This is a genomic window from Alishewanella longhuensis (assembly GCF_014653435.1).
Taxonomy (GTDB): domain Bacteria; phylum Pseudomonadota; class Gammaproteobacteria; order Enterobacterales; family Alteromonadaceae; genus Alishewanella; species Alishewanella longhuensis.
Genome location: NZ_BNAO01000006.1, coordinates 116053 through 208443 on the forward strand (window position 1 = coordinate 116053; position 92391 = coordinate 208443).

At 47.4% G+C, this 92391-nt stretch carries 72 protein-coding genes and 1 tRNA gene (1 of these 73 only partly in view); 26 read left to right on the forward strand and 47 right to left on the reverse strand.

The genetic code is table 11. From position 1 onward, the window contains the following. A protein-coding gene (locus tag IE163_RS12700; RefSeq protein ID WP_189433353.1) for a TonB-dependent receptor crosses the window boundary here: on the reverse strand, nt 1-1670 show its 5' portion. 385 nt of this gene lie to the left of the window's left edge; only the first 1670 of its 2055 coding nucleotides appear in the window; the start codon lies at nt 1668-1670; its stop codon lies off the left edge, out of view. Nucleotides 1671-1875: 205 nt separating this feature from the next. On the opposite strand from IE163_RS12700, the gene IE163_RS12705 reads away from it, so the two are divergent. The 5 genes from IE163_RS12705 to IE163_RS12725 all read left to right on the forward strand — a co-directional run bounded on the left by IE163_RS12705 (nt 1876) and on the right by IE163_RS12725 (nt 6470). Next, a complete protein-coding gene (locus tag IE163_RS12705; protein ID WP_189433354.1) occupies nt 1876-2052 on the forward strand; it encodes a hypothetical protein in 177 nt (58 codons plus the stop codon). A 236-nt stretch (nt 2053-2288) separates the two neighbouring features. After that, nucleotides 2289-3503, forward strand: coding sequence for a zinc metallochaperone GTPase ZigA (zigA, locus tag IE163_RS12710; protein WP_189433355.1), 1215 nt, complete (start codon nt 2289-2291; stop codon nt 3501-3503). Continuing rightward, on the forward strand, nt 3503-4114 hold the full coding sequence (locus IE163_RS12715; RefSeq protein ID WP_189433356.1) for a DUF1826 domain-containing protein: 612 nt from the start codon (nt 3503-3505) through the stop codon (nt 4112-4114). The genes zigA and IE163_RS12715 overlap by 1 nt, the downstream gene beginning before the upstream one ends. A 78-nt stretch (nt 4115-4192) precedes the next feature. Then, entirely contained in the window at nt 4193-5815 is a 1623-nt protein-coding gene (locus tag IE163_RS12720; RefSeq protein ID WP_229833561.1) for a sensor histidine kinase, read from the forward strand. Then, nucleotides 5796-6470: a response regulator transcription factor gene (locus IE163_RS12725; RefSeq protein ID WP_189433357.1), complete on the forward strand. Its 675-nt coding sequence runs from the start codon at nt 5796-5798 to the stop codon at nt 6468-6470. The genes IE163_RS12720 and IE163_RS12725 overlap by 20 nt, the downstream gene beginning before the upstream one ends. 121 nt (nt 6471-6591) lie before the next feature. On the opposite strand, the gene IE163_RS12730 is transcribed toward IE163_RS12725, so the two are convergent. The 4 genes from IE163_RS12730 to IE163_RS12745 form a co-directional block, all read right to left on the reverse strand. Continuing rightward, nucleotides 6592-7146 carry a metal-independent carbonic anhydrase family protein gene (locus IE163_RS12730; RefSeq protein ID WP_189433358.1) on the reverse strand — a complete coding sequence of 185 codons (555 nt, stop codon included), beginning with the start codon at nt 7144-7146 and terminating at the stop codon, nt 6592-6594. Between the two features lie 229 nt (nt 7147-7375). Then, nucleotides 7376-8725 carry a 5-methyltetrahydrofolate--homocysteine methyltransferase gene (locus tag IE163_RS12735; RefSeq protein ID WP_189433359.1) on the reverse strand — a complete coding sequence of 450 codons (1350 nt, stop codon included), beginning with the start codon at nt 8723-8725 and terminating at the stop codon, nt 7376-7378. A gap of 27 nt (nt 8726-8752) precedes the next feature. Next, nucleotides 8753-11182 (reverse strand): TonB-dependent receptor, encoded by a 2430-nt coding sequence (locus IE163_RS12740; RefSeq protein WP_189433360.1) that lies wholly within the window; start codon nt 11180-11182, stop codon nt 8753-8755. A 94-nt stretch (nt 11183-11276) separates the two neighbouring features. After that, nucleotides 11277-12038 carry a ZIP family metal transporter gene (locus IE163_RS12745; RefSeq protein ID WP_189433361.1) on the reverse strand — a complete coding sequence of 254 codons (762 nt, stop codon included), beginning with the start codon at nt 12036-12038 and terminating at the stop codon, nt 11277-11279. 246 nt (nt 12039-12284) lie between these two features. On the opposite strand from IE163_RS12745, the gene IE163_RS12750 reads away from it, so the two are divergent. Beyond that, complete coding sequence (locus IE163_RS12750) at nt 12285-12878, forward strand: hypothetical protein (RefSeq protein WP_189433362.1); 594 nt, start codon at nt 12285-12287, stop codon at nt 12876-12878. Here the strand turns inward: IE163_RS12750 and IE163_RS12755 are convergent. Then, nucleotides 12875-13792: a ZIP family metal transporter gene (locus IE163_RS12755; protein WP_189433363.1), complete on the reverse strand. Its 918-nt coding sequence runs from the start codon at nt 13790-13792 to the stop codon at nt 12875-12877. The two genes, IE163_RS12750 and IE163_RS12755, sit on opposite strands and share 4 nt — an antisense overlap. Then, nucleotides 13789-14397, reverse strand: coding sequence for a superoxide dismutase (locus IE163_RS12760; protein WP_189433364.1), 609 nt, complete (start codon nt 14395-14397; stop codon nt 13789-13791). The genes IE163_RS12755 and IE163_RS12760 overlap by 4 nt, the downstream gene beginning before the upstream one ends. A gap of 228 nt (nt 14398-14625) precedes the next feature. Here IE163_RS12760 and IE163_RS12765 point away from each other — a divergent pair, with 228 nt between their 5' ends. Further along, a complete protein-coding gene (locus IE163_RS12765; RefSeq protein ID WP_189433365.1) occupies nt 14626-15099 on the forward strand; it encodes a hypothetical protein in 474 nt (157 codons plus the stop codon). A 126-nt stretch (nt 15100-15225) separates the two neighbouring features. Here the strand turns inward: IE163_RS12765 and bfr (IE163_RS12770) are convergent, their stop codons facing one another. Together bfr (IE163_RS12770) and bfr (IE163_RS12775) are read right to left on the reverse strand one after the other, a co-directional pair. Next, on the reverse strand, nt 15226-15693 hold the full coding sequence (bfr, locus tag IE163_RS12770; protein WP_189433366.1) for a bacterioferritin: 468 nt from the start codon (nt 15691-15693) through the stop codon (nt 15226-15228). Then, nucleotides 15693-16166 carry a bacterioferritin gene (gene bfr, locus IE163_RS12775; RefSeq protein ID WP_189433367.1) on the reverse strand — a complete coding sequence of 158 codons (474 nt, stop codon included), beginning with the start codon at nt 16164-16166 and terminating at the stop codon, nt 15693-15695. The genes bfr (IE163_RS12770) and bfr (IE163_RS12775) overlap by 1 nt, the downstream gene beginning before the upstream one ends. Before the next feature lie 281 nt (nt 16167-16447). On the opposite strand from bfr (IE163_RS12775), the gene IE163_RS12780 reads away from it, so the two are divergent. Continuing rightward, nucleotides 16448-17983 carry a S10 family peptidase gene (locus IE163_RS12780; RefSeq protein WP_189433368.1) on the forward strand — a complete coding sequence of 512 codons (1536 nt, stop codon included), beginning with the start codon at nt 16448-16450 and terminating at the stop codon, nt 17981-17983. Between the two features lie 92 nt (nt 17984-18075). Here IE163_RS12780 and IE163_RS12785 read toward each other — a convergent pair whose 3' ends face one another. Continuing rightward, a complete protein-coding gene (locus tag IE163_RS12785) occupies nt 18076-19443 on the reverse strand; it encodes a peptidoglycan DD-metalloendopeptidase family protein (protein WP_189433369.1) in 1368 nt (455 codons plus the stop codon). 435 nt (nt 19444-19878) lie between these two features. Here IE163_RS12785 and IE163_RS12790 point away from each other — a divergent pair, with 435 nt between their 5' ends. From IE163_RS12790 to IE163_RS12800, 3 genes are all read left to right on the forward strand, one after another. After that, nucleotides 19879-21846, forward strand: a complete 1968-nt coding sequence (locus IE163_RS12790; protein ID WP_189433370.1) for a pectate lyase family protein — start codon at nt 19879-19881, stop codon at nt 21844-21846. Between the two features lie 127 nt (nt 21847-21973). Beyond that, entirely contained in the window at nt 21974-23626 is a 1653-nt protein-coding gene (locus tag IE163_RS12795) for an amidohydrolase (protein WP_189433371.1), read from the forward strand. A gap of 83 nt (nt 23627-23709) precedes the next feature. Next, complete coding sequence (locus IE163_RS12800; RefSeq protein ID WP_189433372.1) at nt 23710-24405, forward strand: transporter substrate-binding domain-containing protein; 696 nt, start codon at nt 23710-23712, stop codon at nt 24403-24405. A gap of 145 nt (nt 24406-24550) precedes the next feature. Here IE163_RS12800 and IE163_RS12805 read toward each other — a convergent pair whose 3' ends face one another. Then, nucleotides 24551-24916 carry an HPF/RaiA family ribosome-associated protein gene (locus IE163_RS12805; protein ID WP_189433373.1) on the reverse strand — a complete coding sequence of 122 codons (366 nt, stop codon included), beginning with the start codon at nt 24914-24916 and terminating at the stop codon, nt 24551-24553. 225 nt (nt 24917-25141) lie between these two features. Here IE163_RS12805 and IE163_RS12810 point away from each other — a divergent pair, with 225 nt between their 5' ends. From IE163_RS12810 to IE163_RS12820, 3 genes are all read left to right on the forward strand, one after another. Then, complete coding sequence (locus IE163_RS12810; RefSeq protein ID WP_189433374.1) at nt 25142-25909, forward strand: RNA methyltransferase; 768 nt, start codon at nt 25142-25144, stop codon at nt 25907-25909. 12 nt (nt 25910-25921) lie between these two features. After that, nucleotides 25922-26806, forward strand: a complete 885-nt coding sequence (gene cysM, locus IE163_RS12815; protein WP_189433375.1) for a cysteine synthase CysM — start codon at nt 25922-25924, stop codon at nt 26804-26806. A 77-nt stretch (nt 26807-26883) separates the two neighbouring features. After that, a complete protein-coding gene (locus IE163_RS12820; protein ID WP_189433376.1) occupies nt 26884-27570 on the forward strand; it encodes a TorF family putative porin in 687 nt (228 codons plus the stop codon). Nucleotides 27571-27639: 69 nt separating this feature from the next. Here the strand turns inward: IE163_RS12820 and IE163_RS12825 are convergent, their stop codons facing one another. Continuing rightward, nucleotides 27640-29757, reverse strand: coding sequence for a methyl-accepting chemotaxis protein (locus tag IE163_RS12825; RefSeq protein ID WP_189433377.1), 2118 nt, complete (start codon nt 29755-29757; stop codon nt 27640-27642). 170 nt (nt 29758-29927) lie between these two features. Between IE163_RS12825 and IE163_RS12830 the strand changes: the two genes are divergently transcribed. After that, nucleotides 29928-30818, forward strand: coding sequence for a DMT family transporter (locus tag IE163_RS12830; RefSeq protein WP_189433378.1), 891 nt, complete (start codon nt 29928-29930; stop codon nt 30816-30818). Nucleotides 30819-30908: 90 nt separating this feature from the next. Here the strand turns inward: IE163_RS12830 and IE163_RS12835 are convergent, their stop codons facing one another. Further along, a complete protein-coding gene (locus tag IE163_RS12835; protein ID WP_189433379.1) occupies nt 30909-32891 on the reverse strand; it encodes a PhoX family protein in 1983 nt (660 codons plus the stop codon). Nucleotides 32892-33064: 173 nt separating this feature from the next. Between IE163_RS12835 and IE163_RS12840 the strand changes: the two genes are divergently transcribed. Continuing rightward, entirely contained in the window at nt 33065-33532 is a 468-nt protein-coding gene (locus tag IE163_RS12840; protein WP_189433380.1) for a GNAT family N-acetyltransferase, read from the forward strand. 67 nt (nt 33533-33599) lie between these two features. Here the strand turns inward: IE163_RS12840 and IE163_RS12845 are convergent, their stop codons facing one another. The 5 genes from IE163_RS12845 to IE163_RS12865 form a co-directional block, all read right to left on the reverse strand. Then, nucleotides 33600-34397 carry a DUF4198 domain-containing protein gene (locus tag IE163_RS12845; RefSeq protein WP_189433381.1) on the reverse strand — a complete coding sequence of 266 codons (798 nt, stop codon included), beginning with the start codon at nt 34395-34397 and terminating at the stop codon, nt 33600-33602. 34 nt (nt 34398-34431) lie between these two features. After that, nucleotides 34432-34923 carry a DUF2271 domain-containing protein gene (locus IE163_RS12850; RefSeq protein WP_189433382.1) on the reverse strand — a complete coding sequence of 164 codons (492 nt, stop codon included), beginning with the start codon at nt 34921-34923 and terminating at the stop codon, nt 34432-34434. Between the two features lie 23 nt (nt 34924-34946). Next, nucleotides 34947-35576, reverse strand: coding sequence for a PepSY-associated TM helix domain-containing protein (locus IE163_RS12855; RefSeq protein ID WP_189433383.1), 630 nt, complete (start codon nt 35574-35576; stop codon nt 34947-34949). A 201-nt stretch (nt 35577-35777) separates the two neighbouring features. Beyond that, complete coding sequence (locus IE163_RS12860; RefSeq protein WP_189433384.1) at nt 35778-38195, reverse strand: TonB-dependent receptor domain-containing protein; 2418 nt, start codon at nt 38193-38195, stop codon at nt 35778-35780. Nucleotides 38196-38397: 202 nt separating this feature from the next. Continuing rightward, entirely contained in the window at nt 38398-40476 is a 2079-nt protein-coding gene (locus IE163_RS12865) for a TonB-dependent receptor family protein (RefSeq protein WP_189433385.1), read from the reverse strand. A 243-nt stretch (nt 40477-40719) separates the two neighbouring features. Between IE163_RS12865 and IE163_RS12870 the strand changes: the two genes are divergently transcribed. Further along, on the forward strand, nt 40720-41124 hold the full coding sequence (locus IE163_RS12870) for an acyl-CoA thioesterase (protein ID WP_189433386.1): 405 nt from the start codon (nt 40720-40722) through the stop codon (nt 41122-41124). A gap of 80 nt (nt 41125-41204) precedes the next feature. Continuing rightward, nucleotides 41205-42923 (forward strand): gamma-glutamyltransferase, encoded by a 1719-nt coding sequence (gene ggt, locus IE163_RS12875; RefSeq protein WP_189433387.1) that lies wholly within the window; start codon nt 41205-41207, stop codon nt 42921-42923. Between the two features lie 23 nt (nt 42924-42946). Here ggt and IE163_RS12880 read toward each other — a convergent pair whose 3' ends face one another. The 7 genes from IE163_RS12880 to IE163_RS12910 form a co-directional block, all read right to left on the reverse strand. Then, nucleotides 42947-43504: an acyl-CoA thioesterase gene (locus IE163_RS12880; RefSeq protein WP_189433388.1), complete on the reverse strand. Its 558-nt coding sequence runs from the start codon at nt 43502-43504 to the stop codon at nt 42947-42949. Nucleotides 43505-43522: 18 nt separating this feature from the next. Then, nucleotides 43523-43879 carry a DUF2288 domain-containing protein gene (locus IE163_RS12885; RefSeq protein WP_189433389.1) on the reverse strand — a complete coding sequence of 119 codons (357 nt, stop codon included), beginning with the start codon at nt 43877-43879 and terminating at the stop codon, nt 43523-43525. 30 nt (nt 43880-43909) lie between these two features. Further along, a complete protein-coding gene (locus tag IE163_RS12890; RefSeq protein ID WP_189433390.1) occupies nt 43910-45259 on the reverse strand; it encodes a sigma 54-interacting transcriptional regulator in 1350 nt (449 codons plus the stop codon). Continuing rightward, on the reverse strand, nt 45246-45860 hold the full coding sequence (locus tag IE163_RS12895; protein WP_189433391.1) for a hypothetical protein: 615 nt from the start codon (nt 45858-45860) through the stop codon (nt 45246-45248). The genes IE163_RS12890 and IE163_RS12895 overlap by 14 nt, the downstream gene beginning before the upstream one ends. After that, a complete protein-coding gene (locus IE163_RS12900; protein WP_189433392.1) occupies nt 45857-47278 on the reverse strand; it encodes a sensor histidine kinase in 1422 nt (473 codons plus the stop codon). Before IE163_RS12900 ends, IE163_RS12895 begins: the two co-directional genes overlap by 4 nt. 161 nt (nt 47279-47439) lie before the next feature. Beyond that, nucleotides 47440-47628, reverse strand: a complete 189-nt coding sequence (locus tag IE163_RS12905) for a hypothetical protein (RefSeq protein WP_189433393.1) — start codon at nt 47626-47628, stop codon at nt 47440-47442. 313 nt (nt 47629-47941) lie between these two features. Continuing rightward, the gene (locus IE163_RS12910; protein ID WP_189433394.1) at nt 47942-49168 is read right to left on the reverse strand and encodes an adenosine deaminase family protein; all 1227 of its coding nucleotides are present in this window, start codon (nt 49166-49168) and stop codon (nt 47942-47944) included. Nucleotides 49169-49401: 233 nt separating this feature from the next. Between IE163_RS12910 and IE163_RS12915 the strand changes: the two genes are divergently transcribed. Both IE163_RS12915 and IE163_RS12920 read left to right on the forward strand, forming a co-directional pair. Further along, the gene (locus tag IE163_RS12915) at nt 49402-50853 is read left to right on the forward strand and encodes an anion permease (protein WP_189433395.1); all 1452 of its coding nucleotides are present in this window, start codon (nt 49402-49404) and stop codon (nt 50851-50853) included. A gap of 186 nt (nt 50854-51039) precedes the next feature. Further along, nucleotides 51040-52884 carry a methyl-accepting chemotaxis protein gene (locus IE163_RS12920; protein WP_189433396.1) on the forward strand — a complete coding sequence of 615 codons (1845 nt, stop codon included), beginning with the start codon at nt 51040-51042 and terminating at the stop codon, nt 52882-52884. Nucleotides 52885-52980: 96 nt separating this feature from the next. Here IE163_RS12920 and IE163_RS12925 read toward each other — a convergent pair whose 3' ends face one another. The 5 genes from IE163_RS12925 to nhaC form a co-directional block, all read right to left on the reverse strand. Then, nucleotides 52981-54600: a methyl-accepting chemotaxis protein gene (locus IE163_RS12925; RefSeq protein ID WP_189433397.1), complete on the reverse strand. Its 1620-nt coding sequence runs from the start codon at nt 54598-54600 to the stop codon at nt 52981-52983. Nucleotides 54601-54878: 278 nt separating this feature from the next. Next, a complete protein-coding gene (locus IE163_RS12930) occupies nt 54879-55949 on the reverse strand; it encodes a lipocalin-like domain-containing protein (protein ID WP_189433398.1) in 1071 nt (356 codons plus the stop codon). Then, nucleotides 55939-58428 (reverse strand): ABC transporter permease, encoded by a 2490-nt coding sequence (locus IE163_RS12935; RefSeq protein WP_189433399.1) that lies wholly within the window; start codon nt 58426-58428, stop codon nt 55939-55941. Before IE163_RS12935 ends, IE163_RS12930 begins: the two co-directional genes overlap by 11 nt. After that, on the reverse strand, nt 58428-59081 hold the full coding sequence (locus tag IE163_RS12940; protein ID WP_189433400.1) for an ABC transporter ATP-binding protein: 654 nt from the start codon (nt 59079-59081) through the stop codon (nt 58428-58430). The genes IE163_RS12935 and IE163_RS12940 overlap by 1 nt, the downstream gene beginning before the upstream one ends. Nucleotides 59082-59115: 34 nt before the next feature. Beyond that, nucleotides 59116-60525, reverse strand: a complete 1410-nt coding sequence (gene nhaC / locus IE163_RS12945; protein WP_189433401.1) for a Na+/H+ antiporter NhaC — start codon at nt 60523-60525, stop codon at nt 59116-59118. Between the two features lie 262 nt (nt 60526-60787). Between nhaC and IE163_RS12950 the strand changes: the two genes are divergently transcribed. Continuing rightward, nucleotides 60788-61921 carry an ADP-ribosylglycohydrolase family protein gene (locus IE163_RS12950; protein WP_229833562.1) on the forward strand — a complete coding sequence of 378 codons (1134 nt, stop codon included), beginning with the start codon at nt 60788-60790 and terminating at the stop codon, nt 61919-61921. On the opposite strand, the gene ovoA is transcribed toward IE163_RS12950, so the two are convergent. The 5 genes from ovoA to IE163_RS12975 all read right to left on the reverse strand — a co-directional run bounded on the left by ovoA (nt 61896) and on the right by IE163_RS12975 (nt 67798). After that, nucleotides 61896-63995, reverse strand: a complete 2100-nt coding sequence (gene ovoA / locus IE163_RS12955; RefSeq protein WP_229833565.1) for a 5-histidylcysteine sulfoxide synthase — start codon at nt 63993-63995, stop codon at nt 61896-61898. The genes IE163_RS12950 and ovoA overlap by 26 nt on opposite strands. Before the next feature lie 178 nt (nt 63996-64173). After that, the gene (locus IE163_RS12960) at nt 64174-65334 is read right to left on the reverse strand and encodes a MalY/PatB family protein (protein WP_189433403.1); all 1161 of its coding nucleotides are present in this window, start codon (nt 65332-65334) and stop codon (nt 64174-64176) included. Between the two features lie 134 nt (nt 65335-65468). Further along, nucleotides 65469-66761, reverse strand: coding sequence for an EAL domain-containing protein (locus tag IE163_RS12965; RefSeq protein WP_229833563.1), 1293 nt, complete (start codon nt 66759-66761; stop codon nt 65469-65471). Between the two features lie 6 nt (nt 66762-66767). Then, entirely contained in the window at nt 66768-67181 is a 414-nt protein-coding gene (locus IE163_RS12970) for a GNAT family N-acetyltransferase (RefSeq protein WP_189433404.1), read from the reverse strand. Between the two features lie 540 nt (nt 67182-67721). Continuing rightward, nucleotides 67722-67798, reverse strand: a tRNA-Arg gene (locus IE163_RS12975). Nucleotides 67799-67963: 165 nt separating this feature from the next. On the opposite strand from IE163_RS12975, the gene IE163_RS12980 reads away from it, so the two are divergent. Together IE163_RS12980 and IE163_RS12985 are read left to right on the forward strand one after the other, a co-directional pair. Further along, the gene (locus IE163_RS12980) at nt 67964-69877 is read left to right on the forward strand and encodes an ATP-binding protein (RefSeq protein WP_189433405.1); all 1914 of its coding nucleotides are present in this window, start codon (nt 67964-67966) and stop codon (nt 69875-69877) included. A 235-nt stretch (nt 69878-70112) separates the two neighbouring features. Then, nucleotides 70113-72290 carry a M3 family metallopeptidase gene (locus IE163_RS12985; RefSeq protein ID WP_189433406.1) on the forward strand — a complete coding sequence of 726 codons (2178 nt, stop codon included), beginning with the start codon at nt 70113-70115 and terminating at the stop codon, nt 72288-72290. A 189-nt stretch (nt 72291-72479) separates the two neighbouring features. Here the strand turns inward: IE163_RS12985 and pmbA are convergent, their stop codons facing one another. Next, nucleotides 72480-73823 (reverse strand): metalloprotease PmbA, encoded by a 1344-nt coding sequence (pmbA, locus tag IE163_RS12990; protein WP_189433407.1) that lies wholly within the window; start codon nt 73821-73823, stop codon nt 72480-72482. A gap of 118 nt (nt 73824-73941) precedes the next feature. On the opposite strand from pmbA, the gene yjgA reads away from it, so the two are divergent. Next, on the forward strand, nt 73942-74478 hold the full coding sequence (gene yjgA, locus IE163_RS12995) for a ribosome biogenesis factor YjgA (RefSeq protein ID WP_189433408.1): 537 nt from the start codon (nt 73942-73944) through the stop codon (nt 74476-74478). Nucleotides 74479-74550: 72 nt separating this feature from the next. Here yjgA and IE163_RS13000 read toward each other — a convergent pair whose 3' ends face one another. Beyond that, on the reverse strand, nt 74551-76119 hold the full coding sequence (locus IE163_RS13000; RefSeq protein WP_189433409.1) for a PH domain-containing protein: 1569 nt from the start codon (nt 76117-76119) through the stop codon (nt 74551-74553). Then, nucleotides 76112-76654, reverse strand: a complete 543-nt coding sequence (locus IE163_RS13005) for a PH domain-containing protein (RefSeq protein WP_189433410.1) — start codon at nt 76652-76654, stop codon at nt 76112-76114. The genes IE163_RS13000 and IE163_RS13005 overlap by 8 nt, the downstream gene beginning before the upstream one ends. Nucleotides 76655-76852: 198 nt before the next feature. Here IE163_RS13005 and IE163_RS13010 point away from each other — a divergent pair, with 198 nt between their 5' ends. Beyond that, on the forward strand, nt 76853-79015 hold the full coding sequence (locus IE163_RS13010; protein ID WP_189433411.1) for a hypothetical protein: 2163 nt from the start codon (nt 76853-76855) through the stop codon (nt 79013-79015). A 75-nt stretch (nt 79016-79090) separates the two neighbouring features. Here IE163_RS13010 and IE163_RS13015 read toward each other — a convergent pair whose 3' ends face one another. From IE163_RS13015 to IE163_RS13055, 9 genes are read right to left on the reverse strand one after another with little or no spacing between them, the layout of a single operon-like run. Further along, a complete protein-coding gene (locus IE163_RS13015; protein ID WP_268248630.1) occupies nt 79091-80092 on the reverse strand; it encodes a branched-chain amino acid aminotransferase in 1002 nt (333 codons plus the stop codon). 56 nt (nt 80093-80148) lie between these two features. Beyond that, nucleotides 80149-81588 (reverse strand): metalloprotease TldD, encoded by a 1440-nt coding sequence (gene tldD / locus IE163_RS13020; RefSeq protein WP_189433413.1) that lies wholly within the window; start codon nt 81586-81588, stop codon nt 80149-80151. Further along, nucleotides 81585-82439: a carbon-nitrogen hydrolase family protein gene (locus IE163_RS13025; protein WP_189433414.1), complete on the reverse strand. Its 855-nt coding sequence runs from the start codon at nt 82437-82439 to the stop codon at nt 81585-81587. The genes tldD and IE163_RS13025 overlap by 4 nt, the downstream gene beginning before the upstream one ends. Continuing rightward, nucleotides 82411-86286, reverse strand: a complete 3876-nt coding sequence (locus tag IE163_RS13030; RefSeq protein ID WP_189433415.1) for a YhdP family protein — start codon at nt 86284-86286, stop codon at nt 82411-82413. Before IE163_RS13030 ends, IE163_RS13025 begins: the two co-directional genes overlap by 29 nt. Beyond that, nucleotides 86286-87752: a ribonuclease G gene (gene rng / locus IE163_RS13035; RefSeq protein ID WP_189433416.1), complete on the reverse strand. Its 1467-nt coding sequence runs from the start codon at nt 87750-87752 to the stop codon at nt 86286-86288. Before rng ends, IE163_RS13030 begins: the two co-directional genes overlap by 1 nt. Beyond that, the gene (locus IE163_RS13040; protein WP_189433417.1) at nt 87749-88321 is read right to left on the reverse strand and encodes a Maf family protein; all 573 of its coding nucleotides are present in this window, start codon (nt 88319-88321) and stop codon (nt 87749-87751) included. Before IE163_RS13040 ends, rng begins: the two co-directional genes overlap by 4 nt. Then, on the reverse strand, nt 88321-88803 hold the full coding sequence (gene mreD, locus IE163_RS13045) for a rod shape-determining protein MreD (protein WP_189433418.1): 483 nt from the start codon (nt 88801-88803) through the stop codon (nt 88321-88323). Before mreD ends, IE163_RS13040 begins: the two co-directional genes overlap by 1 nt. Next, nucleotides 88803-89660 (reverse strand): rod shape-determining protein MreC, encoded by an 858-nt coding sequence (gene mreC / locus IE163_RS13050; protein ID WP_189433419.1) that lies wholly within the window; start codon nt 89658-89660, stop codon nt 88803-88805. Before mreC ends, mreD begins: the two co-directional genes overlap by 1 nt. A 27-nt stretch (nt 89661-89687) precedes the next feature. Beyond that, nucleotides 89688-90731: a rod shape-determining protein gene (locus tag IE163_RS13055; RefSeq protein ID WP_189433420.1), complete on the reverse strand. Its 1044-nt coding sequence runs from the start codon at nt 90729-90731 to the stop codon at nt 89688-89690. Between the two features lie 284 nt (nt 90732-91015). Between IE163_RS13055 and IE163_RS13060 the strand changes: the two genes are divergently transcribed. Next, a complete protein-coding gene (locus IE163_RS13060; protein ID WP_189433421.1) occupies nt 91016-91972 on the forward strand; it encodes a 1-aminocyclopropane-1-carboxylate deaminase/D-cysteine desulfhydrase in 957 nt (318 codons plus the stop codon). Nucleotides 91973-92391 lie beyond the last annotated feature (419 nt).

The following is a 92391-nucleotide window of genomic DNA, read 5'->3' on the forward strand; positions in this document are numbered from 1 at the left end:
CAGCTAATACTGGCTTCCATGCCATGCAAACGGGCATTTTGTTGCTGATATTGATAAGCGGCAAAATCGGTAATCTCAAAACCAAGGTTAGCTAAAAAGGCGTAGTTATCAATTTGGTTGTAGAACAGATTAATGTTGGTGCTGACATCAGCAAATTGGCCGCGCCAACCCAAATCGATATTGTTCGCCTGCTCAGCTTTGGCAAGATTAGGATTATGGATAATTTGCGCAACACCATTGGTATTGCTTACATCGTAACCGACACCAATCTCATAAGAGCGGGTACCAATGTGAATACCGTTAGCATACAGCTCATTTGCCGCAGGCGCGCGCTGCGCCTGGCTATAAGATAAAGTCAGTTGCTGATTGGGCTGCACATCGTACACCGCGCCAAAAGACCAGCTGAATAAATTAAACTTTTGCTCAAGATCGCGGCTGCCTAAACTATCCTCCAGCGCATAGGCTTGATGGGTAAGCTGCTCATAGCGGCTACCAAACTCCAGCTTTACCACCCCAAAGCGTTTTTCATGCAGCATAAAGAGCGCATGGCTGTCGGTGTCGGTATTCGGGGTAAAGGTTTCATCACCTAAGGCCTGATAATCACGTAAATTGCCATGATAACCGACAATACCCCGCCAGCTATCTGCTAACTCATAGGTTGCCGTAGTGCGCAGTTCTAGGGCTTCACTTAAGAACTCCGTACCCGGCTCGCTATCTTCAAATTCGGCATGATCATAATCGGTAAAGGCAATATCGGCAGTAATACTTTGCCACAGGCTATCGGCGGGCCGATATTCTGAGGCCAGCGCTACCCGCCGCTGATTAAGCTTAATATATTCGCCTTCTTCATATTCTGCAGCGGGGCCTTCTGGCAGACCATACTCGGTTTTAATCACGCCGTAACTAAGCCCGATAAAACCTTGCTCGGCGATATAGCTGGAGCCGATATTCAGTACCTGATGCTCTGACCAGGAGTTTTGCAACCGCTTACTGCTGTCGCCTTCGTCGTTTTGATATAAAGGGACTTTATAATCATTGCCCTTGCGCACATTGCCATCAATATGCCAGGCAAACTGCTCGGCGCCGTTGTCGTGGGCAAAGCTTAAGCTACGATCACTGGCTGCAGTACCAAAACGGGTTTGCAGGATAGTGTCACTCTGTTGCGGAATTTGCTGTGGAATACGATTATCGACCACGTTAATCACACCGCCAATAGCGCCACTACCATAAAGCAAGGTGGCTGGGCCACGCAAGACTTCGATTTGCTGGGCAGTAACCGCATCCGCGGTAATCGTATGATCTGGCCCTTCGCGTGATACATCGCCAGTACTCATACCATTGTGTACCACTTGTACCCGTGCGCCATCTAAGCCGCGGATCACCGGCCGAGAGGCGACAGGACCATAATAGTTAGCATGTACACCCACTTCATATTTTAGGGTTTCGCCAATGCTAATGTCGGTGCGCCGTAGCAGCTCTTCGCCACTTAATACCGTGACCGGCCCGGCCATTTCCACCACTTCACGCTTTAAGCCTGAGGCCCGCACTTCAATGCGCTCCAGCTTGCTATCTGCTGCTAACTCTGCAGTTTCAGCGCTCTCAGCATAGGCCAATTGGCTTTGCGCCAGCACGGTAACCACCGCTAACGAAATTTTGGCTAGTCTAAACATCACAATTTATTCACCTTTTAAAAGTTGCCGCATACTAAAACGAAGGAAATTACACTGCAAGTTTTGTTCGATTAAGCTAACAAAAAGCAGGTTACAGCGAAGAAAACACCTACACAAAACCACTGAATGCAAACGGCAGTAAATGGCTTGGCTGAAGCCAATGTTGTGATATTATCACAATGCAAGTTCAAGAAAAGACTTTGTTATGTTGCAACCATCGCCCGAAAAAACCCAATCATCGCTTATTGATATCACCTCAACAACATTAACCATGGCCGCTAAGGCGCTAAATTATGTTGGTATGCAGGGCATTGATTTACCGATCCAGATCAAGGAAAACGCTCATACGGCATTAGGTTGCAAAGGCCGATATTGGCGTTAATTTATGTCATGGCAAAGCGCATGCTATTCATATGTCCAATATTTACTATTAAATACTTCAGGTAATAAAGTAGGCTCGCCTGTAGCACTAAAATGCTTAGTACAAAAACTCGGAGCAAGTTAGCAAGAGGCGTTATCGGATGAGGTTAATCCAGGGCTGCTTTATTTATTGGCACCTCTTGTTAAAACAATAGCCTTTGCTATGATATGTTACAACATAACAAATAGTCATAGATAATGCAGACGCCTCAATTACAATCTCCTTTACCCGTTACCGTTCTGTCTGGTTTTTTAGGCGCCGGTAAAACCACCTTACTTAATCATATTTTGCATAACCGTGACGGCTTACGCATTGCCGTTATCGTTAACGATATGAGTGAGATCAATATTGATGCGGCGCAGGTCAATAAAGAAGTGAGCCTAAACCGGGCGGAAGAAAAGCTGGTAGAAATGAGCAATGGCTGTATTTGCTGCACCTTGCGCGAAGACTTATTGCTAGAAATTAGCAAACTGGCCAAAGCAGGACGTTTTGACTATTTGGTGATTGAATCAACCGGTATTTCAGAACCCTTACCCATTGCCGAAACCTTTACCTTTGAACATGAAGACGGCAGTCGCTTAGCCGATATCGCCAAGTTGGATACCATGGTGACGGTGGTGGATGCGGTAAACTTTTTAGAGGATTACCAGCAGGCAAATGACTTAGCCAGCGCAGGGGAAAGCCTGGGCGAAGATGACGAGCGCAGCATTGCCGATTTATTAATTGAACAAGTCGAGTTTTGTGATGTGCTGGTGATCAGTAAAACCGATCTAGTCGAACCGGTGCAGTTAGCACAATTACAAGCTATTTTAAAATCGCTGAATCCCAGAGCCAAGCAGCTACTGGCAGAGCAAGGGAAAGTCGCGCTTTCAGAGATTATTAATACCGGCTTATTTGACTTTGAGCAAGCAGCGCAAGCTCCAGGCTGGCTGCAAGAGTTGCGCGGTGAGCATACACCGGAAACCGAAGAATACGGCATTAGCAGCTTTAGCTTTGTCGCGCGGCGGCCTTTTCATCCACAGCGCTTTTATGACTTTTTACATCAAGATTGGCCCACCGGCAAACTACTGCGCTCTAAAGGTTATTTTTGGTTGGCCGCAACGCCCGATTATGCCTGGCAATGGCATCAGGCAGGTGGTATTGCCCGCTATGGCATGGCTGGCTTATTTTGGCAGGCCGTGCCGCGCGATGAGTGGCCAGATGATGCTGAATCACAGGCTGCCATTACAGCACAATTTACCGAACCCTATGGTGATTGTCGCCAAGAGCTGGTGTTTATTGGTCAGCAGTTAGATAAAACTGCGATGCTCGCTCAACTTAACACAGCGCTGCTCACTGATGCCGAGCTAGGCTCAGGATTGCCAGGCTGGCAGCAATTAACCAATCCTTTTCAAGGTACTGTGGAGGCATAATGGCAACTGGCGCTGCAACATGGCAAATTCTAACGCCCGAGCCGCAGCAGCTAGCGGCTCAGCAAAAACAAGCAACTGATCTCGCGGTGCTGACCGAGATTTTCGAGCCAGATGTCAACCTTAGCATCTGGCAGCGTTCGCTGCCAGATGCCGTTCAGCAGTATGCCACTAGCTTGTTAAGTGCGTTAAAGCTACCATTGCAACATCGCTTAGCGTTAAACGACATCAGTGCGCTGTTAGACCGAGTTTTGCCCGAGGCAACTGGCAAAGCCGACTTTATTAAGGACGTGCAACAACTGGCTGAGATCTTTGCCTGTTTAATGGATTGCCCAGAGCTCGGGCTACGCTTAAAAGTGTTACAGCAACCGATGTGTCCGAAGTTTCACACCGATCATTTGTTGTGTCGTTTAGTCAGCACCTATATTGGCCCAGCCACCGAATGGCATGCTGGCCCGCTAGAACTTGCCGCCCCCTGCCAAAACATGCAACAAGGTGATGTTGCCTTATTAAAAGGCAGTGGCTGGGAAGGTATGCAAACTTATGCGATTAGCCATCGCTCCCCCGTCACACCCGGTACCCGCTTATTATTAACCTTAGACCCGGTATGGTAAAACGTGAAAGTTAGCCCTGTTAACCTGATTTTCATGATTGACTAGCGAGTTATCCTTATACTAGGTGTTCGTTAATTGTTGAGTAATAATCACATGTATCTGCGTAAACTGGCTATTTCGCTTTGTGTGTTGTTGGCAATTATTCTTCTGCAATCAGCTATCGCTTTCTGGGCCCATCAAAATTCTGAGTTTCATACTGAGCGCAACCGGGTTGCGAACCAAATGTTGTCGGAGTTTGTCTCAGTACGTGCTGATAAACAACGCCTAAAAGTCTGGCTGGCTGAATACCTTATCACCGAAGATGCTAATACCAGTTTTCGGGATGCACTATTTAACCGGATGCAGCAGCAACTCAATCAATTAGACCAACTGGCTATTCGTGATCAATTGTTGAGCACCAGCGAGATAGATTTACAACATACCATGCAACAAGTGAAAGTCATTTCACTATTACAAAGCAACTTGCAGACCCTAGAACAGGCATTACGAACCCGGGAAATTGCCCTTTATCAGGATGATACTGAGCGCTGGCGAGTATTAATTAGCCTGTTCGATAAATTTCAGGACACCGATTTGTCTGAGTTGCTGCAACAGGCCATCGTCCAGCAAAAGGAGCGTGCCAGTATTACTGAGCTAGAAGCTTTAGCTGCACTACAACAAGTTAAACTTACTATAGCGTTAATCAGTTTGGCTGGTTTGATTTTTGCGATATTTATTGGCTACCACCTGTCCAAAGCCCTAAGCCGACCATTGCAACAGCTGCTAGATGGTACCAAACAACTACAACATGGCCATTTTAACCATCGTATTAGCGAAAGTGGCCCAGAGGAATTTGCTGAACTTGCCCGCCAATTTAATCTTATGTCGGGCTATATTGCCGAGTTCGCTGAAAAAGAAAAACAAAGCCAGCAGGCGGCTGAGCAACTGGTGCAGGATCGCACCGCACAACTACAACAAGCACTAGAACAACTGCATGAAGCCGAGTATCGGCAAAAACAGTTGCTGGCGGATATTAGTCATGAACTACGCACACCAGCAACCAGCATTCAGGGTGAAGCAGAGATTAGTTTACGTGGTCAGGCAAAAACCAGTAGCGAATACCAAGAAGCCTTTTCCCGTATTTTGGCTGCAACACAACAATTAAGCCGCAGAATTGATGACTTACTGATGCTGGCAAGAGGCGAAGACAAGTTACTGCAAGTACAACTACAACCACTAGCCTTAACGCTGTTTATACAACAAGCGCAAAACACCGTCCGCCAGCAGCTAGAACCCGTGTTTACAATAGATTGGCACTGCAATATCGCAATTACCGATGACTACTGGCTGCTACTCGACACAGAGAAATTTGCCAGTGTACTTCGTATTATTACCGAAAATACCAAACACTATGCCAGGAATACTTCCCAGGTTAGGTTTAGCATTAAGACTACAGACGCTGAATTAATAATGGAGCTGGTAGATCAGGGCATAGGGATCACCATTGCAGATTCATCCCGTTTATTTGAGCGACATTACCGTAGTGCAGTGGCCAGACAAACCCGGCCAGATGGCTTGGGTATCGGCCTTTGTATTGCTAAAGCCATTATGGACGCTCATGATGGTGCCATTGCCCTATCAACGAATCAGCCAACCGGCACCCGAGTTACGCTAACCTTGCCTTTATTTAGCGGAGTAATAGATGAAAGTTCTCATTATTGAAGATGATGAAAAAGTGGGTAGCTTCTTATCCCGTGGGTTAAAAGCAGAGGGTTATCTTACCTTGCTATTAACGGATGGCTTGAACGCGGTAGAAACCGTGAAGCAATTTGAGCCGGCAGTCATAGTGCTCGATCGCATGCTACCCAACCTGGATGGTTTAGTGATCTGCCAGCAATTACGAAGCCAAAAAATCAGTGCCCGTATTCTTATCTTATCGGCGCTATCTGAAGTGGATGAGCGGGTCAAAGGCTTGCGTGCAGGTGCTGATGATTATCTGGGGAAGCCTTTTCATTTTGAAGAGCTATTAGCACGTATAGAAGCGCTGGCAAAACGTAGTGTTAATGCAGAGCATAAACGCCAACTGCAGGTGGCTGATCTGGTGCTGGATTTAGATACCATGCGGGTTCAGCGGGCCGGCCAGGAACTAAACCTGACAGCAAAAGAACTGGGTATTCTGGAATTATTGATGAGCAATAGCGGTAAAGTGTATAGCCGGGAACGGATCTTAACCAATGTTTGGGGTTTAAACGAAGATCCTTTAACCAATATTGTCGATGTGTACTTAGCACGTTTACGTAAAAAAATTGACGACGCACATCCTGTTAAGTTGCTGCATACTCGTCGGGGTTTAGGTTACGCCATTATGCAAGAGTGATAGGTTTCGGAAGGTTGACGCCTATGCTCTACAGCCTAAAAGCGTTCTATAAAAAGGGCTGGTAACCAGAGGGTATTACCAGCCAAAACATCGATGGGAACTCGTGGAAAAATTTACAGCCTTAGTTAGCGCTATAGGGCAAAGAGGAGTGATGTAACACTATGCGTAGCGCCCCTTTGTCATCTTTCTTAAAACCCCAGGTTTTATCTACCGTAGTCACACTACCGTCTTTATTCGTTAATTTTACATGGCCCATAGTCAGGGCTAAGTCACCATTCATATGCACTGCAGCATTATTGAACTCATAGCCTTGCCAGCCTTTTAAAGCAAAACCACTGTCATTTGCAAAGCTGCTATTACCGCCGACAAAGTAGGCTAAGGCACCGTCATAAGTGGTACGGAAAGTCTGGTCGCCACTGGCTAATGTCGGTTTAAATAATACCGGGCCGAGGTTGTAACCATAAGCAGCATCCAACACGGCGCGGGCTTGTTGTTCTGCTTGCTCACGACCACCGGTTGCGTAAGCTTCGCTAATGCTAATAAGGGCCGTACCCCAGGCTTGCTGCGCAGCTGTGAGTTCAGCCTCAGTAATAGCCTTGCTATTGGCCTGCGCAGACTGGCTTAATGTTGCTAAAAATAGTGCACTACTTAATAGTGTTAATTTGGTTAATGTCATTATCTTCACCTTTCAAGTTAGACTTTGCTTAGCCCTTACATGGGCACCAAGTTATTGCTTGATGTGGCTAGTATAAAGATAAAGCATTAACACAAAACTCGTGTAAAGATTAACACTCACAAGGGTTTAGATTAAATAAACATGAAAAAACACTACGCGGGTAACCGAAGCAACAATAAAAAAGCCGCGCTAAATAACGCGCGGCAAAGTAACACCAAGGAACCAAAAATTAATGAGCGTGATGATCATCTGCTGGGTTTGCGATGCCCAGCCACACCACTTTGCCTGGGACATAAGGTAGCTGTTTCTCAGCAACTACTTCAGCATCATGCAAATCCACAGTAATCAACTGCCGAGTGATAGGGTTTGTTACATAAACTTTATCGCTGCTGGCTGAAATAGCTAACTCAAAACGGCTACCGCTTGGCAGAGTGGTATTGCTGCCGGTATTCAGTGGCAGTTTGCTAACAAACTCAAAGGCCGCTTCATCACCATGAGCATGGCCATGATAATTAAAAATAGTTAGAGTTCCGGTATTATCCAGCAACACAAACTTTTCGCCCTGCTCCGCAAAACCGTAGCCGGTGATGGCAGTGGCGTTACCTGCTTGCCAATCTATTGGCTCCATTTCGCCATCTTCTGGGTGAATAGCAAATAAAGTTGTACCGGCGAAGCCAACAAAGTGTTCTGCACTATGAGAGCCGTCTAAAGTACCAATCCGCATAGTGCCGGTAAATGCAGCAGTATTTAGCAGCTTACTCGCTGTGAAAGTGCTACCGGCTTGTTCAATTAGCAACACACCATCGCTACAACCAAAGGCAATAAAATCATGGTTCTGGGCACTACCGTGCAATCCAGGGCAAGTTTCGGCAAAGACTTGTTCTAAATCGTAATGATCGCCATGTTGCTCGTATAAACCCACTTTATCAGGCAGGGTTGTACTACTATTTGCATCGCGAATAGTGCTAATCAAATATTCACCACGTGCTTGTGCCACACCATGTTGATGTGTTTCATAGCTCAACTGTGGATAGTCAGTGCGATCTTCACCAATATCGGCATCGGTTAACACCGCAACACGAGCGGCAGTGCCAGTGACGCTATTACCGTCAAAAAAGACTGCTAATTGCCCCTCTGCACTAGCAAAATGAGTAGGCCGAACTTGAGTAAGTTGGAATGGCATTAAGCGCGGGGCGGCTTGATAGTCATCCATATGATCGATGTGATCTTCTTGCCATAAGCCACCATCAATAAAATTGACTAAATCCTGTGAACGCTGCACTACAGCCGCATAACGATAGTCACCCGAGGCATACAAAGCGCTTGGCGTAGCGCTTACTAAGAAGCTATTTAATTCTGTTTTGGCCGGTAGCTCTAACACTTGCACATAAGCAGAATCTAACGCGGTCACCACTAAACGTCCACTGGCATTAACCTCGTCGTGATCGTGATCATGCCCCGGCTTTTCAATAACAATTGGATCTTTTTCGTTGATATTCACCTTAGTGTCGCCGCAGGCACTTACCAGTGCCACAGATACCGCAACTGCAAGATGCTTTATTGAAGTTTTAACATTCATTATTATGCTTCCAAATTCCATCAAAAATTAAAAACGACCACGTAAACCAATAGCTATGCCACGGCCCGGTAAAGGGGCATCATCTTTTAAAAATGAGGTATGCACCAGGGCACGCTGATCTAATAAATTTTGCCCTTTCAGATAAGTAACCAATTCCTGACCAGCAAAATTAAAGCGATAACTTACGGAAGCATCCAGCATGGTGTAACCTGATGTCGCCTGCTCTAATTCCGCGGTTTTAGATTGCTTAAAGTAGCGGGCAAGGGTGATATCAGCATCAAATACATTGCCTTCGTAGCTCAGCGTCGACAATAAACGTAAAGGCGGTGTGCGAGGCAGCTCCCCTCCTCTTCTAAGCTCAGCACGAATATAGTCACCTTGCAGCAAGAAGCGGTAAGCGGGCAGGAACTGCCAAACAAACTGCGCTTCTAAGCCATATAAATTGATATCCTCGTTGGTATAAAGATAAACGGGCAATTCATCAGCTTCTTCATGTACATCGTGGCCACCATGATGCTCGCCATCGTGACCGTGATCGTGCTCGTCACCACCATGCTCGTGCTCAAATTCAGCAAATAAGCCCGTAAAACGTTGATAGTAATAATTATCGACCCTGTTATAAAAAGCATTTACCACCAAGCCCACATCACCGGAGAATTTACGGAAAGTCAGATCAAGGTTGGTCGCGCGCTCTGTTTTAAAACCGTTACGATTTAATACAAAGCCATCTTCTTCAGCATTTAGCGTGAAGAGTGAGCCAATTTCATAACTATTAGTACCGATATGAGGACCAAAAGAAAGTAATTCAGCAGCAGAGGGAGCTCGCTCCGAACGGGATAATGACACCCCAATATTATAACCAGGGGTAAAATCCCAAACCAAACCAGCAGATAGACTGTAAGGATTGTAGCGACTATTAAAATCAAATATACGAGTAATATCATAGTCATGATGTTCATCATGTCCATGATCGTGCTCATCATGTGCATGAACATCTAACATCGGCAGCTTAACATCGCGAGCTTTAATGGTAACGCGCTCGGTTCTGGCACCTAGCTGCAGCAACACCGGACCAAAATGCCGCTCACTCATCCAACCTAATGCCAGCATAGTTGTATCAGAAGGCGGCGTAAAAGCTTCCTCGCCGTCAGCAACGAAATCACTGTATTTGTAATGTAAGCTTAAGCCCCCTTTCCAATCAAACAACGGCTGATGCATTAGCTCCAGTCGGCCTTCATGGCTTTTATTTTTAAAAGTGGTACCTATTTCGCCATTCTCAATCTCGGCGTGTTGATAGTCGGTGTAAGCAAAGCGACTATTCACCTGACGGATAAAGTTATTCTTAAAAAACAAACTGCTTTGCAACTGAAAACGGTCTTGTTGCTTATCAGCGTAGACCTCTTCTTCACCTTCTCCATCATGCTCATGACCTCCGTGGCTACCATGACCAGGGATCCCATATTTACGCTCCAAACGGCCGTAAGACAGACCAACGAAACCGTTATCTAGCAGTAAGCTACCACCAATAGTACCGCCTTTACCCGTTGCTGCAGTATTTGCCACCCGAGCGCTATCATCATGCTCATGAGATGCATGGTCTGAATGACCATCGGCAGTTTTGTAATTAATGCTGTCACGATAGAAGCCATCGACATAAACGGCAAATAAATCATTACCATTTACTGCCGAACCAGCAATAAGTTTCTCGGAGTTAACACTCTGCCATTCGCTCATCCACTCTGCGCGCGGAGTGCTGCTGGTAGGGACACGTTCATCGACAATGTTAACCACACCGCCAATGGCACCACTACCGTAAAATAAGGTAGCAGGGCCACGTAATACTTCAATTTGTGTTGCCGTACTGGCTTCTGTAGCAACACTATGGTCAGGTCCCACTCTGGAGGCATCACCGGCATCTAAACCATTTTGAGTTATCAGTACTCTTGGACCATCTAAGCCCCGAATAATAGGACTGCTCGTCACTCCGCCATAAAAATTGCTATGCACACCGACTTCATTTTTCAGTGTATCGCCAAGCGTCGCAGCTTGCTGCATTTTCAGGCGATCTCCTGCTAATACCGTTACAGGTAGCGCAGATTCGGTGATAGAGGCGTGTATTGGCGTGGCCGAAATATCGATAATTTCAAATGGACTGGGTTCTAATGTTAGCTGCACATTTTGTAAACCTGCAGCAGGTAAAGTTAAATGCTGGTGTTGATGGCCGAAGCGACGCGCCGACAAGTGCAGTTCCACCTGATTAGCAGTAATACCAGATAAACTAAAGCGTCCTTCGCTATCAGTAATGGTTTTTAGATTTTTACCAATAACGCTGATCTCTGCATTCGCTACTGGCCGCCCTTGCGGATCCTTAACGACACCATTAATTGAATTGGCAAGCACTGCAGGTGCACTAAACGTCGCGGCGATAAGCAGTGCCAAGGCACTTTTTCTAATCATTACTCCCCCAAACAAAATTATTAAGCTCGACAACTAAATGTTATATCGTATCAATATACCTAAATTGTAATAATATAACAATACAGATTGACCGTTAGTGACTATGCCAATGCAGATGATGCAGACTATCTATCAGCAAAACGCCTAAGCATAAGATGGCCATTTGTGGTATTAACTGCCAACCGCACTTGGGTGCTTTAATCAGCGGTAACAAATCAGATAGGGCTATGTAAATAAAACCGCCGGCAGTAATCGCTAACAATAAACCAAGGGGTAAACTAAAATAGTTACCTAGCAATAACACCAGTAAAGCGCCAATAAACACGCTAGCAGCAGACATTAAATTCAGCTTAATCGCACGCTTTAAGGTCGCGCCTGCGGCAACCAAAATCGCTGTATCGCTTATTTCTTGCGGTAACTCGTGAAGCAGTACGGCTAAGGTCGTGGTCCAGCCAACAAGTGGATCGACCAGAAAACTCGCTGCAATTAAGGCTCCATCAATTAAGTTGTGTAAAGCATCACCCGCAAGACTAATCCAACCAAAATGCTGCAACATTGGCTCGCCAGCTTGATGAGGTAGGGAGTGATGATGCCAGTGCAGCCCCTGTTCCAGCACGAAAAACAATGCCAAACCAAATAGCAGCCAACCAAACAAGGTTTCGATGGAGGAAGTTAAGGCTAAAGCTTCCGGGAGTAGATGTAAAAAGGCATCTCCTAGTAGCACCCCAATAGCCAGCGTAACCAGCCAAGGAATGAGGAAAGAAAGTTGCCGTTGCATCACGGCTAATAATAAACCACCTGTTAAGGCCACAAAACAGACTAATGTGCAGGCGAGCATCACGCTAAATAATGGCATACAACCTCAAAATGTTATAACATAACAAAACAAGCATAGCACACTTCAGCCATTTAATAACACCAAATTACAAATGATAATTATTTGCATTGGCATGAAAAATAGCTATACTCTGCGCTAACGGATTGCGAGACCCGGTAATGGATTGCCTCTCTCTGGTCTCTGTGGCTCGTCCTGCATTTTCGGGGTAATGCGAATAGCCCCTTTTTTTAAAATACCCAAAACCCTTGGTGCGGAGATACTCTATTGCTATTCAGTAAGCCGATACTCAGAAAAGTCTTGGGATTGGTCACAGAATGTTGGCCATCATTACGCGATCATTCAGTAGCAACTCAACCACCTTGCCTGCAACACCGACTTTTTCCAGCAACGGCTGGCTGGCACCATTTGCGCCTGCTGGGGTTTCGCTGTTTACATGAATCTTATCTGGGTTATGAGTTCGAAATCACATTAGAACCTGGACAGCATTGCTTTCACCCAGCCAGTACTCTGGAATTACAACCACAAAACAGCTACAGCAAAATTGCTCTTTGGTTAACTCAGCAACAACTAACAGGTTGTCAGACAGTGAGTTTCCAAACAAAAAAAGTACCACTTTGCCAAGCTCTGGCTTGCGTGGATCTGCTTAATACAGGGCAAGTTGCAACAGTAGATTTATCAGAATGGTTGGCTCTGCAAGGACTCATGCCAAGAGGCCGCTTTCATGTTTTGCAGTGGTGGCAACATGACAATAGCTACACTTTGCATTGTCAAACCACCGATTGTCTCTCCCGCGCCTGTTATCATTGGCTGCGGCAGCAAGCGATTCGCTTTCAGTTAGTTTACGTTCGTCATATTTAGACCAAAGCCGTGTCTAGTATCAACATCAGAACAAAGCCCAACATCAAGCCATTGGTTGCTGCTAGTTCATGTCCCTGCCGGTGCGATTCAGGGATCATTTCATGACTAATTACAAAGAGCATTGCACCTGCCGCCAGTGCTAACCCCCAAGGCAGTAATAAGGGTGAGGCGCCTAGTACAGTAGCCCCCAACACCGCCATCAGCGGCTCGGTTAAACCAGAAAGCATACCCACCGCCAAAGCCGTGCGGCGCCGATAACCAACCGCCAGCAAAGCCATAGCCACCACAAAGCCCTCTGGAATATCCTGAATAGCGATACCCGTAGCCAGGGCTGAAGCACCGGTGGCCTCACCTCCGGCATAGGCAGCACCTATTGCCAAACCTTCCGGTATATTGTGCAGCATAATCGCCAAAACAAATAACCAACTGCGCTTTAACGCTTTAGCTTGTTGCCCTTCCGCGCCTTTAATAAAGTGCTCATGTGGGATAACGCGTTCCAATAGCATCATCGCCGCGGCCCCTAGCAATATCGCGACAGCAACCTGCAACGAACCAATGTATGCCAGATTATTAGTAGTAGAAGAATCGGCACCAGAGAGACCGGTAAACAGGTACATTGCCGGTAAAATTAATGAAAAGATGCTGGCAGCCAGCATCACACCACCGCCAAACCCAAGCATGGCGGCATTGAATCTGGCTGACAATCTTCGTGAAAAAAGCACAGGTAGCGCACCTAGTGCAGTAGCCGTTGCAGCCACCATACCGGCATAAAAGGCATAACGGACATGCGCCTGTTGTTGCAAAAGCAAGACAAACTGCTGTAAGGCATATAAGGTGCCGAATACCACAATCAGCCAACCGATTATCTTCCGGCTGGCCGATCTGCCGCTTTTCAGCACCAAGGGTTTATTCATGCCAGCTCCTCAAAGCGCCGGGCAACCTCAGACCAGTTAATTACCTGGTAAAAAGCATCAATATACTCCGGCCGCTTGTTCTGATATTTCAGATAGTAAGCATGTTCCCATACGTCCAGACCAAGTAACGGGATCTGTTGTGCTAACAGCGGGCTATCTTGATTGGCGGTACTGGTTACCTGCAGTCGGCCTTCATCCGTCATAACCAGCCAGGCCCAGCCACTACCAAAACGACTTAAAGCCGCTTGCGTAAATTGCTGTTTAAAGTTGCTAAAACTATCAAATTCACACTGAATCGCCTTTGCTAGCTCGTCACGCGGCTCTCCTCCTCCGGCTGGCGACATTATCTGCCAAAACAACGAGTGGTTCGCATGACCGCCGCCATGATTGCGTACAGCGGGCTGCATTGCCAATGGTAAGCTGGCAAAACCCGTTAGCAACGCAATCAGCGACCAATGCTCATACTCAGTTCCAGCCAACGCCTGATTTAAGCCATTAACATAGGTTTGATGATGGCGCTGGTGGTGAATTTGCATCGTTTGCGTATCGACATAGGGTTCCAACGCATCATAGGCATAAGGTAACTCGGGTAATTCAAAAGCCATAACATCTCCAACTGATAACTGATAACTGATAACTGATAACTGATAACTAATAACTAATAACTAATAACTAATAACTAATAACTAATAACTAATAACTAATAACTAATAACTAATAACTAATAACTGATAATCATTATCATTTGCAAAAAAGAAAAAAGCAAGCCAAGATATTACTGAACACTTCTGCGATACCACGCAGTAAGGTATAGCAGAGTAAAAGGAGGAAGCATGAACCCAATTCAACATTGGCAGCACTTGCAACAACAAGGTAACCAGGCATTTCAGCAACAGCAATGGCAGCTGGCCAGTGAATACTATCTACACAGTATTCTGCTGATCCGGCATCACTTACCGATAAAGCTGCATACCCTAGCCCTGGCCAATGCACAGGATGCAGCACCTTATCAATTTGGTGCAACAGCAGACTTATTGATTTGTTTGTCGATAGCCATTCAGAATTTAGCTGAGGTGTACGCCAGACAACAACGTTGGCGGCGTTGTCATAGCTTATTGAACCGCGCCTTAAACCGGCTGCAGCAGTTACAACAACAGGTTGCGCCAACCGATAATGCTAGTGTGATACTGCTGCAAGAATGTTGCAGTTTGCGCCGTGAGCTGTGCCGTCATACCCTAAGCTGCAATGCTTGTATGACTAAAACACCGTCAATCCATACGGGATTAGTAAGTAGTAGTATTCATTAACGAGCATTAGCAGAGGCAGCTATAACGCCGCAACTAAGCTTAACTGGTTGCAGCGCCGTAGGCTCATGGCGAATAGCCATTGCAGGTGTCTTCTGCGCCTAATAACAGTATTAGGCGTAATAGCAACTATAGTTGCGATTGCAGGTAATTGGCTAACCCCAACAACTTGATTAAACGTAGCTGTTGTTCCAGCCAATGTGCATGATCATTTTCAGTATCATCCAGCAAGCCCTGCAGCATATTACGGGTGACATAGTCTTGCTCTTGCTCGCACAACGCCATCGTTTGTTTAAGCAGCTTTTGCACCGTGTATTCCACGTTCAAGTCACTTTGCAACATAGCAGGTACATCCTGGCCAACGTGAATGGCATCACGTTTGCTCATATCCGGCGTACCGCCAAGAAAAATAATACGCTCAATCAGTGCCGAGGCATGGCCTTTCTCATCATCAAACTCATGATCAATGCGCGCAAATAACTTATGTAAGCCCCAGTCATGGTACATACGAGAATGAATAAAATACTGATCCATCGCCGCCAGCTCGTTGGCAAGCAACACATTTAGTGCAGCAATAATCTTTGGACTGCCTTGCATTACTCACCCCCTAATTGTGCTTGTAGATAATTTTCCAGCGTTAACACGCTAATTTGATGCTGCTGTGTTTCCAGCCAGTCCAGATGCTCTTCTTCATCTTCCAAAATTTCCGTTAGTAAATCCCTGCTGACATAATCTTGCAGGCTTTCACAAAGCGCGATACTTTCTTTTAACAAGGGCAGTTGCTCAACCTGAAAATCTAAATCGCATTGCAGCATCTCAGGCGTGTCTTCACCAATCCGCAGTTTGCCAAGCGCCTGTAGGTTAGGTAAACCTTCCAACATTAAAATACGCTCAATTAAGGCATCAGCTTGCTTCATATCCTTGATCGATTTTTTGTAACAGGCATCGTTTAATGCTTTTAAGCCCCAGTTTTTGTATATACGGGCATGCAAAAAATACTGATTAATTGAGGTGAGCTCCGCGGTGAGGACTTCATTTAACTTACTCAGTACTTGTGGATGACCATGCATAACAAACTCCTGCTAAAAACGCTATTAGGTACAGAGCATAGTACAAAACAGCATTTTTAGCAAAAAAAGGTTTAATATCATAGATATACAATTAAGAATGCTTTGCATTACTACTGTGGATTCTGTTAGCAGCTGCGGCCCATCCTAAAATTCTGTAACCAATCGCAAGCCGCTTCGTTTGTGGTTGCTTTAACGCTATGGTTAAGCTGGATTTAATTTCACCCGACGCTAAAAATCACTTTTTAGATTGGCACTAACCCACTTTTAGATCGGAACACACTATGCACGCAAAACATTATCTTGGCATACTGGCTTTGGGATTGAGTTTAACTCTCACCAGCCCAGTACAAGCTAATACCACCAACAATAGCAGTCATGCCATTAGTATTGATATCGACAGCGCAGTAGTTACTGAACACCGCACCCAAATTAATGGCCAGCGTATCAGTTACAAAGCCTATACCGGTACACAGCCGGTATGGGATGACAATGGCCACCCGACCGCTACCTTGTTTTATACTTATTATCAGCGTAGCGATATTAAAGATAACAGTAAGCGCCCATTATTAATTTCGTTTAACGGTGGCCCTGGCTCAGCGTCAGTCTGGATGCATATTGCTTATACCGGCCCTAAAGCGCTAAATATCGATAGTGAGGGTTACCCTATCCAGCCTTATGGCGTAAAAACCAACCCTTACTCAGTATTAGATGTGGCCGATATCGTCTTTGTAAACCCGGTGAATACCGGTTATTCCCGTGTATTACCGGGGCCTGACGGCAAAATGCCTTCGCGTGAGCAGCAACAAAAAATGTTTTTTGGCGTCAATGCCGATGTGAATTATCTGGCTGGCTGGATCAATACCTTTGTGCATCGCTATGAACGCTGGCCATCGCCTAAATTCTTGATTGGCGAAAGCTATGGCACTACCCGGGTGGCAGGTTTAGCGCTGGCACTGCAAAATAGCCAGTGGATGTATTTAAATGGTGTCGTTCTGGTTTCCCCTACCGATATCGGTATTGAGCGCCAGGGTCCGGTAAAAGCCGCTAATCGTCTACCTTATTTTGCGGCAACGGCTTGGTATCACCAGGCATTAGCAGCAGATTTACAGCAAAAAGATCTGTACGACATTCTGCCAGAAGTCGAAAACTTCACGCTGAACGAATACTTACCAGCCTTAGCGCGTGGCAATTCACTGCCAGAGGCTGACAAGCAACGTATTGCCGAGCAAGTTAGCCGTTACTCTGGGATTAGCGTGCAGAATGTGCTGCGCTCGAACCTGGATATCAGCACCGCCTATTTTTGGAAAGAGCTGCTGCGCGACCGCGGTCAAACCGTTGGCCGTTTAGACTCACGCTATCTGGGGCTGGATAAAAATGATGTAGGTGAGCGTCCGGATTACTGGGCAGAGTTAACGTCCTGGCTGCATTCCTTTACGCCGGCCATCAACCATTACTTGCGCACCGAGCTAAACTACAAAACCGATATTAAATACAATATGTTTGGTAATGTGCACCCTTGGGATCGCAGCAACGACAACACCGGTGAGAACCTGCGCCAGGCTATGGCACAAAACCCCTATTTACGGGTGTTAACCCAAGCTGGCTACTATGACGGTGCCACTAACTACTTCGATGCCAAATACAATATGTGGCAGCTCGATCCGAGCGGTAAAATGAAAGATCGTTTAAGCTTTAAAGGCTATCGCAGCGGTCATATGATGTACCTACGCTATGAAGATTTGCAGAAGTCGAATGATGATTTGCGCGAGTTTATTTTGCAGTCTCTACCTGCTGCAGGCCAAGCGGCAAAGTACTAGAAGTAAACCTTAGTAACAGTAAAAAGTGCTAACAAAATGCCCCGTAAATCGGGGCATTTTTATTGGTGACCTAAGGGTATATTACGGTTTCGTTAGTCCGCTACCACTTCCTCTGCTGCGCTTTGTTGTTTAGCTAATAGCGTTTGCTGTTCCATCTGTGCAGTTAATTGTTTTACTCTAGTGGCAAAAGCTGCTTTTGATTCAGCTGGCACAGGTCGCGCGAGTGGAATATGTGCCGTCATCGGGTTAACCGGCCTGTTATTAACATGCAGCTCATAATGCAGGTGCGGTCCGGTAGAGCGACCGGTATTACCAGAAAGCGCAATACGTTGGCCACGCGTCACCCGCTGGCCACGTTGCACATTAAAGCGGCTTAGGTGCAAATAACGGGTTTTATAACCACCAAAATGTTGGATCTCGATATACTTACCCGCGAAAGGATGGTTTTCAATCCGGGTTACTACGCCATCTGCTGGGGCAATCACCGGCGTACCAATGGGTAACGGGAAATCGGTACCATTATGAGGCGAGACCCGCTTGGTAATAGGGTGCAAACGTCGCGGATTAAAATGCGAACTGACCCGCACATTATTATTAAGGGGTAAACGCGAGAAGGCTCTTTCTAAACTATCACCATTGGCGTCGTAGTACTGACCATCATTATGCATAAAGGCCGTTAGCGTTTGCCTGCGGTTTAAAATACGGATAGCTTCAATCCGGCTTTGGCCAGTGCTCTCTTCACCAACATAGTTTTCACTGCGTAATACCTGAAACTGCGCGCCTGCCTGGATATCACGGGCAAAATTAATGCGGTCTTTAAATAGCTGATTGATATTATAAATATCAGCATCATTTAAGCCTGCTCGTTGCGCTGAGGCATAAAAGCTGCCGAAAACATCGCCAACCAAAATATCCTTTTGCCAAACACCTTCATCTAGCAGCTCTTGGTAGGCAAATTCGTCCGCAGCCACCCGCTCATACAACACTTTTTTACCGGCATGAATATACAACTCCATGCTCTGCAATTGCCCCTCTTCATCCAATTGCAACGTTAAGCGATTTCCTGGGCGCAATACGTCCAACGCCAACAAGGATTCGTCCGCAGCCATTACCTGCTGTACGGTTTGGTAACCGAGGTTATAGCGGGAGAAGATGCGGCTTAAACTATCACCAGAGGCGATGTTATAAACCTTGATAAAGGGATCTTCCACCGGCTCGGTGCGCAGCTTATCACCTACCCAGGCAGTAAGCTGGCTTAATGGCAGTTGTTCTAATTGCTGTGGCGCATGTTGTAACCCTATACCCAGCAGCAAAGGTAACACGCCCATACCGCTTTGCGTCTGGCGCTGCGATGATGGCCATAACAATAACAAACTAATACTGAGCAGACATGCCAGCATAAGGCGCTGATGCCCAAGGGGCACGCGACGTCGAAAATCCAAAAATAGGCTGTTTAACATTAATAGGCTTTCTTATTCGTTATAGTTAGATACTAAGGTTTAGGTATAAAAACGCGAAGAATATAGCGCACCTAAAACGCAACCCTTGCGTCAGAAGCCTCAGGGCCAGAAAAGTTCATTCTATGTGATAAAATAACTTTTTGCATCCTTACTTATCCGCTTAATCACGGTTTTAATCAACCGGCAATGCACTCGCCTTGCCTTGTTACGCAGTTTTATACCAGATAAGAAACTTTTACCAGATAACGGCGAAAATTCACACAAAAAAATTGTGTTTACTCCCTTCTTTCGCCATAAACAATGACGCTACCCAGATTATGGCATGCAAGGCATATATTTTTTCCCTTAAATTGCCACCGGTAGACAAAAACCAATACATGAGCAAGCACAAGCAAACTAAAAATAATTATTTATATAAATGAACAGGGTAGAAAAATGTACAGCAAAAAACTTTTAGCGATATTGATTAGCAGCAGCCTGTTACTCGGCTGTAATAGCAGCGACCCAGAACCGGCAGAAGAGGTCGTAGTAACGCCGCCGGTAGTCACACCCGATACTAGCGCGGTGATCCTAACCGATCTGGATACTGTCTATGGTTACGCGTCAGAAAATGGTGGCACCACCGGTGGTAGCGGTGAGAACCGGGTTGAAGTGACGGTTTGCACTGGCGAGCAAATGATTGCAGCCTTAAAAGACAAAGATCCCAACCGACCACTCACTATCTGGGTTAATGGCACCATTACCCTACAAAATGCGAAAGATACTCGTATCGATATTAAAGATATCAAGGATGTTTCTATTATTGGCCTTGGTAGTCAGGGTGAGATGGCTGGTATCGGCTTTAATATAGTGCGGGCGGAGAATATTATTATCCGTAATCTGCGCATCCACCATGTCCGCGCCAATATGAATGCCCCCGGCGACGGTATTAGCATTGAGGGCCCAGCCAGAAACATTTGGATCGACCATAACGAAATTTATAATAGTTTAACTGTCGACGATAGCAGCCTGACACTGGATCAGGTTAAAGACTATTATGATGGTTTAGTGGATGCCAAAGGTGATGCGCGCTATATCACCATTTCGTTTAATAAGTTTCATAATAGCTGGAAGACCTCATTGGTGGGCTCTTCCGATAGCGACAACTACGAACGTACTCTCACTTATCATCATAATCACTGGTATAACGTCAACTCGCGTTTACCTTTGTTCCGCTTTGGCAAAGGCCATATTTATAACAATTTTTATGATGGTGCTGTAGAGAGCGGCATTAACTCGCGAATGGGCGCCGTGATCCGTATTGAACAAAACCACTTTAGGAATATGAAAAACCCGGTGATGTCGATGTACAGCCAACAAATTGGTTATTGGCAATTAATTGATAATATTTTTGAAAACATCACCTGGGAACCTGGCGCGGCAGGTTCGGTTATTGCCGATAATAATCAGTCAACCGGCGAGTTAACCGTGCCTTACAACTACCAACAAAGTTTAATTCCAGTACATCAGGTAAAGGAAACGGTATTACGCTACGCCGGAGTTGGCAAAATTACCACGCCACCCAGCCCGGGGTTATGCCCGGCGCCACTACTAGAGGAAGCGGAACCTGAAGAGCCGATAGTTGATCCGGTACCGATAGATCCGACAGAACCACCCAGCAGTGTCGATTGGTTTAGTTACAGTGCAGATCTAGACCCCTTTACCCAAGGTGCCGTTACCCTCGCCGACGGCAGCCTGAGCCAATTTGCCAAACAGCAAAGTGGCGGTGCTGATGAACCAAACCTGTTTACCGCCAACGGCGACGGTACCGTCACCTTTGATAGTACCGCCAGTGGCTCAGACCGCAGCCGGGCAAAACTTGATAACATTATGGCTGCCGATGGCGTTTATCCAAAATACTTTACGTTATTAATGGGGCTAAAAGGTAATAGCGAGGGTCAGCGTATTATTGAAACGGAAATTGCTTTTGGCGATACCGCCAGCAGCGCGAGCAGTCGGCTAAAAGTCGTGTTTCGGGGCGATGGCAATAATTCTGGTATCCAGCTAGAGAATGCCAGCAATGGTTCTTCAGTTACCTTGGGTAAAGGCAATGAGCCTGATGCCATAGATATGAGCCAATACCGGGTTTATCACTTTACCATTGCTTTAAGCTCGCCCACCACCGGCAACGTTGCCGTTTATATCGACGGAAATAATACACCACTGGGCGTATTAGAAGGCGTAACCATGCGCCCAGCCAGTAACCCAACCGACAATTACCTACAAATTGGCGATGCCGGTAACAGTAGCTATAAAGCCGAAATTGACTGGGTATTGTGGACCGATGCCGGAGCCTATACACCGGATATGCTAAAAGGGTTGCTGCCATCGGGCATTGGCAATATCAGCGGCTACGAAAACTAGCGCCAGCCCATAAGAACTTTGCCCGGTATTGACCGGGCTTTTTTGTTGTTTGGTAGCGCAATATGCCCTTAATCAATAAGACCTGATATAGTCAGGCTAATAATTCAGCAACTTATACAGGTACCTTATGCGCTTAAAACCGCTGTTTCTGCTGTTGTCACTTTTTAGCGTAACAACAACCGCTGCCCCAGTCGCCTTACATAATATTCAAGGCTATGGCTTTGACGAAAACCGGCAATTAGTAAATTTTCAAACCCTGGTCTTTGATGATGAAAGCGGTCAAATTCTGGCGCGCGGTGCAAAAGAGCTATTGGCGCACTATGCTACGGCAAAACAAATCGATGGTCAGGGTAAAACCTTGTTACCAGGTTTGATTGATGGGCATGGCCATATTCTGGGCTTAGGTGAATACCTGAAACAGGCCGATTTGCGCGGTATTGGTAGTGAACAACAATCCGCTGCGGCTGTTGCCAGCTTTGCCAAAAACAATCCGGAGCAGCAATGGCTGGTTGGCCGTGGCTGGAATCAGGTACTTTGGGAGAGCAAAACCTTTCCAGGCAAAACCACCTTAGATGAAATGGTACCGGACAAGCCAGTATATTTGGTACGGGTAGATGCGCACGCCGCCTGGGTGAACAGTAAAGCCCTGGCGCTGGCAGGTATCAGCAAAGATACGCTGGATCCGCCAGGGGGTGAAATTATCCGCGATGCCAATGGTGAGCCCACCGGTGTGTTAATTGATAATGCTATGTATCTGGTACAGCGCAAAATTCCCACGCCGACCGAGGCAGAAAAACGTGCCGCCTTAGCGACCGCCTTTCAGCACTTGCAGGCGCTGGGCATTACCTCGGTACATGATGCTGGGGTCAATACTGAATTGGTTAAGCTTTATCAGCAATTGCAACAGGAGCAACAGCTGGGTGTACGCGTCTATCCTATGCTATCGGCTAAAGATCCAGCACTGGAAAGCTGGTTTAAAGCCGGTATTATTGATGATGCCAGCGATTGGCTAGATATCCGCTCAGTAAAAATCTATGGTGACGGTGCCCTGGGTAGCCGTGGCGCTGCCCTACTGGCCGATTACAGTGATCAACCCGGTCAGCAGGGATTATTGGTCACCGAGCCGGATGCGCTGACCGAAATTATGCGCTTAACCATTAATGCCGGTTTTCAGGCCAATGTGCATGCCATAGGTGATAGAGCCAATCGGCTGGTATTGGACAGGTTCGAGCAATTGAGTAATCTAGAAGCCTTGCAGCAAAGCCGTCATCGCATTGAGCATGCCCAAATTGTCTCGCCGCAAGATATCCCTCGCTTTAAAAAACTACATATTTTACCGGCAATGCAAGCGGTGCACGCCACCTCGGATATGAATATGGCTGGCGATCGCCTGGGTGTGGCGCGTCTACGTGGCGCCTACGCCTGGCGTACCTTTGTTGATCAGGGCAGTATTATCGTCGGCGGCTCTGATTTCCCGGTGGAGCTGGCCAATCCCTTCCATGGTTTGCATGCGTCTGTTACCCGTCAGGATCAACAAAACCAGCCGGTCGGTGGCTGGTTGCCAGAACAGCGTTTAAGCCTGGTTGAAGCTCTGCGCTCTTTTACGGTAGATGCCGCCTATGGTGCTTTTCAGGAAGAAAAGATGGGCACCCTGGCACCCGGTAGTTGGGCCGATTTTATTCTAGTGGATAGAGATATTTTTGCGATCCCGCCAGCAGAGCTTTGGCAAACTACCACGCTGGAAACCTGGATCCATGGCCAACAACGCTTTAAACGTTAAGCCTGATCAGAAATATTGCCCGCTAGCGCCAACAGGCGCCGGCGGCTATGCTTAAGTAACCATCTCGTTGTCGGACTGTACAGATGCCAAGTTGTACAATACTCAAACCAGTTTCAACCACATCCCTTAAAGCACCCAAGTTCTTAGCTATCTTGCTGCTGTTAATATGTCTGTTAGCGGTGCCGCTGCGGGCAGATCCTATTTTAATTGGGACGACGCAAAGCCCCTCACCACAAAGCCTGTATATTGAAGAGCAATTACGCACGGCTTATAACCAGCTGGGACTGCAAGTGCTGTTTATCCCGATGCCATCCGAGCGCCGCTTACGGCAGGTCAGCAACAATCAACTTGGCGCCGATCTATTTAGAATTTGTCAGTTGGGTGATGATGATGACACTCTGGTAACAGTGCAGACTAAACTGGGGGATTTTTATCTACAAGCTTTTAGCCTGTCAGAACAACGCTTAACGAATTGGCAGCAGCAATCGGACTTAATTGTAGTGCATGTTAGAGGCTTAAAAATGGCAGAACTCACGCCTTTTGCTGGCAGCCGACTAGAAGTGACAGACTTACCACAAGCCTTTGGCATGCTGTTGCAAGGACGAGCCGATATTATGTTAGAGGATCAACTCTCGGCTGAAGCTTATTTACAACAGTATCAGCTACCGGAGCTCACCAAGGTAAACTTAGCACCTTTTGCCGTTTGTCATGTGTTAAGCAAAGAACTGAGCCATCTGGCAGAGCCGTTACAACAACGACTACAAGCAATGCAAGACTAAATGGCTAATGGCTAATGGCTAATGGCTAATGGCTAATGGCTAATGGCTAATGGCTAATGGCTAATGGCTAATGGCTAAAACGTTATGATGCCGCGTTACCCCAAGTCAATAGGCAACAACGCGGCAAAGTTGGTGATGGTTAGTATTAATTTACTTCATCTGGCTCAACAAAATCGGCAGCCCCCAACCGGCTATGCTTATCACGTAGTTTACCGACCAGTGTACTTAACTTACGTTGCAGTTTCTCCGCGGCACCCGTCACGGCTTGTCCTACGGTAGCCGCATGCTCGGTAACGGCCACCGGATCTTGCCCTTCAAAACGCGCTTCCAATAGACAACGCTTGTCGTTACCGTCGTGCTTGGCGCTGCTATTTTCATCACTTAAATGCACTTCAATACGGGTTAAATGATCAGCAAAACGATTTAATTTACCGTTGAGGGTATCACGCACAAACTCTGCTAAACGTTCATCGGCCTGAATGTGGCGATCACTGTTAATTTGTATTTGCATAAGGTACTCCTGTTAATAACTCTGCGCAGACTCTCTGGTTACAGACCACTACCGCAGCGAATGGTTTCCTTTGTTGTTATTACATATTTGGTGACAAGGGAGCTAACAGTCAAGGGTAAAGCGAGAAAATAACTCATATCTGCCAGCTGCTTTGCTTTTTTAACCAGACAGCAGCGGCAAGTCTGGTTAAAATAGCCTTAGGTTCTCCTGGAAAAAGTCAGCAGCATGATAAGTCATAAATGGGCCAAGTTGATTAAATCGCTTCACCTGAAAAAATATCGCAAAGCCGAGCAATTATTCTTTGTCGAAGGTGAAAAAGCAGTGCTTGAGGTACTGGCCAGTAACTGGACGGTACAAGCGCTGTTCGCCACCGAGCAGTTTATCGCCGCCCATCCCACAGCAGTTAACAAGGCGAAATTATGGCAAAGCTGTAATAGTGAGGAGCTGGTGAAAGTCGGCACCTTTAGCAGTAACGATGCCGCTTTGGCTTTAGTAGCTATGCCAGTGTGGCCTGCCTTTTCGCCTACCGCAGCTAGCTGGACGCTGGTGCTGGATAATATTAACGATCCGGGCAATCTGGGTACCATTATCCGTATTGCAGATTGGTACGGCATTAAGCATATTTTATGCTCAGCAGAGACGGCTGACTGTTTTAATCCCAAGGTAATTGCTGCCGCCAAAGGTTCGTTTTTACGGGTGAAACTGCATTATCTGCCGCTGTCCGCTGTACTGGCCAATACCACTCTGCCGGTATATGGTGCCTATCTGGGGGGCGAAAATGTGCATCAACTTACCCTAACAGAACAAGGTGGCTATCTGGTCCTGGGTAATGAAGCTAATGGCATTAGCGCTGCTATCGGTGCACTGATTAATCGAAAAATTACTATCCCTGCTTTTGGTGGGGCCGAATCACTGAATGTTGGCATCGCCGCCGCGGTGCTTTGTGATAATCTGTTACGGTTATCAGCATTAAATACTGCTACTGATCAATAACGAGGCCTGTTTATGAATTTCCCTACCATTGAAGCCTATGTTGGCAACACCCCTTTAGTACGCCTGCAACGGCTAGCCAGCCATACTAATAGCGTGGTGCTATGCAAATTGGAAGGGAACAATCCTGCGGGCTCGGTAAAAGATCGGCCGGCACTGAATATGATTAACGAAGCAGAACGTCGTGGCACCATTAAGCCCGGTGATCGGATTATCGAAGCCACCAGCGGCAATACCGGAATTGCCCTGGCGATGGCGGCAGCAATCAAAGGTTATCCGATGACCCTAATTATGCCCGCCAACGCCACGGAAGAGCGCAAGGCCTCGATGCGTGCTTATGGCGCTGAACTGATTTTAGTTAGCAAAGAACAAGGCATGGAGGGTGCTCGCGATCTCGCTTTACAAATGCAAGCTGAGGGCAAAGGCATAGTGCTTGATCAATTTAATAATACCGACAACCCCGCCGCACACTATGCCAGTACAGGGCCTGAGCTATGGCAACAAACTAATGGCACCATTACGCACTTTGTTTCAAGCATGGGCACTACCGGTACTATTATGGGCACTTCGCGTTATCTAAAAGCGCAAAATCCAGCAATTCAGATTATTGGCTTGCAACCCGCGGAAGGCGCCAGTATTCCGGGGATCAGGCGTTGGCCGGTGGAATACCTGCCAGGCTTTTATGAACAAGACCGCGTCGATCAGGTGATAGATATTACTCAGGAAGACGCCTTAGATACCATGCGCAGACTGGCCAAGGAAGAAGGTATTTTTGCTGGGGTCAGTTCTGGTGGGTCGGTATATGCGGCGTTACGCTTAGCGGAGCAAATCGATAATGCGGTGATCGTTGCCATTATTTGTGATAGAGGTGATCGCTATCTTTCTTCGGGCATATTTTAAGTTATCTTACTGACAAAACTTGCAAATCTGTTGCGAACAGCCATGCTTCTATAAAGTAGAAGCATGCGGGATAACTTATGTCGTTAAAATCTATTATAGTGGCAACAGTGCCATTGATTTGTTTGAGCACCAGCCTATCAACTTTAGCTGACTGGCAAGGCAATATTACCGCCAGCAGCGATTATCTGTTTAATGGTGTTAGTCAAACCCTAAATCGCCCCGCCTTGCAGGCTGGCCTCACCTATGACTTTGGCAATGGCATTTACGCCGGCGGCTGGACGTCGAATGTCGATTACGATGAAGGTACTACGCTCGAGCTGGATGGCTATGTCGGCTATTTTTGGACGATAAGCGACGATTTATCAGTGGACTTGATGATCTCACAATTTACTTATCATGGTCGGGGTTACAGCTCAGATCTGAATTTTCCTGAACTCTCACTAAAACTTGCTTACGGCGATTGGGGTTTTAATAGTTGGTATACCTGGGATTATTTTGGTTTTGGTGGCGATCACTATGTGTTTCAGCTAAGCCGCACTATACCCCTTAACGATAATTGGACACTCTTCACGGCAGTGGATACCTCCGTTACCGGTGATAAAAGTGCCTGGGACTGGGAAGGAAAATCCAGCTTTTGGCATGGCCAGCTGATGCTACAAACACAGTGGCGGAGTATCGATATTGCTTTTGGCTATCACATGACAACCTTAAAAGAAAAATGGGGGCGTGATACCCTGTTACTACAGCTGGCTTACAACTTTTAATCCAAGCCGGGCAGCATGATTGAAGGCTTAAGAGGTTACTCACCATAAGTTAGTAACCTCTTCTTCTATTTAGTATTTAAACCGACCTATCTGTGTTTTAATTTCTGCAGCAACCCGGGCAATTAAGTTGCTTTGCGTGGCTCCCTCAGTCGCACTATTACTTAAACCCGTAACAGCGCTACTTATCTCGACGACATTTTTACTGATATCTTCGCTGACCACGCTTTGCTCTTCCGCTGCGCTAGCAATTTGGGTAGCGGCATCAGTAATATGTGCAGCAGAACCAATAGCTTGCTGCAGTTTTTCCTGCGCACTGCGCACGCTGTTTTGACACTCATCGGTAAGCTGACGGTTTTGCTGCATGGCACTCACAACTGATTGGGTTTTACTGCTGAGATCGGTAATCAGCTGTTGAATTTCCCCGGTAGACTGCTGGGTGCGGGAGGCCAGGTTACGCACTTCGTCCGCTACCACAGCAAAACCCCTACCCATTTCACCTGCCCGGGCAGCCTCGATAGCGGCATTAAGCGCCAGTAAGTTGGTTTGCTCTGAGATATTACGGATCACTTCTACAATATTATTAATACTACTGCTGGATTGCTCCAACTCCGCCATCATCTTCGCCGCTTGCTGCATACTATTACCCAAGGCCGAAACAATACGACTGGTATCGGCAACAGCCTGATCACCAAAAGTGACCGCTGCAGAAGCGCCTTGCGCTAAGTCAGCGGTTAATGAAGCCTGTGTTGCCACTTCCGAGGCAGTACTCGACATTTCTGTCACTGCGGTGGCCACCTGCTCAATCGCTTTTTGCTGATAAGCCACGTCCTGATGTGTCCGATCGGCAATATCTGCGCTGATGGTCGCAGATTGCTGTAATTCAGCTACCAGCTTGGCGGTGTCTGCCACTATGCCGTGCGTTTTTAATAAGAATAGATCTAAAGCCCTGGCCAACTGACCGATCTCATCTTTACGATCATTAGTTAAACGTTGCGTCAGATCGCCATCTGATTGTGCGAGCTTATCGACCATCTTGGTAAGCTGCTGTAGCGGTTTAGCTAATTGCCCCGAGAAAAAGGCCAAAATCGCCGTGCCGACGACAGCAATCACCACGCCAAGTAAGACTTGCCAGTTAATACTTTGACTAAAGCCCGCAGCTAAACTGTCATTCAGGGCATTAATCTCCGCCAGCGCCACCGCTGTGGGGAGCTGATACTCCAGCAACCAAGGGGTACCAAAGGCAGTTAACCTTATAGGGACTGATACTCTTAATTGCTCACCGACTTGCAACACCTCGCTTAAGCCACCTTGTACTTTAGTACGTAACTGTTGCCACTCAGCTTCTGCTAAGGCTTCTCCTACTTGTGCCGGACGCTGTGTGTCCGCCGCGGTATAGCCGTTATGTGAGATTATCCGTAACTCACCCACGCCACTAAACAGTTGCTGGTCAAGTAACTGCAAACGCTGCTGCAAAAATGCCATAGAGATATCAACCCCTGTCATTCCAACAAAGCGTTGTTGTTGGTATAAAGGCGTCACAATAGAGGTCATTAGCGTTGGCACACCTTGCACAGTCCAAACAGCCGGATCAACTACACAAGGCGCTTTACGATCACGCGGACATAGGTACCACTCACTGCCCCTTAGCCCACGTTCATTCTTAGTTTCATCATATAAACCGGCGGTTTCTACCGGTTGTAAGCCAATTTGCCCTTGTGGATCACGTGTCCAATACGGGCCAAACTGACCGGCGGCAGTTGAGTGCTGATTGTTACCAATAAAATCATTATCTAGCCCATCTATCGCATTGGGTTCCCATACCAGATAGCCACCCAATAATTGTGGATGATTGCGAACTATCGTTTCTACCAGCTTGCTATAATGTTGGCGTTCTAAACCTGCATCCATAGCTAACATGGCATTCATGCCATCGGCGATAGCCTCTGCTCTGGTCAGACTTTGATTAATCAACTGCTCAATTTGATCTGCCTGCTGCTGCAACTGCACATTAAGCCTTTGGTTGACCTGTTCTAAAAACAACTCGCTACCTTGCTGCCGGTTTAAATCAAACAGCTTTTGTGAGTTCCACACCCCAAATACCATACTTAGAATTACTGCTATTACTAAGCAACTGGCTGCCACTAAGGCAATTTGGGTACGCATTGACGCTAACTGCAATTTACTCATTCAACCTTACCTCTTAATTGCTTTGTATTCAGTATTAGCCTTATTTTCAGTGCTTACCAGTTAGGTACCCGCTAAATGTAAAAAGAATTCCATTTACTACGGCAAGTTAAACTTCCATAGAGTGCGGCGTCACTTGGCCTTATAATAATATTTTTCTGTTGGGATCTATTTTGCCTTTTGAATATCTGGCGTTACTTGCCGCAACTTGCTGGGCCTTTGGTAGTTTATTATCAGCTCGCGCTGCCACCCATTTAGGTGCCTTTGCCTTTACCCGCTACCGGATGTTGGTTGCTATGCTGCTGTTATGGGCCTTAGCACTTTATAATGGCGGTTGGCAAAGTCTCTCAAGCAGCAGCATTATGCTACTCACCTTGTCTGGCGCCATTGGTATTTTTATTGGCGACACAGCCCTGTTTGCTGCCATGAATCGGCTTGGCCCGCGCCGCGCGGGTGTGCTCTTTGCAACTCACGCGCTTTTCTCGGTATTACTCGCTTATTTTTGGTTAGGTGAAACACTCTGGGGCCTTACACTGGTCGGTAGCAGCTTACTCCTCAGTGGCGTGATGATAGCGATCTTATTTGGTAAACGTCAGGCTGAACAGCATCAATGGGAAAGCCAACAGACAGGTTTAGTCACCGGTGTAGCGCTGGGCTTATTGGCTGCGTTATGCCAAGCCGTATCAACCCTAATGTTAAAACCACTGATGTTAACCGATATAGACGCTATAGCAGCGTCAGCGGTGCGGATGAGTACTGGCTTTGTGCTGCATCTGCTGATTTTTTTACTCGGATTTAAAGTTGCCCGTAGCTATTTGCCTTTAACAGGCAGCGTTTTATTAATGGTGATAATCAATGCCACCTTATCAATGGTATTAGGCATGACCTTTATCCTGCAGGCATTAAAGCACGGCGATGCCGGTATGGTCGCAATGCTCTCATCGGTAAGCCCAGTATTAGTGCTACCCATGCTTTGGCTGGTCTATAAACGCAGCCCAGCCTGGGGCGCCTGGGTGGGCGCCCTGCTTACAGTACTTGGTACGGTGTTGATTATCCGCCAGTAAGCTGGCCAGAAGCAGACCAGCTTATACTCCTCGTCTTTCAAGATACACGGGGGTTGGCTGGACGTTCCTTCGCTTAGCTGCCACCTTCGCTTAGCTGCCAATAATGCCGCCATCATCTTTAGTGATAATCACCGTGGCAGAACGCGGGCGCCGGGTGCCCCGGTCGGGCCAGGTGCTACTAAAGCTGTAAGGACCCGACCCTTCCCCCGGGTGCTGAATATTCACAAACATCGTGCGGCAATCTGGGGTCATTACCACACCGGTCACTTCACAGCCGATAGGCCCAACTAAGAAACGTTTGATTTGATGCGTCCCTACATCGGCCACCAACATCTGATTATTACCAAAAGCGCCTTCGCGCAGCTGGCCACCTGACATATCGGTTTGGATCCACAGCAAGCCATTAGGATCAAACCATAAGCCATCAGGCGAAGCATGATGATTTTCTTCAGTAAGCATAAACTGATGCTGCGGCGTATAAGTATAGGCCTCACCACTTAACAGAAAAATATCCCAGTCAAAACGTGTTATCGAAGCTTCGCGCCAGCGGATAATATGACCCTGGGTATTACTCGAACGTGGATTAGCGGGGTTTAACTGCGAATTGTGCCGGCGACTGTTATTGGTCAACGTAAAGTACACTTCACCCGTTTCAGGGTGCACGGCACCCCACTCAGGCCGATCCATTTTGGTTGCACCGGCAATATCTGCGGCCAGCCGAGTGTTAAGTAACACATCGGCCTGATCAGTAAACTCTACTTTGGCCGCCACCACTTTGGCTTTAAAATCGGCGTTATTAATATCAAGCGGCAACCACTCGCCACTGCCATCATCATTAAAGCGCGCGGCGTAAAGGGTGCCACTATCCAGCAAATGTGGGCCGGCGCTGGCCGGATCATACAACTCTGCACTAACAAACTTATAGATATACTCAAAACGTGAATCATCACCAGAATAGGCGACCAAAGGTTTACCCACTTCCGCCTTGGCGAAAATTATCCCCTCATGGGCGAAACGCCCCATTGCCGTATGTTTTACCGGTGTGCTTTGCGGATTAAAGGGGTCAATTTCCACTATCCAACCAAAGGTATTGGGTTCGTTACGGAAATCTGCGGTGGCAGTATCAGCAACACTTGAAGCATCAAAGCGTTGTAATACTGCATCCTCGCGGGCTGCCGTTTCCCAATACATGATGCTATGTTCATCAGAGACACTGTAGCGACGGTGCTCACGCGGCATGCGGCTATCACGATTGACGAACAGCAGCGCCCAGTTTTCTTCGCAGGTTAAATACGTGCCCCAGGGCGTGACACCGTGCGCACAATTATTTAAAGTCCCTCGAGTCGCAACACCCTCTGGGCTGTACTGCGTTTGTACTTTAGCATTACCACGCACTGGGCCGGTTAACTCCATCGGCGTCATACCGGTGATCCGCCGATTGTATTGGCTCTCTTGCACTAACTGCCACTGACCATCAGGCTGTTTTTTAATATGCGCTACACTAACACCATGCGCCGCCAGCTCTTTATGCACCTGTGCTGCCAGACGGGGTAAAATCTCTTCAACAGCGCCATGTAAAATCTTTGGATCGCAGTATTCATGGTTCATTACCAGCAAACCTTCTTCGGAATTCTGGCCACCCTGCTTTACATCCATTGGGAAAAAGTGCATGCCATCATGGTGCGAGCCCATTTGCATCGCTTGCTCGGCTGCGGTGTTACTGCCGTCGCCTTTATAGGGCGCGGCATTAGGTAATAGAGGCGTGCCCCAGGGTAAAAACGGCTTGGCACTGTAGCCTGCGGGTACTGTTACCGTATCAAAACGGTTGGTCGAAATGGCTTCAAAGCCTAACAAGCCTTTTTGCACCGCCGCACTGACTGCCGTCACTTTGCTATCACAGCCGGTTAGACTGGTACCAATAAAACTGCCTACCGCCAGTGCCACAGCGCCTTGTAAAAAGCGCCGGCGATTCAAACGATTGTCTAATACTTGTTGAAACTCAGGATTGGCTGAAAAATTTGCCTGTGGCTCAATGCCAGAAATATCGAATTGCGTTACTGTATGCTTTGCCATTTTTGTCGCCACCGTCAGAAAAATACTGCCTAGCTTGCCAGTTGCTCTTTGCAGTTTTATGACGAAAACCGGAAAAACATAGAGAAAGACGAGTTTTGCCGATTAACGGCAATAGCATCACGCGCCTATGCTCTGATATAGTGCGGTATCTATGGCAATAAAAGGGCAAAAAGATGCAATGGCAGGTGCTCACCTTTAATGAGTTAGATACCCTAACACTTTATTCACTGTTACAACTGCGGGTAGATGTGTTTGTTGTTGAGCAAAACTGCCCCTATCCGGAGTTGGATGACAAAGATTTACATCCACAAACCCGCCACATTATTTTAAAAAAAGGCGATAAAGTGATTGCTTACTCTAGAGTATTGGCGCCCGATGTCAGCTTTGCTGGCTTTCCTGGTATTGGCCGGATCTGTATTTCACAAACGGCACGGCGCTTGGGTTTAGGTAAGATTCTGGTAGAAAAAACCCTGGCAGAAACTGCAGCCTTATGGCCAAAGACAGATATTCATATCTCGGCCCAATGTTATTTACAGCGCTTTTATCAGGATTTGGGCTTTATAGCCGCCAGTGAGCCTTATTTAGAGGACGATATTCCGCATTTAAAAATGATTAAGGCAGCAGACCCCACTGCCTTATAATTTTGCTAATAATGCAAGCCGAGCGCTGACAACAGGCGATGTATCACAGCCTGCTGTCAGGGTGATATTAAGGCAAACCCACTTCAAAAGTTAGCGTTAATGAGGCCCGCTCGGCATCAGCCAATTCTGTTTTCGTATTGGCCTGATAGCCTGCCTCAAGTAAGTAACGACCGGCATGCTCAGGGGTAAACTGCAACTTGCCCTCAGCATCTGTCTCAACAGTAACGCGGCCGGCATTGTTGCGGTATAGTTCGGCTTCGCGCGATAGCTCAACTTTAACACCAGCTGCCGGCTTACCATCAATCAGCAACTGCCACTGGATCTCGTCTTCGGCTACATAATCCGCCGGATGAGTCACAAAATTAACCTCAAAACCTTCACCACTTGGGGTGATAGCCGTGCGGTTAGGCGCCTTTACCGTAACCACCGCCAGCGCTTTGCTTTGGCCACGACTGGTCGTTACCTTAGTCGCCCCCGCTGGTAGCTGACTGGCAGCGGCTTGTTTATCCGCCATAATACGTTTACGCTCACCATTCACTTCAAACATCGTGAAGTAACGGGGCGCGCCACCGTTTTCAATTAAATAGGTGCCTTCGGCGACTAATTGATGATCGGCCTGCGACTTACGCTTGCCCTGATAGCTTTGTGCAAACTTATGGCGGCTACCATCAGGAAACACTATGCTCAGGTTGTCAGGCGACACGCCTTTATCCGGCACAAAGGTCATATTGGCGGCAGAGATATCCACGGAGATCCAGGTATCATCACCGGACAATACAAAGTGGCTGGGCATCACCCACAAGGTATGTGCGAACACTGCTTGACTAGAAACGGCCAATAAGGCGGCAAGTAGAAGCTTTTTCATTAAATCTTTCCTTTTTATTTAATCACTTAAATGTCTATTTAATAATAAAGAGCAGCTCATCCAACTCTTCGGCCGCGGCCGCAATAAGCAGATAAGGTGTGCCATCGAGCTGAAAATCAATTTTCTGCAAGCTACGACCACCTTGCTCGCGTGATGCCTCAACATATAGGGTATAGCGACCTGCGGCTAAGGCGTTACCTTGATCATCTTTCCCATCCCAGGTTAAGCGATGCTTACCCGGTGTGCGGGTTGCGCCGGTCATCGCATCCACTAAAGCAGGCTCGCTACGGCCAATCTTGCGCCAAAAACGACGAATGTCTTTTAGCCAGTCCGGTTCTTTGCGCCACAGCGCAATCAACTTCACCGATTGTTGTTCCGCATTTTCCACCCAAACGGCCACGTAAGGCCGGTAGTATTGGGCAGTTTCAATTTCCGGAATTTGTAGCGTTATTTCAGCTTCTGTTGCCTGTAGTGGACTAAAAGCGAATAAAGCTGCGCTAACTAAACTTATGCTGATCCGTTTCAACGTAATTCTCCCCACGTACGTATTTAGTGCAGCGATATCAGGTAGGCCAATATCGCCATCATGCCGCCGCTCACGGCTAACGCATTGCCAACAGACTTTTTCGAGGGCATTTTTAGCAGCAAATAAAAGCCTGTTATCGCGAAGACCAAACAGGCGATGGCGGTAATGTCAATTAACCACTTCCATAACAAACCTGCGTCACGCCCTTTATGTAGATCATTTGCTAATGCCAGATAACCACTAAACTGTTGTTCCAGTTCAATTTCCACACTACTAAAATCCACTAGCGCGACAGCGTAACCCGCAGGCCTTTTAAAGCTTAATTCCAGCGTTTGCTCGTCATCCTCAAACCGTGGCTGCCAACTAACGGCTTTTACGCCCTGCTGTTGCAACCAGCTAGCCAAGGCGGCGGCATAATCTGCCTGCTCTGCTGCTGCAGGCCAGGCCTGAAAGGCATCTGGCAGAGTCAATACCGTTAAACTTTGCTGAGCGCCCAGCTTACTTTGCCAAGTAGGATGATTCAGGGTGATGCCTGTTACTGAAAAAAACACTAACAATATCAATACCCACATTGCACTATAGGTATGTAATGCCCGCATAAAGCGACCTATCGCAGCGGTCCTTTTTTTTGTTGCATTACTTTTATACTTCATGGTTAAACTTTACCTATCCGTTGCATCAGGGCGATCGGTCAAACTGTTTTGATTTTGGGATGCACTAAAGCTTTAGCCTAAAAGCGCATCCCGTTTTAGAGTCGTGAATGATAATCATTTTTATTTTTAAGATCAATCAATACTGATAACCATTATCACTAAGAATGATATGTAGAAGATGACTGCACGCCTCTGCCAAGCTTAAAACCGCACATTCATACCCAACCAGACATTACGGCTTTTATCTTTATTGTTGTAATCGTCGACGAAGCTGGCGCTAAAACCGTTTTGACCATTGCTATCACGGACACAACTGTCGGCCGTGGTATTACAGGCACTAAAAATCGTCTGGTATGACGTGAAATCTTTATCTAGCAGGTTATTAATGCGCACGTTAAAGGTAACAGCGTCGCTAACTTGATAGGCTAAACCCAGATGCAATACGTTGTAGCTTTTAAAATACAGCGGCGCATCGTTTTTGATATCCCATGAACGGTAACGACGGTCACGGTATTCCGAGGTTAAAAACAGACTAAGTACATCGGTTGCCGCCCAGTTCAAGGTTACATTTGCCATATGCTTGGCGCTATTGCCCAATGGCCGACCTTTAAAAGCACCACTTTTCTGTTCGCTGTCGATATAGGTATAGTTAGCGCGCAGCGAGAGTGCTTCTAATAGCATTACGCGGCCAGCTAACTCAGCGCCTTGAATGGTCACCTCATCGATATTGACCGTTTTGCTGCTGATACCGTAACCTAAATCGGCATACTCACCTACTTCGGTACAGATTAAGTTGGTACCCGGGCCGCAAGGCTGCGAGGCTAACTTATCGTCAAAATCATTTTGAAATACTGTAGCATTAAAGCTATGCCCATCTGGATGGCTCCAATATACTGCCAACTCTTTGGAGACACTGGTTTCCGGTTTTAAATCTGAATTACCAAAAAACGGACTCGTTCCTTGTGCACCAAAACCAACGATGCCGTCATAAAGTTGAGAGGTTTTTGGCGTTTTAAAGCCGGTACTCACCCCACCTTTAATGGTCCAGGCATCGCTTATGGTATAAACACCATACAAGCGTGGGCTTAGCTGATTGCCAAACACCTGATGATCGTCGTGCCGCAAACCTGCCGTAACAGCTACTGCCGGTAGAATATCCCAGGTATCTTCCGCAAATACCGACCACATATTATGCTCTTGCTTTTCCCCCGGCCGGCCTTGCTCTAAGCCAAAGACACCATCGACTAACTCACCGCGAATAACCTGAGCACCTAAGACTGTGGTATGACGACCCGCCGCCTCAAAAGAAAAGTCTACTTTTGCATCAAAGATATATTGGTTACTGTTCATCTCCCGCTTTGGCCGTGGCAAGAAAGTGCTTGTGGCAAGCGCTTTACGCTCATCTTCAGATAAGCCAGCATAGGGTCCGGTGGCATCGATAATTTGTAGTAAATGCGCCCGCTCTGCCACGGTAAAAGGTAAAGTCCGGCCATTATTATGGGTATCAACATAAGACAAAGACACAAAGCTATTTAGATTATCCCAGCGCCCTTCGTGGGTGATAGACCAGGTATCACGGGTAAATTCCTGAGTGTCGATATAACCGACCATCGGGTTAGCACGGCGCGACCAAACACCGCCATTGCCAGTACACAAGTCCTGACGATTACCCACTGCGCCCTTGCAGAAAAAACCAGAGCTCCAAATGGTATCGATACTATCAACTGTGCCCAGCGGGAATGAACGCACCCCACTGTCGGTGATAAAAGGTGTGTTGTCGTATTCCTGTGTTGACGACTCAATATCAAACCACAGGGCGTGATTTTCTGCCGGTGTCCAGCTGATGCGGCCGCCAAGCACCCGGCTTTCGTTATCTACGGTTTTACCACCTCCCCCAAAACCTAAAGATCGTCTGCGAGTTTCACCATTAGGGAAAATAACGGTAGCATAGTCCGGGTTTGAGGCTAAACGATTATAGACACTGCCACGTACCGCCATACCTAACACACCGGCAATCAGTGGCCCGGTGACATTAAAGTCTGTGGTAATGTCGTCGCCGTAGCTCTTGTCGCTTTGCAAAGCGCGGCTATGGGTAATAGAACCCGTCCAGCTGTCAGTGACTTTTTTAGTAATAATATTAATTACGCCACCCAACGCATCTGCGCCATACAAGGTGGACGCCGGACCACGGATCACCTCTATGCGATCGACGGTATCTAATGGTGGAATATGCCCAAACTGGTTACCACCAAAGCTGTTTGGATAAATATCGCCATGGTTGTTCTGTCTTTTGCCGTCAACTAAGATCAGGGTGTAATCTGAGCCCATACCACGCAAACTAATGCTGCCCTGACCGGTTTTATCGCGCGTTTCACCTATATCAACCCCTTCCAGATCACGCACGGCATCCAGCAAGGTCGTGTAAGGACGGCTTCTTAATTCTTCTTCGGTGATAACTGAGATACTGGCAGGGGCATCCACCAGCTTTTGTTCATAGCCGGAAGCGGTAACAACGATAACTTCTATCGTACTCTCGGCGGCCTCTTCAACCGCATACACAGCACTCATATTGCAAGCAGCAGCCACCGCAATAGCCAGACAACTTTGGCGAAACAACATTACTCTCTCCTTTGTGTGTAAAGTGCGACACAGACGCCACAAAGCAAATGATAATGATTCTCACTACTAAGATCAACTTTATTATCATATAAACGGAACTTTTGCGCGCTCTTGTTAGTAAAATGTCACGAGGTCAAATAGCGCTGAAAAAAAACAACCCGCAAAAAGCGGGTTGTTGATAACACGAGAACAGATGGCGGGGTTAGAAACGATAGCGGAAGCCGGCTTCCACCGAACGCTCTGGGCCAACATAAATACCCTGGCGTAAACCACTGATATAGTTTTTGTCAGCCAGGTTTTTCACTGAGCCATATACCGTTAAACCATCAAACACCGTGTATTGGGCTAATAAGTCATAAACGGTATAGGCGGGTAATAAACCACCCCAAATACCCCCAGCAGCATTAGTTGGAATGGCTTCGATATTGGTTGGGTCGGCATATTGCTCACCACGATGGTGTGCTGTTAATGCAACGCTAAACGCCTCGGCACTGTAACTTAACGCTACATTGGCTAATAACTTAGGCGCATAAGGAATACGCTTACCAGCATTGTCACCGGTTTTGAATTCAGAAGTAGGTACCCAGGTCGCATTCGTGTCCAAACGGAAGCCACCACCAAGGTTGTAATTAAACACAAACTCCATGCCGGTATGCTCGGTTTCACCGGCATTAGACTGCGACAAGTTTGGATCGCTATTTCCCGTGACAACCTGATTAGCAAAGTCCATATAAAAGGCCGACACTTCATAGCTTACTGCACCCGCTGTGCCACGTACCCCAGCTTCATAGTTTACCGAACGCTCTCCATCTAACTGCTGATCGGTTAAGCCATCCAGAGCCACGCCGTTCGAGGCTGGCGAAAATGCCCGATACACCCCTCCATACAACTGTGCACTATCCGTAAGTTCGTAAGTGGCGCCAACACCTGGTAAAAACTCGGTATTGGTGGTTTTGGCGTTAGCACCATTCTGCGTTAAAATTTCCCGCTTTTGCTCGTAAGACTCCACCCGTAGCCCCGGGGTAATAGCAAAGGCATCGCTAATTTGCAAACGGCTTTGCAAATAACCGGCCGCGCTGGTGGCAGAATCGATAATATGACGATCATTATTACCAGAACGATCGGCAGCACGGGTAGCACGAATACGGGTATCGTTTGATTCTTCCTGCATTAAGCGCAAACCGAATTCCGTGGCAGCGGCGTAACCGAATAACTGCTGATCAAAGCTTAAACGGCTTTCAATACCTAAACGTTCAAAGCTGCGATTATTACCTGTTAGATTATCGGTATAAACCCAGCGGCCTGCAGCATTAGAGGCGGCAGTGTTAACATCATAGCGCCAGTAATCACGAGTGGTATTACTCCAGTAAACCAGCGTGTTTAGCTTAGCGTTATTGTCGAATACCAGCTCGTGATTTAGATCCACTGCCGTTCTATCCGTCAGGTACCAATCATCCGGCGCCGGGTTGTAACGCTCACCGTTTACATAATCTGCTAGTAAGATACCGCGATAAGAAATATTGGCTTCGTTTTCATGACATGCAAACTTTACACCGACTTTCTGCTTGTCACTAATCGCCATACCCGCTTTGACCATTACATCAGACATGTCATAGCCTTTATCCATAAAGCCATCACTTTTAGCAGTGGTTGCCACCACACCAACAAAAGCATCTTCAGAAGGATTTTTTGCACCCGCTTCGACACTGAGCTCGCGCATATTAAAGGAACCAGCCCGGGCCGACAGCTGTACGCCATCATCCGGTGTCTTGGTAATATAGTTAACCACACCACCAATAGTAGAAGGACCATAACGCAAAGATGCTGAACCTTTTAACACTTCAACTGACTCTACCCGCTGAATACGGGTATTAAAGTACCGATCGTTACCAATAAACAAGCCCGGCGCTACTGGCACACCGTCTTCTAATAACAAAGATTTAGACTCACCAGCCGATAAACCACGAATACCAAAGTTGGCAACGATAGAGGTTTCTTCTTCGCCCTTGATATTGACGCCCGGCACACGGCGCAGCACATCTTCGGTGGATAACGGCTGTACCTGCTCAATCTGTTGACGGTCAATCAGTATTACCGCGCCGGTTTCATCAAAACGATGGCTTTGCTGCTGACCTTTTACCCGAATTACTTCAATTGACGGGGTAATATTTTTGGCACTGTCGTCCGTGGCGGCTGAATCTGCTGCGACTGAACTAAAACTTACGCTGCCCACTGACAAGGCCACGGCTAAGGCAACCGGATGATACTTACTGTTAAACATAACGCCTCATTGCTATTAAGGTTTTAAGGTGATTTATGGCTGCGATTTTAACAACAGTCAAAACTAATAGCAATTATTATCATTTAACTTTGCAGTATTATTAGCGAACACTCTTTTATCTGTTTGATTCGCTATTGTCACCCTCTGTTGACAGTAGTAATAACCAGATAGCAGTTGGCAAAGAGTCCAAGCTCACGCATTATCTGCTTTTTGCAACACCTCACACTTTAGGACCATGCCCTTATGTTTAACGAAACTATTAGTCCCCGCTTCTCAGAAACCGATGCTTTAGGCCATATTAATAACACGGTGTTTGCTGTTTGGTTTGAAAGTGCCCGCCAAGGTGTGTTTCGCATTTTCACACCCGATTTAGATGTATCCAAGTGGTCGCTGATTATCGCCAGCATTCAAATAAACTACCATGCGCAAACCCACTATCATGCGCCAGTTGCAATTAAAACCTGGATCAGCCGTATTGGTAATAGCTCCTTTGAGGTTTATCAGGAAGCCTGGCAGCAGGGCCAGAAATGTGCGTCGGGTAAAGCGGCTATGGTGAAATTTGACTATCAACAACAACAGGCTGCTGCGCTCACTGCCACAGAGCGTGCAGCGCTAAGTGAACATTTACATTCCTCCGCTGAGCGTTAACAAACCGCTATTGGTCGAAAGCTACTGGTCAGCCGTATCCATTAGGATTAGTTTAAGAAAAAACCAGCGGAGCCGCCTCAATGAAACTAAAACTCACCCTTTTTTGTATTACTGCGCTTATAACATCGCCACTGCAAGCCTATGATCGCATCACCGGCAAAGATTTTGCCAGTCGCTCAGAAGTGATTGCAAGCGAAGCGATGGCGGCGACTAGCCATCCGCTGGCTACGCAAATTGCCCTGGATATTATGAAGCAAGGTGGTAATGCCATAGATGCCGCCATAGCGGCTAATGCTGCACTGGGATTAATGGAACCGACCGGTAATGGTATTGGTGGCGATCTCTATGCCATGATTTGGGATGCCAAAACCAACAAGCTTTATGGCCTGAATGCCTCAGGTCGCTCACCACTGGGGTTAAGCTACGATACGTTAAAAGCCGAGCTGGATAAGCTCGGCAGACCAGATTTACCACCGCACGGTATGTTACCCATCAGCGTGCCCGGCACTATCGATGGCTGGTTTGAAATGCATCAGAAATTTGGCAAATTGCCCATGCCGCAACTGCTGCAGCCCACCATTGATTACGCCACTAAAGGCTTTCCGGTAACCGAGCTCATCGCCTATTACTGGAATCGTAGCGTTCCTATATTAAGCCCGCAGCCCGGTGATTTTAAAGGTAGCTTTACCATCGAGGGTAAAGCACCGGTGAAAGGCCAAATTTTTAAAAACCCGGGCTTGGCCTATACCCTAAGTGCGGTGGCCAAAGATGGCCGTGACGCCTTCTATCGTGGGGAAATTACCCGCAAAATTGATACCTTTATGCAAGAAAACGGTGGCTACTTGCGCTTTGCTGACTTTGCCAACCATCGATCTGACTGGGTAGAACCGGTTGGCGTAGACTACAAGGGCTATATGCTTTGGGAGTTGCCACCTAATGGTCAGGGCATTGCCGCGCTACAGATGCTACAAATCTTGAAAAACTTTGACCTGGCGGCCATGGGCTTTAATAGCCCGGAGAGCATTCACTTAATGGTTGAGGCAAAAAAGCTAGCCTTTGAAGACAGAGCCAAATTTTATGCTGATATGGATTTTTATAAAACACCGGTGAGCAAGCTTATTTCAGAAAGCTATGGCCGCGAGCGCGCTAAGTTAATTGGCGAACGCTCAGCACAGCGGGTTGATGCCGGTAATCCGCATCTGTATGAGGGTGATACCATCTATATGACCACCGCTGATAAAGACGGCAATATGGTGTCATTAATTCAAAGCAATTATCGCGGTATGGGTTCTGGCGTTGTAGTGCCAGGGCTGGGCTTTGTCTTTCAGGATCGCGGCCAACTATTCTCGATGGATAAAAACCACGCCAATGTGTATGAGCCAGGCAAGCGCGCTTTTAATACCATCATTCCGGCTTTTATCACTAAAGACAATAAACCGCTTATCAGCTACGGCGTAATGGGCGGTGCTATGCAGCCACAAGGCCATGTGCAAATACTGGTTAATATGGTCGACTTTGGCATGAACCTGCAAGAAGCGGGTGATGCCGCCCGTTGGCAGCATCTGGGTAGCACAGAACCGACAGACGGACAGGATGCTTATTTGAAGAACGGCGGCTACATTGAAGTTGAACGCGGTATTCCGTTTGAAACGGTGCGGGAATTACAAAAACGTGGCCACGAAGTACGTTATGGCTTAGGTGGCTATGGTGGCTATCAGGCCATTATGAAAGATCATATTAATGGCGTTTGGATTGGCGCCTCAGAGTCTCGCAAAGACGGCCAGGCCGCAGGGTATTAATTCACGGTAACACGTTAACCGCACTAGGCGGTTAACGTGACTTTTGCATCATAATGCTGCTGAATATGGCAGATTGCCTGTTCCAAACAACCGGCAAAGGGTTCGGCCGATGCCGGACGCTGTTTGCGCAGCGTAATACGCTCTGCCGCTTTTAAATAGCGCATTACCTCTTCCTTGCTCTGCAGTAGTAATCGCGGCACGGCAACGGGTTGCCCGGTTTGGCTGTCTTTGGCAATCATGGTGAAATAAGAAGAGTTACAGTGTTTGATTTTTCCAGTTTGAATATTTTGCGCTTCTACTCTGATGCCAACCACCATCGAGCTGGTGCCCACATAATTGACTGAGGCATTTAAGGTTACCAGCTCCCCCACTTCAATAGGGTTTAAGAAATCAACCCGATCAACTGAGGCGGTTACGCAGTACTTCCCACTAAACTTAGAACCACAGGCAAAGGCAATTTGGTCCATCAGCGATAATAAATAACCACCATGGATCTTGCCGCTAAAATTAGAGTGCGATGGCAGCATCAGCTGCGATAAGGTAATTTGCGAACAACTTACGGTTTTATATTCTGCGGCCATGCTGTGGTTCCTTGCAGGTTAGTTTAACGCTGTGGCGAGGGGCTTATCCTGCACCAATACCCAGGGCGAAATCACCACGGCCCATAACTCAGTTTTTGCCTGATACCAAAGTGCCGCCTGCTGCTCAGAGGTACGTCCAAGCTGAGTACTGGCCAACCAGGCCGCAACCTGCGCTTTATTATCCTGGCTGAATGCAAAGGCCACATCAATCAGATCCAATGTAGGCTCTACCGTAATAACGCTGCCAGCCGCATAAAACTTTTGCAAATCTAACCAATTAATGCGCGCGGTTTCAGAAACAATTTTTGCCCTTATCAGCTCCGGGTTTTCAGCCTCCAATGCTAAATGCGCATCGGGTGGAGTTATTGCAGCCATCTTATCCTCGTCTATCTTATCTGAACCAAGTTATTCTATCTCATCGCTCTGCTCAGTGACCTGCGATGCACTTAGTTCATGCTTTTTTAATAATTTATAAAAATCGGTACGATTGCGTCCGGCTAATTCAGCAGCACGGGTCACATTACCTTCGGTCATTTGCAGCACTCTAATTAAATATTGGCGCTCAAATTGATCCCGAGCCTCAATTAATGTTGGCCAGTAACTGCTATTTTGCGACAACGCCTGTTCTACCAGCGACGCCGAAATAACCGGGTTTTGGGTTAGCGCCACACACTGCTCTACCACGTTGACCAATTGCCGCACATTGCCTGGCCATTTGGCCGTTGCCAGCAGTTGCAACGCATCATCCGAAAAACGCGTTACTTTGACATGATGCCGATCAGCACTTTGTTGTAAAACATGCCGTGCTAACAAGGGGATATCTTCAGCGCGTTGTTCCAACCCCGGTAACTGCAAATTAACCACATTTAAACGATAGTACAAATCTTCCCGAAAGGATCCCTCGCTCATTGCTTGTTGCAAGTCACGATGTGTAGCAGACAGCACCCGAACGTTTATCGGGATACTCTTGGCGCTGCCTACCGGGCGAATTTGCCGCTCTTGCAGCGCACGTAATAATTTTACTTGCAACGCGACCGGCATATCGCCAATTTCATCCAGGAACAGGGTACCGCCATCGGCTTCACGAAATAACCCGGCATGCTCTGTCACAGCGCCGGTGAAGGCACCTTTACTATGGCCAAATAACTCAGATTCCAATAAGTGTTCTGGCAAAGCACCACAGTTAATTGCCACAAAGGGTTTGCCAGCGCGCGGACTGGCTTTATGAATAGCATTCGCCAGTAACTCCTTACCCGTGCCACTGGCGCCGGTAATCAACACACTGACATCGCGCTGTGCTACCCGGTAAGCTTGCTCCAGTAGCTCCAGCATCAACTTGCTGCGGGTGATAATGGCCTCGCGCCAGTCGGCTTGCTCGGGCAAAGACTGGTTTAACGCCCGTTGTAACACTTCGCGTAACTCAACAGGGTTTAATGGCTTCGTTAAAAAACCAAAGACGCCGCGCTGTGTTGCGGCTACGGCTTCCGGTATCGAACCATGTGCGGTCATTAGCACCACCGGCAGACCTTTATAGCGTTTGGCTATTTCGTCAAACAAACTCATGCCATCCAAGCCGGGCATTCGTAAATCGCTTAGCACCACATCGACGCTTTGCTTGGTTAACAGGCCAAGTGCGGTTTCCGCACTATCCGCGTTTAGTACTTGATAACCCTCACCTTCTAAACGTAAGGTTAGCAAACGTAATAAACTTGGATCATCATCGACCAATAGTAAACGCGGCTTATCCCTGGCCATTATTTGCTCCAGTACTATTGTCTGTTGCTGGGGGCTGATTAAGTTCGGCTTCAATTTGAGTTAGCGCATCAATTTTCTTCTGCAAATCACGGTTAGTCTTTTGCAAACGATCTATTGCATCTTGCTGCTGGGCATTTAAGCGGGTGACCGCACTTACCGCAGATTCGGCTTCCAGTAACTTTTGATTAAAGGTTAGCTCCCAGCCAAAGATTGCCGCTAATCGGGGCGGAAAGCTTGATACCATCTCGACTAACTGTGTTTGCACCCGAAAACGGGTGACATAAGGCATATCGGGATGCAAGCTTAATAGCGCCAGCTGTAACTGTGCCACCATATCAAACTCGGTTAATTCCCGTAAGCGCGCACGTTCTGGCTCAGGATCCACCAATATTTGCTGTTTATAATCCAACCAGGCTTGCAGGCTGCTGATCTGATCATCTAAGGCTAATACCAGATCAGCTTCAGGTTCAGCTTCCTCCGGCAGCGTTACCTGCTCAAACTCTGGCTCAGAAACGGCGGTTTCTGTTGGTGGCACCGCCACAGGTGTCAACTGACACCCGCTTAACCACAGCAACATTGCAACGACCACAACCTTCTTCATACCAGCTTTTCTCCTAATAACGGTAAACGCACCCGGATACAGACATCTGCGTAAACAACATCCACGATATCAGCGTGGCCACCTAATAAACGGGCACAGTCTGCCACTATGGATAAGCCTAACCCTGACCCCTGCACCGAATCAAAGCGTGGAGTAGTGCCGCGCTGAAAAGGTTCAAACAGTTTTTCCCGCAGCGACATTGGAATAGGCGTGCCATTATTGGCAACTTCTAACAAAACTGCGTCGTCCTGCCGGTATAATTTAACCCACACCGGGCTACCTTCGGCGCCATAAGCCTGAGCATTATTAATCAAGTTATCCAGAATACGGCGGAACAAGGTGGCGTCGGTATATAACGAATTAAGCTGGCAATCGAGTTTGACCTGCTGTTGGCGCTGTTGTAATGATAGCGCGTGATCACTAAAGCACTCTTGCATCAATTGCTGTGGGATCTGTTGACTCCATTCTGGCTGAGCTTGTTGTAATAAGCGGTTATAGTCTAACAACTGTTCCGTTAGCACACTTAAACGGTCTGCGCTGCCGTTTAATAAGGTTACCACTTCTTGCTGCTGTGGCGTCAAAGGCCCAACCAGTTGCTCGCTTAACAAGGCACAACCTTCACGAATACTGGATAAAGGCGTTTTTAATTCGTGCGAAGCATGGCGCAATAAAATAAGCCTTAACGCTTCTAATTGTTGCAAGCGGGAACTTAGCCAACGCAATTGCTCACCTAACTCAGTCAGCTCACGCGGACCACGTAATTTTTCATCTGGGAACTGATGTTTGGGCTGAGCAATAGCGCGGATCATCCGATCTAGCTTTTGTACCGGCGCCGTAATACGATTAGATGCCCATAACACTAACAGCAAGGTTAATAACACCAGGCCAAAAGTTTGCCAGGCCAGCTGCTGTTGTGTACTCGCCACTTGCTGTTGCTGATTTTGTAGTTGCTGCTCTAATAGATCCCATATTTGCTGGGTAATTTGCTGTTGTTGTGTGCGAATTTGCTGTAGCAGGAGCTCTGGAGTCTCTATCACCGGCTCGCTAAAGCGCTGCCGCAGCGCTTGTAAGGCGGCTTGTTGCTCAGCACAGAGTGTTAATTGGGGTAGAGAAATACACACCTGCGCCAGTAAATTAAGCTGATTATCAATGTGACTTAGGGCAACCCGCTGTAATGCCTCGGTGCGCACGACCACGTATTGCCTGACGGCCCGTTCGATATCAATCACTAAACTTTGCATACTTTCCGACTGTCGCACAGAAGAGACAGCATGTTCGGCTGAAGAAATAGCGTAAGAGCTAACCCCGCTGAGCGATTTATTACTTTGCCAAAGTAGCACCGCCACCGGGATCAGGGCCAAAAAAAAGCTAAGTAATACCAATTGGCGTAATGACGCAGTTTGAATTGAGAAACGCATAGCTCACAGTGTTTTAATCTAAAGTATTAGCTTACCAGTTTCCTGAAAAAAACGCCGTTGTTATTGGCGATAAAAAGCTGAGGTAAAAAAATTGGCACAAAAAAGGCCAGACAAAGCTGGCCAAGGCAGATTCAGCAAAAAAGCCGAATAATGGGATAAGGTTACTGTACCAGTTCTGTATTCAGGTTGGCGTTAAACACTGGCTGGCTGCTGGCAACATCAGTTGCAACTTGTGCTTGTTCCCAAGCTTGTACACTGGCGTTATTTAAGTCAATGCGACGCAGCAAGGTGAATACAATCGCCATGTTAGCAACTAAAAACAGGGTAACTAAACTTAAAAACATATCCATGGTACTTCTCCGGTTAAAGCTCCTGAAAGTGGAGCGGTCCGTGCTGTCTCAGGAGAATGGCGTAAAAGTAAAAATTTGTACTTTTGCGATATTCCCCTGCAGCCGTACCATAGATAATGCAGGCTTTGTGCCAACAATTTATATATGATTACTTTCAATAGTTTATGATTTATTTTATAAGGTGACAGTAAGTCTGGGGCGAGATAGTGTTGCTAATTTGCGACACATATAATGACTGATAATTCACTTCTTTTAAAATCAATGGCTTAGCCTGTATGCTTTTTGCGACACCCAGGCCAAGCCATTGTTATTACTAGATAAATCCGTAACGCTGTGCTACCCGATCAAAGTATTCCAGGCATTGTTTGGCATATTGGCGTTTTTCCACATAGCTGCCCGGGAAAAAGCTTTTCTTAAAACCGTAAGCCACCATATCTTTTAAACGCTTTAAGGGCACATCAAAGTTATCCAGCGCCAGCTGGTATTCTTTACTCACAGTGGTATTGGATACCAGACGATTGTCGGTACAAATTACCGTCGCAATGCGGTGCTCCAGCATGGCTTTAAATTTATGTTGGCGAATATCGGTAATGGCAGGGTTGGTTTGCAGATTACTGGTTAAACAGACCTCAATGGCAATGCGCTTATCGGCGATATAGGATGCCAAATTACTGATATATTTACTTTTATCTACAATAGCTGGATCTTTAATCATCTCTGGCATAAACATTGAGTAACCGTGACCAATACGATCGGCATAGCACTCGGTAATGGCTTCAAATACACTTTCAGCACCGTAGGCTTCACCGGCATGCAGGGTTTTTAGTAAAAAGTGTTGATGGGCATATTCATATACCTCCTTAAATTTGCCCGCCGGGTAACCGGCTTCCTGCCCTGCTAAATCCAGGCCAACAATAGGGATCCCTTCTCCATCGCGCAGCCTGACACTGGCCCGCACCAGCTCCATCGCTGCCAGTTTAATCACGTCCATCGGCGCAAAATCACGCATTAGCTGAAATAAGTTGGTGTAATAGGGCGAGAAGCCTTTATTACCAAACATCCGCATTGCACAATTGATAATACCATAATAAAACGGCGGTTTTTGACCGCTTAATACAGCCTCGGTAGCATTATACTGCTGCATGGCGCGCTTTAGGCCGTTATTTACTGCATGCATTATCTGGTCAAAATCGATGCCGCGACTTAAATCAATTAGTAACTGTGGCGCAAAACGCACCTCAATATAGTTTACCCCTTCAGCTTGGTTATCCAGTGCCAGCTCGTACGCCGCTTGCTCCAGATTCTCCGGATCGCGCAATACGGCGCAGGTATACTGAAAACAGTGCAGGTACTCGCCTAAATTTTGGTAACGATCTTTAAATACCAATTCTTTTAAACCGGCTACGCTATCTGAGGGCAACGTTACGTTACTGCGCTTGGCCATCTCAATTAAACTGTCGAGCCTTAGGCTGCCATCCAGGTGCAAGTGCAAATCGGATTTGGGCATATCTTTAATAAATTCGGCTGAATATCTGGGCATAATCTTTCCTTCTTTAGCTATATGCAGAATAGCATGAAAGGCGCTTGTCCGAAAAACCTGAGCACAGGCTATAGCATACCGCTGAATCTTTGTGGCAGATCAGGTAAAGGTAACTTAATCAGTCAAAGCCGCATAATCCTTGCTAAGCTGTTTGTATTTAGCCTTTTAGCACTTCATCCTCAGCTATTTTTTCAACAGCATCTGGAGGGAGTAACACGACTTGGAGCACGGCGATGCCTATTTGGTTAAAAGCACTATTGCCTGTGATATTGGCAATGATCGTCCTGGTACTGCCAATTCCGCAGGGTTTGGATCCACATGCCTGGCGTTTCTTTGCAATTTTTATTGCGGTGATTGCAGGGTTAATACTAGAACCCCTGCCCGGCGCAGTAGTCGGTTTATCGGCCGTGGTATTGGTAGCAATTGCTGCTCCCTGGTTGTTATTTAGCCCCGCACAGCTTGCCGCGCCTAATTTTAATAGTGCAGGTACTGCTTTTCGCTGGGCGGTGGCCGGCTTTGGTAATGCTACCGTTTGGCTAATTTTCAGCGCTTTTATGTTTGCTGCTGGCTACGAGAAAACCCAGTTTGGCAAACGCTTAGCCTTGTTGTTGGTGAAGAAAATGGGTAAAAACACCCTGACGCTCGGCTATGCAATCAGCTTTGCCGATTTACTGCTCGCCCCTTTTACACCGTCAAACACCGCCAGAAGTGGTGGTACCATCTTCCCTATTATCTCTAACCTACCCGCCTTATATGGCTCCAGGCCTAATGATCCTAGTGCCCGGCTAATTGGCTCCTACTTAATGTGGGTCGCCATTGCCGCCACCTGTGTCACCAGCTCGATGTTTCTATCAGCACTAGCGCCCAATTTACTGGCCACTGCGCTGGTAAAAAGCCAAATAGAGATCAGCATTAGCTGGGGCACCTGGGCTTTGGCATTTTTACCAGTCGGGGTAATACTGCTGCTACTGACGCCATTGTTAGCCTATTGGTTTTACCCGCCAACCATCAAAAGTAATGCGGAGGTTCCGCGCTGGGCCGCAGCAGAACTGACGAAACTTGGCCCGATGCAACTAAAAGAATGGCTGTTAGTGGCTTTTGTTTGCTTAGCGCTGCTGCTCTGGATCTTTGCCGCTAAGTATATTGAACCCGCTCTCGCCGCCTTATTAGTTATCTGTTTAATGCTATACACCAAGGTGTTGGACTGGTCAGATATTACCGGCAATAAAGCCGCCTGGAATACATTGGTGTGGTTTGCCACCTTAGTTACGTTGGCCGGTGGCTTGTCTGATGTTGGCTTTATTCGCTGGCTCGGCGTACTGGGCGGCCAATGGCTGGGCGATGTCTCGCCAGTGACGGCAACACTGGTGTTAGTGATGGCCTTTTATCTGCTACATTATTTATTTGCCAGCAGCACAGCACATACTACCGCCTTGCTGCCGGTAACATTAGCCATTGGTGCTGCCATTCCGGGGATGAATTTACTGATCTTCAGCTTATTACTGGTAACATCATTGGGCCTGATGGGCATCCTCACACCTTACGGCACCGGTCCCAGCCCAATTTATTTTGGTAGTGGCTATTTACCTGCGCATGACTACTGGCGCCTTGGCAGCATTTTCGGATTATTTTATCTGGCGGTCTTGCTAGGTATCGGGTATCCGTGGCTACTGATGCTGTTTTAAACATCATCGCTTCGCGCGCAAGTAAAATAAGACGCTAAAATCTGGCGCAAGCAACTAGTACAGCTTATGCTAAAATAGTAATTCACCTCTATTAGATGTGCTTCTATCTCAGCCCAAAGGCAATGTCAAACATAGATAACAGTGGTAAGGGTTTATATTTTAGTATTCGCCGGAGGCGTCAGCACTATGCAACTTAATAATATCTCTATAAAAAATAGGCTAATTTCTATAGCCGCCGTAGCAGTACTGGCGCTTAGCTTAATGCTACTACTGATGCAATACCAAGCCAGAACCCTGGGTAGCCTGGCTGCAGCAGATAACCTGATTGCTGAACTTAACACCGACATGCTGATGCTGCGCCGTCACGAAAAAGATTTTTTATTACGGCAGGAACTGCGTTATTTACCACGGCATCAGGAAACGCAGCAAAAACTGGAGCAAAAACTTGCTGAGTTAAAACAATTACTGGCCAAACTTAACCTGCCCGATCCCCACACCACTGAGTTTGCACGTTTGGTAACAAACTATGGTAATGAATTTGCAGCGATGGTTGCCTTACAACAGCAAATAGGGTTAACCGAGACAGATGGCTTGCAAGGTGCACTGCGCAATAGCGCGCATCAGTTGGAACAGCAGCTCAACAGTGCTTTAGAGCAACAAGTATCTTATTTACAACTACGCCGCCTGGAAAAGGACTTTTTACTCAGACTTTCACCTGAGTATTTAGCCAGACAACAACAAATTGCCAATGCGTTGCAGTCTGAACTGACTAGCGAGGAAGCTCGCACCTTACAAACCTATATGCAAAGCATGAAAGACTTAGGCAATGCCTTAGAGCAACGCGGCTTTAATCAAGACCAAGGTGTCGAAGGGCGGATGCGGCAACAAATTCAAGCTACCGAGAGCCTACTAAAACAAATGTCAGAGCAACTCAGCGCCAGTTTTCGTGATGCGGTAAAACAAATCAATAGATTGAGCCTAAGCATTTTTGCCCTGATTATTATCTTAGTCATCTTGTTAGTAAGCCTGATTGCCCGCAGTATTCAAAAACCTATTCAGCAGGCCTCTGCTGATTTGGCCCGGATCAGAAATGAAAAGGACTTCACCCTACGGCTTCATATAAAAGGCAAAGACGAAATCGCCGTCTTAGGTCAGGATGTTAATACCCTACTCTCTGATATTCAAACCTTGGTGAAGTCGGTTAATCATTCACTGGAAACCCTGGATAGCGTAACCGAACAATTAGCTAGTGCAGCTGCAGGCAGCGCTACCTTAATGCGTGAGCAACAATCAGAAACTGATATGGTGGCCACTGCCGTAACCGAAATGGGGGCGACTATTCAGGAGATTGCCGCAAATACTGAGATGACCGCGAGTACAGCGAACAGTACCAATTTAAATGCGCAGCAAGGTCAGCAACAAGTTAGTGATAGTGTGGATTTTGTAAAAGCGCTGGCAGCACGCCTGCAAGATGCCAGCCAATCGGCGGCGGAACTTGAACAAGACAGTATCAATATTGGCTCTGTACTCGATGTGATACGCGCCATTGCCGAGCAAACCAACTTGTTAGCCTTAAACGCTGCTATCGAGGCAGCCAGAGCCGGTGAGCAAGGCCGCGGCTTTGCGGTCGTTGCTGATGAAGTAAGAACCTTAGCGCAACGTACCCAGCAATCTACCCGACAGATAGAAGCTATTATTCAAACCTTACAGCAACGTACCAAAGGTATCGCCATTACCATGCAAGAGTGTCGCGATAATGGCATACAAAGTGCTGATCAGGCCAATACAGCAAAAGAGCTGTTGCAGCAAATCACTGCTAATGTCAGCAATATTATGGATATGACCACCCAAATAGCAGCGGCGATAGAAGAACAAAGCCTGGTTGCAGCCGAAGTCAACCGCAATGTGGTGAAAATTAGAGATATGTCGGAAGAAACAGCAGGTACAGCCCGCCAAACCAATCAGCTCAGCGAAATGGTCGCCGGCCAGGCTCGTGAACTACGCATGGAAGTTGAAAAGTTTAGAGCCTAACGTCGATAACTAACCCTAATAAAAAATGGCGCTAAGTAGCGCCATTTTTCTCACTCGTTAACTCAAGATTCTGCCAGAGCAGACGAGCATCTTTGTTTACACTTTAAAGCGATTGACCAATTCATTTAGCTGAATAGCTAATCGTGATAATTCTGAAGCACTGGCTGATGTTTGATGCGAGCCAGCTGACGTTTGGTTTGCTAAATCACTGATCGTAATGATATTACGATCAATTTCACGCGCCACCTTAGACTGCTCTTCGGCCGCACTGGCGATAACATGGTTTTGGTCGCTAATGCTGGTAATGTTATCAGCAATCTGGGTTAACGCCGCAGCGGCTTCCTCTGCCACATTCTGCGCATTACCGGCATTCTGGCTAATTAAACCCATGGCATTAACTGCTTCTTTTACCGAGCTTTGCACCTGGCTAATCATCTGCTCTATTTCGCCAGTAGAGGTTTGGGTACGATGCGCCAAACTACGTACCTCATCGGCTACCACCGCAAAGCCACGCCCGGCATCACCGGCACGCGCGGCTTCAATGGCCGCATTAAGCGCCAGCAAATTGGTTTGCTCGGCCACACTGCGAATAACTTCCAATACCTGATTAATCGATGAAACTTTTTCCGCCAGCACGTTAATAACATTGGCACTTTGCTGCACATCTGCATTCATTTTGCCAATAACAGTGCGGGTTTGTAGCACCTTCTGGCTACCATCTTTTGCCAAGTTAGCTGATTGCACTGAAGCTTCCGAAGTTTGCATAGCGGTAGAAGCGACCTCATCTACTGCTGAACTCATCTCGGTAATAGCGGTTGCAGCTTGCTGCACTTCATCATTTTGTAGCTGAATAGCACGAGCAGACTCGTCTGTTACTGCATTAAGTTCTTCCGCCGCCGACGCCAGCTGGCTGGCAGAACTGGCAATATGACCAATAGCATCACGCAATTTTTGCTGCATTTGCACTAAAGCTTCAGATAATTGCGTCAACTCATCACTGCCTTCACTGGTAATCCGTTGTGTTAAATCGCCCTCAGCAATTTGCTGAGCGGAGTTTACGGCCTGTGCTAACGGCTGATTAATGCTGGCCGAAATAACCAAAGCAATCACTACGGCTATAGCCACCGCCAACACAATTAACACTATCACTAAGATTCTGGCTTGCTCATATGCGGCGATAGACTCACTACGTGCAGCAGCAGCAGCCGTTTCATTCAGTTCAGTTAAACGCGCTAAACTAATCGCTATAGCATCTGTTAACGGGTTTATTTGTTGTAATAAATCCAAAGCTAAACCGATCTCATCTTGTTTTAAAAAATCTATCGCCTCTTTTTGAAACTTTAAATATTGCTGCAGTTGGCTGGCAAATTCATTATAAGTACGCCGCACTTCATCAGTATTAATAAAGGCTTCATAACGTTTTTCAGTGGCAAGTACGCTTTGTCTTAGCTCATCCACCAAGCGCAGCGTTGCACCTTCATTGTTTATGTCTGTTGTTAACATTAAACGCAGTGTTTGCACCCGTAAGCGAGTAACCGTATTATTTAATTCACCTACCGCCATTAATGCGGGTAAAATATTGGTTTCGAGCAAATTTGCTCGGTCCCGAATTTGTGACATGGTATTTAAATTGTAAAGCCCCAGTGCTGCCAGCATAAATGCCAGCGCGCCGAAGGCCGCGAGTAACCGCTTCTGAATGCTTACCGATCTGAACATAGCCCGCCTCTTATATCCTTAATTGCTGCCTGAACTTAGCTTCACTGTAGTTATACTTAACTGCGAACGAGAGCTGGTAGAGTAGTAAATGATACTTTAGCAGTAATATTTGTTGCTGGCAGCTTTTATATGCAACAGCGATAAAGGAAACTAAAGCTAGTTGTGTAAAATAGCTATGCTAACGGATTAAACTAACCTAGCGAAACATAGTGCTTAGAAAGTGCTTAGAAAGTACGCACCAGAATACCTGAAAAATACCTAAATCGACTAAGCCAGTACTAATATCCGGTCATTTCCAAATACCCTTTGCCCGAGTGACTGCCGGTAAAGCTAATTGGTCCTTCCCAGTAAGCAATACCCGTCCCCATCCAGGCATTGGGATTAAGCGCCTGCGCTTGAATGGCAATACCAAGATCCGCTACCGTTAACTGCCAAGCTACGGGTACTCGCTTCCCCGCGACACTATGCTGTTGTATTGGCTGCATAGTAATTTGCTGTGATTGTAATGGCTGGGTGCGGCCATCAGCAGCAATATAGGTACCTGAAAAATAATGTTCGGCATCTGCGTGGCGCAACCGAAATAACATCAATTTATCGCCATTCGCTAAATGCAGGGAAAACCAATCCCATCCCAGCTGATTGGCCGCTAACGGCTGGCTACTCCACTCCCGATCCAGCCAGGCCTCACCTGTTACGGCTAACTGCTCATCCCCTATTTTTATCTCTCCCGACACCGCTAGAAAAGGCAAACTTAGGTAATAAGAGGCTTGGCCTGCAGACGATTTTACGCTGACACCCTGCTCACCATGCAAAATAGCGGGTCCCTGCTTTTTTAACGTTAACGCATAGCTAAAGTCAGCAGTGTCGGCATGCAAGGTAAAATGGGTTGCATCCGTGTCGCTAGCAACAAAAGACCAATTATCGATCCAAGCTTTAAATGGCTCTGGGCTTACCCCCGCTTGGTTAATGCCGCCGCGCGCATAGGTATCCGCAAAAAAATGTTGATTGGCACGGGTTATCCCTACATGCCCAAGCCAGCGCTGTTGACTTGCCCACCCTTCGCGCTGCGGTGCCGGCGCATCCGCATACCGAAACAGCGTCCACTGAATTCCCAGCTGCTCACCAAACTCTGTCTCCAGATTAGCCGTCACATACCACCATTCAATACGATACTCAGGGTGCTGATCCAGCGCCGCGGGATACTCGATGATATTGCCTGGCACAACCTGAGCGAATTCATCGGCTGTCGCGCCCAGCCCCGCGAAACCTTCACTGGGCGGCACCGGCTTACAACCAAGCAGCGCAATCTGCAAAAGCATAAGTAAAAGTAAGACGACTTTATTGCTCATCACGAAACCCTTTTAACAGCGAGCTAGGCGAGGTGAACTGCAGTGTTAACACCGGAATAATGGCCGCTAAGAAAGCACTTACCAGCGCAGCCATGGTTAACAGCAACCATTGCGACGGAAAAAACTGCCAAGGCAGCGCCCAACCAAAAGAACGCACATTGATCACCGCCACTAAGCAGTAACTGATCAGTAATCCCAGAGGTATGGCTAATAATGCAGTAAGCAAGGCTAACGACAGTAACTTAAGCAACTCGGTGCCCACCAGATAGCGTCTGGACAGGCCACAGGCCCAAACAGGGGCAAGGTGTCGTAAACGCATGGTCGATAATGTGAGTAAACTGCTAAATAGCGCAATTGCGGCAATCAGTAATACCAACACATTCAAGGCTTGTGTGGCGGCAAAGGTGCGCTCAAATAATTGTAACGAGTAGCGTTTAACCGCATGTTGATCGATAACTTGCGTCTCGTTTAGTGAAAATTGCACTGTTAACGCCGAGATCAGCTCAGCCACAGCCGTGGGTTCAACCCGCAGTGCCATACTGCCACGCTCGGTGTCTGCCCAATTGCGCTGTAGCGTTGCCAACGACAGCAACACCTGTCCTTTCGGATTACCATAATCACTGAATATGGCACTGATTTTAAAGTCAGTTTGCTGCATTCCCGACAACGGCAGTGTATCCCCTAACTTCAGGTTAAGTTGCCGAGCCAATTGTTCGTTAATCATCACCGCAGCATTGTCTGCTAGCGCTTGCCATGCATCAGGGGTGCTGCTAAGCAGCGGCCAATACTCACTATAGGTGCTGTGCAGTTGTATGCCTCGTAATTCGACTGGGATACCCGCTACCTGACTGTCGATACCCGCAGAGGGCAGCAAAGCTAAAACAGCAGGGTGTTGTAGTAGCCAAGCGTCCACCTGCTGCGCTTGCGCTTCGTCATCAATCCGTAAATACACCTCTGCCGCCAGACGCTGATCAAGCCAGCCGGTAAAGGTGTTACGAAATCCTTCCACCATACCGCCAACACCAATGCTGGTGGATAATGCCAGCAACAACGCCACTAATGCCACACTGAGATGAGACACCTGCATACGTGCGTCTGCCCATAGCCACTGCACCACAGCAGAACGTGAACAACGCTGCCCCAGCCGCAAACAGACGTTTAAGGTGGCGGGCATTAACAAGGCCGCACTGATAAACATCAAAGCCAGCAATAAGAAGCCACTGAATAAGGATTCGCCAAACCAGGCAATACCCAGGGCCAGCAAAACGCAGATGCTACCCGCACCCGTCAACAGCACAGAATGATCTAACCCCTGTGCATTGCTGCGAGTTTGACTTAAGCTAGCATGCCCGCTAATAAGCTTAACCATTGGCACTATGGCCGCCAGTAATACGCCTCCCCAGGCAATCACTACACCCTGTAGCCACCACTGCCAAGATAGCGTCAACTCGCCCAGCGCACTTGCCCCATACAAGCCGGTTAAACTGGCTGAAAAATCCGGTAACAGCAGCACGGCAATCCAATAGCCTAGCGTTAACCCCGGCAGGGTGATTAGCCCGCTCAGCAGTAATAATTCTATTAGCAGCCAAAACGTTAATGCGCGTTGACTTACGCCACAACTGAATAAAATTCGTCGCAGCACAGCACGTTGTGCCATGGCCAAATGGATAGCGGAATACACCATTAAGAGCCCAACTAAAAACGCCAACATACTCAGTGCGGTAAGATTTAAATGAAAACTGGCGGTGAGCCGCGAAATGTCATAATCACTCTGCGGGATAACGACGCGCAGATGTGCAGATAACGCTGCCGGTAGTGTCTTGGACGTGTTGGTATCGAGCAGCAACAGCCGGGATAGCTGATCGGGTTGTTGTAGCCAATATTGCGCGAGATAAATATCCGTGATGATCTCGTTATCAGCAATGCTGGAACTCACCCTAAGGTTAACTAGGTTGCCGTCTGGATTATACGGAAAACCGGTTTGTACTGGCGCATCAAACCAGGGTTTAATCTGCCCTGCCGTGGCCGGCGATACCCAGATCTCCCAAGGCGGCGTTAAAAAGCGCGTTAACGAAAACGTACTGGGCAAGCCAGTGTCTGCAGCAGTAGATACCCCGCCATGTTGCAGTGTCATCGGCTCAATACCAATAATATTAAGCGTGTCGCCTGCGCTTATATTGGGTAGCGCACCCTCAACCACCGGGGTTAGCTGCCAGCCTAAGCGCCGCAACATTATATAGTCTGACTCGGTAAGCGGCTGTTGGTTTATTGGCACAATTTGCGCTTGGTTAATGCTGCTAAAGCGGGTTGCTGCTTGATCGTAACTGGCGCGTGCGTGTTGATTTAAGGCTTGCACACCACTCCAAAGCGCAGTGGCGGCCAACAATCCCAACATAAAGGTGCCAAGCTGCACCGGATGCCGCAGCCAATGACTGAGTAACGCATGCAATACCCACAACGCGGAGTGACGCTTTGGCACTAGCTTAACCGCCCTTGTTTTAAGATCATGGTGCGATCCAGTTGGGTCGAGAGTAAGGCACTGTGCGTGACCATCAGCAAGCTGCTTCCGGTTTCTTTAATCAAGGTTAGCATCAGCGCCATCACCTGCTCAGCATTGGCTTCGTCCAGGCTGCCGGTGGGTTCATCCGCCAGTAACAATGGTGTTTTTGCCAGTAAGGCGCGGCCAATGGCCACACGTTGCTGCTGCCCACCTGACAGCTGTGCAGGATACCGCTGCAACAAGGGCGCCAGCCCCAAGGTTGATACTAGGTGTTGTAGCCAGTCAGCGTCTAGGTTGCCAGCCAGACGGGCTTGAAAGGCTAAGTTATCCTGAATGCTTAAACTGGGGATTAAATTTAATTGCTGAAAAATCACACCAATATAATGACGCCGCAGCTGCGCGCGCTGCCGATCCGGTAATTGCGTCAGATCTTGCTGATTAATCAAGACTTGGCCATGATCGGCTTGCTCAAGCCCGGCCAAAATATGCAGTAAGGTCGATTTTCCACAGCCCGATTCGCCCATCAAGGCCACACTTTCGCCTGGGTGGATGTCAAAACTGACATCACTAAACAGTGGCAGTGGGCCTTGTGAGGTAAGGTAGGTTTTCGCTAAACCAACAACGTGCAGCATAACTTTCCTAACAGCATTAACAGCAGTCTGTATTCTACGCGCCGGCAAGCCGTTTGGGTTTAAGCAATCCGATGCCCAGAGCCGCCATGGCCACCGCAATAACCGCATTTAAATAATTAAAAAAAGCATAAGGCGCAAAATCCAGCACTTCTACGCCAAGGGTTGCCGTATAAAAAGCGCCAGCCGTCGTCCATGGGATCAGGCCAGTGGTCATGGTTGAACCTTCCTCAACCGAACGCGATAACACAGCAGGATCCAGCTGTTGTTGCTGGTACTTAGGTTTAAACAATTGGCAATTTAAAATAATCGAAATATAGGCCTCGCCCATCGCCACATTGCCTAAAAAGCCTGAGACGATGGTGGTGGCGACCAGTGAGGCCGTACGTTGCACCCTTTTGATAATCCCCGCCAATAAGGCAGTTAAAAATCCTGCACCATGCAAAATGCCCCCCAGTGCGATTGCCATTAAGGCTAAAAGCAAGGTCCAGCTCATACTGCTGATCCCGCCACGCCCTAGGAGTGCATCGAGGCTGGCAATACCGGTATTTTGTGGGCTGTTCTGCCAGAGCGCGTTAAGCACGCTGATGGTGCTGCTATCTTGATAAAAAATGGCAATCAGCACCGCTAACACAATGCTGCATGACATAGTGACTTCAGCAGGGACTTTTTTGATACTCATTACGGCTAATACAAGTAGCGGCAGTAAGGTAATAACTGGCGCCAAACTAAAATGACCAGCCAATGCCGCTTGGATTGCACTCACGTCGGCCAGATTAATATGCTGTTCGCCATAACTAAAACCTATGCCAAGAAAGATCAAAAAGGTCAGGATAAAGGTCGGCAGCGTGGTAAATAGCATCGAATAAATATGCCGATAAAGATCGGTGCCTGCGCTCATCGCGGCCAGGTTGGTGGTATCAGAAATAGGCGACATTTTGTCCCCAAAGGTGGCACCACACACCACCATGCCCGCAATTAAGGGTAGAGGAATATTCATCGTTGCACCAACCCCCATCAGCACCACGCCCAAGGTGCCCACAGTACCCCAGGATGTGCCTGTGGCCACCGACATCAGCGCACACAGCAATAGTCCCACAGCTAAGAAGATACTGGGATTTAACCAACTCAGTCCATAGTAAATTAAGGTGGCAATAGTGCCGCTGTGCATAAAGCTGGCGATAACCATCCCAATCAAAATAAAAATATAAATGGCAGGCATCGCGCGGGTTAAGGCTCTAGTCATCAGCTCGCGGATCTGCGCATACCCATACCCCAGGCTAAAGGCATTTAGCCCGACCCAAAGCAGGCATAAAAACATCAGCGTGTGCAAACTGATCCCCAAACCAAACAAACCACCGGCGATCAAAACCACAACAACGCTAAAACATATTAGGGACTGCAAAAAACTAGGACTACGCACAGCGGTAGGCGATGTTAAAGACAAGATTGCACCACGAGGTAAAAGGGAAGGTAATCATGAGTATATCAGCAGATATATGCCGGCACGTAGATAATTTATACAATATAGAGCCTGAAGAAAACGTCTGATGTTGCGTTAACACTGTATTAGTTAACAACCACAGTGGGCCACATCGATACGATGCAATACCAAGCAGTAAACGCATTTAGCCGCTGCTTGTTGCTGCGATGTGGAGCAAGCACTGCCGCCTTTCCCCCTATCTAGTCATGTCGATGGCTAAGGAACAATGATGCAAAGTAACACAGCGCAACAGATCCGAGCGGCAACCGCATTAAAAACCAGCTTTATTGCGGATGCCTTAGCAATGCCGGTGCATTGGTTTTATCAGCCCATGGAAATAACCCGCGCCTTCGCCGGAGGTATTCAAGGCTTTGCAGCCGCACCGGCTTTTCATCCCTCGTCTATTATGTCTTTACACTCGAAACAGACTGGCGGCAGGCAGTCTGCGGTAAAAAACCCTAAAGGCCATAACGCGAACGCTGCCACGACACAAATTGTTGGCGACGTTATTTTAAGAGGCAAGGCGCAGTTTTGGGACAAACCGAATGTGCATTATCATCAAGGTATGCAAGCAGGTGAAAACACCCTTAATGCCCATTGTGCGCGTGTACTGATCCGCACCTTGGCTAGCTTAAAGGGCCGCTACAATGCAAAAGCCTTTATTACCGCCTATATCGACTTTATGACCATGAGCCCAGCTGCACACCCTGATACCTATGCGGAGTCTTATCATCGGGGCTTTTTTGCCAATTGGGCGCAAGGACGCGATCCTGAAGCCTGCGCCATGCTGACCCATGATACCGCTTCGATTGGCGCTCTGGTGACCCTAGCCCCCTTAGTGTTTGCAGAACGCCTGAGTGGCGCCAGTGAAGCCGAGATAAAAGCCGCGTGTAGAGCGCACTTAGCCCTAACACATCCGGATGAAGCCCTAATGCGCGTGGCTGATCACTATGTACAACTGTTATGTGCGCTCTTAGCTGGGCCAGACAAAACGCAGGTTAAAGCCCTCTTGCTTGCCGCCAGCAAAGCGGTGCCGGGGGTAGATTTAGCGTCCGTACTGCAACGTAACATGCCCGATAATCAGGTGATTGGTCAGGTATTTTCCAGAGCCTGTTATATTAGCGACTCGTGGCCTATCGTGCTGTATTTGGCCTGCAAATATCAAGATGATCCTTGGCAAGCGCTGCTGGTAAATACCAATTTAGGCGGCGATAACGTACATCGCGGTATTATCTTAGGCACCCTGCTGGGCTTACAAAGTGACCATGTGGCGACCCATTGGTTTGAACAATTGGTCGACCACAAGGCAATTGCACAAGAAATTGCTGCGCTGTTTACTCTGGCAGACGCTCCCAAATAGTCAGCTCAGAGAGCGTGTGCTGAAACTTGTGCTGCGTTTCGCGGATCACAAAGGGCACTTTGCGCGGTTCACCGACTAACCTAAAGTGGCGCGATAGCTGCGCCTTTAAGCCATCCAAGGTGCTGTAACTTTCGCCATCCTTTTTAAAGCCACCAAGCCATTCATGCTTAGGCGTATGCTCTTCCAGCCAAGTATAGGGAGACGCAATAATGAGCAAGCCGCCCGCATTGATGCGCGGTGCCATCTCAGCCAAAAAGCGGCTCGGCTGGTATAAGCGATCAATCAGATTCGCCGCCAGCACAAGATCGTACCCAGTAAATTGCGGTTTTAAATTACAGGCATCGCCCTGATAAAAGGCCACACGATCTACATAGGCAGCTAACCCTAAAGCGTTTAGGGTGCGGGTATGGTAACTGACCAAATCCCCTTCCTCGACTCGGGCATAATGTACTTCGCCTTGCTCAGCCATTCTTGCGGCAAGCCCGATAAAGTTCGCAGAAAAATCCACACCTTCTACAGTGTCGAATTGTCGGGCTAATTCAAAGCTGGCACGACCACAAGCACAGCCTAGATCCAGGGCTTTGCCCGTGACCTTGCCCTGCATTGCCTCAATCGCAATATCGGCCAAGGCTTTTGGAAAACTCTCTACGCCATACCAGGTATCGCCAAAATGAAACTCGGCATATTCTGATAATAGCTTATCGCTTTCATAGTATGCGGTTGACGACGATGCCTCGGTATTAGCAGCCACATAACGAAAACCGGCATGCTGAAAAAAGTGACGACGAAACGCATAGCGCGCACTGAGCCGGGCTTCATTACCGGCAGAGATCCACGAGCCCCCCTTGATCAAATTGTGCTTACCATCAAAGGTAGGGGTAGTAAAATCATCATAAAGCGGATGTACTTTAAAATGGTTAAAAGGATAGATCGCGGTTTCAGTCCACTGCCAGACATTGCCAACCACATCGTACCAACGGCCATGTTGAAAGCGCGTCACAGGACAAGATGAGGCAAAATGATCAAGATGCAGGTTCGCGGCAGCAGGTGCCTCGCCCACTTCATTAACCCCTGCTTCGGCACATAATCGGTACCATTCATCTTCGGTAGGCATACGAATTTTTTGCCCACTCTCGGCCGTTTTCCATGCGCAAAAGGCTTTGGCCTCATGATAATTTACTTCAACAGGCCAATCCCATGGCATAGCAATTTCTTCGGTCATTAAGCGCAAACGCCAACCATTGTGCCAGCGCCAAAACGTCGGATGTTTGGCCTCGGTATACTGACGCCAAGCAAGCCCCTCTTCAGTCCAAACATGATCTTGGGTATAGCCGCCGTCTTCAACAAATTCTAAAAATTCTTGGTTACTTACCAGGTATTGACTGGCTTTAAACTCTGCCACCTCTGCCTGATGTTGGCCATACTCGTTATCCCAACCATAAAAGGCGCTATCTAAGGCTTTGCCAATATTCACCGCGCCCGCTGGCACCGTTATCAGCTTGTTTTTAGGCGCCTGACCGGTTTCTTGACAGATTGGCCACTCAGGTAATGGCTGCACTTTCGCCAAAACCTGCTGTCGGATCAGCACTGTAGAGGTTTCAAGATGAATACGCTCATGCTCTATGCCCATTACAATAGGCCACCAGCTATTGTCCCAATCAATCGGCAATACCAGCTCGAGAGTGTTGATGAGATCCAATACGGTCGCGCGCACCTTGGCACGATACTCACGCACAGCATCCACACTGGGCCAATCGAAATGCGCTTCAGATAAATCATCCCAGCTCATTTCATCCACGCCAACTGCAAAAATAGATTCCAGGTGCGGGTTGATGCGCGCAGATATCAGCTTCGCTAAGATGAGTTTGTTGATAAAAAACGTGGCGGTATGACCAAAATAAAAAATCAGCGGATGGCGCAGGGAGATAGGCTTTTGGTAAAACCCAGTATCGTCGCGCAAGCAATCAAACAGTCGGGTGTAGGTGTCAAAGGTATTGGTAAAATATCGTGCAATTTCTGCCCGCTTCTCGGCTATATTACCGTCATTAAGTTGTGGTGTTCTGCGCAATGGCATAACGCTGTTTGAGCGAATAGCCGTATTTGCTATCGCTTGAGGCTGATGTATCGGTAATGTCATTGTTAAGCACAATCCTTTTAATAGTTTGTGGCGCAGAAATAGGATAAATCCCCAATAAATGACCAACGTTTAGCGTGAACTCAGCATTTATCAATGTCGGCACTTTTGCTTGTTATCAATTGCTTGTTATCAATTGCTTGTTATCGCGGGGATTGCCCCGCAGCCGGCTAACGGCTTCTTCTAAATACGCCCGTGCGCAGCCATAGTTCAGACGAAAAAAATCTTTATTACCAAAAGCGCTCCCTGCCGAAGGGCCAACGCCTCGGGCTTCGCACCAGGCTTGGGGATCAGTAACACCTAATTGACTGGCATCGACCCACAATAAAAATGTGGCGGCAGGCGCAATCACCTGTAATCCCGCTATCTGGTTAATCTCATCGACTAAAAAATCACGATTCTGCTTTAAGTAGGCTAATTGCTGTTGATGCCAGAGATCACAATGGCTAAACGCCGCCTGCGTTGCCGTTAACCCTGTTATCGTTACCCAAGGTAACACCCCTTGCGCCGCCTGATTAAAGGCCGCGCGTAATATTGGATTTGGAATAATGGCAAAGGCCGTACCCAAACCCGCAATATTAAAGGTTTTACTGGCGGCCATTAATGTCACAGAGGTGTCGGCCAATAATGGATGTGCACTGGCAGGAAAATGTGGCACAGCATCTAAAATTAAATCGCAGTGTATTTCGTCAGAACACACTAAGACGCCATGCTTGCTGCAAATTTGCGCAATGCTGTCGAGTTCATCTTGCCGCAAGACTGAGCCCAGCGGATTCATAGGATTACACAGCATTAATAAACGCGCCTTGGGATCTGCGGCCGCCTGTTCTAACGCAGCAAAATCCAAAGTCCATCGCCCGTCTACTAACACAGTGTCGATGCAAATGCGCTCCATATTATTGAGCGCAGGTGCGGCTAGCATCGGCGGGTAATTGGGCGTGGGTACAATAATTTTATCGCCTGTTTGGCACACTGCTTTAATAAAGAGGTTAAATGCCGGCACAATGCCAGGCGTCCACACCAGCCAACTGGGATCAATTTGCCAGTTATACTGGCGTTTACACCACGCAACTACGGCAGCAATCGCCTCAATATCATGCTCTGGCAGGGTGTAACCAAAGATGCCCTCGTCAATTCGCTGATGCAACGCCGTTAAGATCGGTTCGGCACAGCGAAACTCGGTATCGGCAATCCACATGGGTAAGATGTCGGTTCCCTTGTAGCGCTCCCATTTATAGGCTTTTGACCGAGTACGATCGGGTTTTTCATTAAAATCCATTATCCGCCTTTGTCTTGGTATGCGCCATTAACGCCAATATTGCTAACAGTATGATATAGCATGCTTACAACTGCTTTAATAAAGTGGTACTCGCATACTTTTTATTAGAGTATTAAGCAGCAGAGTAAAAGACATTAGGACTTTCTTGCTGCTGTTTTAAGCGGTGATACAGCGTTCTTTATGCCATTTAGGGCTGCTTGATTCACTTTTTGACTATGAAATTTGGGGCGTCCGAATAGATATCCCTGCAGCAAGTCAACGTCGTTATCGATTAGCCATTTTGCCTCGTCTTCTGTCTCTATTCCTTCTGCCACTGTGCTAATACCACTTCTTTTCGCAATACTCACCAGACTAGAAACAATATTCTGTTTAAAAACATCATTATGAATATCACGCACCAGTTCCATGTCAATTTTCACGTAATCTGGCCGTATTTTTTGGAGAAGATTTAACCCAGACCAACCTGAACCAATATCATCCATGGCCACTTTAAACCCCGCATTCCGATAAAACGCCAAAATTCCTTTTAGATGGTTTAAGTCGCTGCTTTGATGCGTTTCTGTTACCTCAAATACAATATCAGCTGGCGTTAACCCTAATTCGTAAATTGCCGCTGCTGTAGAGCGTAAGCAATACGAGGGATCATAAATACTTGAAGGATTGAAATTAATAAACAACTTCCCTCTTAGCTTAGCAGCTGCAAAGTGTTCTACCGCAGAGCGTCTTGCGACCAAATCTAGTGAGAATAGCAAGTCAGCTTGTTCTGCCAGCCTAAAAGCCAGCTGTGGTGGCACAATACTATTCGTATCATCCCGCATTCTAAACAACCCTTCATACGAATAAACTTTTGGTGTATCCAATGCACTATGAGCATGAATAATAGGTTGAAACCATGTTTCATAATTTTCCTGCTCGATACTGCTAATCAGCCATTTCGCTTTGTAGCGGTTTATAAGTACGTTAAGGGTTGTCATTCGCGCCATGGCATCAATATCTGGCGTTGAATTCGTGGCCATCGTTGTCAGTTTTGTACCAGCTAACTCGGCTTGCTCTAAGGCGCCATTCACGCCAGTCAGAAAATGAGAAATCAAGGATGTTTTTACATGAACAGAAATACAATGCGAACTCACTTGCTGCGCCATGTAGCTTTGAGCACCAACATACCTGGCTAATTTAGCGAATGTCTCAGTAGTCGGCACAAAAATCCAGAAGTAAGTATTTTGTTCAAAAAAATAATCGTCTACCGATTCACAATCTGCACAGTACATAGTTAAACCCTTTGTTTTTACGATTTTACTAACTAATGTACGGTCACATTTTGGTACAAGACCATCAACTGTTTTTTTAATTACTGTAAGAGCGAGCCGGTAAAGCATGTTACCGTCTAAACTGGGAGTAGAGCGAAGATGAATAGCGCTTGAGCGCATTTAATTTCATAACGGTTTGGTCATAAAGTATTTAGCGCCACCCGCAAACGGATAATCTTGTTGCAGCCAGACAACTTGATAGCCATGACGCAGATAAAAAGGCTGTGCCTGAAAATCAAGGGTATCCAACAACACAAAGCGACAACCACGATTTTTTGCTATAGCCTCTGCTTCAATCAACATTGCACTACCCAGGCCTTTACCGCGCTCACTCTCCATAAGCCAAAAGGATTCTAAGAAAAACCAATTACCAAAGGTGCGTCCAGCCAACATTGCTACTAATTCACCCTGGGCGTTAAGCTGCTTTAAACCCAAAGCCTGGCGCTTGCTGGCATCCCAGTGCAGGGCATTAAACTCAGCGATTTTCTGTTTAGCCTGATCAGCAAAGTCACTGCTGTTATCAACGATAAAACCCGTCATACAAAACCAACTAATATAAACAAGTGCTTTAGTGTAATCGGCGCTTACCTATCGTCACAAGCCAAAAGTATCCACGAGCTGCATATGGCATACTACTTAACGAATTATTGAGAAATATGTTGTTATCGCACTTTTTCAATACCGCTTAATAAAGCGGGTTTTTGCACTCTGTTGTAAATGGCAAATACTCTATGAAATGAGTGGTCTGAATGTGTGTTACTGGCGGTTGTTTTTGGGCGCACCCATCAGGATTACTCGGGCTATCCTGCCCTCGCCCTGCGGGCCAACTGACGCTGTTCAAAAACGCTCCCGGCGTTTTTGTCGAAGAAGGTTCAAATCTGCGGATACCACAAAACAAAAAACCGCCGAAATGGCGGTTGTTTGTTTTGGCGCACCCATCAGGATTACTCGGGCTATCCTGCCCTAGCCCTGCGGGCCAGCTGACGCTGTTCAAAAACGCTCCCGGCGTTTTTGTCGAAGAAGGTTCAAATCTGCGGATACCACAAAACAAAAAACCGCCGAAATGGCGGTTGTTTGTTTTGGCGCACCCATCAGGATTCGAACCTGAGACCTCTGCCTCCGGAGGGCAGCGCTCTATCCAGCTGAGCTATGGGTGCAACCGGTGCACTTTTAGTGCGAGGGCGCATTATAGACAGGCTTTGTAACTAAGTCTATCGATCGCCTGTTGCTTTTTTAAGCGAACAGTTCTAATTGCTTTAGTATCTAAGCGTTACTGCTTATAATCTGTGCTATGTCCGCTACCATAGGCTGCTTAACCTGCCATGACAAAACAGCATCCGGCTTTTACCCTCTGGCAATGGCTTGCCATTATGTTAGCGGCAATCTTAATGTGGGTTGGTGCTGAGCTCCTGGTGCGCTATGAGCAGCAACGCTTGCAAGCGGAGCAACTGCAGCAACAACTGACCATTGCCGATAAATTAAGAGCACAATTAGAAACCGAGCTGAATATCCCACTGTACCTTACCGTTGGTTTAGCCTCTTATATCACTGCCAAAGCGGGGCAAGTTGAAGACGATGAGTTAAACATCTTGCTACCCGGGTTGATCCGGCAAGCTAAACATATCCGCAATATTGGTATCGCCCCCGGGAACCGCATTAATTACATTTTTCCGCTAGCGGGTAATGAGCAGGCCTTACACCTCTATTACCCTGACTTAACAGAACAATGGCCAGTGATTGCCGATATTATTACTAAGCGCTCCGCCAGACTTGCTGGCCCTATAGTGCTGCGCCAAGGGGGAACGGCTTTTGTCTATCGTTACCCGATATTTATGGCCGACGACAGCTATTGGGGGATCATCAGCACGGTAATTGATATTGAACCGATTTGGCGGCAATTAGCCGAAAATACCGCGCGCTTGGGGATAACCATTGCACTGCGTAACCGTTTAGAAGAAGGAGGCTTTAGCAACAGCTTTTTTGGAGACAATCGACTTTTTCAGGCAAACAATCTGCTATTGAATCTGGCGGTACGGGGTGCTGACTGGCAAATGGCACTGTCTGCACCTGAACAGGCCTCCACCCGACTCTGGCTGTTAAGGGCTTTTTTATACATAACCGGGTTGGTTATGCTGCTGTTATTATGCCGGTTATTTCATACACTACAGCGGCTTAAACTTAGCAGCCTGGCATTGCGTGATAATGAGCAAACGCTGCGCAGTATTCATGACAATGTGCTAGATGGCATTATGACGGTTGATAATGAGGGTATTATTCAAACTGCCAATCAGAGTTGTTATCGGCTATTGGGATACGGCGCAAACAGCCTACCAGGGCAGCCCTGGTCTATACTGCTCGCGCCAAGTGAACAAGCCATTGCTTTACCTACAAGCAGTACGCTTCCTCAAATTGAAATAGAGTGCAGGGCCCAGCGCGCTAGCGGTGAAATCTTTGATTTGCTTTTATCGCATAGCACTTTGCCGCTGCATCGCAAACCTCGGCATCTATTAGTGCTACGCGACATCACCGAACGTAAACGCGTAGAGCGCTTACAAAGTGACTTTGTTGCTACCGTCAGCCACGAACTGCGTACACCGCTGACCGCAATTAACGGCGCTTTGGGGCTGGCAGTGGGTGGCGCCTTGGGCGAACTCAGCAACAAACAGCTAAAAATGCTGCAATTAGCCCAACAAAGCTGTACCCAGTTGCATCAGTTAGTAAACGATTTGCTCGACTTTGAAAAGCTACATAGCGGTAATATGCCTTTTACTATCACGCCCATTACAATTGACGTATTAATTGCACAATGTATTGCTCAGCTCACGGCGAATCAAACACGCCAAATCACCTTGCAAAATCCTGGCACACCGCACGGTAAAGTGTTAGCCGATGAAGTACGCCTGCGTCAGGTAATACTTAATTTGCTCTCCAATGCGCTTAAGTTCTCAGCCCCCGATACCCCGATCGTGGTTGAACTGACATCATTGGCAACCCAGTTAAAAGTAAGTGTTATTGATCAAGGTAAGGGGGTACCGGCGGCCTTTGAACCACTGCTATTTAATCGCTTTGCGCAAGCAAATAGTGCCGCAGTGCGCGAACAAGGTGGCACCGGCTTGGGTTTGGCTATATGCAAAGAAATTATTGCGCAACTGCATGGTGAGATTGGCTATCAACGTTTAGCGCACGGCAGTTGTTTCTACTTCACCCTACCGCTGGCAAAAGCAGAGCCAGACTGAGTTTTTACAGCAAAAATTTGCACTTGGCAGGCTTTTGTCTTAATTTGTTGGCACTTGGTTGCAAAGCACCGCATTTGGCCAGCTTTTTTGGCATACTGTAACTTGCAATCCAGCAGCCATGCTGTATGACAATAACAATAACGGTATCCTGACAAGGTGTTACAGGCAGCTTAAGCAGCTAGCTGTTACCAACAGGATATAACGCTATCGGCCACCTATCCACGGAGAAAATATCATGCGTAAGACCCTACTCGCTACAGCGATTGGTGCAGTACTCACTTTAAGTGCTTGCTCTGACAATACTGCGCCTACTCAACAAGCCACCCAAGCAGCTGCCCCTGAGGCTGCAGCCGTTCAGGAAGTTACTGTGAGCAACCCATTTTTTAAGAAAAGCACCCTAACTTACGAAGCGCCTGACTTTAACGCCATTAAAGATGAGCATTTTTTACCGGCCTTTGAAGAAGGCATGAAGCAGCACCTTGCTGAAATTGAAGCCATTGCCAATAATCCTGAAGCCGCAACTTTTGAAAATACCTTTGTTGCCATGGAAAAAAGCGGTGAGTTGCTGACCCGTGTCTCACGGGTGTTTTATAACCTGACCGGTACCGATAGCAACGAAAAGCGCCGCGAGTTACAAAGAGAATTAGCACCAAAAATGGCTGCTCATTCAGATAATATCAACCTGAACCCGCAGTTATTTGCCCGTATTGAAGCTGTTTATAATGCCCGTAACGATTTAGGTCTGGACGCTGAATCACTGCGCTTAGTTGAAGTTTACTATGAACGCTTTGTACGCTCAGGCGCCAAGCTGAATGACGAACAAAAAACCGCTATTCGCGCCCTGAACGAAGAACATTCTAAGCTTACTAACCAATTCTCACAAAATCTGTTAGCTGAAACAGCTAATATCGCGGTTGTGGTAGATACGGTTGAAGAATTAGACGGCTTATCTGCTTCGCAAATTGCGGCCGCGGCTAAAGCTGCTGCAGATCGTGGTTATGAAGGTAAATATTTACTTAGCATTACCAATACCACGCGCCAGCCTATTTTAACCTCACTGAACAACCGTGAATTACGGCAACGTGTCTGGGAAGCTTCGGCTAACCGCGCTCAGTCTGGCGAAAACAGTAATACCGACATTGTCGCCCGCTTACCACAGTTACGGGCAGAGCGCGCCAAATTGTTAGGTTATGACAACTGGGCCAGCTTTACCCTAGAAACCAATATGGCGAAAACACCCAGTGCTGTATTTGATATGCTGGGTTCTATGGTACCGGCAGTAGTGGAAAATACTAAGCAAGAGCAAGCCGCTATTCAGGCGATGATCCGCGAAAAAGGTGGTGACTTCGAAGTACAGCCTTGGGATTGGGAATACTACGCTGAGTTCGTACGTCAGGCTAAGTATGATCTGGACGAAAACGAAGTTAAAAAATACTTCGAATTTAACCGGGTACTGAAAGATGGCGTGTTCTACTACATGAACCGTTTCTATGGTATTCGTTTTGAGCCACGTCCAGATTTACCGGTATACCACCCAGACGTTGAAGCCTATGAAGTATTCGATGCCGATGGCAGCAGCATTGCAATCTTCTACGCTGACTACTTTGCCCGCGAAGGCAAACGTGGTGGTGCCTGGATGAGCGCTTTTGTTGGCCAGTCACACCTAACAGGGCAAAAGCCTGTGGTAGTGAATGTGATGAACATTCCAAAAGCACCAGATGGTAAGCCAACACTGATTAGCTACGATCATACCACTACTATTTTCCACGAGCTGGGACATGGCGTACACGGTATTTTCTCTAACGTAAAATACCCAACCTTAGCCATGACCGCAGTATCACGTGACTTCGTCGAGTTCCCGTCTACTTTTGAAGAAGACTGGGCGCAACACCCAGAAGTACTGGGTAACTATGCGAAACACTATGAAACAGGTGAACCTATTCCTGCTGACTTGTTAGATAAAGTAATGCGCTCACGCAGCTTTAACCAGGGCTTTGACACGCTGGAATATATCTCTGCTGCCTTACTGGATATGGAATGGCACTCTCTGCCGGGCAATGCGCCACTGCAAAATCCGCAAGAGTTCGAAGCTGCTGCGCTGAAAAAGCATGGGGTAGATTTAGCTGCTGTACCACCACGTTATAAGTCTAATTTCTTCTCACACTCTATGGGCGGCGGCTACTCAGCTGGTTACTATGCTTACATGTGGAGTGAAATTTTAGCCGCTGATGCCTTTGCCCATGTGCAAAAGAATGGTGGTTTAACCCGTGAGAACGGTGATCATTATCGTAAGAATATTCTGGCAGTAGGTAACTCACGGCCAACAATGGACTCTTACAAAGCCTTCCGCGGTCAGGAGCCAACAACGGATGCGCTATTAATCCGTCGTGGTTTAAAAACCAAGATAGACTAATCGTTGCCACCCCCGAGCTAGCCAGGCTAGCTCGGGACTAAGACAAAACACCAAGCAAAAAGCCTCTGATTAACAGAGGCTTTTTTGTTGCAGGGCTATCTATCTTGGCTGTCTACCTTGGCTTGGCTATCTAAATTTTTGGCTACGCCTTGTGTCTTGGCGCTGGGTGTTAGCTAAGCTGAAGCAGTATTAATCGCCGGCAACTTGCATTTGGCTAATCAGCACTGAACCGGTCAGGACACCGCCACGGCGATCAACGTCGTTACCGATAGCAACAATATTCATAAACATATCCGCCAAATTACCGGCAATAGTAATTTCTGCCACCGGGAATTGGATCTCGCCATGTTCAACCCAAAAACCACTGGCGCCACGCGAATAGTCACCTGTTACGGTATTTACGCCCTGCCCCATTAATTCAGTGACCAACAAGCCTTTACCCATTTGTTTGCACAACGCCGCTAAATCGTCATTGCCATGTTGTACTAGCCAATTGTGGATACCGCCAGCATGGCCGGTACTGGCCATACCCAGTTTACGGGCTGAATAACTGGTGGTTAAATAGGTATTTAGTACGCCTTTGTCTACTACTACCAGATCACGGGTTTTTACCCCCTCACTATCAAAGGGACTAGAAGCCAGGGCCTGTTTTAAATGCGGCAGTTCAGTAATGGTTAAATTGGACGCCATTATTTGCGTCCCCACCTTATCTAGCAAAAAGCTCGACTTGCGGTAAATGCTGCCACCACTGATTGCCGACACTAAATGCCCAAATAAGCCACTGGCGATGTCAGCCCGAAAAATCACCGGTACTTTTTGCGTCGCCACTTTACGGGCGCCCAGGCGAGCGACAGTTTCTAAAGCAGCTTCACGGCCAATTTGCTTAGGATCCAGTAAATCAGCGTAGCGACGGGCAACGGTAAAGCTATAGTCCCGCTGCATATCCTCGTCTTGCTCGCCAATCACCACACAGCTGAAACTGTGGCGGGAACTGGGGTAACCCACTAACTGGCCATGGCTATTACCGTAAACTTTTAACCCCTGATGGGTAGAAAAGGATGCCCCTTCTGAATTGGTAATACGGCTATCCTGCCCAAAAGCGGCATCTTCAGCACTGGCACACAAGGCTATCGCCTGCTCAGTACCAATACTCTCTGGATAAAATAAATCCAGATCAGGTGGGCTAAATTCCAGCCAAGCCGCCTCAGCTACACCGGCATGCGGATCTTCCGAGGTATAGCGGGCAATATCTGCCGCAGCTTCCACAGTGCGCTTTAACGCCTCTGGGCTGAGATCCGCAGTAGAGGCAGAGCCTTTGCGCTGCCCAAAATATAAACTGATGCCAAGGCCACCATCTTGATTAAATTCCACGGTTTCAACTTCACCGTGGCGGGTCTCAACACTCAGACCGCGGGTGCGGCTCATTGAGGCTTCAGCACTGGTAGCGCCTAACTTTTTAGCGTGTGCCAATACCTGACTTACCGCTTCTTTTACGTCAGCAATTTCTTGCTGAATAGTGGGTTGCTGTTGCATAGATACTCTTACCTCAAAATCAATGCGCTTAGCTTATCATAGTCAAGCAAAGGCTGCTGCTTGCTCTGCTGCGTTTAGTGATATACTAGTACTATAAAGTTAATGAAGAAGCAGAGCCATGACAGATACAGAATTTAAATACGGTGACAGCAAATGGCTGGAACAACCGGATCATATCAGTAAAAGCCAGATTAAACGTGAGATGCATGCCTTACAGGCATTGGGTGAAGAGCTGATTGCGTTAAGCCCGGCGGCACGCGCTAAAATACCATTAGATGACGAGCTTAAAGACGCACTGGAGCTGGCAGATAAACTCTCGAAGAAACGCGAAGCCCTGCGCCGGCATATTCAGTTTATTGGCCGTTTGATGCGCGTGCGGGAAGACGACCTAGAACCGATAGAGCAAGCTCTGGCTATTATCCGGAATACCAACCAGGCCGCCACCCGACAGTTTCATAAAGTAGAAACCTGGCGTGATCGCTTACTGGCCGACAGCGAAGCTGTCACTGCCTTTGTTGCCGAATACCCAACTGCCGACGTACAACAACTGCGGCAGCTTATTCGCAATGCGAAAAAAGAGCAGGAAAAGCAGCAGCCACCCAAAGCGTTCCGCGAGTTATTTCAGCTGATAAAACCACTGATTATCACTGACTAAGCTAAATCCAGTCGCTTGTTGCAGCCGGGTCCTGACATGTTGTCAGCAGGCTGCAACGCCTTGCTGCAGTAGCTACATCCAACCCTTATTACTATTCTCTGCCCGATACAGTGCGTAATTAGCTATCGCCTCAGCCGCTGCGGCAGGCATATAAGGTATGGTTAAACTGCCGGAGGCAAATACCAGTGTTAGATGCTTTAAACCGGCTTTTTGCATAAACCAATGCTGTTTTATACTTAACTGCTGCAACTTATGCAGCGGTACACAGTAATAATCAGTGCCAATTACACCTTGCCGGATATAGAGGTAATTTGCGTCCATGGCATAGCCAAAGCGGCGCCAACGCAGCAGAAAAAGCCCCACTAACATAGCAATTGCCAATAAGCTTGCCATCGCCATTACCGGTTGCGTCGGTAAAAACACGTATTGGCTAACCAGAAATAGTGGCAAGCAGAAACCTGCGAATACCGGTACCAGATACCGCCAGTTTACTGTACCAAAAACACTGTTAGCTAACTGATTATCGGGATACACTTCTGCCAATAACCTGGCTGCGGCAGCCGGTAATACCGCCGGCACCATAATTTTGCCGTGTTCGGCTTGCTCTTGGTATTCCGAATAAGGCGTGTGTACCTGTTCATAGTGCACATTACAACGACCAATAAGCTTATCTACCCAATCTTGTTGTAACTGCAACCACTGCAAGCGCGAGGCCTTCATACTAATTTCGTGCCGGGTCAGCAGGCCGCTGCGCCGAACATACCTGTCGCCGACATGCCATAACTGAAATTGATAATAGCTAAGCACTGAGGCAGCGATAGACAATAAGGTGATCAACAACATCAACAGCATAGTAAGCGCCAGCGCAGCCAGGCCTAACCAAAGCCAGGATTGCAGATCAGGATTAAACCAACGCGCAACATCTAGCCCTAATGCATCTAGCTGCTGCCCAACCAACTCAGTGATTGGTTTATAAAAAGGTGCCGCCAAGCCCAGCACTAGCATCACCCTGTTATTACTAATGCCATAAAAGACTAAATCTTTTACCGAGCGGGTACAGAGTAACTGCTCACCGGCAGGCACCGCAGCTTGCGTACTTTGCTGCTCTGCTGCCGCGACAACGGCCGGTTGCCCAGCTTTTGCCAGATAAATAGCTTGCTGTAATTGCTCTGCTAACTCCCTTGGTAAGGCTGCTAACTGTGCTTCTTGCTGACTCGAACCCGCAGTATCTAACACGATACAAAGATGATCGCTTAGCCGATAATAAATAGGCTGCAGCAAACGGACATTTTGAATACGGCTAAAAGGCAGATTAAGCTGCTTTTTGCGCAAAATACCAGAATGGATCTCAACCGTATCGTCAATGACCCGAAACCGAAATACCCAATAGTGCAAGATCCCCACCCCAATCAGTAGTAGTGAGATCGCAGCCAACGCGAGTGCAGAATAGCCGGGATAGCGCTGCATACCTTGATAAAATACCAGCAAGGTCGGGGCCAGATAGCCAATATTGCCAAACACCGTTTTAAATAAGCGTAAGCAAAAGAAGAATAACGCAATAGCAGATAAGCGTTGCCATTGTTGTAGCGTTAGCAAAGACTCGGGAGCACTGTCACCCTCGACATAATCAGGCTCAATCATGCTGCAGCCCGGCTTTGTGCTGAAGAATAAACTGCCGGATCCGCTCTGCGTCGGCCAGTGTTAAACCGGGAATAGCAAAGGTGTGCATAGCACCGCCAGCACTAAACACCTGTAAGCTGGCTAACCCAACTCTGCGCTCAAAGGGACCACGCTTGAGTTCAATATGCTGGATCCGTAAGATCGGCTGAGTAACACATTTTCGGAAAAACAAACCACTACGATAACTTAAATCATGCTGTCGTAACGCATAAGCTTGATGCGGAAAGGCCAGATAGCTATGCCCAATCGCCAGCACACCACAGAGCGACAAAACACCACCGCCCAAAAGCAGGATATTGCCAAACGTCTGATTTACCGGCCAAAAAGGTTGTAAATAGATCGCAAGCCAAAGCCCGGTGAATAAAAGGACGCTAATACTATCCACCCAGAGCACTAAACGCAGGTAGCTTGGTGCTAGCCCTTGCCATTGCAATGCGGATAGCTGAGGCTGCTCTGCTAAAGAAACCGGTACATTCTGAAAAGTGTCAGTACTCATGCTGTTCTGTCTCCCCAAGTAAACCGCGGCACTTAAAATAACATTTTTTTAAATTATCTAACAAAAATGAATTTTTGTCTTAAATAATAAATTGTTTTTCAGCGCTAGCCAGGCAAATAGGCCTATTTTTGTTCACTGATAAATGCGTCTACTTTTAAAGCAATAACTTAGAAAAACCTTCCTATCAGGATACCCGCTATGACCAAAAAGAGACCGATCAATCAGCCACCTTTGGATGACGATATTATTGCTGTCAGACCTGCTGCGGGAAACAAAGCCGTAAAAAGCAGCACCGAGCGTCATATGTATTTTACCGAGCGCGATCTTAATCGCATTCTGGCAAATCTGGATGGTTTACGACAAACGGTCTTTCCCACCAGCCTAATAGAACATGAAGTTAACGCCCAAAAACAGCAACACTTTCCATCGGTTTGCTTAATAGGGCTTGGCCGCTGTGGTTCTAATATTGCGCTAGATGTGGCCTCTTTGGTTTACAGCGCCCGTAACTTTTATCTCAATGAATTTAATAGCCAGGAAAAACAAAACCGTGAACAAGAATATCGCCCTATGCGTTGGATTAAGCGCAGCCTAAATTTAAAGGCCGCCAATGCGCTAAAACCGGTCTTTTTAATTGAGCCTTTGGTGATGTTAGGCGATCTTGATAAAGATATTGAGGGCCGTATTCGCTTCTCGAATAAAAGTGAAAGCAGCGGTTTTCTACGTGACTATACAAAAATGAAAATTATGGACTTATCCGAGGTCCACGCCGGTGGTGCGGGTAATGCGCCAATACTGGGGCAATACCTGGCCAAGATTATTTTAAACAAAGAAACACAGCGCTTTGCCAATGCCGACTGGAAGTTTATCCACTCTTATCTAATTGACTCCTGTGGTATTAAAGCTAACCAGTCCCGCTTGTATTTTTATATTTTTAGCGCCGGGGGCGGCACAGGATCGGGTATGGCATCGGAATTTGGGTTAGCCCAGCAATATGCGTATATGAGCAAAACCTTTGACACCCGCACCCTGCCCGAAAGTGAAGAAAACCGCGGCCATTCTTTTGTCTTTGAACCCATCTTTACCAGTGGTATCTGTATTCTGCCAAATATTTCTGATCATGGCGTAGAAATGTCGGAAGCGCTCCATATCAATGCCGGCCGCTTATTGTGTAAGTATCTCGCTGAAGAATGGGACTTCTCTTACAATTTTGACCAGGAAGAAAAAAACGATGCCAATGCCATGCATCGTATCCGGCCCTGGAATGCCATGATGTTAATCTCAAACGACATTATGCGCTACGCTGAGGAAACAGACGATGGCGACATCCAGCATATTGATGTCAATACGATGGAAAGATACGCTAACCAATATATTTCACAGCAAATTTTTAATATTTTGACCGCGCAAGCAGTTACGACCGACTATGACGAAAACTACTTCCGCCGGGCCGGTATCGATATTGGCGAAACCATCCGCTTAGATGCCAATGATCTTTTTATGAGCCTGGCAGGTCCCGTGGCGGTGGCTTATGCCGAATCGGTTATGCCCGGAGAAACCGCAGTGCCTGAGAAGTTAAAGCTTTTCGATAAACAAGGCACGCCAGGCTTAGATATTGACGATTTATTCTTCCGCTCTATCGACTTGCCACATTTTAATAAGGTCACACAAGCCATTGAAGGGATTAGTTTGCTGCCTATAGAGTCCGTTCGTTACCGTAGCATCCTGGCCGATTATCAAAAAAACGGTTATGACGCCACCGAGATGAAAGATCTGCATTTCTTTAAAAACTGCTCTTCTGTGGTATCTATTGTCTCTTTGCCTAAAGACTATAAGTTGTCCTATATAGACTTAAACAAGCTAAAATCACATCTTAATAACTTGTTTCCAAATACTACCTTAAAACGTTATGCCTTGGTTATTGGCGCCTCAGCCAATATTTCATTAACCACACTGATAGCCAAAAGCCCCTGTTTAAGTGATGACTTTTTAACCCTGATTGTGGCGTACATTAAACGTTGCTTTGCTATCGATAATTATCGCTTTGATGAGAAACTCGATGAAGCCATGCTAGAGTTTATTCGCAGTGAGCAATTTGACGAGGCATTAGTAGATAGCATGCTGCACGAATTTGAGAATCCGGCCAAGATCCTTGATACCAATTGGTATGCCATTAAACCCATGTATGAAAAAAAATACCGGGAGCTGATTAATAGCAAAGACAAATTTATTTCGATTAACGATATTCGCTTATCACGCGATAGCGTGAAAAAAGCCATTAAGTATTTACGCGAAATCTACCGCCACAAAATCAGTAAAACCCGGGTGATCTCGCTATATCAGAACAGTACAAAAACCGACTGATCCTTATCGTATTGCTGATACAGCCCTAAAAAAAGAAAGGTCGCATAGCGACCTTTCTTTACAGGGAGACGGCTATTAACTTACTTTAGTAAGCCAACCATGGGTGTCTGCCGCCCGCCCCCACTGAATATCATTTAATGCCTGCCGTAAACTCGCAGTAGTAGTACCGGCAATACCGCCACCCACTTGATATTCCTTACCAGCATGAATAAGGGTACCTACAGGCGTCAGCACCGCCGCGGTGCCTGACAGGGCCGCTTCCGCCCCCGGTTTTACGGCCCGCTCTAACAGCTCATCGACTGTTAGCTCGCGCTCCGATACTGTCATGCCGCGATCACGCGCCAGCGTGAGAATAGAGTCACGGGTAATACCATGTAAGAATGAGCTGTCTAAGGCTTTGGTAATAATTTCGTTACCGTCAATCAGCAGGAAGTTAGCCGCACCGGTTTCCTGGACATCGCCATTAGGACAGAACAATACCTGATCGGCTTGCACTGCAGCCCGGGCTTTCATAATAGGTTGCAACGCACTGGCATAGTTACCACCGCTTTTCACCATACCCATATGCGATGCGCAGCGGGCATTGTCTTCCAGTAATAGCCGTAGTGCTTTAGCGCCACCGGCAAAATAATCGCCCACCGGCGACAGTAATACATACAGCAATGAGCTTAAACTGGGTGCTGCGGCTTTACCAATAGAAGCTTCAGTACCAATATGCGTTGGCCGGATGTACATAGAGCCAGGCGGCATAGGTACATCTGCGGCGTAACGGCGGACAATTTCCGTGATCATGCTGCTTAACATAGCCGCATCAATCTGCGGTAACGCCAGCAACTCGCTGCTTTGTTGTAAACGGGCAACGTTTTTATCCATCCGGAAAATGTGCACCGAGTCATCGGCATGGCGGAACGCTTTCATCCCTTCAAAGCAGGTGCTGGCGTAATGCAGCACATGGGCGCCGGGGTGCAAGCTAATGCTGTCAGTTGCAACGACTGCGGGCTGACTCCAGCTGTTATTTTCAAAGCGTGAGAGAATCATCTCGTTAGTAAATACGGTGCCAAATGCTGCCATTTTTATTTCCTGCTGTAGAGTATCAAGCCAGCGTAGGCTGGCCGGGTCAGAATGTTATTATGCTATTGTGTGCCGCCTACGGTGAGGGCATCTAATTTTAACGTTGGCTGGCCAACACCTACCGGCACACTTTGGCCTTGCTTGCCACAAACGCCAACGCCGCTATCCAGCCGCATATCGTTGCCTACCATCGACACCTGCTGCATGGCTTCCGGGCCATTGCCAATCAGGGTTGCGCCTTTAATTGGCGTAGTAATTTTACCGTCTTCTATCAAATAAGCTTCTGAGGCGGAAAACACAAATTTACCCGAGGTAATATCTACCTGACCGCCACCAAAATTAGGTGCATAAATCCCTTTTTTCACACTGGCGATAATTTCTTCCGGTGCATAGTCGCCGGCCAGCATATAGGTATTCGTCATGCGTGGCATCGGCAGGTGCGCAAAAGATTCACGCCGGCCATTGCCCGTGGGGGGTACTCCCATCAGCATGGCATTATGTTTGTCCTGAATGTAACCTTTTAGAATACCTTTTTCGATCAGTACATTGTACTGGCTAGGTACGCCTTCATCATCGATATTTAACGAACCACGACGGCCGCTCAGGGTGCCATCATCAACGATAGTACAATGTTTTGAGGCAACCTGCTGACCAATCCGACCACTAAAGGTTGAAGAGCCTTTGCGATTAAAATCGCCCTCTAAACCGTGCCCTACTGCTTCGTGTAGCAATACACCGGGCCAACCAGAACCCAGCACCACCGGCATGGTACCGGCTGGCGCATCTACTGCCGTTAAATTAACTTGCGCCATGCGCACAGCTTCGCGGGCAAAGTGTTGCCAGCGCGGTGCACCATCTTGATCCTCGCTAAAATAGCGATAATCGGTGCGGGCGCCACCACCTGCGCTGCCGCGCTCACGCCGGCCGTTATGCTGCAATAACACTGAACAGTTTAGACGTACCAGGGGGCGAATATCCGTTGCAAAGGTCCCGTCGCTGGCCGCAACTAATACCTCTTCGTATACCCCTGTCAGGCTGACCATAACCTGTTCAGCCCGGCTATCTAAGCTGCGAATAAAGGCTTCTACCTGATGTAACAGCGCCACCTTTTCGGTATTAGTTAAACTCTGCAGGGGCTCACAAGGTAGGTAAATATTGCTGTTACTACTGCGGCTGAAGGTTTTTACGCTGCCTTGCTGGCCTTGCGCAGCAATACCGCGGGCGGCCATAGCGGCTTGTTGCAGTGAGGCACTATTAATACTGTCGGCATAGGCGAAACCGGTTTTTTCACCGCTAATGGCCCGCACGCCGACACCACGTTCAATATTAAAAGAACCGTCTTTTACCAAGCCATCTTCCAACACCCAGGATTCATGCACACTGGATTGAAAGTACAGATCGGCATAATCGAGCTGATGCGCAAACAAATAGCCCAGCGTTTGCTCCAGATCGCGCTGGCTCAACTCTGAGGCATTAATAAGGTTATGTTCTACTGCATTCATGGTTTCAGCTCACTGTTAAATCGGTTATGTTGCTTAATAGGCATTTTATTAGCTAATTGCTGGCAGTCTGCCAAATCTACTGCGGCAGAAATCCAGCCGGGTGCAGCACCCGCATCGGCCAGAATATCACCCCAGGGGTTGATAATCAGGCTATGGCCAAAAGTTTCCCGACCATTCGCATGTACGCCAGTTTGGCCGGGAGCGACCACAAAACATTGGTTTTCAATGGCTCTGGCGCGTAATAAGCTATGCCAGTGTGCGGCCCCTGTTACCCGGGTAAAGGCCGAAGGGACACTGAGCACATTCATACCCGCAGCAGCCAGCGCCTGCATTAAGCCAGGAAAGCGCACATCATAACATATCGTCATGCCGAGTTTCAGGCTACCCTGTACAGATAATGTGAGTTTATCGCCGGGTAAGGTTGTGGCCGATTCCTGATAATTACCGGTAGCGTCAGAGACTTTAACATCAAATAAATGCAGTTTTTGATAGTCGGCTAGTAAGGTGCCATCGGGCCCAAATAATAAACTGCTGGCAGAGAAGCGCCGGGGATCCGGGCTGGTAGTCGGCATGCTACCTGCCACTAAGTAGAGTTGATATTGCTTGGCAAGGGCAGCACAGCGCGCTTGTAGCTCGCCCTGCCCAAGTGGCTCGGCAAAAGCTTGCTGTACTCCGTCAGCGCCACCAAATACCGCAAAGCATTCCGGCAGTACCACTAAATGTTGTGCGGCTTTAGGTAACAACGCCAAGTAATGCTCTAGCTGCTGAAAGTTTTGTTCAGGATCGGGCTGGCTCGTCAGCTGAATAGCACTGAGTTGCCACTCAGTCACTGCGGGGTTGCGTATTGTCATCAGGTATAGTCTCGGGCTGCGCAATTCGAACAGGTACTGGCACTTCAGTACTATGACGGTTTACTTCTGTAACGACAGGCTTATCGAAACTGCCGGTGACAGTAAAGTTTATGCGTGAAATCACTTCGGCAGATTGAAATACTTCATCCAGCGCCAACGCAGCTAGCCCCGTTGCCGGATTTACCATCCAGGCAATAATCACCGGTAAACTGGATGTCACTTTTGGCGCAAAGGACATTTGATAATCCAGCTGCCGCTTTGCAAGGTCGGCATAGCCTTGAATTGTAAGATTGCCCGGTACACCATCAATAACCACATCACTGGTTTGTGCCACACCTTGCTGCAAACTGAGCTTGCCACTCATTTTGTTGTAAAAAAAGCCTTTGCTAAATACATCGCGAAAATCCAGCCGCAATTTACGAACGAGTGAGTCCAAACTAAATAACGAGAATAATCGGGCACCTTGATCGCTGACCTCAGTCAGTGAACCATCCCCTAAAGCAAACTGCACCTGCCCATTTAGCTCGGTTAAACGAAATTGCTGTGGTGCTCCCGCCCAGTTCAGTCGGAAATCAATATCACTGCGACTGCCGCTAATCGCAGAGCTTAGCTGATATTCTGCCAATAACGCGCCAATATTCGGACTATAAAATGTACCTCTAAACTGACTATTGCCAATGGCATTATCTGGTTGCCACACTCCGCTAATCTTAAGCTTGCTGCCTTTATAATCGGTAGTAAGTTGCTGTAACTGCCACTCCTCACCATTTGCCGCAGCCTGCAGCTGTACTTTACCAAACCGATAGTTACCGATGGCGCAATCGTTACAATTTAGCTGCAATGGAACCATCTGTAGTAACCAGTTTTGCGCCTCTAGCTCTGACAATAAAGGCAGCTGCTCTGTAATGTCCTCTGTTACTTCCATAAGCCCTGGCTTAGATTTTGTCTCTGCCAGAGGTAAATGCAAGTAATCTAACTGCACCACTATACCTTTACTCTGCCAGTCATGGAAAAACTGCCAGCGACTTGCCAACTCGGTACCATGCAAGTTTAACTGCCAAGCTTGCTCGCCTGGGCTTAGCTCAAATATTGTATTGTTCAGGCTGAGCTGTGCAGGCAGCTGAATAGTTGCCAATTTGCCTCTTACTCGGTTTAACGTTGGTAATACGGCATCTTCTGTTGTGGTTTTGCTTAAGATGGGTTGCAGAAAATCTAGCCATGGTAGTAGTTCAATTTGCGCCAGATTAACATCGATATTAAAACCTTTACCGCTTAAACCGGGATCTTCTGATCCCAGCGTCAATTGTGCCCGACTAATGCGTCCGCTGTGATGAGGCAACTCGGCCTGGAAATACAATAATTGCTGATAATCTGCGGTAATATAGCTCTGTTCGGCATTGCCATGCGCCACCAACTGCAGTGTTGCCGGTTCAGTAAGGTCTTTTCGGTAAGGTTCTGGCAAGTTAAGCGCTAGTTGCTCCAGTTGTGCACTGAGTTCAGCCTGATAGCTAAAACCAGCTTGCGGCAATGCCAACGACAGCTGCAGCTGCCAATCAAGAGTTCCCGCCAGCAAGTGATGATTTTCAATAGCAGCGACTGCATTAATTTGTGGCGCCAAAGCTTGCCCGGCTAGCTGCACACTCACCTCGTAGGCCGCAGCCTGCTGTTCGCCAATAAAGTGACCACTGGCAGGCAGACCCTGCCAGATAAACTGCAGTTGCTCCCCTCTGAGTTGTTCATTACGAAAATGTATACGACCGGTTAGCTGCTGCAAATGAAGTTGCGGAGCCTGAATATACGCTTGAACCTCTAACAGCTCAGCGGTACCAGTCGCTATCACGGTTGGCTCAGTTAAGCCGATCTCTAACAATAAATCACCACGTACCGGGCCTGATAACCCAAGATGCGCTAGAGTTTTACCTAAAGTGTCTTGCAACGAAGATTGCAGCATAAGCTCTGTTAGGGTGTGACTTTCAAGTTGGGTATTTACCCGAACATCCAACTGCTTTGCATTAAATAGATCTGGGATACTGGCGGTTACCTGATCCCGTATCGGTAAGAGACCTAAGTAACCATTGTCGGCTGCAATCAGCATACTGGCATTTTCAAACCATAAAACCGCGCTTAGCTCTGTTAAAGCAGGCCAGTCTGGCGCAAACGCAAATACCCCTTGTTCAAGATCAGCTCTCACCTGAAAATGACCTTCCCCGGAAGTAAAAGGGTAATCTGCAAATGCTCCTTGCCAGAGCACCGTTGCCTGCTGCAACATGCCACTGTCGATAGCTTCAGTTAAATACTCACGGGTTTTAATTGGCATATAACGCTGCGGATAATAACGACTGGCTTTAGCTGCGTCTAATTTTGTTAGCTGTGCTAATAGCGATAATTCTGGTTGTAAACCCAGGTCTAATCTAGCCTGAGCCGCCAACTGGAAATCTTCAGCTTCTAATGACAGTTGTGGCAACTGTAATTGCCACACGTCATTCTGTTTACGTAGCCGAATATCAGCAACTAGCTGCTGATAGTACCAGTGGTCAGTAAAGAGTCCATCCCAGGACAAATATTGCTGCTCACCCGCAAGTAACAACCAGGCAAAATCATTAGCCGCCCAAAACTTTCCAGAAAGCTCGGTCACGCCCGGGATATTCCGAACTGGCTTACTGCCCAACTCCCGAAATTGGCCGTAGAGTTTAAACTCTTGCTGTTGCAAACTAACATTAAGTTGCTCTAAATAACCGGCAGGTTGGTGCATCAAGATACTTTTTACTAGCTCGCTGTCTTCAGCAAATAGCTGTAGCAAAGGCTCCAAGGCATCGAGCTGAAATTGCTGTACCGTTGCCAGCAAGCGTTCATTCGTTTGACTCAACTGCAGTTTTAACCCTGTCCATTGCTCAATTTGGCTCGCAAGACTAAGCTCACCAGAGAGCAGCTGCCAACCGCTTTCAGTTGGCTGCCAGTGCAGTTGTCCAGCACCTAACTTAAGGCTGTGGTGCTCCCCCGAGCGTTGCCAATACAAGCTATTCTCAGCCAAATCAAGTTGCAACTGTTGAAGCTGGCCTTGCCCAATGCTGCCCCAGGCACGAAAGTTAATACTCGCTTTTTGGAGACGACTAGCTTGCGGCAACCATTGCCGAAATAAGGGCACGACATCTAAATCAGCACTTTGTAAAAACAGTTGCCCATATGCCTCGCTTAAGGTAGGACCATGTAAATCTAAAATAAAACTCAGGTTGTTGGCCGTAACATCAGCAATCGCCAGTTCACCATGCCCTTGGTGCTGCATGCCTTCATTTCGCCAGTTCAGGCGGCTTATGTTAAGCACTAACTCCGGCTGATCACGGCTCACTAAAATAAATTGGCTATTTGTTACGGTAAAGTCTTTGAGACGACGAAAGAACAGCTGCTCTAACCCCTGTAATGTTGCCGTGGTATTGTTGGTGGTAGCTTGATTGGCACTAAAGAGCGCATCCAGGTTGAGCCAGTAACGTAGTCCGTCCAGCTCGAAATGCTCAGCAGTAAACTGACGAGCTAATATACTTTGCCAGAAGTTGATACGCACGGAGGTTTGTGCGATCTCCAGCTGCACTTCAGCATCTGCGGCTATACTAACTTGCTGTAGAACTAGCGCCGGTCCATTTTTTTGCCAGGCGGCGCTGATTTGTTTAATGGCAACGGTCGTGCCCAGCTGCTGAGTTAGCACCTGCTCTATGTGGTGTTTATAACTATCGGCATAAGGTAGCGCTATACGCAGTACCGACACCACCGTTGCCAGTACCACCAGACAAATTGCCAGCGCTACCCAAAGTTTATGCAGACAGTAAAAGCAAGCCTGCTTGGTTTTCTGCACTACATCATTACCACGTCGAACTGTTCCTGTGTGTACATAGGTTCAGTATGAATACTGATTTGTTTACCAATAAAGACCTGGAGTTCAGCCAGGCTATGAAATTCATCTGTTGTCAGGGCGTCTTTTACTACCGGCGACACATATACTACAAATTTATCGGCAGAATAGGCGCGATTTACCCTGACGATTTCCCGCAAGATTTCAAAGCAAACGGTTTCGACCGTTTTTAAGGAACCACGCCCCTTACATACTGGACACTCTGAGCATAGAATATGTTCCAAACTTTCGCGGGTTCTTTTGCGGGTCATTTCTACTAGCCCAAGAGCCGAGAAACCATGAATGTTGGTTTTCGCACGGTCCCGAGCCAACGCCAACTCTAAACTATGGAATACGCGGCGTTTATGTTCTTCATTTTGCATATCGATAAAATCGATAATGATAATACCACCAAGGTTACGCAACCGAAGCTGCCGAGCAATTGCCTGGGTGGCTTCGGTATTGGTATTAAAGATGGTTTCATCTAGATTCCGGTGGCCGACAAAGGCACCGGTATTCACATCAATAGTCGTCATCGCTTCGGTTTGATCAATGATCAAATAACCACCACTTTTCAGCGGGACCTTGCGTTCTAAAGCGCGCTGGATTTCATTTTCAACATCGAACATATCAAAGATTGGCCGCTCACCAGGATAATACTCCAGTAATGCCACATTTTGCGGCATAAATTCGTCGCAAAATGCCGTTAATTGTTGAAAAGTTAATTTGGAATCAACCCGCACACGCTCTAATTCAGTACCAACAAAATCACGTAGAATACGGTAGCTAAGGGTTAGATCTTCGTATACGACCCCTTCTTTTCGGGTGTTCTTTTTGCGCTTAAGGACTTTGCTCCAAAGTTTTTTCAGAAATTTGGCATCTTGTACCAATTCCTCCTCTGCGGCGCCTTCAGCAGCAGTCCGCACAATAAAGCCACCCGTATCGTCCATGCACTTGCTAACAATATCTTTTAATCTTTGCCGCTCGTTTTCACTCTCTAAACGCTGTGACACACCTACATGTGCAGAGTCTGGCATAAAAACTAAATAGCGGGACGGTAGAGTAATATCGGTGGTTAAACGAGCGCCCTTTGTGCCCAGGGGATCTTTTACCACCTGCACCAACAAATACTGCCCTTCACGCACCAGCACACGAATATCTTTGCTAGCCGCTGGTTTAGCATCCAACTCATTAGCTTCGTTATGTTGCACAATATCTGACGCATGTAAAAACGCGGCCTTATCTAAACCGATATCGACAAAAGCAGCCTGCATACCCGGTAATACACGGCTGACTTTACCGACATAAATATTGCCAACCAACCCAAGTCTCGCTTGCCGTTCAATATGTAATTCTTGCAGTACACCGTTTTCAATCAAGGCTACCCGGGTTTCTGTGGGTGTGACATTAATTAGTAACTCAGCACTCATCTTGACCTCTGCAGCTTTTGTAATAACAAGTCTGTCTCGCATAAGGGTAAGCCAACAACAGCACTGTAGCTGCCGTTTATGCGTTCGACAAATTTACCGGCTTGTCCCTGAATACCATAACCACCAGCTTTATCTACAGGCTCGCCGCTTTGCCAATAGTCTGCCATTTCTTGCTGGCTAATGCTCCTAAACCAAACCTCTGTAGTAACCAAAATTTGCCATTGCTGAGTAGGAGTTACCAAGGCAACTGCAGTCATGACCTGATGGCTACGTCCAGATAGTCGCTGCATCATATGTAAAAAATCGGCTTCACTTTCCGGCTTGCCCAGAATGCAACCATCAATGACCACACTAGTATCAGCACCTAGCACCGGCAAACGGCCAGCCAGCAGTTGCAAACCTATTTGCGCCTTGGTTAAGGCTAAACGGCTAACATAAGTGGCAGCAAGTTCTGCTGTTAAGATGCTTTCATCGATATCGGGCGTAACCAATTCGAAGGTTACACCAAGCTGCTGCAATAATTCTCGGCGGCGGGGTGAAGCGGAGGCTAACGCGATAGTAGAGTGCATTATTGGATCTTAAGTTGTCGGCGATAACGCCTCAGTAGCCAAAATAACCAGGGCCAAACTATCATGCCAGTTAAAACCGGCCATAAGTAAGCTGGGCGGAAATTAACCCCTGTTAGGAAATGGCTTAGCCAAAACAAGAGTAACTGATACAGCGCCAACATTAACCCCATTAACAGGCTTTGCTGAATGACCGAAAAGTTACGAATTTTTAAGTGGTTTACGGCAACAACAAAAGACACCACAGAAAAAGCTAAGGCGTTTACGCCCAAAACGGTGCCAACCAGAACATCCGTCAATAACCCCATTAAAAATGCAGTACCGATATTAACACGTCTTGGCAAAGCCAATGTCCAATACATTAACACCAATAGCACCCAATCTGGCCGAAACAAATTAAACTGAAAAGGTACTGGTGTAACGGTAAGTAATAGCGCGGCTAACAGACTTAAATAAATAAAACCTATGCCTTGAGCTGGTCGCATTAATTCTCTTCCTCGGCTTGACGTACTGCTTCCACTTGCGATCCAGGCCATAATATCAATACGTGTCGAATCCTATCTAAGCTAGCATAGGGCCTAGCATGCACTGTCATAAAGGGCTGACTGGCATCTTTAATCACCTGGATAACCTCAGCCACCGGATAGCCCTCTGGAAAGCGTCCATCTAAGCCGGAGGTTAATAAACGATCACCCTCACGAATATCAGTACTTAGTGGTAAATGGATCACCCTGAGCATATCCCATTGTCCCAGCCCTTCAGCCACAGTACGCACCCCAGTGCGCTCAGCACGCACTGAAATCGCGTGGGTATTGTCAGAAATAAGCAAAGCACGGCTGCTGGTGGGACCAACACTCACTATTTGTCCAACGACCCCCTTTTCATCGATAATTGGCTGATGGACACTAACCCCATCGTTGCTGCCTTTATTGAGCACAACTTGATGAGAAAAAGGATGGCTGTAAACTGCCAAAACTTCAGCAATTAAGCGCTGACCTTGAACCACAGGAGCAGAACCTAATAAAGCACGCAGTTTATCGTTTTCCTGTTGTAGAAAAGACAGTAATTGCAGTTGTACATCTTGCTGTAGCAACCTATCTTTTAACTGAGCGTTTTCAGATAATAGTTGCTGTTGTGACATAAGTTGCTCGGAAGCACCCGCGATCAAACTTTCAGGTAAGCTTGCCGCATAAAATAGCGGGCCTACCGCAGAGGTAAGTAAACTCCTGATCTGGGTTGCACTCTCGGTATAGCGGTCAACAAACATCAGCCCGACACTGCAAGCTATTGCTAAAACTAAACGCAGCCCAAGTGCCGGGCCGCGGTTAAAAAAGTCATTCATGAGCGTCTCTGACGGCGCAAAACTGCATTAATCGTAACTGAAAACGTCACCACCGTGCATATCAATCATTTCCAGTGCCTTACCACCACCACGAGCCACGCAAGTTAGTGGATCATCAGCGACCACTACAGGGATCCCCGTTTCTTCCATCAACAACCGGTCTAAATCACGCAGTAGTGCACCGCCCCCCGTTAATACCATACCGCGCTCAGAAATATCTGACGCCAACTCTGGCGGTGATTGTTCTAATGCCACCATAACTGCACTGACAATACCAGCCAGCGGCTCTTGTAGCGCTTCCAAAATCTCATTACTGGTCATGGTAAAACTACGTGGTACGCCTTCAGCAAGGTTACGACCACGGACTTCAATTTCCAACACATCATCACTGGGATAAGCAGAACCAATTTCTGTTTTAATCCGCTCTGCGGTAGCTTCACCAATTAAGATACCGTAGTTCCGACGGATATAGTTAACGATTGCATCGTCAAACTTGTCACCGCCAATACGAACAGATGAGGAATACACCACACCGTTTAAAGAAATAATGGCAACTTCGGTGGTACCGCCACCAATATCAACGACCATGGAACCGGTAGCTTCCGAAACTGGCAAGCCAGCACCAATGGCCGCAGCCATAGGCTCGTCAATCAGATACACTTCACGCGCACCTGCACCTTGTGCAGATTCCCGTATAGCACGGCGTTCAACCTGAGTAGAACCACATGGAACACACACTAAAACGCGTGGACTTGGCCTTAGAAAACTATTGCTATGTGCTTGGCGAATAAAGTGCTGCAACATTTTTTCAGTAACATAGAAGTCTGCAATTACCCCGTCTTTCATTGGGCGAATGGCCTTAATATTACCCGGAGTGCGCCCAAGCATGCGCTTAGCGGCATGCCCAACTGCAGCTACACTTTTCGGGCCACCGGCGCGTTCCTGCCGAATAGCGACAACTGAAGGCTCGTTTAATACTATGCCTTGGTCTTTCACATAAATAAGGGTATTGGCTGTCCCAAGATCGATAGACAGATCATTTGAAAAAATGCCGCGCAGTTTATTAAACATGGAGAAAGTGAATCCTTTTAACAAAATCCGGCTGCCAAGGCCGTAAAAGGCGATACAGCAACAGAAAGAAATTTATACCAAAGTTGTAGCTATTCTAAGTAAGTCTCCGGCAAGAAAATAGCTTTTTATGACTTTTTTGCCAAATTACCTCTAAACACTACGTAAATACCCTTAACGTCCATATATGTAGACTTACCAGCACTTTTTATAGTCATCAGGCAGAGCAGTGAGCAACAACAAAGGCTATAATTGCCTATCACTGCATTACCTTGAAAACGATACTAATGACAGTCCTTCTACTGCCAGAAATCAGCTGGCAACAACTAACACATCCTATTCTAACGACCAGCAATACCGAGCTTTGGATCTGTCAATTAAAACCACCTGTACCACAGATCGCCGGCAATAAGTGGTTAAAATTACACTCAGCTATTTCGCAACGCCTGCCAACACAAGGGATCCTTAGCCTGGGCGGCGCATTTTCCAATCATTTAGCCGCTTTAGCTGCTGCCGGTAACCATTATGGTTTCCCAACAATAGGTTTGGTACGCACAGATCAGCTGGATAGTGCAAACCCGACACTACAACAATGTTCGCGAAATGGTATGCAGTTGCGGGGGATTGACCGAGTCTCATTTAGACAGCGAGACTCAGCAGAGTTCAATCACGATCTGGTAAATAATTACCCTAATTATTTAATCGTGCCAGAGGGTGGCAGTAATCAGCAAGGCGCTGCGGGCGTTTCGGCTCTACCGCTGGCAGAAACACCGGCAGGTAAAGCAACTCTGCTTTGCTGCGCAACCGCCAGCGGCGGTACTTTAGCTGGGATTATTCAGCGTTACCCTGATATTAAGGTGTTAGGGTTGGCGGTAGTTAAAGACCGTTCACTGGTCAGTCGGGTTAAACAATGCCTACCCGATAACAGACCTTTTGTTAATTGGCAGCTGACACAGGCTAGTTCGGCTTATGGCAAAGTGACAGCGGCAGATATCGCGTTTTGTTGTGAGTTAAAACCGCAAATAACTCTTGAACCGGTTTATACAGGTAAAGCCTTGCACCAATTATTGGACCTGTTAACAAGTGGCCAGCTAGCATCAGGCCAACGCATCGCTTTTTTTCACACCGGCGGCTTGCAAGGATTAGCAGGTCAATATTACCGTAAGCTAATTAGTAAAGCAGAGTATCACTTACTTGCTGCAGATGGTAGCGAAGAGCCCGGCGCAAGGCCCGCAGCTGGGTAGCAATTTTTACCACCGGCTTCGAGGCGCACGTCACTGTGCCCACTCAGCCTGCGCAGCCCCCCTGCTGCTGTTCCAAAAATTCTACCGCAACTGAGGGCTCAACAAGCATTGCTGGCTCATCACGCTGCGCGTCCAAAAAAGCGATGCCACACCGATAGCCGACGAGGTGGCCAGCGCAGAGTACACTTTGTCCGGGGACGTCTTTTGCAGGGATGCAAAAGAGGAGCCTACAGGGAAGTATCTACGGCGTGCCCCGGCGAAGTCGTACGGCGTGCTGGCCACCGGATGCACCAAACGATGAGACTCAAAGAAGACGTACAGACCATTGCCTCAGAATCGCAGTAAAGCAAAAAGCCCACTCAACTGAGTGGGCTCTTTGGCTTTATGAGGTGCCTTCATGCCCCTCGCAGAGCTCGGGG

What these genes read in the sequence shown, in the direction of transcription:
- IE163_RS12705 (WP_189433354.1), top strand. Translation starts at nt 1,876, where the DNA reads ATGTTGCAACCATCGCCCGAAAAAACCCAATCATCGCTTATTGATATC.
- zigA (WP_189433355.1), top strand. Translation starts at nt 2,289, where the DNA reads ATGCAGACGCCTCAATTACAATCTCCTTTACCCGTTACCGTTCTGTCT.
- IE163_RS12715 (WP_189433356.1), top strand. Translation starts at nt 3,503, where the DNA reads ATGGCAACTGGCGCTGCAACATGGCAAATTCTAACGCCCGAGCCGCAG.
- IE163_RS12725 (WP_189433357.1), top strand. Translation starts at nt 5,796, where the DNA reads ATGAAAGTTCTCATTATTGAAGATGATGAAAAAGTGGGTAGCTTCTTA.
- IE163_RS12730 (WP_189433358.1), bottom strand. Translation starts at nt 7,146, where the DNA reads ATGACATTAACCAAATTAACACTATTAAGTAGTGCACTATTTTTAGCA.
- IE163_RS12735 (WP_189433359.1), bottom strand. Translation starts at nt 8,725, where the DNA reads ATGAATGTTAAAACTTCAATAAAGCATCTTGCAGTTGCGGTATCTGTG.
- IE163_RS12740 (WP_189433360.1), bottom strand. Translation starts at nt 11,182, where the DNA reads ATGATTAGAAAAAGTGCCTTGGCACTGCTTATCGCCGCGACGTTTAGT.
- IE163_RS12745 (WP_189433361.1), bottom strand. Translation starts at nt 12,038, where the DNA reads ATGCCATTATTTAGCGTGATGCTCGCCTGCACATTAGTCTGTTTTGTG.
- IE163_RS12755 (WP_189433363.1), bottom strand. Translation starts at nt 13,792, where the DNA reads ATGAATAAACCCTTGGTGCTGAAAAGCGGCAGATCGGCCAGCCGGAAG.
- IE163_RS12760 (WP_189433364.1), bottom strand. Translation starts at nt 14,397, where the DNA reads ATGGCTTTTGAATTACCCGAGTTACCTTATGCCTATGATGCGTTGGAA.
- IE163_RS12765 (WP_189433365.1), top strand. Translation starts at nt 14,626, where the DNA reads ATGAACCCAATTCAACATTGGCAGCACTTGCAACAACAAGGTAACCAG.
- bfr (WP_189433366.1), bottom strand. Translation starts at nt 15,693, where the DNA reads ATGCAAGGCAGTCCAAAGATTATTGCTGCACTAAATGTGTTGCTTGCC.
- bfr (WP_189433367.1), bottom strand. Translation starts at nt 16,166, where the DNA reads ATGCATGGTCATCCACAAGTACTGAGTAAGTTAAATGAAGTCCTCACC.
- IE163_RS12780 (WP_189433368.1), top strand. Translation starts at nt 16,448, where the DNA reads ATGCACGCAAAACATTATCTTGGCATACTGGCTTTGGGATTGAGTTTA.
- IE163_RS12785 (WP_189433369.1), bottom strand. Translation starts at nt 19,443, where the DNA reads ATGTTAAACAGCCTATTTTTGGATTTTCGACGTCGCGTGCCCCTTGGG.
- IE163_RS12790 (WP_189433370.1), top strand. Translation starts at nt 19,879, where the DNA reads ATGTACAGCAAAAAACTTTTAGCGATATTGATTAGCAGCAGCCTGTTA.
- IE163_RS12795 (WP_189433371.1), top strand. Translation starts at nt 21,974, where the DNA reads ATGCGCTTAAAACCGCTGTTTCTGCTGTTGTCACTTTTTAGCGTAACA.
- IE163_RS12800 (WP_189433372.1), top strand. Translation starts at nt 23,710, where the DNA reads ATGCCAAGTTGTACAATACTCAAACCAGTTTCAACCACATCCCTTAAA.
- IE163_RS12805 (WP_189433373.1), bottom strand. Translation starts at nt 24,916, where the DNA reads ATGCAAATACAAATTAACAGTGATCGCCACATTCAGGCCGATGAACGT.
- IE163_RS12810 (WP_189433374.1), top strand. Translation starts at nt 25,142, where the DNA reads ATGATAAGTCATAAATGGGCCAAGTTGATTAAATCGCTTCACCTGAAA.
- cysM (WP_189433375.1), top strand. Translation starts at nt 25,922, where the DNA reads ATGAATTTCCCTACCATTGAAGCCTATGTTGGCAACACCCCTTTAGTA.
- IE163_RS12820 (WP_189433376.1), top strand. Translation starts at nt 26,884, where the DNA reads ATGTCGTTAAAATCTATTATAGTGGCAACAGTGCCATTGATTTGTTTG.
- IE163_RS12825 (WP_189433377.1), bottom strand. Translation starts at nt 29,757, where the DNA reads ATGAGTAAATTGCAGTTAGCGTCAATGCGTACCCAAATTGCCTTAGTG.
- IE163_RS12835 (WP_189433379.1), bottom strand. Translation starts at nt 32,891, where the DNA reads ATGGCAAAGCATACAGTAACGCAATTCGATATTTCTGGCATTGAGCCA.
- IE163_RS12840 (WP_189433380.1), top strand. Translation starts at nt 33,065, where the DNA reads ATGCAATGGCAGGTGCTCACCTTTAATGAGTTAGATACCCTAACACTT.
- IE163_RS12845 (WP_189433381.1), bottom strand. Translation starts at nt 34,397, where the DNA reads ATGAAAAAGCTTCTACTTGCCGCCTTATTGGCCGTTTCTAGTCAAGCA.
- IE163_RS12855 (WP_189433383.1), bottom strand. Translation starts at nt 35,576, where the DNA reads ATGAAGTATAAAAGTAATGCAACAAAAAAAAGGACCGCTGCGATAGGT.
- IE163_RS12860 (WP_189433384.1), bottom strand. Translation starts at nt 38,195, where the DNA reads ATGTTGTTTCGCCAAAGTTGTCTGGCTATTGCGGTGGCTGCTGCTTGC.
- IE163_RS12865 (WP_189433385.1), bottom strand. Translation starts at nt 40,476, where the DNA reads ATGTTTAACAGTAAGTATCATCCGGTTGCCTTAGCCGTGGCCTTGTCA.
- IE163_RS12870 (WP_189433386.1), top strand. Translation starts at nt 40,720, where the DNA reads ATGTTTAACGAAACTATTAGTCCCCGCTTCTCAGAAACCGATGCTTTA.
- ggt (WP_189433387.1), top strand. Translation starts at nt 41,205, where the DNA reads ATGAAACTAAAACTCACCCTTTTTTGTATTACTGCGCTTATAACATCG.
- IE163_RS12880 (WP_189433388.1), bottom strand. Translation starts at nt 43,504, where the DNA reads ATGGCCGCAGAATATAAAACCGTAAGTTGTTCGCAAATTACCTTATCG.
- IE163_RS12885 (WP_189433389.1), bottom strand. Translation starts at nt 43,879, where the DNA reads ATGGCTGCAATAACTCCACCCGATGCGCATTTAGCATTGGAGGCTGAA.
- IE163_RS12890 (WP_189433390.1), bottom strand. Translation starts at nt 45,259, where the DNA reads ATGGCCAGGGATAAGCCGCGTTTACTATTGGTCGATGATGATCCAAGT.
- IE163_RS12895 (WP_189433391.1), bottom strand. Translation starts at nt 45,860, where the DNA reads ATGAAGAAGGTTGTGGTCGTTGCAATGTTGCTGTGGTTAAGCGGGTGT.
- IE163_RS12900 (WP_189433392.1), bottom strand. Translation starts at nt 47,278, where the DNA reads ATGCGTTTCTCAATTCAAACTGCGTCATTACGCCAATTGGTATTACTT.
- IE163_RS12905 (WP_189433393.1), bottom strand. Translation starts at nt 47,628, where the DNA reads ATGGATATGTTTTTAAGTTTAGTTACCCTGTTTTTAGTTGCTAACATG.
- IE163_RS12910 (WP_189433394.1), bottom strand. Translation starts at nt 49,168, where the DNA reads ATGCCCAGATATTCAGCCGAATTTATTAAAGATATGCCCAAATCCGAT.
- IE163_RS12915 (WP_189433395.1), top strand. Translation starts at nt 49,402, where the DNA reads ATGCCTATTTGGTTAAAAGCACTATTGCCTGTGATATTGGCAATGATC.
- IE163_RS12920 (WP_189433396.1), top strand. Translation starts at nt 51,040, where the DNA reads ATGCAACTTAATAATATCTCTATAAAAAATAGGCTAATTTCTATAGCC.
- IE163_RS12925 (WP_189433397.1), bottom strand. Translation starts at nt 54,600, where the DNA reads ATGTTCAGATCGGTAAGCATTCAGAAGCGGTTACTCGCGGCCTTCGGC.
- IE163_RS12930 (WP_189433398.1), bottom strand. Translation starts at nt 55,949, where the DNA reads ATGAGCAATAAAGTCGTCTTACTTTTACTTATGCTTTTGCAGATTGCG.
- IE163_RS12940 (WP_189433400.1), bottom strand. Translation starts at nt 59,081, where the DNA reads ATGCTGCACGTTGTTGGTTTAGCGAAAACCTACCTTACCTCACAAGGC.
- IE163_RS12950 (WP_229833562.1), top strand. Translation starts at nt 60,788, where the DNA reads ATGATGCAAAGTAACACAGCGCAACAGATCCGAGCGGCAACCGCATTA.
- ovoA (WP_229833565.1), bottom strand. Translation starts at nt 63,995, where the DNA reads ATGCCATTGCGCAGAACACCACAACTTAATGACGGTAATATAGCCGAG.
- IE163_RS12960 (WP_189433403.1), bottom strand. Translation starts at nt 65,334, where the DNA reads ATGGATTTTAATGAAAAACCCGATCGTACTCGGTCAAAAGCCTATAAA.
- IE163_RS12965 (WP_229833563.1), bottom strand. Translation starts at nt 66,761, where the DNA reads ATGCGCTCAAGCGCTATTCATCTTCGCTCTACTCCCAGTTTAGACGGT.
- IE163_RS12970 (WP_189433404.1), bottom strand. Translation starts at nt 67,181, where the DNA reads ATGACGGGTTTTATCGTTGATAACAGCAGTGACTTTGCTGATCAGGCT.
- IE163_RS12980 (WP_189433405.1), top strand. Translation starts at nt 67,964, where the DNA reads ATGACAAAACAGCATCCGGCTTTTACCCTCTGGCAATGGCTTGCCATT.
- IE163_RS12985 (WP_189433406.1), top strand. Translation starts at nt 70,113, where the DNA reads ATGCGTAAGACCCTACTCGCTACAGCGATTGGTGCAGTACTCACTTTA.
- pmbA (WP_189433407.1), bottom strand. Translation starts at nt 73,823, where the DNA reads ATGCAACAGCAACCCACTATTCAGCAAGAAATTGCTGACGTAAAAGAA.
- yjgA (WP_189433408.1), top strand. Translation starts at nt 73,942, where the DNA reads ATGACAGATACAGAATTTAAATACGGTGACAGCAAATGGCTGGAACAA.
- IE163_RS13000 (WP_189433409.1), bottom strand. Translation starts at nt 76,119, where the DNA reads ATGATTGAGCCTGATTATGTCGAGGGTGACAGTGCTCCCGAGTCTTTG.
- IE163_RS13005 (WP_189433410.1), bottom strand. Translation starts at nt 76,654, where the DNA reads ATGAGTACTGACACTTTTCAGAATGTACCGGTTTCTTTAGCAGAGCAG.
- IE163_RS13010 (WP_189433411.1), top strand. Translation starts at nt 76,853, where the DNA reads ATGACCAAAAAGAGACCGATCAATCAGCCACCTTTGGATGACGATATT.
- tldD (WP_189433413.1), bottom strand. Translation starts at nt 81,588, where the DNA reads ATGAATGCAGTAGAACATAACCTTATTAATGCCTCAGAGTTGAGCCAG.
- IE163_RS13025 (WP_189433414.1), bottom strand. Translation starts at nt 82,439, where the DNA reads ATGACAATACGCAACCCCGCAGTGACTGAGTGGCAACTCAGTGCTATT.
- rng (WP_189433416.1), bottom strand. Translation starts at nt 87,752, where the DNA reads ATGAGTGCTGAGTTACTAATTAATGTCACACCCACAGAAACCCGGGTA.
- IE163_RS13040 (WP_189433417.1), bottom strand. Translation starts at nt 88,321, where the DNA reads ATGCACTCTACTATCGCGTTAGCCTCCGCTTCACCCCGCCGCCGAGAA.
- mreD (WP_189433418.1), bottom strand. Translation starts at nt 88,803, where the DNA reads ATGCGACCAGCTCAAGGCATAGGTTTTATTTATTTAAGTCTGTTAGCC.
- mreC (WP_189433419.1), bottom strand. Translation starts at nt 89,660, where the DNA reads ATGAATGACTTTTTTAACCGCGGCCCGGCACTTGGGCTGCGTTTAGTT.
- IE163_RS13055 (WP_189433420.1), bottom strand. Translation starts at nt 90,731, where the DNA reads ATGTTTAATAAACTGCGCGGCATTTTTTCAAATGATCTGTCTATCGAT.
- IE163_RS13060 (WP_189433421.1), top strand. Translation starts at nt 91,016, where the DNA reads ATGACAGTCCTTCTACTGCCAGAAATCAGCTGGCAACAACTAACACAT.